The sequence below is a fragment of the Comamonas aquatica NBRC 14918 genome (assembly GCF_000739875.1).
Taxonomy (GTDB): Bacteria; Pseudomonadota; Gammaproteobacteria; order Burkholderiales; family Burkholderiaceae_C; genus Comamonas; species Comamonas aquatica.
This window is the reverse complement of sequence record NZ_BBJR01000035.1, coordinates 1-113139: the sequence shown is the minus strand read 5'-3', so window position 1 is coordinate 113139 and position 113139 is coordinate 1. Positions and strand designations below refer to the sequence as shown.

The window sequence follows — 113139 nt, the reverse complement described above, 5'->3', positions numbered from 1 at the left end:
AAGGACCCCATGGGCTACAACTTCCCGCAGTCCAAGGCCTTCGAGCGTGTCACCCAGATTCCCAAGCTGATTGAGGGCACCCGCGTACACATCGGCACGCTGCTGGCGCTGGCGGGGGCTGCGGGCCTGTGGGTGTTCCTGTTCCGCACCAAGGCCGGCTTTGCCCAGCAGGTGGGGGGCATGGCCCCGGCCGCGGCACGCTATGCCGGCTTTTCCTCGCGTCGCGCGCTGTGGACGGCGCTGCTGATCTCCGGGGGCGCGGCCGGTCTGGCGGGTGCGCTGGAGGTGGCGGGCCCGATCGGCCAGCTCACGCCCTATGTGCCGGCCGGCTACGGTTTTGCGGCCATCATTGTTGCCTTCGTGGGGCGTTTGCACCCCGTGGGCATGATTTTCTCTGCCATTTTGATGAGCATGTTCTACATCGGCGGTGAGCTGGCGCAGTCGCGCCTGGGCTTGCCCAAATCTCTGACGGGTGTCTTCCAGGGGCTGCTGCTGTTTGCCCTGCTGGCCTGCGACACCCTGATCGCGTACCGCGTGCGCTGGGTCGGTGCCAAGTCGGGCGCAGTGAAGGGAGCCCAGTGATGGATGCCTACGCATTGCTGTTTGCTTCCACCCTCAGCGCGGGCACCGTGCTGGCGCTGGCGGCCCTGGGCCTGCTGATCAACGAAAAGGCCGGGGTGATCAACCTGGGCGCCGAAGGCATGATGCTGTGCGCGGCACTGGCGGGCTTTGCCGCCGTGGTGCACACCGGCAGTACGCTGGTCGGCTTTCTGGCCGGCATGGGGGCCGGTGCCCTGCTGGCGGCCATCTTTGGCGTGTTGGTGATCTGGCTGAACACCAACCAGTCGGCCACTGGGCTGGCCCTGAGCCTATTTGGGGGCGGCTTCTCTGCATTTGCAGGCCTGAACTATGTGCAGGCCAAGATGCCCGAGACCCCCAAGTTCGCCATCCCCTACCTGGCCGACCTGCCCGTGGTGGGGCCCGCGCTGTTCCGCCACCACCCCCTGGTGTACGGCGCCATCGTGATCGCAGCGCTGCTGGTCTATTTCCTGTACCGCACGCGTGCCGGCCTGGTGCTGCGCTCGGTCGGCGAGTCGCCCGAGTCGGCCCACGCCCTGGGCTATAACGTGCGCATGATCCGCCTGGGTGCGGTGATGGCGGGCGGCGCGCTGTGCGGTCTGGCGGGGGCCTATGTGTCGACCGTCTACACCCCGCTGTGGGTCGAAGGCATGGTGGCCGGCCGCGGTTGGATTGCGCTGGCGCTGACCACGTTTGCCACGTGGAGGCCTGGTCGCATTTTGCTGGGCGCCTACCTGTTTGGCGGCGTGACCATGCTGCAGTTCCACCTGCAGGCCACCGGCGTGCACATTGCCAGCCAGCTGCTGAGCATGCTGCCGTACATCGCCACCATCGTGGTGCTGGTCCTGATTTCACGCAATCCGGCATGGATTCGTGCGAACATGCCAGCTTCGTTAGGCAAGCCTTTTTACCCCGGCTCTTAAACAGGGCCTTACATCAACGACGCTGGTGTCTGCTGCCCTGGGCAGTGGACACGCAAAGCGCGCAGCGGGCTGTTTCAGCCCGCTTTCTACATCAACGTCGAGGAAACACTCCATGTCCAAACTGCACAAACGCACTGTGCTGAAGATGGTGGCACTGTCTGCTGTCTCCGTGGCCACCCTGGCCGCCTGTGGCAAGAAGGAAGAAGCTGCACCAGCTCCTGCCGCCGCACCGGCCGCCCCAGCGCCGGCCAACGCCGAGCCCCTGAAGGTTGGTTTCGTGTATGTGAGCCCGATTGGCGACGGTGGCTGGACATTCCAGCACGATCTGGGCCGCAAGGCCATCCAGGAGAAGTTTGGCGACAAGATCGTCACCAGCTTCGTGGAAAGCGTGGCCGAAGGTCCGGACGCCGAGCGTGTGATGCGCGACATGGCCGCCCAGGGCACCAAGCTGGTGTTCGCCACCAGCTTCGGCTACCAGGAATTTGTGCAGAAGCTGGCCCCCGAGCTGCCCGGCGTGAACTTCCAGCACGCCACGGGCTACAAGCAGGCGGCCAACAGCGCCACCTACGATGCCAAGACCTTCGAAGGCGCCTACATGGCCGGCATCGTGGCCGGTGGCATGACCAAGACCAAGACCATCGGTGTGGTCGCGTCGGTGCCAATTCCTGAAGTGGTGCGCAACATCAACTCCTTTGTGCTGGGTGCGCAAAGCGTCGATCCCTCGATCAAGGCCAAGGTGGTGTGGGTGAACTCCTGGTTCAGCCCACCCCAGGAAGCCGAAGCGGCCACCAGCCTGATCAACGGCGGCGTGGACGTGATGTACCAGAACACCAACTCGCCCGCCGTGCTGAAGACGGCGGAAGAGCGCGGTGTCTACGCTTTCGGCAAGGACGGCGACATGAGCGCCTATGCGCCCAAGGCCCACCTGGGCTCGGCCGTGATCAACTGGGCGCCTTACTACACCAAGGTGGTGCAGGACGCGCTGGACGGCAAGGTGGAGAACGGCCAGAACTTCTGGTGGGGCGTGAAGGAAGGCGCGATGGATCTGGTCAAGATCTCGGACGACGTGCCCCAGAACATCAAGGACAAGGTGGCTGAAGTGCGCCAGGGTCTGAAGGACGGCACGTTCCAGATCTGGAAGGGCCCGTTGAAGGACAACACCGGCAAGGAACTGCTGGCCGATGGCCAAGTGGCCGACATGCCCTTCATCACCAGCATCAAGTTCTACGTCCATGGCGTGGAAGGTACCGTGCCCGGTACCGGCAAGTAAAGCTGCCCGCTGCACGGCGATCTGCGCCGTGCAGCAGATACCCAGGCCTCCGTTTGTCGGAGGCTTTTTTGTGGGCGACAGGCGGTGGCATGCATCTTGCGGTGCGCTCTGAATGCAACGCTTGCCGTCTGCGTGCCGGATCGCTGGATGGATTTCGACACACCGGCATTAGGATGTGATGGGCTTTTGAAAAAGTGCACTGGTTTTGTGCAACCATCACGCCCTCAGCAAACGGAGGCATGCCTGCGGGCAAGCTGCCGTGCGCTGCAGACGCTGCTGCAGTGGTTTGCTACTCCCCTACATAAGGACGATTCATGACTGACCTGAACAAACGTTCCCTGTTCAAACTGACCGCCGTGTCGGCGCTGACCGTGACAGCCCTGGCGGCGTGCGGCAAGAAAGAAGAAGCCGCTCCCGCACCTGCGGCAGCCCCTGCGGCCGAAGCGCCTGCTAAGGCCGAGCCCTTGAAGATCGCTTTCGCCTACGTGGGTCCCGTGGGGGATGGCGGCTGGAGCTTCGCGCACGACACGGCCCGCAAGAAGATGCAGGACGCGTTGGGTGACAAGGTTCAGACCAGCTATGTGGAGAGCGTGCCCGAAGGCCCCGACGCCGAGCGCGTGCTGCGCGACCTGGCCAGCCAGGGCAACAAGCTGATCTTCGGCACCACCTTCGGCTACATGGATTCGCTGCAGAAGATCGCCCCCGACTTCAAGGACGTCAAGTTCGAACACGCCACCGGCTACAAGACCGCCGAGAACGTGCGCACCTACGACAGCCGCACCTACGAAGGCGCCTACATGGCCGGAGTGATCGCCGGTGGCATGACCAAGTCCAACACCCTGGGCGTGGTGGCATCGGTGCCGATCCCTGAAGTGATCCGCAACATCAACTCCTTCACCCTGGGCGCGCAGTCGGTCAACCCCAAGATCACCACCAAGGTGGTCTGGGTCAACGAATGGTTCAGCCCACCCAAGGAAACCGAAGCCGCCACCAGCCTGATCAATGGCGGTGCCGACATCCTGTTCCAGAACACCGATTCGCCCGCCGTGCTGAAGACGGCCGAGGAAAAGGGCAAGCGCGCCTTCGGCTGGGATTCGGACATGACCGCCTACGGCCCCAAGGCCCACCTGGGCTCGGCCATCATCGACTGGTCGCCGTACTACATCAAGGCCGCCAATGAAGCCATCAACGGCAGCTGGACCACGGGCAGCAGCTGGTGGGGCGTGAAGGAAGGCGCGATCGACCTGGTCTCCGTGGCCTCCGACGTGCCTGCCGAACTCAAGGTCAAGGTGGACGAAGTCAAGGCCGGCCTGAAGGCGGGCACCTTCCAGATCTGGAAGGGCCCGATCGCCGGCAATGACGGCAAGGAAATCCTGGCCACGGGCGCTGCAGCCGACGACGCTTTCCTGTCTGGCATCAACTTCTACGTCAAGGGTGTGGAAGGCAAGGTGCCTGGTCAGTAAGGACTGGCATTCGGGCCTGAACCAGGCTCGGATATTGCAGAGGCTGCCTACGGGCAGCCTTTTTCTTTGGAAAGATGCCGCCCATGACGATGAATGTGACCCCGATGATGGAAAAAAACCAATGGCACCCCGTGGCCCTGGCCCATGCCGTGACCGATGCCCCTGTGCCCGTGCGCCTGTTGGATGAAGACCTGGTGCTGTGGCGCGATGCCCAAGGCGCAGCCCAGGCGTTTGTGGACCGCTGCCCGCACCGTGGTGCGCGCTTGTCGCTGGGCCGTGTCCAGGGCGGCCAGCTGGAGTGCCCCTACCACGGCTGGCAGTTTGCCAGCAGCGGCCAGTGCGTCAAGGTGCCGGCCGTGCCGGCCTTCACCCCGCCCCCACAGCACTGCGTGAAATCCTTTGGCGTGCAGGAAGCCCATGGCCTGATCTGGGTGCAACTGGAGGCGGCCGAGGTGCCGCTGCCGGTGTTCGAGGCCGAGGGCGACGCGCGCCTGCGCAAGGTGAACTGCGGGCCCTACGACGTGCAGGCCAGCGCGCCGCGCATCATCGAGAACTTCCTGGACATGTCGCACTTCGGCTTCGTGCACGAGGGCTGGCTGGGCAGCCGCGATGCGACCGAGATGGCGCCGTACCAGGTCGAGAACACTGCCTGCGGCGTGAAGGCCACCAACTGCAAGGCCGTGCAGCCGATGTCCAACCTGCACTCCACCAAGCCGGCCGAGGTGCACTACACCTACGAAGTCACCGCGCCCTTTACCGCGCTGCTGACCAAGATTCCCGAAGCCGGCAGCAGCAAGGACGGCTGGCGCGAGGCGATCGGCCTCTTCATCTGCCCGGTGAGCCCCACCACCAGCCGTGTGTGGTTCCGCCTGGCCGTGGCAGACTTCGAATCCAGCGATGAACAGCTTCAGGCCTTCCAGCACACCATCTTCACGCAGGACCAGCCGGTGCTGGAGTCGCAGCAGCCCAAGGCGCTGCCCCTGGACCCGCGCGCGGAGTTGCATTCGGCGGCCGACCGCATGTCGTCCGCCTACCGCCGCTACCTCAAGGCCAGCGGCGTGACCTTTGGAGTTTGCTGACCATGAGCTATGCCATTCCCGACGCCGTCCAGCACATGGCTGCGGCCCACGTGCCCGCGCTGCTGTGCACCATGCCCAAGGCCGAGCTGCACATGCACATCGAAGGCTCGCTGGAGCCCGAGCTGATCTTTGCCCTGGCCCAGCGCAACGGTGTGACATTGCCTTACGCCAGCGTGGAAGCGCTGCGCGCGGCCTATGCCTTCACCGATCTGCAGAGCTTTCTGGACATCTACTACGCCGGTGCCAGCGTGCTGCTGCAGGAGGTCGATTTCTACGACATGGCCATGGCCTACCTGGCGCGCGCTGCCGCCGACCACGTGGTGCGCACCGAGATCTTCTTCGACCCCCAGACCCACACCGAGCGCGGCGTGCCCATGGCCACCGTGATCCACGGCCTGTCGAGCGCCTGCAAGGACGCCGAGGCGCGCTGGGGCATTAGCGCGGTGCTGATCCTGAGCTTCCTGCGCCACCTGAGCGAGGAAGCCGCCTTCGAGACGCTGGAGGCCGCCCTGCCGTACCGCGAGCACTTCATCGGCATCGGCCTGGACAGCTCGGAGCGTGGCAATCCGCCCGAAAAGTTTGAGCGCGTGTTTGCCCGCTGCAAGGCACTGGGCCTGCACCTGGTCGCCCACGCGGGCGAGGAGGGGCCACCCGCCTACGTCTGGGGCGCGCTCAACGCCCTGCAGGTGGAGCGCATCGACCACGGCGTGCAGTCCGAGCAGGACCCGGAACTGATGCGCCACCTGGCCGCCACGCGCATGCCGCTGACGGTGTGTCCGCTGTCCAACCAGAAGCTGTGCGTCTTCCCCGACCTGCGCGACCACAACCTGCCACGCCTGCTGGCGGCGGGGCTGAACGTGACCGTCAACTCGGACGATCCAGCCTACTTTGGTGGCTATGTGAACGACAACTACCTGCAGCTGTTTGCCGCCACCGGCATGGGCGCGGTGCAGGCCTACCAGCTGGCCCGCAACAGCCTGGAGGCGACGTTTGCCAGCCCGGCCCAGCAGGCTGCCTGGGTGCAGCAGCTGGACGACTGCGTGGCACAGCTGGCCCAGGCGTCCTGAGGCGACGCGGCATCGGGGTTGGTCTGCCGTGGCGGCGCAGGAAGCGCGGTGCGCAGGCCATGCTGAAAACATAGCGCACAGCGCTTGAAGAACAAGGGGTTGAGGTTCATAAGAACCTCAACCCCTTGATTCATCTGCGCAGCCTGCTATGGCTTATGCAGTGGCCTGCAGGGCCGCCTGCAACTGCGCGGCATAGGTCTGCAGCACCTGGGCCCCCGGTTCCTTGCGCGGCCAGGCCAGGGCCACGCCGTCGCCTGCATGGCGCGGCAGCACATGCAGGTGAAAGTGGAACACCGTCTGCCCGCCGGCGGCGCCATTGGCCTGGAACAGGGTGATGCCATCGGGCGCAAACGCGGTCTGGGCCGCAGCCGCCACGCGCTGCGCGGTCTGCATCACGGCGGCGGCTTCCTCGGGGGTCAGGTCCAGCACCGTCACCGCATGGCGCTTGCTGGCCACCAGCACATGGCCTGGGTTGACCTGGCCGATGTCCATGAAGGCCACGGTCAGCGCGTCCTCGTAGACCTTGGCGGCCGGGATGTCGCCGGCCACGATCTTGCAGAAGATGCACTGGCCGGGGGGGGAGGTGTCCACAAACATGGGCATGGCAAGGGGTTCCTGAAAATAGGGAAAAGGGTTCTTGCCGCCATCGTAGCCAGACCACCCAGGGTGCCGCCAGTGTGGTTAGCCCCCGGCATGCAGGGGCGGGCAATCGGCGCTAGAATCCGCTCCCTTCGCGTACCGCGTTGCTCCAGTGGTGCGTGAATTCATCGTTGCTGGAGCCATGTAGAGGAACACCATGTACAAAAACCTCGCAGCCACGCTCGTGGCCGCCTGCGTTATCGCCCCGTCCCTGGCGCAAACCGCCGCCACCCCTGCCACTCCCAGCACCGCGCCCCTGAAGGCCGCCTTTGTCTACGTCACGCCCGTGCTGGACGCCGGCTGGACGCGCCAGCACGAAAACGGCCGCCTGGAAATGCAAAAGGCCCTGGGCGCGCAGGTGCAGTCCACCGCCGTGGCGAACGTGCCCGAAGGTCCGGATGCCGAGCGCGTGATCCGCGACCTGGCGGCCAACGGCCACCAGCTGATCTTCACCACCAGCTTTGGTTACATGGACCCGACGCTGCGGGTCGCCAAGGAATTCCCCCAGGTCAAGTTCGAGAACGTGACCGGCTACAAGCTGGCGGACAACGTGGCCACCGGCAACGCGCGCAACTACGAAGGGCGCTATTTGTCCGGCATCGCTGCCGGCCGCATGAGCAAGACCGGCGTGGCCGGCTTTGTGGCGGGCTTCCCCATCCCCGAAGTGCTGCAGGGCATCAACGCCTTCACGCTGGGCATGCGCAGCGTCAACCCCAAGGCCCAGGTCAAGGTGGTGTGGCTGAACGCCTGGTTCGACCCACCGCGTGAGCGCGACGCCGCCATGACGCTGATGGACCAGGGCGCCGATGTGCTGTCCTTCCAGGTGGCGACCACGGCCGTGATGGCCGCTGCGCAGGAGCGCGGCAAGATGGCGATCGCCTTCCACTCCGACATGCGCAAGGACGGGCCGGACGCCCAGTTGCTGGCCGTAACCCATCAGTGGGGCGGCTACTACACCCAGCGCGCCAAGGCCGCGCTGGAGGGCCGCTGGAAAAGCGCCGACACCTGGGGCGGTGTGAAGGAGGGCATGGTGCGCGTCGAGGCCTTTGGCCCCAAGCTGCCCGCTGCCGTGCGCGACGAGGTGCTGGCACGCCAGCAGCAGATGGCCCAGGGCAAGCTGCAGCCGTTTGCCGCACTCCAGGCCGACGTGAAGGACAACCAGGGCCAGGTCCGCATTCCCAAGGGCGTGCAGCTGACCGACACCCAGCTGCGCCAGATGGACTGGCTGGTGGACGGCGTGCAGGGCAGCGTGCGCTGAACGCGGCGGGCCTGCCATACTGGGGCGTGCTGCGGCAGTGGGTGGCAAATCCCTATGCCGCGGGCCCCAGGTTTGCTTGAAAATAAGGAGCATCTGGCGCGCTTTCCATATAGGGTTTGGCATGTTTCATGCATGAATTCCTGGGAAGCCCCGCGCTGACCGCCCCTGAACCCGTTTGTTGCCCCGCTCCGTGCCCATGCCCACCCAGATCTACCGCAGTGCCTTGCTCCGCTTTGCCGATGACGGCAGCCCCCTGTACGACAGCGACGGCCTGCTGGCCGTGGCACCGGATGCGCATGGGCAGCAGCGGGTGCTGGCGGCCGGCAGCTGGCAGGCGCTGCAGGCGCAGTTCGTGGGGCTGCCGGGTGCGCAGGTGGTCCACCTGCCCGGCAAGCTGCTGGCCCCGGGCTTTGTGGACATGCACATCCACTACCCGCAGACCGATGTGATCGGTGCGCCGGCCGACGGCCTGCTGCCCTGGCTGGAGCACTACACCTTCCCGCACGAGGCGCGCTTCCACGACCGGGCCTATGCCGACGGCGTGGCCGAGTTCTTTATCGATGAGCTGCTGCGCAACGGCGTGACCACGGCGCTGACCTTTGCCACCTCGCACCCCGCGTCGGTGGATGCCATCCTGACGGCCGCGCAGCAGCGCGGCATGCGCATGATCGCCGGCAAGGTGCTGCAGGACCGCCACAGCCCCGATGGCGTGCGCGACGACACCGAGCAGGGCCTGATCGACACCGACACCCTGATCCAGCGCTGGCACGGCGTCGACCGCCTGGGCTACGCCATCACGCCGCGCTTTGCGCCCACCAGCAGCGAGGCCCAGTTGCGCGGCGCGGGCGCGCTGGCCGCCCAATACCCGGACGTGTGGGTGCATTCGCACGCCTCCGAAAACCTGGACGAAATCCGCTGGGTGCGCGAGCTGTACCCGCAGGCGCGCAGCTACCTGGACGTCTACCACGGCTTCGGCCTGATGCGCGAGCGCGCCGTTTACGCCCACTGCATCTGGCTGGATGCCGCCGACCGCGCCCTGCTGCGCGATACCGGCACGGCCGCCGCCATCAGCCCCACCAGCAACCTATTCCTGTCCAGCGGCTACTTCGACTACTTGCAGGCCGATGCCGCCGGTTTCAGGTACGGCCTGGCCAGTGACGTGGGCGGGGGCATGAGCTTTTCGCCCTTCCGCACCATGCAGGCCGCCTATGTGGTGGGGCGCGAGCAGCACAGCAAGCAGGGCCTGAGCCTCAAGCCCGGCCAGCTGTGGTGGCAGCACACCGCCGGCGCGGCGCGCGCCCTGGGGCTGGAGGGGGTGATCGGCAACCTGCAGCCCGGTTGCGAGGCCGACTTCGTGGTCCTCAATCCGGCCTGCACGCCCTTGCTGGCGCGCAAGACGCAGCAGGCGGCTTCGCTGGACGAACTGCTTTTTGCCATGATCGTGCTCGGGGATGACCGGCTGATTGAGCAAACCATTGTTTCTCAAGCAAAATAGGGCCCTTGCGCTGGTTGTATAGCCGCATGGCGCTATCAAAAAACAAGCGAACAGGATTTTCCCAATGAGTATCAAGAGCGACAAATGGATCCGCCAGATGGCGGAGCAGCACGGCATGATCGAGCCTTTCGAGCCCGGCCAGGTGCGCCAGGTCGACGGCAAGAAGGTCATCAGCTACGGCACGTCCAGCTACGGTTACGACATCCGCTGCGCCCGTGAATTCAAGGTCTTCACCAACATCCACAGCACCGTGGTGGACCCCAAGAACTTCGACGAGAAGAGCTTTGTCGATATGGAAGGCGACTACTGCATCATCCCGCCCAACAGCTTTGCGCTGGCCCGCACGGTGGAGTATTTCCGCATCCCCCGCGACGTGCTGACCGTGTGCCTGGGCAAGAGCACCTACGCGCGCTGCGGCATCATCGTCAACGTGACACCCTTCGAGCCCGAGTGGGAAGGCTATGTGACGCTGGAGTTCTCCAACACCACGCCGCTGCCGGCCAAGATCTACGCCGGTGAAGGCTGCGCCCAGGTGCTGTTCTTCCAGGGCGACGAGCAGTGCGAGATGAGCTACAAGGACCGCAACGGCAAGTACCAGGGCCAGCACGGCGTGACCCTGCCGCGCACCTGAGCCGGCCGCACACGGCCTGCCCCCGCCCAGCCGACCTCTGGTCGGCTTTTTTGCGCCTGCGCTAGTCCTGGCGGCAGGCGCGGTTGCGGCCAGTACGCTTGGCCTGGTACAGGGCATCGTCGGCGCGGCGCAGCATGTCGGTCAGACCGTCCGCGTCGCCCGCCTGCAGGCTGCTGACCCCGGCGCTGGCGGTGATGTGCCCGACCTGCGGAATGGGTGTTTCCTCGATGGTCTGCAGCAGGCTGTGGCCCGTGCGCAGCGCATCCTCGCCATCGGTGTCGGGCAACAGCACCACAAACTCCTCGCCCCCGAAGCGCGCCACGATGTCCGCCTGGCGCAGGCGTTTGCGCAGCAGGTGGGCCAGGCTGGTCAGCACCAGGTCGCCGGCATCGTGGCCGAACTGGTCGTTGATGTGCTTGAAGAAGTCGATGTCCAGGGTCAGCACGCTCAGCGGGCGGCCGCTGCGGATGGCCAGTGCCAGCGCCACCTGGGCCTGGGTCTCGAAGCCCCGGCGGTTGAGCAGGCCCGTCAGCGGGTCGGTGCTGGCCTGGCATTCCAGCTCGGCATTCGCCTGCTGCAGCTCCAGGGTGCGGATGCGCACCTGCTCCTGCATTTCCTCGTTGGCCCGCAGCAGCTTGTGCGTCATCTCGGACAGGGCCTGGGACAGCTGGAACACTTCGCGGTTGCTGTGCAGCAGGGGAAGGCTGTCGATGTCGTGGGTCGTCTGCACGTGGGTGGCGGCCTGGGCCAGCTGTTTCAGGTCGTTGCTGACATGGCGGGCCAGGCGCCAGGCAATCCAGGCAGCGAACAATCCTGCGACCAGGCCCAGGCCCAGTGCCATCCACAGCACGCGGTTGGCATCGGCGTACGCGGTTTCCATCGGCTGGCGTGCCACGATCCACCAGCCCAGGTCGTTCTCATCACTGGGGGGCTGCAGGCGCAAGGCCGCCGTCAGATAGGGTTGGGGACGGTCTTTCCAGGTGACCAACTGGGGCTGCGGGGCTGTGCCGACCAGTGCTTTCGGGTAGGCCTGCCCCAGCGCCAGGTAGGGGGCGATTGCCCCGCCGGGGGCGTAGATGAGCGTGCCCGCACGGTCAAAGATGAAGATGGACTGCTGGCTGTATTTGGCAGGACCCTGCAGCAAGCGGTCCATCGCGCCCTGCACCCAGTCCCAGTTGGCATGGATGCCGAGCACCCCCAGGCGTTTGCCGCTGTCGGATTGGTAGATCGGGGTGACGAAATCTACAAGACGCAGGGGCTCCCCGGTTGCACTGCGCGGCAGCAGGTTCTGTAGCAGCTTGGCCGGATGCACGTCACTGATGTAGGGGCCCCGCAAGGCTTCCTGAAACCAGGGGCGTTCGCTGACATTGCTGCCCTGCAGCAGGCCGCCCGTGGCGTTCTGCACCTGGCCATGGATGTCGGTGACACCAATCCACACGTTGTAGGGGTTCAAATGCTGCATGCGTTGCAGCAGCTGCGCCACGGAGGGTGAGTCCAGCCCCTCTTCCCACAGCTCGGGAGAGCTGGCCAGCACCTGGGCCCTGCGGATTTGCTGCTGCAAATCCTGCTGCAGCAGGTTGCCCGCGTTGTGGGCCACGATGCCCAGTGCGGTGCCCGCCTGGTTCTGTAGCCGTGTCTTGAGAACCTCGCCCGCGATGAAGCACACGACCATGGCCAGGGCCGCAGAGAAACTGCCGAAGACCAAGGCGATCTGGGTGCGCAGGCTGCGGATCGGTGGGGGGGGCTCGACCATTGTCTGTGGCGGAACAAGCGGGAGAGTAAGGATGGCTCGGTTATACCGGTCCCGCTCCAGAAAATAAATGCAAACAGCGGCGAACTGTGCGCGAAAGCGGGATTACCCGGAGGCAGTCTGGCGGGAACCGCCTACATGCCATAGGGGGAATCACAGCCTGGCCGACCGCGCTGCGCTTTCCTGGCATAGCCTGCGAGCCGGGTCCACAGGCCGCTGCAGACCATGCTGGCCGTGGCCCAGATGGCATGGCGGCCGTGGCAAAGTTTCGGATTGACAGAGAGTGCGCCGGCCCGCACGGGCCTGCCCCACCGGGAAGCCATGCCGGGTATGCTGCGCACGGGATGGCCCGCAGACGATGAGAGGAGCAACCGATGAAATGGGAAGGCAATCGCCAGTCCGACAATGTGGAAGATCGCCGCGGCGACGGTGCACCGATGCTGGGAGGGCGCAGCATTGGCATCGGCACCATCGTGGTGGCCTTGATCGGCGGCTGGGTGCTGGGCATCAATCCTCTGACCTTGCTGGGCGTGCTGAGTGGCGGGGGCAGCGTGGTGCAGGCACCGGCGCCAGCCCAGGCTCCACCGGCCCATGACACCATGGCCCAGTTCGTGTCCACGGTGCTGGCCGACACGGAAGACGTTTGGGGCCCGATTTTTCAGCAAGGCGGCGGTGCCTACCGTGAGCCGCGGCTGGTGCTGTTCCGCGGTGCCGTGCCCACCGCTTGCGGCACCGGGCAGGCGGCCATGGGGCCTTTTTACTGCCCTGGTGACCAGAAGGTCTACATCGACCTGTCTTTTTACGACCAGCTCAAGAACCAATTGGGCGCGCCGGGCGATTTTGCCCAGGCCTATGTGATTGCCCACGAGGTGGGCCACCATGTGCAGCATTTGCTGGGCATCAGCGGCCAGGTGGAGCAGATGCGTGGCCGTGTCAGCCAGGTGGCCTACAACCGCCTGTCGGTGAAGCTGGAGCTGCAGGCCGATTGCCTGGCCGGGGTCTGGGCCCACCATGCTGATCAGCAGCGCCAGATTCTGGAGCAGGGCGACATCGAGGAGGCCATGAACGCGGCGGCCAAGATCGGTGATGATGCGCTGCAACGTGCGCAGACCGGGCAGGTGGTGCCTGACAGCTTCACCCATGGCACCAGTGCGCAACGCCAGCGCTGGTTCCGCACCGGTTTGCAGTCGGGCTCCGTGCAGGCTTGTGATACCTTCTCGGCCGCCAGCCTGTAGTGCTCACGTTCGGCGGCTGCCGCGCCAGTGTGGGATGGGACGGCCCATCCAGCTGTGAGCTACCGCCTTGGAGCCGGCCTGCGTGCACCGGGCGCCACGGCTCCAATCCTGTGATCCTTGAGGTTGAAAACTGACGGAATCCGCGAGATCACGCTGGATTTAATGACCTCACAAGGTGGTTTCTGTACTCGGTGCGACAATAGCAGGCTCAATGACAAGCTCTTTTTCCTCTTTACTCTTGGCGGAGCCTCTGGCACGCGCCGTGGCCGAAATGGGCTACGAGTCCATGACCCCCATCCAGGCCCAGGCAATTCCGGTGGTTTTGACCGGCAAGGATGTGATGGGAGCAGCGCAAACCGGCACCGGCAAGACCGCTGCCTTTTCGCTGCCGCTGCTGCAGCGCTTGATGCGGCACGAGAACAGCTCGGCCTCGCCAGCGCGCCATCCCGTGCGTGCCCTGGTGCTGTTGCCTACGCGCGAACTGGCCGACCAGGTGGCGCAGCAGATCGCGCTGTATGCCAAGCACACCAAGCTGCGCAGCACCGTGGTGTTTGGTGGCATGGACATGAAGCCCCAGACCCTGGAGCTGAAAAAAGGCGTCGAGGTGCTGGTGGCTACGCCGGGGCGTCTGCTGGACCATATCGAAGCCAAAAACGTGGTGCTCAACCAGGTCGAGTACGTGGTGCTGGATGAAGCCGACCGCATGCTGGACATCGGTTTTCTGCCCGATCTGCAGCGCATCCTGAGCCACCTGCCCAAGGCGCGTACCACCCTGCTGTTCAGCGCGACCTTCTCGCCAGAGATCAAGCGCCTGGCCAGCAGCTACCTGCAAGATCCCGTGACCATTGAGGTGGCGCGCCCCAACGAGACAGCGTCCACGGTGGAGCAGCGTTTTTACAGCGCCAATGACGACGACAAGCGCCGTGCGATTTGCACCGTCCTCAAGGACCGCGGAATTCGCCAAGCGTTCATTTTCTCCAACAGCAAGCTGGGCTGTGCGCGCCTGACGCGCGCCCTGGAGCGCGATGGCTATCGCGCTGCGGCCCTGCACGGTGACAAGAGCCAGGACGAGCGTCTGAAGGCCCTGGAAGCTTTCAAGCAGGGGGAAGTCGATCTGCTGGTCTGTACCGATGTGGCGGCACGTGGCCTGGACATCAAGGATGTGCCGGCCGTGTTCAATTACGACGTGCCGTTCAACGCCGAGGATTACGTGCACCGGATTGGCCGCACGGGCCGTGCCGGGGCTTCTGGCCTGGCCGTGACCATGGTCAGCAGTTCGGACACCCGGTTGGTGGCCGACATCGAGAAGCTGATCAAGAAGAAGATCAACGTCGAAGCGATTGAATTGCCCGATGCGCGCCGCTACCGCGAGCGCGATCCACGCCGGGATGTGGCTGGCCGCGAAGAGGTGCAGCGAAGCGCCTCCATGCCCAGCACACGCCCGATGCGCGGTGCCCGCCCTGTGCGCAGTGCGCCGGCCGATCCTTTCTTTGACAAGCCCTACGAGGCCAGCGACGCCCACACGCCATCCTGGGATGCCGCCGGCAGCACCGGCCCCAAGGCGGTGCCCCCTGGCCTGAAGACCAAGCGCAAGGTGGCCGCCCTGTTCAAGCCTGCGGGCAGCTACTGACGCTGCCGTTGGCAGCAGGATGAAAAAGCCACGCTTTTTAGCGTGGCTTTTTTGTGGGTGAACGTTTGCCCGTGGCTCACCCAGGTTGCTGCGCTTGATCGCAGTGCACCTGGTGCAATTGGCGCTCGGTGAAATCATGGCCGATTTCCATGGCGCTGAGACAGCCGCCCCAGACGCAGCCGGTATCCAGTGCCATCAGGTTGGGGCGGTTGATCAATCCCAGGGTCGACCAATGGCCGAATGCGACCATGACATCGCGTGTCTGGCGGTCCGGGCATTCAAACCAGGGCACCAGGCCGACCGGTGCCGCTTCGGCCGATTCCGCGCTTTCAAAATCCATGGCACCACCGGGCGTGCAAAACCGGATGCGGGTCAAGGCATTCACAATCACGCGCAGCCGGTCATGGCCTGTCAGCGTGGCATGCCATTGATTCGGCGTATTGCCATACATGTGCTGCAGAAACTCCGGCAATCCCTCGCTGCGAATATGATCGTGGACTTCCTGCGCCAGGGCCATCACGTCTTTCAGGCTCCATTGCGGTAAAACCCCGGCGTGGACCATTAAAAGCTGCTGCCCCTGGGGATTTTCCAGGCACCGGGCCAAAGGTTGTTGTGCCACCCACGCCAGTAAATCCTGGCGGTCGGGGGCATCCAGAATGGTTTGCAAAGTATCGCGCCGCCCGGGTTTGCGCACCCCATGGGCACTGGCCAGCAAATGCAGGTCGTGATTGCCCAGCAGGGGTTTCACCGCATCGCCATATTCCATGCAGCGGCGCAGAACGTCGGCGGAAGCCGGGCCCCGGTTGATCAGGTCACCCAGCAGGTACAGGGTGTCGCGGCTCGGGGAGAAATCGATGTGTTGCAGCAGGCGCACCAAGGCGCTGTCGCAGCCCTGGATATCTCCAATCAAGTAAGTAGACACTTTTCAATCCGGAAAATATTGAATGCCATCGGCCATTCAGTGACAGATGGCATCGATCTTATGGCGCTAGAGACTCACCAGGGTGACCAGGCCGTGAATCCAATCGTGAATGTGGTAAATACGTAGTTGTGAATGCGCTTCAGTCGCTGTTGCATGCTGCAGAAATGCATTCAATCATTTTCCGGGTATCTATAATCATTTTCATCAACGAAAGGATGCATGCAAATGACCTCTTACCAAGACCTGTTGAAGCAACGTGACGAACTGGAAAAACAAATCCAGGATGCCCGCAAGCGCGAGCTGATGGACGCTGTGGCCAAAGTGCGGTCGCTGGTGGATGAATATGGGTTGACGGCCGAAGATGTTTTCCCGCCTGCGCGCGCTGCACGCAGCGGTGGTGCTGGCAGTAAGGTGCCACCCAAATATCGCCATCCTGAAACCGGGGAAACCTGGACTGGCCGTGGCAAGCCTCCAAAATGGATTCAAGATCAGGACCGCAGCAAGTTTGAAATTTGATTCAAGCCCGCATCAGCGGGCTTTATTGATTTTAAATATCTCATAGATTTTTTATTTAATGCGGTTGGGGTATTTTCAAACCCGTGCCTTGCGGACGCCACTAAATCCTGGGTGTGGTGCCTGCGCTGCGTTCCGCATGAATTGTGGGACCGATTTGCTGGACGTCAGAGATTGCCGCGCCGGCTCGCGCGCTGCGCACGGTTTCGGCGCCACAATTTAGCGCATGAGAAAACAAGTATTGATTGCTGGTGGCGGCATCGCAGGGATGGCCGCCGCTCTGGGCGCATCGCACGCGGGTTGGGACGCACGCTTGTTTGAGCGGGCGCAGGAATTCTCCGAGGTGGGGGCCGGCGTGCAGCTGGGGCCCAACGTGGTGCGCCGCTTGCAGGCTTGGGGGCTACAGAAGGCCCTGCACGCCGTGGCGTCCGTGCCCCAGCAACTGGTGGCCCGCTGCGGCCGCAGCGGCAAGGTGCTGGCGGGTGCGCCGCTGGGGCAGAGCATGGTGGACCGCTACGGTGCGGCCTATGTCACCATCCACCGCGCCGACCTGCACAGTCTGCTGTGGTATGCCGCCAGTGAGCGCGCGGATGTGTTCATCAATCCTGGCCAGGAAGTGGTGGAGGTGCTGGGCACCGAGCGCGTGACCACCATTCGCACCTCGCTGAACAAAGAGATCGAGGGGGATGCCCTGATGCTGGCCGACGGGGTGTGGAGCAAGCTGCGTGGCCCGCTGTTGGGCGATGCCAGCCGGCCCCGGGTGTCGGGCCATCTGGCGTACCGTGCGCTGCTGCCCATGGCCGATGTGCCCGCCGGCTGGCGCAGCAATGAAGTGACCGTGTGGCTGGGACCGCACATGCATGCCGTGCACTACCCCGTGCGCCGCGGGGAGATGATGAATATCGTGGTCATCATCGAGGGCGCAGCCCCCGAGGACATGGAGCACTGGGACCACGCCGCCAATGCCCAGGCCCTGGAGCAGGCGCTGCAGGGCTGCGCCAGCAGCCTGCAGGACCTGGTGCGCAGCGTGCCTGCGGCCGGAAAGGCGTGGCGCCTGTGGCCGCTGTCGGACCGCACACCCTTGCAGGGGCCCGAAGGCATGGCCAAGGGCCTGGTCGGGTTGATTGGCGATGCCGCCCACCCGATGCGCCCCTACTTGGCCCAGGGCGCGGGCATGGCCATCGAGGATGCGGCCGAGCTGCAACGCGCCCTGGCCATGGACGACCTGGACGTGGCGCTGCGGCTGCGCCGTTATGCCCTGAACCGTTGGGAGCGCAACGCCCGCGTGCAGGCGCGCTCCATCCGCAATGGCAACATCTTCCACGCCACCGGACCGGTGCGCTGGGGGCGTGATTTGTCCATGCGCCTGCTGGGTGCCCGCCTGATGGATGTGCCCTGGCTGTACCGCGGGGATGGATCCAGCGCCAGCAGCTTGTAAAACGGGGGAAGGTGCGGGTGGGCCTGTGGCTGGCGTGTGAGGCCTTACGTGTCCTGGTAGAGCGTCAGTCCTGGGCAGACCATGCAGGTGTCAGTCCCAGGCCTCCACCCCAGGTGGGTTGCTCATAACTCCGGACTCAGGCAGCCGTGGCCTTGAGCAGCGGCGAGGCCGGCAGCAGGCGGTAGGCGGTGGAGGCACAGGCCAGCCACAGGGCAATTGTCAGGGCCACGGCGGTGTAGGCCTCCCAGCCCTGGCGCGTGGCCCAGGCGGCCACCACGCCGGTGAACCACTGCATCAGCGCCACGCCCAGGAACATGGACATGGTGAACAGCGACAGCGCCCGCCCGGTCATGTGGTTGGGGTAGGAGGCGCGCACGTCCGCGTACTGCAGCAGGCTGTAGCCGGACAGCAGGGCCATGGCGACCAGGGTCAGCACATTGGCCAGTGGGTGGTGCCACAGCGCCAGGGTCACGAACAGCGCGGCCATCAGCAGCGACAGCCAGCCCAGCCAGGTGCGGCGGCGCAGCGTGCCCGGGTCCAGGCGGCCGAACATGGCGGGCGTGAACAGCGAAATCAGCGACACGCCGAACGCCACGTGGCCGCTGCTGACCAGGCTGAAACTGTGGCGGTCCATCAGCAGGGGCCCTAGCCACAGGCCGCGCAGCGACAGAAAGGCCGCGTAGCAGGACATGCCCAGCACCAGCATGCCCCAGGTGTGGGGCAGGGTCAGCAGCTCGGCCAGGCGCACAAAGGCCTGGCCCCAGGATTCCTTGTTCGTGCTGGGCGCCTGCGGCAAACGCGGCTCGTGCACCATGGCGAAGATCAGCAGCCAGGACGCCACGCACAGCCCGCACAGCAGCCAAAAGCCGCTGCGCCAGCCGCCCAGCTCCACCACCCATGCCAGCGGGGTTCCGGTGAACAGCAGGCCCAGGCCGCCCACACCCATGGACAGGCCCGAGAAGAAGGCAAACCGGTCGGCCGGAAAGTGGCGGGCGATGAAGATGGTGCAGGCCAGGAAGGCGGGCGAGCAGCCCACGCCGATCAGCAGCTGGCCCAGCATCAGCCAGCCGTAGCTGGGTGCGGCGGCCGACACGCCCGCCCCCAGCGCGGCCAGCGGGAAGGCGGTGAGTACGGTGCGGCGCAGGCCGTACAGGTCCATGCCGATGCCCATCAGCAACTGGGCCACACCGAACGACAGGCCGAACAGCCCGGCGAAAGCGCCCAGGGAGCTGGCGCTGATGCCGAAATCCTGCTGCAGCCCCTGCGCCAGGATGGCGGTGATGGTGCGAAACGCCTGGCTGAGCGCAAAACCGCTGAGCAAGGCCAGCAGCATGACCCAGAGCTGGCGGTGCGTGTGCGTCTGGGCGGTGGTGGGTGGGGTGGTCACGGGCTACATCTCTCCTGGGCGCAAGCGTAGCGGCAAGCCGGCGCACGCGCTGTCTCCTGTGGTTAGGGGCTTGCCCTTGGCGCACGGGGTCGGCTCGCATACAGTGCACGGCATGCCCACCCGCCCGACGCCCTCCACACCGCCCGCCCCCCTGGTTTTGCACTACACGGTGCGCAGCTGTCCGCAGGGGCAGGTGCTGGTGGCGGCCACCGGCCAGGGGATTGCGGCCGTGCTGCTGGGCGATGACAAGGCCAGTCTGGTGCAGGAGCTGGCGCAGCGCTATCCGCAGGCGCAGCTGGCGACGGGCGGAACGCCGTTGCACCACTGGAGCGATGAGGTGCTGGTGGCGCTGGCCCACCCGGCGCAGGCGCACAGCCTGCCGCTGGACGTGGTGGGCGGCACGGACTTTCAGCGCCGGGTCTGGGCAGCGCTGCAGCGCATTCCCGGTGGGCAGACCTGCACCTACACCCAGCTGGCCCAGGCGTTGGGCCAACCACGGGCCGTGCGCGCCGTGGCCAGTGCCTGCGCGGTCAACCCGGTGGCGGTGCTGGTGCCCTGCCACCGCGTGCTGCGCAGCGATGGCGGCCTGGGCGGCTACCGCTGGGGTCTGGCGCGCAAGCAGCAATTGCTGGCGCAGGAAGCGGCTTGAAACAAGGAGCGGCCGGCGCTGGATGGCAGGGCGTTTCAGCCAGAAAACACCTTAAAAGCCTTGAAGCGGCTGCGCTACCCGCTACAGAACATGAAGGCTCAGCCCGCCGCCGTGATGTCCAGCCCCGGCAGCATCGGCTGGGTTTGCTGCTGCGCGCTGCGCTGCAGCAGGGCCGCCACGTGGGCGCGCTGGCAGCTTTGCAGGCTGCACAACAGGCCGTGGTGCGGATCGGGAATGTGCCAGCGCCGCTGCAAATCGCTTTGCATGCGCAGCAGCAGGTGGGCCGTCATCTCGGCATCGGCCAGCGCGCGGTGGGCCTTGTCGGCCGGCGGCAGCTGCAGGTGGCGCACGATGCGGCCCAGCGAGTGGCTGGGCGCCTCGGGGTAGAGGCGGCGCGACAGCAGCACGGTGCAGGCAAAGGGCTGCGTGGCATCGCAGCCGGCGCGCTGCAGCTCATCCACCCAGAACTTGCGGTCGAAGGCCGCGTTGTGCGCCACCAGGGGCGTGCTGCCCACAAAGGCGGCGGCCTCGCGCATGACGTGGTCGGCCGGCGGCGCTGCGCGCAGCATGGCGCTGCTGATGCCGGTGAGCTGGGTGATGTTCCACGGCATGCTCTGCCCGGCATCCATCAGGCTCTGGAAACGGTCGACGATGCGCCCGCCCTCCACCAGCACGATGCCGACCTCGGCCGCGCGCGCGCCGTGGGCGGGGCTCATGCCCGTGGTTTCAAAGTCCAGGATGGCAATGCGTTGTTGCATGGTTTTTGATAGCTGTCTGTGCTGGTCCAGTCAGCACTTTAGCCCGATTGTGTGCCCAAATTTCGCAGCACGGCGCGCACGGGTGAGGCCTCGGCCTCCATCAGCTTCAGGGGCAGGGCGATGAGTTCGTAGTCGCCCTCGGGCACGGCGTCCAGCACCAGGTTTTCCAGCACGCGCAGCTGGCGCGTGCGTGCCACCTGGTGGCTGTGCAGCGCGTGGCTGTTGGCCGGGTCGATGCTGGCGGTGTCGATGCCGATCAGGCGCAGCCCCAGGTCCGCCAGGCGCGCCAGCACCTCGGGGGCGATGCCGCTGAGCTGGGGGTCCCAGCCCTGCGGTGCCTGCCGGTAGGTGCGCACCAGCAGGCGCGGCGGCAGGTCGGGCGTGATGGCGTGGGCCAGGTGCTGCCATTGCACCTGCGGCCCGCAGCCGATGGCATGCACCACGCGGCAGGGCCCCAGGTAGGGCGCCAGGTCCAGCGCGCCGGCGGCAGCGCCCTGTGCGTCGTAATGCAGCGGTGCATCGGCGTGCGTGCCCACGTGGGGCGACAGGCTGAGGGTGCTGAGGTTGACCACGCTGCCCTCGGCCATGCTGGCGCTCCAGCGTTGCTGATAGGGCGCATCCCCCGGATAGACGGGGCTGGCGCGGTGCACGGGGGCGGAAATGTCCCAGACGGACGGGGCGTTGGTGGTGGGCATGGTGCGGGCGGCTAGGGGGTTATTGCACCACAGCTGGGCCGTGGGGGCGTCTGGCGCGGCCTGCAGGCACTTGCCCTTTGAGGGTCGTGGGGTCACGGGGAGGCCGACATGCCGGGGTGGCCGGTGCAGGCCCAGCGCAGGCCGTGACGGCTCAGCGCGACCCGCGGGCTATGGCCAGCAGCAGGCCTAGGCTGACCAGCAGTCCGCCAAAGGCCCGGTCGATCCAGTGGCGCACGGCCAGCAGCCGCGCCCGCACTGCGCCGGCCGAAAAACACAGTGCCACCAGGCTGAACCACGCCGCATGGGCCAGCGCAATGAAGGCGCCATAGCCGATCTGCACCGCCAGCGGCGTGTCCGGCTGCACCACCTGCATGAACAGGCTGACGATGAACACGGTGGTCTTGGGGTTCAGCACATTCGTCAGAAAGCCCGTGCGCAGCGCGGCGGCATCCGACAGTGCCGCGGCGGCGTGGTCGGTCTGCGGGGTGCTGGCGCGGGTGCGCAGCATCTTCATGCCCAGGTAGATCAGGTAGGCGGCGCCGACCAGCTTGAGCACCTGGAACAGCACCATGGACTGCTGGATCAGCAGCCCCACGCCGACCAGGGTGTAGGTGACGTGGACCAGCACGCCCAGGGCGATGCCCAGCGCCGTTCCCACCCCGGCGCGGCGCGACAGCAGCAGGCTGTTGCGCGTGACCATGGCGAAATCCGGGCCGGGGCTGATGACGGCCAGCAAGGTGATGGTGATGACAGCTATCCATTCGGTCATGCTCTATCCTGTGAATCAATGCGAATGGCCTCCATGCTAAAAGGCTGAAACGGGATGGCATAACGATGATTTCTGACAAAGATGGTGAATTGGAATCACCAATCAACAGCGCCCGCCTGCCCTCGCTGCTGGCGCTGCGCTGCTTCGAGGCGGCGGCACGCCTGGAGCACTTCAGCCGCGCCGCCGACGAGTTGCACCTGACGCATGGCGCCGTCAGCCGTGCCGTGCGCCTGCTGGAGGAGGAGCTGGGCGTGGCCCTGTTCGAGCGCCGCAGCCGGCGCGTCTACCTCACCGACGCGGGGCGCACGCTGGCGCGGGCCGTGGGCCAGGGGCTGGATCTGATGCGCCAGGCGGTGGCGGAACTGCGCGCCAGCGCCCGCCAGCAGCGGCGCTGGGTGCTGTCGTGCGAGCCGACCCTGCTGATGCGCTGGCTGATTCCACGCTGGCCGGACTTCCAGGCCCGGCACCCGGGGGTGGAGGTGCACCTGGTTGCCGGGGGCGGGCCGTTTGCCTTTGGCAGCGGCATGGATCTGGCCATCCGCCGCAACGATTTCCCCTGGCCGCCCGGCTGCCATGCCGCGCCCCTGTTTGCGGAGCAGGTCGGGCCGGTCTGCCGCCCGGACAAGGTGGCGGCCTGGTTTGGCGTGGCACCGGCACAGGCGGGGTGCCCACCCGGTGTCCCCTGCCTGCATACGCGCACGCGGCCCGGGGCCTGGGCGCAGTGGGCCGCGGCGGCCGGCCAGCCCCTGCCCGAGGGGGCGGGGCAGACCTTCGAGCACTTCTACTTCAGCCTGCAGGCGGCCGTGGCGGGGCTGGGGGTGGCCATCGGCCCCTGGCACATGGTGCGCGACGACCTGGACAGCGGGGTGCTGGCGGCGCCGCTGGGCTTTGTCGAGGACGGATCGCGCTACTGCCTGCTGGCGCCGCAGCCCATCCAGCCCGGCAGCCTGCAGGCCGATCTGCTGGCGTGGTTGCGGGCCCAGGCCTAGCGCAGTGCAGTACGGCCCTGGGCTGTCGCAGCGGCGCGGCCGTCCGGGCTGCCGTGTGACTGTGCTCAGCGCCGCGCAGCGGACGGGGCCGCCCGCCGGCTTCAGCGGCGGTGCAGGCGCCAGTAGACCAGGGTCAGCACCAGCAGCCAGGGCAGGCCGAAGACCAGGGTCAGGCGGAAGGCGGGCGTGAACAAAGTGGTCAGCAGCACGGCGCCCATCAGGGTGGCACCCAGCAGCGTCAGCCAGGGGAAGCCCCACATGCGGAACGGCACGCGGTCGGCGCCTTCGCGGTCGCGGCGGCGGCGGAAGGCCAGGTGGGTGACGAACACCATGAACCACGCAAACATGGCGCCGAACATGGCGATCGACATCATCCACATGAAGGATTGCTCGGGCCAGAAGGCGTTGATCACCATGGCCACGGCGGCGCCCAGGCTGGACACCAGGATGGCGGCCACGGGCACGCCGCTGGCATTGGTCTGGCCGAAGCGGGCGGGCGCATGGCCGGCGCGCGCCAGGCTGAACATCATGCGCGAGGTGGTGTAGAGCTGGCTGTTCATGGCCGACAGGGCCGCCACCAGCACCACGAAGTTCAGTACCCCGGCGGCGTAGGGGATGTCGATGATCTCCATCACGCGCACAAACGGGCTGGTCTGGGTGGCGGCTTCGGTCCAGGGCACGATGGCCAGCATCAGCGCCAGGGTCAGCAGGTAGAACAGCACCAGGCGCAGCACGGTGGTCTTCATGGCGCGCTGCACGGCCTGCTGGGGGTGTTGCGCCTCGCCGGCGGCCACGGCAATCGCTTCCACGCCCAGGTAGCTGAACATGGCCACGATCACGCCCAGCCACATGCCCCACAGGCCCTTGGCCCAGAAGCCCCCGCCCAGCTGGTAGTTCTCCAGCCCGATGCCGGGAATCCGCGCCCCGAAGACCACGTAGCTGCCGATCAGCACAAAGGCCACGATGGCCGCGACCTTGATGGCCGAGAACAGGTACTCGGCCGCGCCATAGACCTTCACGCTGCGCAGGTTGATGCCGATCAGCAGGGCCGAGAATACGCCCACCCAGATCCACTGCGGCACCTGCGGGAACCAGTAGGCCATGTAGATGCCGACGGCGGTGACCTCCATGCCCACGGCCAGCACCAGCGCGGCCCAGTAGGCATAGCGCACCACAAAGCCGGCCAGCGGACCCAGGTAGTACTCGGCATAGGCGCCGAACGAGCCCGAGGTGGGGTGGGCCACGGTCATCTCACCCAGGCAGCCGATCAGCAGCAGGGCGATGAAGGCGCCGATGGCATAGCTGACCAGCACGGCCGGGCCGGCAAAGCCGATGGCGAAGGCGCTGCCCATGAACAGACCGGTGCCCACGGCGCCACCAATGGCGATCATCACCATCTGCGCGCTGGTCAGGTGTTGTTGCAAGCCGGTTTCGCGGCGTTGGATGTCGTGGAAATCGGCCATGCGCCAGCTCCGTCCTGTGTTCAAGCAAAGCCTGCAAGTATCGGCGTTATCGCGCCTGGCGATGGTGCTGCTCGCGGATTTCCGCAGTCGGCACTGGGGGTGCGTCAATGCGCCTGGGGGTAGGCGTAGCGCCCCGGCGTCAGCGCGTGGTGGGCTTTGAAGCTGCGCTGCAGGTGGGCCTGGTCGGCAAAGCCCATGGCGTGGGCGGCGTCGGCCAGCGCCACGCCCTGGGCCAGCAGGTGGCGCGCGCCGTTCAGGCGCAGGTTCAAGCGGTAGGCGCCGGGCGTCACCCCGGTGGCGGCCTTGAAGTGGCGGATGAAACGCGAGGGGCTCATGCCACCGGCGGCGGCCAGGTCCTGCACGCTGGGGGCCGCGTCCGGGTGCTGGTGCAGGCACTGCAGGGCCTGTTGCACCGCCGGTTCCCCCATCGCCGGCGCCGGGCCGGGGCGGGCATGGCACAGCTGGTTGGCGTGCAGCCATTGCAGCAGCTGCGCGGTCCAGCCCGCAGCGTCGCCTGCGACCAGGGCCTGGCACAGCCGCTGCATGGTGGCGGTGCTGGTGGCGCTGCGCAGGTGACGTTGCACAAACTGCAGGCCGTCCACACCCAGTTGGTCGTGCAGCCACCCGGCCTGCACATACAGCATGCGGTAGGACCAGCGCGTGGGCTGCGCCGGGTTGCAGGCGTGCCAGATGCCGGGCTCGATCAGCACCACATCCCCCGGGACCAGGGCCTGTGGCCCCTGCGGGTGCTGGAACTGGGCCGTGCCGGCGTCCACCAGGCCGAACGAATACTCGGCATGCATGTGCAGCCGGTAGCAGTGGGACGACTGGCGGCTGGTGCGCAGTTCGGCCCAGGGCAGGGCCGGGTGGCGGTGGAACTGGTGCACGGGCGCGGTCATGGGCGCCATCATGCCAGCATGCCCAGCACGCTGACCACCACCAGCAGCGCCGCCAGCGCGCGGTGCAGCCATTGCTGGCGCTGCGGCGTGCGCAGCCACTGCGTGAGCACGCGGCCCAGCACCGCCCAGCAGCCCACGCCCACGAGGCAGGCGAGCAGGGAGATGGCGCACAGGGCCAGCAGGGCGCCGGGCCCGGACGCCGATGCGGGCAGGGCGAACACGCCGACGGCCGACAGGGCAAACAGCCAGGCCTTGGGGTTGAGGGTCTGGATCGCGACCCCCTGGACAAAGGACGGCCACAGCGCGAGGGCATGGTGCCCCGTGGCGGGGCCGGGGTGGTCGGCCGGTGCCCGCGCCAGCTTCCAGGCCAGCCACAGCAGGTAGGCGGCGCACAGGGCTTGTGCGGCGTCGGCCCAGCGTGGCAGCGCCTGCGTCAGCTGGCTGGCAAACAGCCCCATGCCCGCGACGATCAGCGCATAGCTGAGGCTGGCGCCCAGCACATACAGCAGCGCTGCCAGGCGCAGGCCCTGGCTGCCGTGGCGCAATGCCAGCACGTTGACCGGTCCGGGGGTGACGGCGCCCACCAGGGCAAAGCTGGCCATGGCCAGCAGCGTGGGCAACAGGGGGAAGGTGGATGGCAGGTTCACAGCCCGGCACTGTGCCGGGGTGTGGCGGCCGTGTATTGAACGCAATTGCGCCGAGCGGGGTGTTACAGGTCGCCCGCGTTGTCGCTCAGGGTCTGTTCCATGCACAGCACCGCCACCAGCAAGCCACCGACGATGAGTCCACTGGCAATCAGCATCCACAAGGTGAACATGGCAGCCTCCGCTGGGGAGTGGGCGATGTGGGCAGTGTGCGCCTGCCGCGTGTCCCTTGTCTGCGCGTGGCCTGCCTGAGGTGCTGCAGGCCAGGAGATTACATAGTCTTACAGTAATCCGCGCTCCAGCGCCGGCAGGCCATGGCGCAGGCGCACACGGTTGCAGGCATCAGAGCCGGCGGCGAATTCTCGGCAGGGCGAGGGGCGCCACTCGTAGATGCCGCAGGCAGCCTGCTCCCCGACCTTGCCCGTCAGCGCGGCGCAACGCGGCCGGGCATGGTCGGTGCCGCGCATGCGGCAGGTGAAGTCGGTGACCGCATCGATCAGGCCGCGCGGCACGCGCCCGCCGTTCTCTTCGGATTCGTAGACCGAAAAATCGACACGGAACGAGGCGCAGCAAGCGCCGCAGGACAGGCAGGGGTGGGTCATGGGCGCGTCAGAAGGCCGGGAGCTGCGCATTGTCTCCGGGAAATGCGGTGCCCTACAGGGCGCCGGGGCAATCGGGGTAAAGTCCCTTGGCGGAAGTCTGGTTCATGCCGCGGACTTGGACGGCGGGGGTGTCAGAAAGACAATAAGAATCAAAATCAATTAAAACTCGTATGCACACTTCTTCTTCGGCAGCACCGGCACCGGTGGCTGCGTCTGCGCGCCCGGGTGGTTCTGCCGCCCTGGTCAGTCTGGATTCTCTGGCCTTGCGGGTGCCTGCCCGTGTGGTGGACTGGGCCCCGGCCACCACCGAGCACGAGCAAGGCCTGCTGCTGCGCCTGATGGAAATCGGCTTTCTGCCTGGAGAGTCGGTGCGCGTGGTGTCCGCCGGCTTCCCCGGGGCCGATCCCTTGGCAGTGCGCATCGGGCAGGCCACATTTGCCCTGCGTCGCCATGAGGCGTCGATGGTGCTGGTACAGCCGGAGGCCAACGCATGAACGCGCGTGAATCGACGGTGCACCTGGGGCGTGCCGCCACGCCCAGCGACGCGGCCCCCCTGCGCGCAGCGCTGCTGGGCAACCCCAACTGCGGCAAGACCGCCTTGTTCAACCTGCTGACAGGCGCGCGCCAGAAAGTGGCGAACTACGCCGGCGTGACCGTGGAGCGCAAGGAGGGCTGGCTGACCACGCCCGGCAAGCGTCGCGTGCGCCTGCTGGACCTGCCGGGCACCTACAGCCTGGATGCCCACAGCGAGGACGAGCGCATCACCCGCGACATCGTCACCGGCGAACATGCCCGCGAGGCCCCGCCCGAGTTGCTGGTCTGTGTGACCGATGCCACTCACCTGCGGCTGAACCTGCGCCTGGTGCTGGAAGCCCGCGCGCTGGGGCTGCCCATGCTGCTGGTGCTGAACATGAGCGACATGGCGCGGCGCCAGGGGCTGCAGATCGACACGGCCCAGCTCAGCGCCCTGCTGGGTGTGCCGGTGGTCGAGAGCGTGGGCGTGCACCAGGCCGGGGCCAGGGACTTGCTGGCCTGGCTGGACAGCGAGGCCGCGCACCGCCTGCAGCCGCCGGTGGCGGACCCCCGCTTTCCCATCGAGGTGGGGCGCAACACGCGCGAGCAGTTGCTGGCCCTGCACCAGCAGGTGGCCCAGATCATGCAGGCAACGGTGCAGGAGCCGGCGCAGCCAACCCAGCGCGATGACCGCATCGATGCCGTGGTGCTGCACCCGCTGTGGGGCACGCTGCTGCTGCTGGTGACCCTGTTCCTGATCTTCCAGGCCGTGTTCAGCTGGGCCGAGCCCCTGATGGACGGCATCGAAGGCAGCGTGGCCTTTGCGGGCGAGTGGCTGTCGGGTGCCATGCCGGAAGGGGTGCTGCGCAGCCTGCTGGTGGATGGCGTGATTGCCGGCACGGGCTCGGTGCTGGTGTTCCTGCCGCAGATCCTGATTCTGTTCTTCTTCATCCTGGTGCTCGAGGACTCGGGCTACCTGCCGCGCGCGGCGTTCCTGCTGGACCGCATCATGGGCACGGTGGGGCTGTCCGGGCGCTCCTTCATCCCCTTGCTGTCCAGCTTTGCGTGTGCGGTGCCGGGCATCATGGCCACGCGCTCCATCCCCAGCTGGCGCGACCGCCTGCTGACCATCATGATCGCGCCGCTGATGACCTGCTCGGCGCGCCTGCCGGTGTATGCGCTGCTGATTGCGGCCTTCATCCCGGACCAGACAGTGGCCGGCGTGTTCAACCTGCAGGGGCTGGTGCTGTTTGCGCTGTACATCGGCGGCATCCTCAGCGCCATGGCCGTGGCCTGGGTGGCCAAGTTGGGGCGCAGCAACCTTGCCCGCACCCCGCTGCTGATGGAGCTGCCGGCCTACCGCTGGCCCAGCGTGCGCAGCCTGGTCATCGGCCTGTACGAGCGCGCCATGATCTTCCTGCGCCGCGTGGGCGGCATCATTCTGACGGTCAGCATCGTGCTGTGGTTCCTGGCCAGCTACCCCGGGGCGCCCGAGGGCATCACCGAAGGGGCGATCCGCTACAGCTACGCCGGCCAGATCGGCCATTGGCTGCAAATGGTGCTGGCGCCCATCGGCTTCAACTGGCAGATTGCGATCGCCCTGGTGCCGGCCATGGCGGCGCGCGAAGTCGCGGTCAGCGCCCTGGGCACGGTCTATGCGCTGTCGGCCACCGGCGATGATGTGGCCGAACAGCTGGGCACGCTGATTGCGCACAGTTGGTCGCTGGCCACGGCCCTGTCGGTGCTGGTGTGGTTCGTGTTTGCGCCGCACTGCATTTCCACGCTGGCCATGGTCAAGCGCGAGACCAACGGCTGGCGCTACCCTCTGATCATGGCGGGCTATCTGTTCGGTCTGGCCTATCTGGCCAGTTTTGTGACCTACCGCATCGCCGTGGCGCTGGGTTGGGGTTGAACGAAAGGAACGCGGGTATGTGGCAAGAATGGATCGTGGGCGTGGTCGTGGCGCTGGCCGCGGTGTCCCTGCTGTGGCGTTACCTGCCGCGGCGCTGGCGCCAGCACGCCGGGCGCTGGGTGCCGGCCCTGGCCCCGGTGGCCAGCAAGTCGGCGGGCTGCGGGGGCTGCAGCGGCTGCGAGGGGGAGCGTTGTGCTCCGGCGGTGAAAAAGCCCTGAGGCAGGCGCCGGCCAGTAGCCGGTGGTGACGTACCCAGCCCACCGAAGGCCTGGGGTGCTGTCAGCGCCCCAGGCCTTGCTTGTTTCTGCGCGGTGCAGTCGGGGCGAAGGTGGCTCAGCCCGCTTCCTGCCAGCGTGTGATCTCGTCTTCGGTCAGGGGCGGCAGGTCGAACTTGGCGCGGGTGTCGTGGCAGCCATACGAGGCGAACGGAAAGTCCCGGCACGGGCGCGAGCGCTGTTCGTAGATCGTGCAGCCGATGCAGTCATTGCCCAGGTCCCCCAGGGCCACGCAGCGCACGGGGTGGCGTTCCGTGCCGTTCATGCGGGCGCGGTTGCCGTTCACTTCGTGGGCCAGGTGGTCGGGCACGGTGCCGCCCATGGATTGCAGCTCGTAGATGGAAAACTCGACGCGGTAGTTCTGGCAGCAGACGCCGCACTTCAGGCAAGGGTGGATGGCTTCGGACATGGTGGGGAAGCGGGGGCTCGGGGTGTTCTTCGATAGGCAGGCAATGGGCAAGGGCGCACGGCACGGGGTGCCCCTGCGCAGGCGGGCGGTGTGGCAGCAAGCAAGACACAGGCCCGCCCACGGCAGGCGCAAGGCGTGCAGTGGGCGAAATGGGCAACGAGGCCCTAGGTGTGACCGAGGAGGTAGCGCGGCGTCTTCAGCAGGTGGCTGCAGGCGATGGCGTGCAGGGCACTGCGGCGGCGGGACATGCGGCGCAGATCCAGGCTGCGGCTGCCGCTGACGGAGCAAGAGAAGGGTTGTTGCGCCCGCAGCCGCATCACGGTGCTGCGGGGCTTGAATAAAAAAAGAGCTGCCAGCGCTGATCCTGCTTGGCTTTTCACACGAAAGATGTGTGAAAGCTTTTGCAGGCGCGCGCAAGCAGCTCCTGTTTTGGTGAGTGGCGTGCAGAACCTGTTCAGAGCATGCATCGCTTCACTCACCGGGTGGGCCATGGGCGTGGGGCGTCAGCCGGGCTGCTGGCCCAGCAGCAGGTACTCCATGAGCGCCTTTTGCACGTGCATGCGGTTTTCGGCCTCATCCCAGACCACGGACTGCGGGCCGTCGATGACGTCGGCTTCCACCTCTTCGCCGCGGTGGGCGGGCAGGCAGTGCATGAACAGGGCTTGCGGCTGGGCGGCGGCCATCATTTCGGCATCCACGCACCAGTCGGCAAAGGCTTTGCGGCGCTCCTCGTTCTCGGCCTCGTAGCCCATGCTGGTCCACACGTCGGTGGTGACCAGGTCGGCGCCCTGGCAGGCGGCAAGCGGATCCTTGAACACCTTGTAGCAGCCGGGGTTGACGGGCTTGCCGTTGAAGGCCAGCTGCTCGTCCACCTCGTAGCCACCGGGCGTGCTGACATGGACGGTGAAGCCCAGCAGGTCGGCCGCCTGCAGCCAGGTGTTGGCCATGTTGTTGCCATCGCCCACCCAGGCCACCACCTTGCCCTGGATGGGGCCGCGGTGCTCGATGAAGGTGAAGATGTCGGCCAGGATCTGGCAGGGGTGGAATTCGTTGGTCAGGCCGTTGATCACGGGCACGCGCGAGTGGGCCGCGAAGCGCTCGATCTTGTCCTGGCCGAAAGTGCGGATCATCACCAGGTCGGTCATGCGGCTGATGACGCGCGCGCTGTCCTCGATGGGCTCGGCACGGCCCAACTGGCTGTCGCCCGTGGTCAGGTGGACCACGGAGCCGCCCAGTTGGTACATGCCGGCCTCGAAGCTGACGCGCGTGCGCGTGCTGGCCTTCTCGAAGATCATGGCCAGCGTGCGGTCGCTGAGCGTGTGGTGCTTTTCGTAGTTCTTGAACTTCTTCTTGATCAGCGCCGCGCGCGCCAGCAGGTAGGCGTACTCGTCGGCGGTGAAGTCACTGAATTGCAGGTAATGCTTCATGCGGGATTCCTTGGGTTCAGGCGGCCAGCAGGGCTTGGACCAGGGGCTTGAGCTTGGTGACGATCTCGTCGGCTTCGGCCTGGCTCAGGATCAGCGGCGGCACGATGCGGATCACGGTGTCCGAGGTCACGCTGATCAGCAGGCCGGCTTCGGCCGCTTCGCCAATCAGCTGGCCGCAGGGCTTGGTCAGCTCCACGCCAATCATCAGGCCCTGGCCGCGCACTTCGACAAAGCCTTCCAGGCTGCTCAGGGCGGCGTGCAGCTGGGCCTTCAGGTAGTTCCCCACTTCGGTGGCGTGTGCCAGCAGGCCGTCCTCTTCCATGATGCGGATGGTTTCCACACCGGCGCGCATGGCCAGCGGGTTGCCGCCGAAGGTGGAGCCGTGGTTGCCCGCCTTGAGCACTTCGGCCGCCTTGTTGTGCGCCACCACGGCGCCGATGGGCACGCCCGAGCCCAGGCCCTTGGCCAGGGTCATCACGTCTGGCACGATGCCGGCCCACTGGTGGGCAAACCACTTGCCGGTGCGGCCCATGCCGGCCTGCACCTCGTCCATGATCAGCAGCCAGCCCTTGGCATCGCACAGCGCGCGCACCTGCTTCAGGTACTCGGCGCGCATGGGGTGCAGGCCACCTTCGCCCTGGATGGGCTCCATCATCACGGCGACGATGTTGGGATTGCCTTCGGTGGCTTCCACCAGCGCCTGGTAGTCGTTGGGGGCCACGCGGGTGAAGCCCTCCAGCAGCGCACCAAAGCCATTGCGCACCTTGGGGTTGGCCGTGGCCGACATGGTGGCGATGGAGCGGCCGTGGAAGGCGTGGTCATAGACCACGATCTCGGGTTTAGCAATGCCCTGGTCCACGCCGTACTTGCGGGCGATCTTGATGGCGGCCTCGTTGGCTTCCAGGCCGGTGCTGCAGAAGAACACATTGGTCATGCCCGCGCGGTCGGTCAGCAGCTTGGCCAGGGTTTCCTGGCCGGGCACGTGGTAGTAGTTGCTGGTGTGGATCAGCTTGGCGATCTGGTCCTGCAGGGCCGGCACCAGCTTGGGGTGGTTGTGGCCCAGGGTGTTGACGGCGATGCCGCCCAGTGCGTCCAGGTATTCCTTGCCGTTCACATCCCACACGCGGCAGCCTCGGCCTCGCTCCAGCGCGATCGGTACGCGGCCGTAGGTGGGCATAACGTGGGGCGAGGCAGCCTCAATGTGAGCGGTCATGAATACATCTCCTGACATGGCAGTCGTGGCACAACTTTTGCGAGCTTTCGCAAAAGACAAACGTCGATTCTAGGGCCCTGCAAGTAGTACCGCGTGGACTGTTTCCATATTTGGAAAACTGCAGGGTTGGCAATTCCGTGCGTCACGCCCATGTCTTGTATAAGAGTTAGAATCGCACCGTCGGTGTTCAGGCGGTGATCCCGTGGCGCACCTTTTCTTACGCAGATGTATCTTGATGGTTTCCCCAAGCTCCAAAGAATTGTTCATCCAAGGCCTGACCTTGGAGGGAAAAACCTTTCGCCCCAGTGACTGGGCCGAGCGTTTGGCGGGGGTGATGAGCCAGTTTCGTCCCGGTGGCGCCCATCGCGGCAGCCACCTGGGCTATTCGCCATGGTGCACCCCCACCACCATGAATGGCGTCAAGTGCATCGTCGTCCACCGCGACCTGCAGGCCCATGAGCCCATGGCCTGGGATTTCGTGCTGAATTTCGCCCGGGACAACCACCTGCAGGTGGTCGAGGCCTGTCTGATCCCCGACGAGGCGCCTGGTCGCAAGGGCTGATCGTGGTGGGGGCGTTGGCGCCGTGCATATGAAGGCTTCCGAAGGGAAGCTTTTTTTGTTTCTGCGGCCTCAATGCGTTGGCGGTGCGCTGCCCAGCAGGCGGGTCTGGCGCCAGTGGCCCCAGAGGTAGTAGGCCAGGGACAGCAGCAGGGACGCCAGGGCGCTGAGCGGGAAGCTCCACCACAGCGCCTCAAGCCCCCACAGTGGTTGCAGCCCCCAGGCCAGGGGCAGGCGCACGCCCCACAGGGCCACGGCCAGGATGGCCAGCGGCACCAGCACCGCGCCCGTGGCACGCACCACGCCGGCCAGCACGCCGCTGATGCCCAGCAGCACGAACGAGCCCAGCACGATGCGGTTGAGGTGGCGCGCCGGCTCCAGGGCGGCGCTGCCATCGGGCAGGAACAGGGCCAGCACCGGGCGGTCAAAGACCAGGACCAGGGCCACGCAGGCCCCGGTCAGCAGCAGGTGGCAGGCAATCCCGGCATGCGCCGTGCGCGCCACGCGCGGCCAGTGCCCGGCGCCCACGTTCTGTGCGGCGATGGTGGTGCAGGCCGAGGCCACGGCAATCGCTGGCATCTGCACATAGGCCCACAGTTGCAGGGCCGCGCTGTACGCGGCCGAAGCCTGGGCGCCGTGGGCGTTGACCAGGCCCAGCATCAGCACCAGGGACAGCGCCACCAGCAGCATCTGCAGGCCCATGGGCAGGCCCTTGGCGACCAGGCAGTGCACCAGCGCGGGATCAGGCCGCAGGCGGTGACCCTTGCGCCAGCCATGCCACAGCGGCACGCGCCGCCAGCGCAGCCAGGCCAGCAGCCCCGCCAGACCCAGGCTGTTGGCCACCAGGGTGGCCAGGGCCGAGCCGGCCATGCCCCAGGCGGGCAGCGGGCCAGCGCCGAAGATGAACAGAGGATTGAGCGCAGCATCGCCCAGGGCCACGGCCAGCAGGGCGATGAAGGGCGTGCGGCTGTCCCCCGTGCCGCGCAGCACGGCGGCGACAAAGATCAGCAGCAGCATGGGGGGCAGCGCCAGAAAGAGCACCCGCAGGTAGTCCACGGCCAGGGCGGTGGTGGCGGGCTCGGCGCCCATGGCGCGCAGCAGCGGGGCAGCCAGCGGCCAACCCAGGGTGGCCATCAGCAGGGCCGCACTCAGAAACAGGCTGGCGCTGGTGCCCGTGGTGCGCCGCGCCAGCGCCCAGTCGCCCGCGCCCACGGCCTGGGCGACCAGCAGGTTGGTGGCCTGGCTGATGCCGAAGACCAGGGCGATCAGCACGAACAGCAGGTTGTTGGCGTGCACCGCCGCCGACAACGCGGCCTCGCCCAGGTGGCGACCTATCCAGAAGGCGTTGACCGAGGTGTTGAGCGACTGCAGCACGTAGCCGCCCCACAGGGGCAGGGCAAAACGCAGCAGGGCGCGGCCGATCGGGCCGTGGGTCAGCAGGCGGGACATGACAAAGCGGGAAGCCGGTGGCGTCCGTCACCCCAAGAAAAAACCCCGCGCGACAGCGGTCGGCGGGGTGGCACCGGCAGGGCCGGTGTGTGGGGTGGAGGCAATCAGAGTGCCTGCATTTCCTTGTTCAGCTGCGTGGGGTGCTGGGCCGCAGCCGGAGCGGCAGGGGCAGCCACTGGTGCCTCGGCCTTCTGGCCCACGGTCAGTGGCACGTCTAGGTAGGGCAGCTTCAGCGCCGAGCTGGTCATGCGGCGGATCTCGTTGGTGTAGGCAGCGTCTTCGTTGATCTTGCGACCGTACGAGGGCACGATCTGCTGGATGTGGGCCTTCCACTCGGCGCTGGCCATCTGCTCGGGGAAGGACTTCTTGAGCAGGTTCAGCATGATGTGGGGGGCGGTCGAGGCACCGGGCGAAGCACCCAGCAGGGCGGCGATGCTGCCGTCTTCGGAGCCTACGATCTCGGTGCCGAACTGCAGCACGGCGCCCTTTTCGGGGTCACGCTTGATGATCTGCACGCGCTGGCCGGCGGTGATCAGCTTCCAGTCCTCGCGCTTGGCGTGCGGGAAGTACTGCTGCAGCACCTGCTGGCGGTCTTCGTCAGTCAGCTCTGCCTGTTGCAGCAGGTACTGCACCAGGTCCAGGTTGTGGATGCCCACGCGCAGCATGCCCATCAGGTTGTCGTGGTTGACCGAGGAGAACAGGTCCCACCAGGAGCCGTTCTTGAGGAATTTGGTCGTGGCCAGGGCGAAGGGGCCAAACAGCACCACGGGCTTGCCGTCGAGCTGGCGGGCGTCCAGGTGGGGCACGGACATCGGGGGCGAACCGGTGGAGGCAATGCCATAGGCCTTGACGTCGTGGCGGGTGGTCAGCTCGGGGTTCTCGATGGCCAGGAACTGGCCGCCCACGGGGAAGCCGGCGTAGTTCTTGGACTCAGGGATGCCCGAGGCCTGCAGCAGCTTGAGCGCGGCGCCACCGGCGCCCACGAACACGAACTTGGCCTTGACGGTCTTTTCCTGGCGATTGTTGGCCAGGTCGGCCACGGTCACGTTCCAAGTCTTGTCGGCGTTCTGGCGCAGGGCGGTCACTTCGCTTTGCAGGTGCAGCTGGAAGTTGTCCGTCTTCTGCAGCGAGGCCATCAACTGCTGGGTCCAGGCGCCGTGGTTCACGTCGGTGCCCAAGGGCATGTAGGTGGCGGCGATCTTCTGGGCCGGGTCGCGGCCTTCGATCATCAGCGGGGCCCACTGCTTGATCTTGGCGTGGTCCTCGGAATACTCCATGCCATAGAACAGGGGATGCTGCACCATGGCTTGCTGGCGCTTCTTCAGGAATTCGATGTTGTCGTCACCCCAAACAAAGCTCATGTGGGCTGTGGGGTTCACGAAGGTCTCGGGCGACTGCAGGTGGCCGCGGCCGACCTGGTGGGCCCAGAACTGGCGCGTCACCTCAAACTGTTCGGCAATGCCCACGGCACGCTTGGTCTCCACGCTGCCGTCGGGCAACTGGGGGGTGTAGTTCAGTTCGGCAAAACCCGAGTGGCCGGTGCCGGCGTTGTTCCAGCCGTTCGAGCTTTCCAGGGCCACGCCGTCCAGGCGCTCGAAGACCTCGATTTTCCAGTTGGGTTGCAGCTCCTGCAGGTAGGTGGCCAGCGTGGCGCTCATGGCGCCGGCACCCACCATCACCACATCGACGGGTTGCTCGTTCTCGGGCTTGGGCACGGAGCGGGGGAACAGCGGCCAGGATAAAAACAACAGTGCGGCCAGGACCAGGGTCGAGACGAACCCCAGTCCTATTTGGATGGATCTTTTCATGATTTTTAGAGGCTGAGCGACTAAAAAAGCCTGCGCACAGGGGGGGGGCAGGCTTTTGCGATGGGAGAGAAGGCGTGCTGCTATAGGTCCTATAGAAGACACAAGACTTTTCAGCCTCGGATTATCAAGGAATGATCAAAATTTGATGCTAATCAATTGGTATTAGTACCTATGTGATAGGTCGTTTCGGCGTTGTGCATGGCGTGCGCGGTGCGGCTCCGGGGCATGCATCGGACGCGGAAACAAAAAAACCGCCCTGAGGCGGTTCTTTTGTTTCGCTGGCAGCGCACCCGAAGCAAACGGCGGAAGGCTGTGCCTTCCGGGCGATGCCTAAGGTTAATTAGGCGGCAGTGGCCAGGGCCTTGACCTTGGCGGACAGACGGCTCTTGTCGCGAGCGGCCTTGTTCTTGTGGAAGATGCCCTTGTCGGCGATCGAGTCGACCACAGCTTGCATCTTTGCAAACAGTTCGGTGGCCTTCACCTTGTCGCCGGCCAGCACGGCCTTCTCGACATTCTTCACCACGGTGCGGTACTTCGAACGCAGCGAAGTGTTGGCTGCGTTCAGCTTGACGTTCTGGCGTGCGCGCTTGCGGCCGGAGGCCAGGCGGGGGTTCTTTTTGGCTTTGGTTGCCATGATGTATTCCTTGTGTTGTCTGGGGATGATGCCAGCGAAGCCCGCGATTATAGCAATGCTTGGGCGCTTGTGCAGGATGGCTGTGTTGACCGGAAATGGTGCACCGGATTTCAACTTGGTGCACTTGCGCACCAAGTTGGGTTGAAAGCGGTGTGGCGGGCTGCAGGCCAGCGCCGCGCGGCTGTTGCAAGTTTGTGTGCCCTGCCACACTTTGTCGCGGGTGGGCGTGGCTACACTGGGCGGGTGTCGTTATTCAAAGCCGCCTCCACTGTTTCGTTGCTGACTCTGGCCTCGCGGGTCACGGGTCTGGTCCGTGACCTCATCATGGCCTCCATGTTCGGCGCCAATGCGCTGACCGATGCCTTCAACGTTGCCTTCCGCATTCCCAACCTGTTTCGCCGCCTGTTTGCCGAGGGGGCATTCAGCCAGGCTTTCATTCCGGTGCTGGCAACCACCAAGACCCAGGATGGGGAGGAGCGCACGCGCGCCCTGGTGGCGAATGTGGCGACGGTGCTGTTCTGGGTGCTGCTGCTGACCTGCGTGGTCGGTGTGGCCGGGGCCCCGGTGCTGGTGTGGCTGCTCGCCAGCGGGCTGGATGGTAGCCACGCGCACGAGGCCGCGGTGCTGATGACGCGCTGGATGTTCCCGTACATCGGCTTCATGTCGCTGGTGGCGCTGTGCGCCGGTGTGCTCAACACCTGGAAGCAGTTTGCCGTGCCGGCGGCCACGCCGGTGCTGCTCAATGTCTGCATGATCGCGGCGGCGGTGCTGCTGGCCCCCTGGATGGGGCGCCACGGCCTGGAGCCCATTTATGCCATGGCGGCGGGGGTGATGCTGGGCGGTGTGCTGCAGCTGGCGGTGCAGCTGCCCGTGCTGAAAAAACTGGGCTTGCTGCCACGCATCGGTCTGTCGCCGGTGGCCGTGCGTGCAGCCTGGCGCGATGGTGGGGTGCGCCGCATCCTGGCGCTGATGGCACCGGCCCTGCTGGGGGTGGGTGTGGCCCAGGTCAGCCTGATGATCAATACGCAGATCGCGTCCTACCTCACCCCGGGCAGTGTGACCTGGCTGTTCTATGCCGACCGTTTGATGGAATTTCCCACAGCGCTGCTGGGGGTGGCGCTGGGCGTGGTGCTGACGCCGCAGCTGGCCTCGGCCAAGGCAGCGGGTGATGCGCAGCGCTACTCCGGCATGCTGGATTGGGGCCTGCGCCTGGTGGTGCTGCTGGCGGTGCCATCGGCCGTGGCCCTGCTGACCTTTGCCGAACCGCTGGTGGCCACGCTGTTCCACCGCGGCGCGCTGCAGGGCAGCGATGTGTCGCAGATTGCCGTGGCGCTGATCGGATACGGTGCCGGCCTGCTGGGGCTGGTGGCCATCAAGGTGTTGGCACCGGGCTACTTTGCCAGCCAGGACATGCGCACGCCGGTCAAGATCGCCATGGCGGTGTTGGTGCTGACGCAGATTTTGAATGTGGTGCTGGTGCCATGGCTGGCCCATGCAGGCCTGGCGCTGTCGATCGGTTTGGCAGCGCTGGTGAATGCACTGTGGCTGCTGATTGGGCTGCTGCGCCGTGGCGCCTACCAGCCGGGCCCGGGCTGGGTCAAGTATGGGCTGCAGGTGCTGGCGGCATCCGCCTTGCTGGGGGCCTTTTTGCTGTGGGGCCAAGGGCATTGGAACTGGCAGGCGCTGGGCGCGCACGAGTGGCAGCGCGCGGGCCTGATGGCGCTGATGCTGGGCGGTGCGGGCGTGGTGTACTTCGGGGTGCTGCTGGCGACCGGCTTGCGCGTGCGCACTCTGCTGCGCCGCTGAGGCGGGCGGTGCAACTGCCGTGGGTGAGGCTTTGCAAATCGCGCTAGAGTGCGGCCCATGTCGCTGAACTTTGAAGCCCCCAGTGCCCTGGAGCATTTTCGCTGTCTGGTGCGTGAGGACCTGGATTTGCCGCTGCTGGAAGCCGCGGCCAGTCTGGCGCTCGATGCCGAGCCGGCGCTGGACCTGCAGGATGTGCTGTTCCAGGTCGACAGCCTGGCTGCCCGCCTGCGGTCCGCGTTGCCGCAGGGCGCCAGTGCGCTGCAGCGCACCGTGGTGCTGAACGAGTTCTTCTACGACAAGCTGGGCTTTGGCGTGAACGCCAACGATTTTGCCGACCCGGCCAACAGCTTTGTGCACCGCGTGCTGGCCACGCGCAAGGGCATCCCGATCTCCCTGGCCGTGCTGTGGCTGGAGCTGGCCACCGCCATCGGCCTGAAGGCGCAGGGCATTTCCTTCCCCGGGCATTTCCTGATCAAGGTGCACGTGGACGAGGGCCTGATCATCCAGGATCCGTTGACGGGCCGTGGCCTGACCCAGGACGCCCTGCAGGAGCGGCTGGAGCCTTTTCGCGAAGGCTGGGGGCTGGCGCAGGACGAGATGGCGCCGCTGCACCTGTTCCTGGTGCCAGCCAGCGGCCGTGAAATTCTGGAGCGCATGCTGCGCAACCTGCAGACCATCCATGCCCAGGCCGAGGATGCTCCGCAACTGCTGGCAGTGCTGCACCGGCTGATCGTGCTGCGCCCGCAGGAATACAGCCACTACCGGGACCGGGGGCTGGTGCTGGCGCAACTGGGGCAGCGGGACGCGGCCTTGCAGGACCTGCAGACCTATGTGCGCCATGCCCCGGCGCCGCAGGATCTGCCGCTGATCGAGGCGCGCATCGAGCTGTTGCGCGCCGAGCCCTGAGCGCCTGTCGGGCGAGTGTGGTTTCACGCCTGGCGCCGAAGGAATAAAAAACAGAGCGTCCAGCGCTCTGTTTTTCTATGTTTCGATGCGAAATCGATGGGAAAGCCGTTGTCAATCAGCGCAGGCTGCTCTTTATTTCAGACCAGCCGTGCGGCTTCCAGTTCCTTCTTCAGGTAGGCGTAGAACAGCGGGGCTGCCACCAGACCGGCCGGGCCGAAGACCGATTCGGCAATGAACATCACCGACAGCAGCTCCCACACGGCCATGTGGGTGCGCTGGCCAACCACCTTGGCGTTGATCACGTATTCGGCCTTGTGGATCAGGATCAGAAAGCCCAGGCAGACGGCGGCGGCCACGGGCGAGACGGACAGGCCCACCACCGTCAGCACCACGTTGCAAAACAGGTTGCCGACGATGGGGATCAGGCCCGCCACAAAGGTCAGCAGGATCAGCGCCGGCGTATACGGCAGCGCGATGTCAAAGGTGGGCAGGACCAGCAGCAGGAACAGGGCGGTCAGCGTGGTGTTGAACAGCGCAATCCAGAACTGCGCGGCCACGATCTGGCGGAAGGCCTCGCCCAGCAGCATGACGCGGCGCTGCAGCGCCTGCGTCAGCGGTGCCCGGGGTACCAGGCGCGGGCGCACGGCCGCCAGCGCACCGATCAGCAGGCCCACGTAGGCGTGCAGCAGGCCGCCCAGCCAGGCCTTGCCGGCCGAGGCCAGGGCGCCGGCCTTGGTGGCCAGGTAGGTGGCGATCGTCTGCTGGATCTCGGCCGAGCCCTGGGGCAGCAGGGCGCCCAGGTCATTGGGCAGCTTCTGGCGCAGCTCCAGCACGGTGTTGGCCAGGTAGTCCAGCAGCTCCTTGTACTGGTGCGGAATGTCGGTCAGGTAGCCGCGCGAATGCGTCAGGGCAATCGCAATCCACAGCAGCGGCCCCAGGATCACCAGGGTGGCAGCCGTCGCCTGGGCCCAGCGGTCCGGGATCGGCCCGGGCGGGCGCCGGTCGATGCGCGCCAGCAGGGTGGACAGGGCACGCGTCAACAAAAAGCCCAGGCATGCGCACAGCAGCCCGGGCAGAAGCTTTTGCCACATGACCAGCAGCAGCGTGCAGGCCATGAGCAGGTAACTGGCGATCATCACACCGCGGGACGGCGTTACGGGGGACTGACAAACGGTCGGAAGTTGGTGCTGGTTCCCCATGGATGATCGCTCTGGATGAAAGACTACTTGACTTGGACGGGTGCGCCTTCTGTGCGTGCCGTAATGTTACCGATCGTGTAGACCGTTTCACCCAGTTCACGCAAAGTTGCTGCGGTGGCCTCGGCCGCCTCGGGGGCCACCACCACCACCATGCCGATGCCGTTGTTGAAGGTGCGGTTCATTTCCACATCGTCGATGCCGGCGGTCTTTTGCAGCCAGGCGAACAGCTCGGTCTGGGGCCAGCTGCCGGCCTGCAGGTCGGCGCCCGTGCCTTCGGGCAGCACGCGGGGGATGTTCTCCAGCAGGCCGCCGCCGGTGATGTGGGCCAGGGCCTTGATGGGGTGCTGGGCCAGCGCCGCCAGCACATTCTTCACGTACAGGCGGGTGGGTTCCATGATGGCAGCCTTGAAGGGCTTGCCGTCCAGGGTGGCGGGCACGGTGTCCTGGCTTTCGGCGCGCTCGATGCACTTGCGCACCAGCGAGAAGCCGTTGGAGTGCACGCCGGCCGAGGCCAGGCCCAGGACCACGTCGCCGGGCTTGACGTTCTGGCCGGTCAGGATCTTGGACTTTTCCACGGCGCCAACGGCAAAGCCGGCCAGGTCGTACTCGCCATCGGGGTACATGCCTGGCATTTCCGCGGTTTCACCGCCGATCAGGGCGCAGCCGGACAGCTCGCAGCCCTTGGCAATGCCGCCCACCACGGCCGCGGCCGTGTCCACGTCCAGCTTGCCGCAGGCAAAGTAGTCCAGGAAGAACAGGGGTTCCGCGCCTTGCACCAGCACGTCGTTGACGCTCATGGCCACCAGGTCGATGCCCACGGTGTCGTGCATGTTCCACTCGAAAGCCAGGCGCAGCTTGGTGCCCACGCCGTCGGTGCCGGACACCAGCACGGGCTCCTGGTAGCGCTTGGGCACTTCGAACAAAGCACCAAAGCCGCCAATGCCGGCCATCACGCCTTCGCGCATGGTCTTCTTGGCCAGCGGCTTGATGCGCTCGACCAGTGCGTCGCCTGCGTCGATGTCAACGCCGGCGTCTTTGTAGGAAATGGGGGTGGATGGGGAGGCAGAGGAGCTCATGAGAAGGATCTGTGCAGGGTGTGGTGCCCGATGTGGGGGCAGGAACGCCCATGATTTTAAGTGCAGTCCCTCCGGAATGTCCGCATGCCGCCCCAGGGATGCGGGACATCTGGGGATGTGAGAGCTTGCTGCGCCGGCCTGTGGCACAGTGCGGTCCAGGCGTGCGCGGGGCCTACGCCTGTCAGCGGGGCGGAAGCTGATTAAAATATGTAAACGCGATGCCGGGACCGGCTGGCATGCGGCCGTGGTCTTGCGCATGCAGGGCGTTTCCTGCTCCTTTCCTCCCCCTATGCCTACGTTCCTGCTCCCGATGGCTGAGTTTGTGCCCATGCGCTTGCTGTGCAGCAAGCGGGACGTGTCGACGGCATGCCCTCTATGAAGCAACTGGCGCTGGACATCGGCTTGCCCACGGGGCCTTCTCTGGCGCGCTTTTACGCCGGTCGCAATGCGCCGGTGGTCGATCACCTCCAGGCCTGGATCAGCGATGGCTTCGGCCCTGCGCCGCGCGCACCGGTGCCCACCTACCTGTGGGGCGATTCCGGCTCCGGCAAGACGCACCTGCTCAAGGCAGTGCGCGAAATGCTGCTGGAGCAGGGGGCCCAGGTGGGCTGGATGGATGCCAGCACCGGTTTTCCGCCGGAGTTTGACGAACGCTGGTCGGCCGTGCTGATGGACGATGTGCACCTGTTCACGCCCATGCAGCAGGCCCGTGCCTTCAACTGGTTTGTGAATGCCATCAACCCGCCCAGCGGTTCGCCCCGCTGGATTTTGTCGGCTGGCGATGCGCCGCCGGCAGGCATGGAGGTGCGCGACGATCTGCGCAGCCGCCTGGGCTGGGGCCATGTGTTCCAGCTGCAGGTGCCCAACGAGGAAGAGCGCCGCGAGGTGTTGAAAACCGAGGCGGCCGCCCGGGGCGTAACCCTGAGCGCCGATGTGGTGGACTACATGCTCAAGCGCTTTTCGCGCGACCTGGCCAGCCTGATGCAGCTATTGGACATGCTGGATGAGTTTGCACTGCGCAACAAGCGTGCGATCACCATCCCCTTGCTCAAAACCATGCTGGAGACCGAATAGCCCAGCGGCACGCTGGTGCCGCATGCCATGGCTGTATGTCTTCGCTCCCTTTGAATGAATCTATGAACCCTGCAACCCCGTCCCAGCGCCCGCGACTGGCCTTGTTTGATCTGGACCACACGCTGATCCCCATGGACTCCGACCATGGCTGGGGCGAGTTTGCGATTGCCATCGGCTGGTGCGACCGCACCGAGTTCGGGCGCCGCAACGACGAGTTCTTTGCGCACTACCAGGCGGGCACGCTGAATGTGCCGGACTATGTGCGCTTTGCCACCGAGGCCATCGTGCAACGCGGTGCCGCCGCCGCGCAGGCGGCGCACCAGCGCTTCATGCAGGAGGTCATCACCCCGGCCATCCTGCCCCAGGCGCAGGCCCTGGTGCGCGCGCACCAGCAGGCTGGCGACCTGGTGGTCATCACCTCGGCGACCAACGAGTTCGTCACGCGCCCCATCGCCGCCGCCTTCGGTGTGCAGGAGCTGCTCTCGACCGAGCTGGAGCGCGACGAGACGGGCTGGTTCACGGGCGGCGTGCAGGGCGTGCCGAACATGCGCGAAGGCAAGGTGGTGCGCATGGATGCCTGGCTGGCGGCGCGCGGCCTGTCTTGGGAGGGCGTGGAATCGACGTTCTACAGCGATTCCATGAACGACCTGCCCCTGCTGGAGCGTGTGAACCACCCCGTGGCCACCAACCCCGAGCCCCGTCTGCGAGCGATTGCGCAGGAGCGCGGCTGGCGCGTGCTGGACCTGTTTACTGAAAACCCATGATCAAGACCATCATCGACAAATTGCTGGGCAAAGAGCCCGCCGCCCGTGCGCGCAAGTCGCGCTTCGGCAAGCGTGAAGAGGTGCCCGCCAGCGTGCACGGCATCGATCCGCAACTGGTGGACCAGCGGGCGGTGGATGTGGTGCGCACCCTCAAGGATGCGGGCCACGAGGCCTACATCGTCGGCGGCGCGGTGCGCGACCTGCTGCTGGGGCTGCGCCCCAAGGACTTCGACGTGGCCACCGATGCCACGCCCGAGCAGGTCAAGCACCTGTTCCGCCGCGCCTTCATCATCGGCAAGCGCTTTCGCATCGTGCACGTGGTGTACGGCCGTGGGCGTGAGCACGAGGTGATCGAGGTCTCGACCTTCCGTGCCTTCATGGACAACAGCCAGGCCGAGCAGGTCAGCGGCAACGAGCGCACCAGCAAGCTGGCCCTGGCCAGCATGAAGCACGCCGTGGACGCCAGCGGTCGCGTGCTGCGCGACAACGTCTGGGGCCCGCAGGACCAGGATGCCACGCGCCGTGACTTCACCGTCAATGCCATGTACTACGACCCCGAGACCCAGGTCGTGGTGGACTTCCACAAGGGCATCCAGGACGCGCAAAAGAAAGTGCTGCGCATGATCGGCGACCCTGCCACGCGCTACCGCGAAGACCCGGTGCGCATCATCCGCGCCGTGCGCTTTGCCGCCAAGCTCAGCCCCCTGGGCTTCAAGCTGGAGCCCAAGACCGCCAAGCCGCTGCTCGAATGCGAGCCGCTGCTGCGCGAAGTGCCGCAAAGCCGTCTGTTCGACGAAATGCTCAAGCTGCTGCAGACCGGCCACGCGCTGGCGTCGATCGAGCAGCTCAAGAAGCTGGGCCTGGAGCACGGCATTTACCCCCTGCTGGATGTGGTGGTGGAGCGTGCCGGGCACCCGTTCGTGCAGGCGGCCCTGGCCGACACCGACCGCCGCGTCGGCGAAGGCAAGCCCGTGGCACCCAGCTTCATGCTGGCATGCGTGCTGTGGCAGGACGTCAAGCAGGGCTGGGAGCGCCGCCTGAAGAAGGGCTACCACGCCTTCCCGGCGCTGAACGAGGCGATCGACGAGGTGTTCGACCAGCGCATCGGCGACGTGTCGGGCCGCGGCAAGCTGGCCGCCGACATGCGCGAGATCTGGGTCATGCAGCCGCGCTTCGACAAGCGCACCGGCTCGACCCCGTTCGGCATGGTGCTGCAGGCGCGCTTCCGCGCCGGCTTCGACTTCCTGCGTCTGCGCGCCGATGTGGGCGAGATCGAGGAAGACCTGGCCGAGTGGTGGCAGGAGTTCCAGGCCGCCGACGATGCGCGCCGCGAGGACCTGGTGGCCCAGGTGCGCGAGGAGCAGCGCCAGAAGCAAAAGGCGGCACAACCCGCCGCACGCCGCGCGCCCCGCAAGGCGGAGGACGTGCAGGAGGCCTCGCCCCTGGACACCATCGTCAGCGAAGGCGATGCGCCCGCCAAGAAGCGCCGTCGCCGCCGCCGCAAGCCTGCCGGTGGTGCCGACATGGCGCCCTCCGGCGGCAGCGCCGAGTGATGGCGGCCGAACGGGTCTACATCGGCCTGGGGGCCAACTTGGGGGACCGCGGCGAGGCCTTGCTGCAGGCCCTGCACCGCATGGCGGCCCTGCCGCAGACCCGGCTGTGCGCCGTGTCTTCGCTCTACAGCAGCGCCCCGGTGGATGCCTCGGGGCCGGACTATCTGAACGCCGTGGCGGCCCTGGAGACCCACCTGGCGCCCGAAGCCTTGCTGCAGGCCTTGCAGGCGCTAGAGCTGGCCGCCGGGCGCGAGCGCCCCTACCGCAATGCGCCGCGCACCCTGGACCTGGATGTGCTGTTGTGGGGGCCGCGCCAGCTGGCCACGCCGGCACTGACGGTGCCGCACCCGCGCATGTACGAGCGCGCCTTTGTGCTCCTGCCGTTGCACGAGTTGGACGCCCACCTGGTCACGGCCGCGCAATTGGCCGCTGTGGCCGGTCAGCGCATTGCTGTGGCGCAGGATGCCCGCTGGGCCGCCAGCGCCCTGTCGGCCTGACACCGCGCGCTGCAGGGTGGCCCGCGCGGTGTTGTGCGGCCGCCAGGGCCCAGGCTGGGGACATCACGGGCCGGGGCTCTTGATGCTTTGTGGCGGATCGCGCGCGGCCTGTGTGCCACCTGCTGCGTGGCAGCGCTGCGCAGCATCCGTTCTGCCGCGGGGTCTGGGTCAGGCAGCCTTCAGATCAGAATCACATGCCCTAAAAAAATGAGCTGACAACGATTGTCCTGCTTGTTTTTCCGTATGTTTTCCATCGTAAAACAAGGCATGGCAAGCGCAGGCAGCTCTCATACATCAAGCGATTTCTGCGATCAGCTCGATTTCCACGCAGGCGCCCATGGGGATTTGCGCCACGCCGAACGCGCTGCGGGCGTGCGAGCCCTTGTCCCCGAAGACCTCGGCCAGCAGCTCGGAGCAGCCATTGGTCACCAGGTGCTGCTCGGTGAAGCCAGCGGTCGAGTTCACCAGGCTCATCACCTTGACGATGCGCTGTACGCGGTTCAGGTCGCCGCCGCAGGCCGCCTGCAGCGTACCCAGCAGGTCGATGGCGACGGCGCGGGCCGCTTGCTTGCCCTCGGCGGTGCTGATCGCCGCACCCAGCTGGCCGGCCCAGACCTGGCCTTCCTTCTTGGCGATGTGGCCGCTCAGGAACACCAGATTGCCCGTCTGCACAAATGGCACATAGGCGGCGGCGGGAATGGCCACGGGGGGCAGGGCAATGTTCAGGGCTTGCAGGCGGTCGTAAACACTCATGACGGTCTTTCTGGAGAGGGTTGTTGAATGGCGGGCGAACTGTGCAGCCGGCTTTGCCGGAGTGGCGTTTGCCCCGCATGCTGCGCAGTATGCCAAGACCGCCGTCCCCCTCGCAGCAACATCCTCCCGGCATGTGGTGGATGCTGGGCGTGGTCGCGGGCACGGCCACCCAGTTGCAGCAGGCGGTCTTGCTGCCATGGCCCGTCTATGCCGGGTGGCTGACCGCGGCCGTGCTGCTGGGCCCGCTGCTGTGGCGCCGGCCGGTATGGCGCTGGGGCTGGCTGCTGTGGGGCGCGGCACTGGCCTGGGGGATGACGGGTTGGCGCGCTGCCAGCTTTGCTGCCACGGCCATGCCGCCCGCGTGGGAGGGGCGCGATGTGCGCGTGACCGGGGTCATCACCGACATGCCGCAGGCGGTCGAGCGCGGGATGCGCCTGCGCTTTGCGGTGGAGCAGGCCGAGTCGGCCGAGGTGCCCCCGCAGCCTGTGCCACTGCCGCCGCTGGTGGCGCTGACTTGGTACGGTGAGCTGCCACCGCAGGGCTTGCAGGCCGGCCAGCGCTGGGCCTGGACCGTGCGCCTCAAGGCCCCGCATGGGGAGCGCAACCCCCACGGCATGGATTGGGAGTTGTGGTGGTGGAGCCAGGGCATCCAGGCCACAGGTTATGTGCGCCGTGGCGCACGCGATGCGCCGCCGCAATGGCTGGGCCAGACCTGGCAGGCTCCGGTGGCGCGCTGGCGGGGGCAGATCCACCAGCGCATGCAGACTCCGGAAGGGGCCTCGGCACGCCTGCAGGCCTCCATGGGTGTGGTCCAGGCCCTGGTGACCGGGGCGCAATCGAGCATCGGCCGCGCCGACTGGCAGCTGTTCCGCGACACCGGGGTGGCGCACCTGGTCAGCATCAGCGGGCTACACATCACCATGTTCGCCTGGATGGCGATGGCCGTGGTCCAGCTGTGCTGGCGGCGTTCGGCCCGGCTGTGCCTGTGGCGGCCGGCGCCGGTGGTGGCCGCCTGGGCCGGCTTGGCGCTGGCCACGGCCTATGCGCTGTTCAGCGGCTGGGGCATTCCCGCGCAACGCACCATCGGCATGCTGGCGGTGGTGGTGCTGCTGCGCAGCCAGGCCCGCAGCTGGCCCTGGCCCTGCATCTGGCTGACGGTGTTGACCGTGGTGGTGCTGATCGATCCGTGGAGCCTGCTGCAGGCGGGCTTCTGGCTCAGCTTTGTGGCCGTGGGCGTGCTGTTTGCCGCGCAGCCGAGGCTGGGGGGTGACACGGCGCGGGGCTGGACGCCGACCCTGGTGCGCATGGCGCGCGAGCAATGGATCGTGGGCATCGCCCTGGCACCGCTGACCTTGCTGCTGTTTGGCCAGGTGTCGGTCATCGGCTTGCTGGCCAACCTGTGGGCCATCCCCTGGGTCACGCTGGTGATCACACCCCTGTCCATGCTGGGCGTGTTCTGGTCGCCGCTGTGGTGGCTGGCCGCCCAGGGGGTGACGGTCATGGTCGGGCTGCTGGACGCCATGGTCGGTTGGCGCGGGGCCGTGCTGTTTTTTGCCCAGCCGCCCTGGTGGGCGGCCCTGGCCGGGGGGCTGGGCTGCCTGTGGCTGGTGATGCCTTGGGGGTGGCGTTGGCGCATGCTGGGCCTGCCGCTGCTGGTGCCCCTGCTGGGGTGGCAGCCGCAGGCGCCGGCCTGGGGGCACTTCGAGGTGCTGGCGCTGGATGTGGGGCAGGGCAGTGCTGCGCTGGTGCGCACCCAGGGCCACAGCTTGCTGTTTGACGCCGGCCCGCAGTGGTCCGAGCAGGCGAATGCGGGCGAACGCACGGTGGTGCCGGTGCTGCGGGCCTTGGGCATCGCGCCCGATGTGCTGCTGGTCAGCCATGCCGACAGCGACCATGCCGGTGGGGCCGAGGCCGTGGTGGCCGCCTTCCCCCGTGCGCAGCGCCTGGGGGCGGGCGGTGTGCCCTGTGTCCAGGGGCAGTCCTGGACCTGGGATGGGGTGCAACTGGAGGTGCTGCACCCTATGGCCCCTGCGACGCACACCCCGGTGGGGGGCGCCGGGCGCAATGCCCAAAGCTGTGTGCTGCGGGTGCGCAGCGTGGCTGGCACGGCGGCCCTGCTGACGGGCGATGTGGAGGCCCGACAGGAGCAGGCGTTGCTGCACGCCGGCAGCCCCTTGCGGGCCGATCTCGTGCTCATGCCGCACCATGGCAGCAAGACCTCGTCCACCGCGGCCTGGGTGCAGGCGGTGCAGCCTGCGGTGGCCATCGCGCAAAGCGGCTACCGCAACCGCTTTGGCCACCCCCATCCCGCGGTGGTCCAGCGCTACCAGGCGCAGGGGGCACGGACGGTGACCAGCGCGGGCTGTGGTGCGGCCCGGTGGCGTTCCTGGGACCCGGGCGCGGTGCAGTGCGAGCGCACGCTGGCGCGCCGGTATTGGCAGCATGCCGTGCCCGAGGCGGCAGGGGCTGGCTACACTGAGTGATCCCCGAGTGGTTCGGGAAATGTCAGGAATTGCTTCCTCCACCAGATGGGTCCGGACTGGGCCTGATTCTTGCTGTCACGACAGCAATCCATTCGCAGGAGGCGTGCAAAGATGCAGAAGTTTGACGAGATGTACGCAATGCTGCCGTTCGATGGCAGCGACGTGCGGACCCATTACAAGGCCTATGCCCAGTGGCTGGCACGGCAGGCGCAGACCACCATGCGTGCGCGGCAGGCCGAGGCGGAGATGATCTTTCGCCGCGTCGGCATCACCTTTGCCGTCTATGGCGACAAGGATGAGAGCGGGGCGGGCACGGAGCGCCTGATTCCCTTCGACCTGATCCCGCGCATCATCCCCGCCGGCGAGTGGGCGCGCATGCAGCAGGGGCTGGTGCAGCGGGTCACGGCGCTGAACCGCTTCATTGAGGACATCTACCATGGCCAGGCCATCCTGCACGCCGGCATCGTGCCGCGCGACCTGATCGATGGCAATGCCCAGTTCCGCCCGCAGATGCAGGGCGTGCTGGTACCCGGCGGGGTCTACGCCCACATTGCCGGCATCGACATCGTGCGGGCCCGCAACGCCCAGGGCGAGGGCGAGTACTACGTGCTGGAGGACAACCTGCGCGTGCCGTCCGGCGTGTCGTACATGCTGGAAAACCGCAAGATGATGATGCGGCTGTTCCCCGAGCTGTTCAGCACCCATGCCGTGGAGCCGGTGGCCCACTACCCCGACCTGCTGCTGGACACGCTGCGCGCCAGCGCGCCGGGGTCGGCCGGTGCCGCCTCGGCCACGGTGGTGGTGCTGACGCCGGGCATGTACAACAGCGCCTACTTCGAGCATGCCTTCCTGGCGCAGCAGATGGGGGTGGAGCTGGTCGAGGGCCAGGACCTGGTGGTGCGCGACCGGGTGGTGTACATGCGCACCACGCGCGGTTTGCAGCGCGTGGACGTGATCTATCGCCGCGTGGACGACGACTTCCTGGACCCCCAGGTGTTCCGCCCCGATTCGTCGCTGGGCTGTGCGGGCCTGATGGATGCCTACCGCGCCGGCAACGTCACCATCTGCAATGCGGTGGGCACCGGGATTGCCGACGACAAGTCGGTCTACCCGTATGTGCCGGACATGATCCGCTTCTACCTGGGGGAGGAGCCCATCCTCAGCAACGTGCCCACCTGGCTGTGCCGCAAGCCCGACGACCTGCGCTACGTGCTGGACCACCTGCACGAGCTGGTGGTCAAGGAAGTCCACGGTGCGGGTGGCTACGGCATGCTGATCGGGCCGGCCGCCACCCAGGCGGAGATCGCGAGCTTCCGCCAGGCGCTGCTGGCCAATCCGGCGGGCTACATTGCCCAGCCCACGCTGAGCCTGTCCAGCTGCCCGACCATGGTGGAGACGGGCATTGCCCCGCGCCACATCGACCTGCGCCCCTTCGTGCTCAGCAGCCAGGAGGGCGTGCGCATGGTCGCCGGCGGCCTGACGCGTGTGGCGCTCAAGGAGGGATCGCTGGTCGTGAACTCTTCCCAGGGCGGTGGCACCAAGGACACCTGGGTCCTGGGCGACGGCAGCGAAGCGCTGGCAGCCAGCCTGGCCGCAGGGCTGCCGCAGTCCGCCGGCGCCTGGAGCCCACAAGCCTCGCTGGTGGGGGGCGTATGACACCGATGAATGCCCACTTCTTGCAGGTCCACGTGCTGCCTGGCACCGGCCGGACCGCCCGGCGCCTGGCGCTGGCCATCCCAATCCGTGGGGAGAACGCATGCTGAGCCGCACCGCCGATCACCGGCTCGGGATGTCGTGCGACACCGAGCGGGCCGACAAGCGCTGTGCGCTTGCCACACCACAGCGCCCGCCTGCGCAGCAGGCGCGGGGTTTTCTGCCCGGGGAGGAATCATGCTGAGCCGCACCGCCGACCACCTGTTCTGGATGTCGCGTGACACCGAGCGGGTAGACAAGCGCTGTGCGCTTGCAACACAACAGCGCTCGCCTGCGCAGCAGGCGCGGGGTTTTCTGCCCGGGGAGGAATCATGCTGAGCCGCACCGCCGACCACCTGTTCTGGATGTCACGCTACACCGAGCGGGCAGAAAACACCGCCCGCATGCTGAGCGTGAGCTATGACACCTCGATGCTGCCCATGCGCCCGGACGATGCCGCGCGCACCTGGCAGGGGGTGTTGTCCATCAGCGAACTCATCCCGGCCTACCAGGCACGCTACCGCGACATCACGCGCGACAACGTGCTGTTCTTCATGGTGGCCGACGAAAGCAATCCGGCGTCCATCGTGTCCTGCCTGCATGCCGCGCGTGAGAACGCGCGGGCCGTGCGCGGGGCCTTGTCCACCGAGGTCTGGGAGACCCAGAACCAGACCTGGCTGGCGATGCGCAAGCACTTGCAGGAAGGCTCCCTGGGCAAGGACCCCGGCCAACTGGCGGAGTGGGTGAAATACCGCTCCCACCTGTCGCGCGGTGTGGTGCTGGGCACCATGCTGCAGGACGAGGCATTCAACTTCCTGCGCCTGGGCACCTTCCTGGAGCGGGCGGACAACACCGCGCGCTTGCTGGACGTGCGCTTCCATGCCATCCAGCGCGACTACCACGGCATGGAATCCGAGCGCAAAACCGCGCAGCAGTTCGACTTCTACCACTGGAGCGCGCTGCTGCGCAGCGTCTCGGCGTTCGAGGTGTACCGCAAGGTCTACCGCGACGTGATCACGCCCGAGCGCGTGGCCGACCTGCTGGTGCTGCGTGCCGACATGCCGCGTTCGCTGCACGCCTGCATGCGCGAGGTGGTGGACAACCTCAAGGCCGTGGCCCACGAGGGCTCGCAGGAAAGCCAGCGCAAGGCGGGGCGCCTGCTGGCCGACCTGCAGTACGGTCGCATCGATGAAATCCTGGACACCGGCCTGCACGCCTACCTGACCCAGTTCCTGGACCGCGTGAACATGCTGGGCGAGTTCATCACCCGGGATTTCCTGGTGCCGGAGCTGTGAATATTGGCAGCGCGTAAAAAAACGGAGCCCTTAGGCTCCGTTTTCAATTGCATAGCAGCTGGCGCAGGTGGGATAAGGGCTAGCGCCTATTTAGGCGCGTACCCCACCCACCAGGGCGGCGACGGTGGGCTCAATGGCCTTCGGCCTCGCCCATCTGGGTCTGCAGGTAGTTCTGCAGGCCGATCTTGTCGATCAGGTCCAGCTGGGTTTCCAGGAAGTCGATGTGTTCCTCGGTGTCGTCGAGGATCTTGAGCAGCAGGTCGCGCGAGACAAAGTCGTGCGCGGCTTCGGCGGTCTTGATGCCATCCTTGATGGTGGCCTGGGCCGCCAGTTCCAGGTTCAGGTCGCACTGCAGCGCTTCGGGTACATCCTCGCCGATCTGCAGCTTGCCCAGGTCCTGCAGGTTGGGCAGGCCGTCCAGCATGAAGATGCGGTCCATCAGCACGTCGGCGTGCTTCATCTCACCGATGGATTCCTTGTACTCCACCTTGGCCAGGGCTTCAAAGCCCCAGTGCTTGTACATGCGGTAGTGCATGTAGTACTGGTTGATGGCAGTGAGTTCGTTCTTGAGTTGTGCTTGCAGAGCGGCAATGACTTGCGGTTCGCCTTTCATATGGGGCTCCTTGTGTGAGGGTGACGCATGGATGACCATTGTCAAGGATTCGCGGGCCTTGGCACGGCAAGTCCCCACTGGCGCGGATTGGCTGCGGTTGATGCTGAGTTGCGTTTGCGTTGATAAATAGTTTTAGACAATCAAAACAATTAAGTCAATTGATTGAAATTATTTTACCCAGGGCTTAGACTACAGCCTGTGTTCAGTCGCATCACATAAGGAAACTACATGTCCGTTATCAATACCGTTATCAAGCCTTTCCAAGCCTCCGCATTCAAGGACGGCAAGTTCATCGAAGTGTCCGAAAAGGACGTGCTGGGCAAGTGGGCCGTGTTCTTCTTCTACCCCGCTGACTTCACCTTCGTGTGCCCCACCGAACTGGGCGACGTGGCTGACCACTACGACCAATTCCAGAAGCTGGGCGTGGAAATCTACTCCGTGTCCACCGACACCCACTTCGTGCACAAGGCCTGGCACGACGCTTCCGAAACCATCGGCAAGATCAAGTACACCATGATCGGTGACCCCAGCGGCGTGGTGACCAACAACTTCGAAGTGATGCGTCCCGGCGTGGGCTTGGCCGACCGCGGCACCTTCATCGTGGACCCCGATGGTGTGATCCAGGCTGTGGAAATCACCGCGGAAGGCATCGGCCGCAACGCTGAAGACCTGCTGCGCAAGGTGAAGGCTGCCCAGTACGTGCGCAACCACCCCGGTGAAGTCTGCCCTGCCAAGTGGAACGAAGGCGAAGCCACCCTGGCTCCTTCGCTGGACCTGGTCGGCAAGATCTAATCCGATTGCCCGTGAAAAGCCTGGGCGAGGCCCGGGCTTTTTTTCAACCAAGCAATCAGCGACTATCAAAAAAGAATTTTATTAGGATTTGACTATTATGCTCGACGCCAACCTCAAGACCCAACTCAAGGCCTACCTGGAACGCCTGCAAAAGCCGCTCGAACTGGTGGCCACTTTGGACGACAGCAAGGCGGCTGGCGAAGTCAAGTCCCTGCTGGCCGACATCGCGGCGCTCAGCGACAAGATCACCGTGGTCGAGGCCAACGACCTGGACGTGCGCAAGCCCTCGTTCCTGATCACCAACCCTGGCGTGGACAGCGGCGTCCGCTTTGCCGGTGTGCCCCTGGGCCATGAATTCACTTCCCTGGTGCTGGCGCTGCTGCACGTCGGTGGCCACCCCTCCAAGGAATCGGCCGACCTGCTGGAGCAGGTCAAGGCCATCGACACGCCATTGCACTTCGAGACCTATTACTCGCTGTCCTGCCACAACTGCCCCGATGTGGTGCAGGCGCTGAACCTGATGTCGGCCCTGAACCCTCGCATCAGCCACACGGCCATCGACGGTGGCCTGTTCCAGGCCGAAATCCAGGACCGCGAAGTTATGGGCGTGCCCACTGTGTTCGTGAACGGCGAGCGCTTTGGCCAGGGCCGCATGGAGCTGGCGGAAATCGTCGCCAAGGTGGACACCGGTGCCGCCGCCCGCGAAGCCGCCAAGATCTCGGCCAAGGAGGCGTTCGACGTGCTGGTGGTCGGTGGCGGCCCCGCCGGCGCCGCAGCGGCCATCTACGCCGCCCGCAAGGGCATCCGCACCGGGATTGCTGCCGAGCGCCTGGGCGGCCAGGTGCTGGACACCGTGGACATCGAGAACTTCATCTCGGTCAGCAAGACCGACGGCCCCAAGCTGGCCGCGGCCATGGCGGCCCACATCCGTGACTATGAAGTCGACGTGATGAACCAGCAGACCGGCGCCAAGCTGGTGCCCGCCGCCACCGAAGGTGGCCTGATCGAAGTGCACACCGCCTCGGGTGCGGTGCTCAAGTCCAAAACCGTGATCCTGTCGACCGGCGCGCGCTGGCGCAACATGAACGTGCCCGGCGAGGAGCAGTACCGCACCAAGGGCGTGACCTTCTGCCCGCACTGCGACGGCCCCCTGTTCAAGGGCAAGGACGTGGCGGTGATCGGCGGTGGCAACTCCGGTGTGGAAGCGGCCATCGACCTGGCCGGCCTGGTCAAGAGCGTGACAGTGCTGGAATTTGCCGGCGAGCTGAAGGCCGATGCCGTGCTGCAAAAGAAGCTGGCGTCGCTGCCCAACGTGAAGGTGATCCTGAACGCCCAGACCACCGAGGTGAACGGCGATGGCAAGAAGGTCACCGGCATCACCTACAAGGACCGCACCACCGACCAGGTGCACCAGCTGGCGCTGGAAGGCATCTTCGTACAGATCGGCCTGCTGCCCAACACCGACTGGCTCAAGGGCACGGTCAACCTGACGCGCTTTGGCGAGATCGAGATCGATGCCAAGGGCCACACCAATGTGCCTGGCGTGTTCGCGGCCGGCGACTGCACGAATGTGCCGTACAAGCAGATCATCATTGCCGCAGGTGCCGGTGCCACGGCCGCGCTGTCGGCCTTTGACCACCTGATCCGCCACTGATGGGTTTTTAAGCCAAATTGGCTGCCAGCGCTTATGAGGTAAGCGTTAGCAGCTATCAAAAGAGAAAGGACTGCTCAGAAGAGCAGTCCTTTTTTTATTGTGTGTGTGACGAGGCGGCTTTCGGCCAGAAGCCGCCGTTCGCCTCCCTTTTATTGAATGTCTGCTTATCGATATAGGCACACAGTGGGAGGCCTGCGTTCGGCTACGGCCTGACGCAGGTGCCCTAGGCCATCCACCATCTAATCAAGCCTGTAGAAAGAGACGCGACGGCATCTAGCCCAACTGCAACTTAGAAGCTGTACGACTCACCGTCTGCAGGCACGAGAACCTGCTTGGGGTCCATGCCCTTTTCCGCGATGAAGTCACGCAACTCCTTGCGCGTCTGCATTCCGTGGTTCACGGCCTCCATGTGGCTGCCAATGACCTTGGCATCAGGCGCTAGTTGGGATGCGCGCAAGAGGTCTTCCTTGCCCATGATGATGGAGCCATCCAGTCCCTGGATGCGGGCGTAGCCTGTGTTGAGGATGATGACCTCAGGCTGGTAGTCCTGAATGGCGCTTTCCACTTGTTTGTTCCAGACCGTGTCGCCAGCGACGTAGACTGTCTTGTGGCCTGGCCGTTGGAAGACAACACCCATCACCTGCCCCAGCAGTTCACCAGCGACCGCCATGGTTTTGTCATCCCCATGCTGACCGCCTGTGGGGCTGAGGCGTGTGCCCTTGAACTCGGTGCCCTTGGTGAGCACGCGCACATTCGTGAATCCGTCTTTGCGGATGCTTTGGGCATCGGCTTCGTTTTGTGCGAAGAGCGGGAGGTTCTTAGGTAGGTTTTGCTTGGCCGCGTCATCCCAATGATCCAAATGGGTGTGGGTAACGATGATGGCGTCAGCCTTCATCGCCTCGGCCAGTGGCATCGGCAGCTCGACCAACGGGTTTCGCAACTGGCTGTTGTACGTCCCCTCAAAACCAGGGTATGTCCCTTTCTTGGCCAGCATTGGGTCGATGAGGAAGGTGGTGCCCGCGTAGTTCACTTTGATGGTCGCGTTGCGGATTTGCTGAACCTTGACGGCATGTGTCGCGGCGGACAGTTTGGCCTTGGCGGGTGTTGCCGCATTGGCTGTGCCGCATACGATGAGGGTCGCAATGCCGCCGAGGGCGGCGGCGTTTCGCAATACGTTCGAAATATTCATGGTGTTGTCCTTGGTTCAAGTGGCGAATGTCGCGGCATGAAGGGTCTTCAGCGCGTTGATGCCAATTGTCCGAAGGGCTGGCTTTTTGAACCATTGGCCCAAATGAAAATGTTAGATAAAATCGGGCCAATTTCTCAGCCTCTGCCGTTGAAGCGTCCATGCAACCTGTCCGCGTCGCCGTTCTTGCTTTCGAAGGCGTCAGCCTGTTTCACCTTTCTGTACCAGGCATCGTGTTTGGAGTGACACCAGCGCCCACAGGGCTGCCACCGCACGAAGTGCGGTACTGCGCGCCGACGCCGGGCAAAGTGCGCTGTGATCAAGGCGTGGAGATTGAGGTGCCTGGCGGGCTTGAGGCCATGACCAGCGCTGACCTTGTGATCGTTCCGGCCTGGAATCATCCAGAAGCGGCAGCGCCGGCCGTGTTGACGGAAGCTCTCAAACAAGCCCATGCCCGTGGTGCCCAAGTGGTCGGTCTGTGTCTTGGCGCTTTTGTCTTGGGTGATGCAGGTTTGCTGGACGAGCGCCGTGCTACCACGCACTGGGCCTGTCGCGACCTCTTTGTCCAGCGTTTTCCCAAAGTCAATTTCTTGCCAGACGTGCTCTATGTGGACGATGGAAATGTCGTCACGTCTGCGGGCACAGTTGCTGCGATTGACTGCTGTCTGAACCTCATACGCCAGCGCCACGGTGCGGATGTAGCCAATCGGGTCGCCAGACTATTGGTGACACCTCCGCACCGCCAAGGCGGTCAGGCCCAGTACATAGAGCAGCCGGTACCCGTTCTGCCCAGCGAGAGCCGTTTGCCAGGCGTTCTGGAATGGGCCCGAGAGAACCTGTCGCAGCCGCTTTCGCTAGATGTATTGGCCGAAGTGGCGCACATGAGCCGACGGACCTTCACACGCCGCTTCAGGGAAGCAACTGGCACAACCTTCGTGAAGTGGCTCGCGGCGGCCCGCATCGCACGCGCACAGCAGTTGCTGGAAACCACAGAGCTGTCGATTGAGTCGATTGCGACCGAAGTGGGTCTGGGCTCGGCCTTGTCGTTGCGGCAGCACTTCGCGAGCCAACTTCATACATCGCCATCGGCATACCGCCAACTTTTCTGCGAGGGCCGACAGAGTGCTGTGGACACCTCAGAGTTTCAGGCAGGGACTCCCTCAATCACGAGTGCAGTTCATGTTTGAACGCATCAGACATCGGGTAACGACCATTCACGCTGACAGGCAGACATTAGTGGCTGAGGCAGGAACGACAGCAATGGGTCGATAGCTGCCAAGAATGGCAATAGCACCTATTCATCTATCCGTGACTCACCTCACAAGTAAAAACGGCTGCCGAGGGCAGCCGTTGTTGTTAACACTGCCGCAGCGGATGTCTGCGGCCGTTGGCATGGATCAGTCCAGCGTCAGCTTCTGCTTGTCCACCACGTCCTTGTAGGCGGTGTATTCGGCCTTGATTTCCTGGGCGAACTTCTCGGGCGTGTCGGCCACGATCAGCGAGCCAGTGTCCTCGATGCGCTTGCGGATGGCGGGGTCCTGCAGCACTTTGTGCACGGCCTTGTTCACCTTGTCCACGATCTCCTTGGGCGTGCCCTTGGGGCCGACCACGCCGTAGTAGGCCATGCGGTTCACGCCGGGGGCACCGACTTCGGCCAGGGTGGGCACGTCGGGCAGCACGGCCAGGCGCTTGGGCGCAGCAACCACCAGGGCGGTCAGGCGCTTTTCCTTGACGAAGGGCAGGGCCGAGGGGAAGTTGTCAAAAATCAGCGGGATCTGGCCGGCAACGGCATCGTTCAGAGCCGGGCCGGAGCCGCGGTAGGGTACGTGCTGCATCTGCGTGCCGGTGGCCAGCATGAACATTTCCATCATCAGGTGGCCGATGGAGCCGGTGCCGGGCGAGCCGAAGGAGTGCTTGCCGGGGTTCTTCTTGACCTCTTCGAGGAAGGACTTGTAGTCCTGGCCGACGAACTTGGGGTTGGCCGCAATGATGTTGGGCGTGGCGGCGATGTTCACGATGGGCGTGAAATCGGTGAACACGTTGTAGGGGATCTTGGGGTTGATCGCGGGGTTGGTGGCCGTGGTGGACACGGTGGCCAGGCCCAGGTGGTAGCCATCGGGGGTGGCGCGTGCGGTTTCGGCCGCACCGATGGCGCCGCCGCCACCGCCCTTGTTTTCGACGATCACGGGCTGGCCCAGTTCGCGGCCCAGGGGGTCGGCGACCACGCGGGCGATCAGGTCGGTGGTGCCGCCGGCGGCAAAGGGCACCAGCAGCTTGATGGGCTTGTTGGGGTAACTGGATTGGGCGTGTGCGGCACCGATGGTGGCCAGGGCCGCAAGTGCCAGGAGGGTACGACGCATCATGTGCAGTCTCCTTGTCGTTGTTGGAAGAACAGCGAATCCTAGGCAGGACGGTGCGTGGTGGCTAGGACTTGCGCCTAGTTGAAAACCCTGGTTTGAGGGTAAATGCTAGGTCTATCAGTGTCTGCAAACGAGTATGCGAAGCCCTGACGTTGGCAAGTCATTCCCAAGGGGGGTGAATGGGCAGACCGGCAGTGGCGCAGCGCGTGCCGCGCCACCGGCCGGATCAGATGGCGCGGGCGGCGTGCAGGGCGCGGATGCGTTCCTCGCTCAGCCCCAACTCGTGCAGCACCTCCTGCGTGTGCTGGCCCAGGCTGGGCGGCGCACGGCGGTAGCTGACGGGGGTGGCCGACAGGCGCATGGGGTTGGCCACGGTGGCCACCTGGGCGATGCCGTCGCCGGCCTGGCGTGGCAGCGTGCGGGCGATGCCGCGGTGGCGCACCTGGGGGTCGTCAAAGGCCTGGGCCACGGTGTTGATCGGGCCGCAGGGCACGGCCTTGTCTTCCAGCAGCGCAATCCATTCGGCCGTGGTGCGCGTGCGCATCACCGGCAGCAGGCGCTCCAGCAGCTCCGCGCGGTGCTGCACGCGCGCGGTGTTGGTGGCAAAGCGCGCGTCCTGGGCCCAGTCGGGGTGGCCGCAGGCCTCGCAAAAGCGGGCGAACTGGCCATCGTTGCCGATCGCCAGCAGCACGTTGCCGTCGCGGCTGGGGAAGTCCTGGTAGGGCGCCAGGCTGGGGTGGATGTTGCCGGCGCGGCCCGGGGCCTGGCCGGTGGCCAGGAAGCCGGCGGCCTGGTTGGCCAGCACGGCCATGCCCACGTCCAGCAGCGCCATGTCGATGTACTGGCCCTGGCCCGTGCCGTGGCGCGCGTTGTCGCGGGCATTCAGCGCGGCCAGGATGGCGTTGCTGGCGTACAGGCCAGTGAACACGTCGATCACGGCCACGCCCACCTTCAGCGGGCCGCCGCCGGGTGCCTCGTCGGCATGGCCGGTGATGCTCATCAGGCCGCACATGGCCTGCACCATCAGGTCGTAACCGGCACGCTCGGCATAGGGGCCGTCCTGGCCGAAGCCGGTGATGGAGCAGTAGATCAGCCGGGGATTCAGGGCCTTGAGGCTGTCGTAGTCCAGCCCGTACTGCTGCAGGCCACCGACCTTGAAGTTCTCGACCACCACGTCGGCCTCGGCCGCCATCTGGCGCAGCAGGGCCTGGCCTTCGGGGTGGGCCATGTCGACGGTGATGCTGCGCTTGTTGCGGTTGCAGGCGGTGAAGTAGCTGGCCTCGCGCGTGGCCTGGCCCGCGTCGTCCTTCAGGAACGGCGGGCCCCAGTGGCGCGTGTCGTCGCCCGCGACGGGGCGCTCGACCTTGATCACGTCTGCGCCCAGGTCGGCCAGCATCTGCGTGGCCCAGGGGCCGGCCAGCACGCGGGACAGGTCCAGCACTTTGATGCCCGACAGCGCGCCGGGCGTGGCAGTGGTTGGCATGAGGGGGCTCCTGCAATCCAAAGCGGTTGGAATAAAAAAAAGGAACTGTCAGCGCCTGTCATTGAAGCACTTCACATGCTTTTGCATGGGAAGTGAAGCAATACCAAGCGCCAGAAGCTCCTGAAAAAAGAGCGATTGTGTCGCCCTGAGAGACAAAAACCGAGGCTGCCGCCGCGCACGGCCATGTCGGTGGTGTGCGCGGTGTGCAGGGCCAGCTTCAGTTGGCGAAAGCGGCGATGCCGGTCTGGGCGCGGCCCAGGATCAGCGCGTGCACATCGTGCGTGCCTTCGTAGGTGTTGACCACTTCCAGGTTCACCAGATGGCGGGCCACGCCGAACTCGTCAGAGATGCCGTTGCCGCCCATCATGTCGCGCGCCAGGCGGGCCACGTCCAGGGCCTTGCCGCAGTTGTTGCGCTTGATCAGCGAGGTGATCTCGACCACGTTCTGGTGCTCGTCCTTCATGCGGCCCACGCGCAGGGCGGCTTGCAGGCCCAGCGTGATTTCGGTCTGCATGTCGGCCAGCTTCTTCTGGATCAGCTGGTTGGCGGCCAGGGGGCGGCCAAACTGCTTGCGGTCCAGCGTGTACTGGCGCGCGGTGTGCCAGCAGAACTCGGCGGCACCCATGGCGCCCCAGGCGATGCCAAAGCGTGCGCTGTTCAGGCAGGTGAAGGGGCCCTTGAGGCCGCGCACTTCGGGGAAGGCGTTTTCTTCGGGCACGAACACGTCGTCCATCACGATCTCACCGGTGATGGAGGCGCGCAGGCCCACCTTGCCGTGGATGGCGGGGGCGGACAGGCCCTTCATGCCCTTGTCCAGGATGAAGCCACGGATCTGGCCCACGTTGCCGGCTTCGGACACTTCCTTGGCCCAGACCACGAACACGTCGGCCACGGGGCTGTTGGTGATCCACATCTTGGAGCCCTTGAGCTTGTAGCCGCCGTCGACCTTGTAGGCACGGGTGGCCATGGAGCCGGGGTCGGAGCCGTGATCGGGTTCGGTCAGGCCGAAGCAGCCGATGAATTCACCGGACGCCAGCTTGGGCAGGTACTTCTGCTTCTGGGCTTCGGTGCCGAATTCGTTGATCGGCACCATCACCAGCGACGACTGCACCGACGCCATGGAACGGTAGCCCGAGTCCACGCGCTCGATCTCGCGCGCCACCAGGCCGTAGCTCACATAGTTCAGGCCGGCGCCGCCGTATTCGGTGGGGATGGTGGGGCCCAGCAGGCCCAGCTCGCCCATCTCGCGGAAGATGGACACGTCGGTCTTCTCGTGGCGGAACATGTCCTGCACGCGCGGCATCAGCTTGCCCTGGCAGTACTCGTATGCCGCGTCGCGGATCATGCGCTCGTCGTCGGTCAGTTGCTGGTCGAGCTGGAAGGGGTCGTTCCACTGGAAGTTGCCGGACATGGGGTGTCTCCTTGAATGCCTTGTTGGGAAGCCAGGTCCACATGGTGTTTGTGCATGTATGACCTGCGATGAACGGCATCGTAAAAGCGTCACCTGGGTGCGGCAAACGATTTGTTTGCATTCAGGTATGAGTGTTTCGCATTTCTATCTTGGCAATCCGGGGCGTTTGCGGCAGCATGGCGCGGTCTCTGGCTTGTTTTGACCGACCATGCGCCGTCCCATCCCGTCCACCCAGGCCCTGGCCTGCTTTGAAGCCTCCGCCCGCCACGAAAGCTATACCCGCGCCGCGCAGGAGCTGGCGCTGACCCAGAGCGCGGTCTCGCGCCAGGTGATTGCGCTGGAGGAATTCGTCGGCGTGGCGCTGTTCCGCCGCACGCGCCACGGTGTCAGCCTGACCCCGGCGGGTGCGCTGTACGCCAAGAAGGTGCGCGGCTGGCTGCAGGGGCTGGAGCGCGACACGCTGGACCTGATGAGCCACCAGGGCCAGGGCGGCACGGTCAACCTGGCGGCCGTGCCCACCTTCGCCACGCGCTGGCTGATGCCGCGCCTGCCGCTGCTGGCGCGCCAGCACCCCGACATCACGGTGCACATCGAGGTGCAGACCCGGCCCTTCCTGTTTGCCGACACCGTGCACGATGCGGCCCTGTACGCGGGCACGCCCGAGCAGGTTGGCAACTGGCCCGGCGTGCAGGTGCTCAAGCTGATGGACGAGGACGTGGTGCCCGTGTGCAGCCCCACGGTGCTGGGAAAGGCCGCCGCGCGCGACCTGGGGCGGGCCTGGCAACCCGTGGCGCCCGATGTGCTGGCACGCCTGCCGCTGCTGCAGCAAAGCACGCGCCCCTATGGCTGGCAGCAGTGGTTCCAGTCCGTCGGCGTGGACGCACCGCGGGCCCTGGACGGCCCGCGCTATGAGCTGTTTTCCATGCTGGCCGTGGCCGCCAGCCATGGCCTGGGCGTGGCGCTGATTCCCCCCATGCTGGTCGAGGCCGAGCTGGCGCGCGGCGAGCTGGTGGTGGCCTGCGCCCAGCCGCTGCGCGGCGAACGCAGCTATTACTTGGTCACGCCCAACGGCACGCCCGCGCCCGCGCTGGGCCTGTTCTCGGCCTGGCTGTGCGAGATGGCGGCGCAGCAGACCTGAAGGGCATCGGGTGCGTGACGGTGTGGCGGTGGGTGGTCAATCAGGCATTCAGCGTGCCACTGCCACCTGGTTGCGGCCCTGGCCCTTGGCGTGGTACAGCGCCTGGTCCGTGCGCCGCAGCAGCTCTGCGCTGTCCTCTGGCGCTTGCCAGGCGGCGACCCCCAGGGACATGGTGACCTGACCCACGGTGGCGTCCTCTTGGGCGGCCAGGGTGGTGCGCATGTGTTCGGCCAGACTGTGCGCCGCATCCAGTGGGCAGCCCGGCAGCACGATCAAGAATTCTTCCCCGCCCCAGCGCACCACGGCATCACCGCAGCGCACGGCCGTGCTGAGCAGCTGTGCGCAGCGCAGCAGCACCTGGTCGCCGGCTTCATGGCCCCAGCGGTCATTGATCTGCTTGAACTCATCGATGTCTGCCAGGATGAGGGCATAGCCCACGCCGTCGGTCTGCGCCGCTTGCTGGCAGCGTTGCAACTGCTTTTCACCCGCGTAGCGATTGAGCAGGCCGGTCAACGCGTCGTGGTGGGCCTGCTGGCGCAGCTCCTGCGTTCGGGTCACCAGTTCCGTCACATCCTTGCTCACGCAGACGTAGTGCTGGACCGTGCCCGTGTCGTCTTTGAGCGGCGTGATGGTCTGCGCCGCGTGGTACAGGTGGCCGCGCTTGTGGCGGTTGGTGAAGGTGGCCTGGTAGCTGTCGCCGCGCGCCAAGGCTTCGCGCAGCTGGGTGTAGAACGCGGGGGGATGCTGGCCCGACTGCAGAAATTGCGGGGTGCAGCCCAGCACTTCCGCGCTGGCATAGCCGGTCAGGTGCTCAAAAGCCTGGTTGACAAACAGGATGTGCGCCTGATGGTCCGCGATCAGCACGGCGTCCCGGGTTGCATGCAGGGCCCGCGCCAGCAGGGCCTGGCGTTGCTGGGCCTCCACCCGTGCCGTGATGTCTTGCTGCACCGACACAAAGGCCTGGATCTGCCCTTGTGCATCGCGCACGGGTGAGATGTTCCACTCCACCAGATAGGTGCTGCCATCTTTGCGGTAGTTGAAGGTGGAGCCCAGGAAAAACGTGCCCTGGTGCAGGCTGTCACGCAATCGCTGCAGCACCCGCTGATCGGTCAGCGGGCCTTGCAGCAGGCGCGGAGAGCGGCCCTGCAACTCCGCGGCGCTGTAGCCCGTGAGCTGGCAGAACGCCGGGTTGCAATAGGTGATGTGTGGGCCATCTCCCTGCAGATCGGCCGTGGTGATGACCACGGCGTTGAACGCCTGCTCCACGGCAGCCTGCAGCAGGTCCGTGGCGTGGAGGGGTGGAGGAGCAGTCAGTAAAGAGGTCACAGCGTGGGTGGCTCAGGGGCGGGGGTGGGCACAAAGGGCCAGCATACCAAGGCTGGTCATCGGCCGCATTCTTTGGACCAGGCGCTGGCAATGCCAAAATTGCGCGCTGCCTCCCTGCCCGGAATCACCATGCCCCCTGCCGCCCTTGTCTGGATGCGCCGCGATCTGCGCTGCGACGACCATGCTGCGCTGTACCACGCGCTGCGCCGCTACCAGCGTGTGTACTGTGCTTTTGTTTTTGATACGGTCATCCTCGATGCCCTGCCCACGCGCAGCGACCGGCGCGTGGCGTTCATCCATGCCAGCGTCCAGTCCCTGGACCAGGAACTGCGCGCCCTGGCGGCGCGCAGCGGGGCCCCGGGCGGCGGGCTGATCGTGCGCCACGGCGCGGCGCCGGCCTGCATCGTGCAGCTGGCGCGCAGCCTGGGCGTGCAGGAGGTGTTGACCAACCGTGATTACGAGCCCGAGGCCATCGCCCGTGACCAGCGCGTGGCCGAAGCGCTGCGCGCCGCCGGCATCACCTTCAGCGACTACAAGGACCAGGTGCTGCTGGAGCAGCGCGAGGTGCTGACCCAGCAGGGCCAGCCCTACAGCGTGTTCACGCCGTACAAGCGCGCCTGGCTGCAAAAGCTCGATGCCTTCCAGCTGACGCCGTACCCTGTGGCGCGCTACGCCGCCCACCTGGCCGCGCCCCCGGATGGCGAGCGCCTGCCCACGCTGGCCGATCTGGGGTTCGAGGCCACCAACCTGGCGCAGCTGCCCCTGCCCACGGGCGCGCAGGGGGCGCAGCAACTGCTGCAGGACTTTGTGCCGCGCATGGCGGCCTACCACGAAGCACGGGACTTCCCGGGTCGCAAGGGTGTGTCCTACCTGTCGGTGCACCTGCGCTTTGGCACCGTGTCCATCCGCCAGTTGGCCGCCCTGGCCGTGCAGCAGGCGGCGCAGGGCAGCGAGGGCGCGCAGACCTGGCTGTCCGAGCTGGCCTGGCGCGACTTCTACTTCATGATCTTGTGGCACCACCCCCAGGTGGTCACGCAGTCCTTCCGCCCCGAGTACGAGCGCGTGCAGTGGGACGAGGCTCCGGAACTGTGGCAGGCCTGGTGTGAGGCCCGCACCGGTTACCCCCTGGTCGATGCGGCCCTGCGTCAGCTGCTGCAGACCGGCTACATGCACAACCGCCTGCGCATGGTGGTGGCCAGCTTTCTGACCAAGGACCTGGGCATCGACTGGCGCCGGGGCGAGCGCTTTTTTGCCCAGCACCTGAACGACTACGACCTGGCCGCCAACAACGGGGGCTGGCAGTGGGCTGCGTCCACGGGCTGTGATGCCCAGCCCTGGTTTCGCATCTTCAACCCGGTGACGCAATCACAGAAGTTCGACCCGGACGGCAAGTTCATCCGCCGCTACCTGCCGGAGCTGGACCGGGTGCCAGACCGGCACCTGCACTTTCCGGCGGCCATGAAGCCGCTGGAGCTGCAGGCCTGTGGCCTGCGCCTGGGGCAGAACTATCCGTGGCCCGTGGTGGACCACGCCAGTGCGCGCGAGCGCACGCTGATGCGCTTTCATTTCCTGGCCCGCAAGGAAGACTGAGGCCGTCCACGCGTTGGGGGCAAGCCCTCGGTGGCGGGCCCAGCCCGCAGCGCAGGGCCGCTGCCCGGCTGCAGCCGGGTTGAGGGCCCGCCCAGGTTGAGGCGGCGTGCAATCCGTGGTTGAGGTCTGCTGAAAATTTAGGCGCCCCGCAAAAACCTCCATCAGAACAAGCCGCTAAGTGCCTTATCCAGGTAAGGGGGCGCACTTATCCACAAGCTTATCGGTGGCGATTGGGGAGAACTGGCGCGCGGCGCTCAGCGGTGCCGGCCGGCCTCGACCAGGTGGTCGATCAGCGCCCGCACCTTGAGCGGCACATGGCGCGAGGGCATGTACAGCGCATAGGCGGTGCGCGGCGCGTAGTTGCCGGTCAGCCGCCAGTCGGGCAGCACCGGCACCAGCGCGCCGCTGTCCAGCGCGGCCTGGGCCGCAAAGTCGGCCACCAGACCGATGCCCTGGTGCTGCAGCGCCAGGTGGATGATGCCGGTGCTGCTGTCGATGGACAGCGGTGCGTGCACGGTCACCTCGGCCACGGCCGGGGGTTGGCCCGGGTCGGCCTGGTGCACCCATTGCAGGCGGTGCTGAAAATCCCCATAGCCCAGCGTGATGCAGGCCACGCCATGTGCGCGGTCCAGGTCCTGCGGGTGTTGCGGCCGCATGGCCAGCCCCTGCAGGTAGGCGGGCGAGGCCACGGCGATGTACCGCACCTGGCGCAGGGCGCGTGCCACCATGTGCTGGGGCAGTTGCTCGGGCCGCGTCAGGCGGATGGCCAGGTCCAGCCCCTGCTGGGCCAGGTCCTGGATCTGGTCGCTCAGGCTCACGGCCACTTCCAGCTCGGGCCACTGGCGGCGCAGTGCGGGCAGCTGGGCGCTGAGCCAGATCTCGCCAAACACCGTGGGTGCCGTCAGCCGCACCGTGCCGCGCGGCACGCCGCGGTAGTGGCCGGCAATGGCGTGGATGTCGCTGGCGGCGTGCGCCAGCTGGCTGCAGGCGGCATAGACCTCGGCCCCCAACTCGGTCAGCGACAGCGAGCGGGTGGTGCGGTGCAGCAGTTGCACGCCCCAGTGGGCCTCCAGCCGGCCCACGCTGCGGCTGACGGCCGAGGTGGTCAGCTCCAGCTGGCGCGCGGCCGCGGCAAAGCTGCGCAGTTCTACCACCTTGGCAAAGACCAGCATTTCGGGGACCAGACCGGGTTCGGTGCGCATGGGCATGGGACGGTGATTGTTGATTCAAGGGCAATAGTAAGTGGAATCAAAGCGTATTGATGCGTGGATGCGCTTGGTGGACGATGCAGGCATGACCAACCCGACGACTTCCTTCCTGCGGCCCGCCCCCCCGGCGGCGCTGCCTTCCTGTTTGGCGACCTGCGGCGCACCCGGGGGCACCTGGCGCATGGTGCTGGCCATGGCCTTGTCCGGCACCATCGGCCTGCTGGTGGTGGAAAGCGGTCTGCCCGTGCTGTGGGTGGTGTGGCTGCGCTGCCTGCTGGGCGGGCTGGGCCTGGCCGCATGGCTGCTGTGGTCCGGCACCTGGACCCGGCCCAGCCGGCGCGAAGCCCTGTGGCTGCTGCTGGGGGCGGCCGCGCTGATTGCCAACTGGCTGTGCCTGTTCCGGGCCTACGCCTACAGCGGCATTGCGATTGCCACCGTGGTCTATCACGTCCAGCCGTTTGTGCTGTTGCTGCTGGCTGCCGTGCTGCAGGGTGCCCCCCTGCCGCTGGCGCGCCTGCCGTGGCTGGTGCTGGCCCTGGTGGGCGTGGGCCTGAGCAGCGGCCTGCTGGAGCAGGCCGCCACAGGGGCCACCCAGGGCGCGTGGCCGGGCATGGTGCTGGCGCTGCTGGCGGCCAGCCTGTATGCCGTGGCCACGCTGACCACCCAGCAGCTGTCGCGCATCGCCCCGGCGCAGATCGCCATGCTGCAGATGCTGGCCGGCGCCCTGGCCCTGCTGCCCGGGGTGTGGGCGCTGCGTGGGCAGGCCGTCTTCAGCCCCCAGGCATGGGGCGCGGTGGCGGTGCTGGGCCTGGTGCACACGGCCTGGATGTACACGCTGATGTACACGGCGTTCCAGCGCTTGCCGGCCCAGGCGATTGCGGGCCTGTCCTTTATCTACCCCGTGGTGGCCTTGCTGGTGGATGTGCTGTGGTTTGGCGCCCGCCCGCAGCGGTCGCAATGGCTGGGCATGGCGCTGATCCTGGGTGCGCTGTGGGCCTACCGGCGCAGTGCACGCTCTGCGTGAGGCGGTGGCGCCCGGGGCTGCGCGCGGGCAGGTCCTGCCAAGGGCCTCGCTGTGCGCCCAGTGCCATCGCACTGATGACAAAAAATGGCACCAGCGCTTGTCCAGAAAGCGCGGGCAGCTATGTTTTTCTGCGGCTCAGGGCAGGCGCTGGAACACGGCCACGCACAGTGGCATCAGCAAGGCCGTCAGCACGCCGTTGAGCCCCATGGCCAGCGCGGCAAAGGCGCCGGCCGTGGGGTTGACCTGCAGGCCCCGGGCCGTGCCGATGGCGTGGGCCGTCAGCCCCAGGGCAAAGCCGTTGACGGCCGGGTCCTGGGTGCGCAGCAGCCGGCCCAGCCAGGGGGCCAGCATGGTGCCGCTGATGCCGGTGACGGCCACGGCCACGGCCGCCAGCGACGGCAGGCCGCCAAAGCGCTCGGCCATGGGCAGGGCGATCGGGATGGTGGCCGACTTGGGCGCCAGCGAGACCACGGTCTCCCACGAGCCGCCCAGGGCCCAGGCAATGCCCATGGCCGAGACCAGGGCCACCACGCAGCCCACGACCAGGGCCACGGTGATCGGCAGCCACAGGGCGCGGATGCGCTGGCGCTGTGCATACAGCGGCACGGCCAGGGCCACGGTGGCCGGCCCGACCAGCAGGCTGAGCCACTGCACGCCTTCGCGGTAGGTGGCGTAGGGCGTGCCCGTCAGCAGCAGCAGGCTGACGATGACCACCACGGCCGTGAACACCGGGATCAGCAAGGGGTGGCAGCCGCTGCGCTTGTACAGCGCCAGGGCCGCCAGGTACACCCCCATGGTCAGCACCAGCCAGGGCAGTGCGCTGCCCTGCAGGCCCTGCACGATGTCGTTCCAGGCGTTCATGTCGGCGCCCCGGGGGTGGTGGCCGCAGCCGGGCTGCGCGCCAGCATCCAGCGGAAGGTCAGAGCCGTGACCACGTAGGTGATGGCGGCCCCCGCCACGCCGGCCACGACGAAGGGCTGCCATTCGCGCGCGATGCGGTCAAAGTGCAGCACCACGCCAGCGATGGTGGGGATGAACAGCAGCATCATGTTCTGCAGCAGGGTCAGGGCTGTCTGCTCCAGCGCCACGGGCAGCCGGCCCAGCCACAGCAGGGCGGTCAGCAGCAGCAGCGTGCCGACCAGGGCGCCGGGCAGGGGCAGGGCAAGGGCGTGGACCAGGGCTTCGCCGGCCAGTTGAAAGGCAAACAGTGCAGCAAGTGCGTACAGCATGGTGTCGGGGGAGTGAAAGGCGGTGCGGCCGGTGCTGCGGGACAGCACCACCGAGTGCCCGGGGATGGAACCAGCCGCCAGTCTAGGCCGCTTGCGCCGATCGTGGGCGGCCCCGCCCCAGGCTGCGGCCCGCCTGCCTGCTTTCTGGGCAGCCTAAGTCCAGGGCCGTAAAAACAAGCACTTGCGGCGGATGTGGGGCGCGCAGGAGCCAGTTGTCCACAGGCTTGTCCAACGCTTTCGTGGACAAGGGTTCGGGTTTTTACTTAGTAAATCGGGGGCCCGGTCGGTGCGTCCGGGGGCGGTACCACGGTGGGGCCCTGTTGGTGGGCTGGGGCGCGGACCTGTGCCTGCTGCCAGCCTGGCAGGGCCGGCCGGCGGATCCCCAGGTGGCGCATGCCGCATGCGCGGGCCCGTTCGGCGGCGGTGCCCAAACAGCGATGGACCCTGCGGAGGGCACGCAACGCGCGATCAATCTGCGCTGGCAGCTATCATATTTGTATCGATTTGCTTCCATCCCAACCGTCCCATGAGCACCAAGAACTGGCTGGTCTACCACGACATTGCGGGCAACCCTGCGGTGCAGGCCTTGTTTGACCGCGCGGTCGCCCAGATCGCCGGTGGCACACCACCCCCGTTGAACCGGGACTATCCCGTCTGCTTCATGGTGGAAGGGCAGAAGCTGCTGGGCAGCGCGGTGCTGGAATACCGGCTCAGCCAAGAGGCCCTGGCCCATTTTTCGCGCACAGACCTGCGTGACTTTGTCGAGCAAATGCGGGCCCTGTTGGCCTGGAACGAGATCGACCACACCCTGCACCGGTGGGTACATGCGTGGCTGCGCGACCCGTACTTTGTCAACCAGGGCCACAACTGGTCGGCGCACTGGGTACGCAAGAGCGACGCCCCCGCCGCCGACCTGCCGGACAGCGTCTACCGCTTTGCCTGCGACATTGCGCTGGGGGACCTCAAGTACGGGCCTAGCTATGCGCGCGTCAGTGCCGAGGAGATTTTTGACTGGGTGACGCAACTGGGCAGCGAGCTGCCGGCGCAGCTGCTGAAACAGGGCACGGGCGAGCTGCCCCCGGCCCTGGCCCGGTGGAAGGGGGACGGGGCCAGCGCCACGGCCAACGATGCGCTGGCCGTGGTCCGCATCACCCAGCGCGCAGCGAGCGAAGCCGCGTACGGGCAGGTGCTGGACTACCTGGTCCAGCTGCTTTCCACCACCGACTTTCCGCGCTCCTACGCCATCGAGTACCGCGGCCCCACCAAGGTCTATCTGCCCATTCCGGGCCTGCCCAGGAAAGGCGTGCACCAGCTGTTTGCGGCGGCCGCCACCTACCCGGGACTGCATGAACGGATCGCGGCCTATGCACATACCGCCATGCGCGAGCACCACTGGTACCAGAACCTGGAGGACGCGCACTGTGCCTTGCCAGGCAGCTTTGCGGTGTTCGCGCTGGCCTGGGCCGACACGCGGTTTGCGCCGCTGGTCTTGCAGTACCTGCACACCGTGGATGGTGAGCACCAATCGCTGCAGGGCCGGTTTGTCGAGGCCTATGTCGACGCCCACGGCCTGGACGCCACCAGCCTGGCATATCTGATGGCCTGTGCCGGCAACATTCAGCACCTGCGCCACCGCAAGACGTATCCGGCGCGGATGGACAACGCCGCCAGCCTGCAGGCCTTGCTGGCGGTCCGCCAGCAGCAGGGCGGCGATGCCCCCTCGCCAGTGGCCGCACTGCGCGCCCAGATGACCGCACAGAGCACGGTCGAGGCGGCTTTTGCCGAAGTCCGGCGCACCCTGTGGGGCGATGCCGTCTGCCAGGACCAGGGCCGCCGGCTGATCGCCCGGGCGCCCGAAGCGCTGCGGCCGCTGTATGCACAGGTCTTCGCGCCCGCCGCGGGGCGTCTGCCGGGCTGAGCGGCATCCCTTCTGCCCCAGCGTGGTTGGCGCGCATCCCGATGCCATCTGCACCGGGTACCGTGCGGCGCGTGGGATCGTTGCAGCCCTGCATGCCGCCAGTCCACGCCCAGGCAGGGAGACGCCTGCGGTCCAGCCAGAGCATGATTCAACGCGCCCAATATTGGGTGTCCTCATGCAACTTTTTTCATAGCGCTGCCCGCAATGCCAGAGAGCGCTGGCTGCCGATGGGGGTACTCTCTGCGGAGTCCGTGGCCTGGCCGTGGCACGCCAGGCCCGTGCCCCCCATGCAGGCGGCGATGAGGGCGTGTACGCATCCTTGCGGGGGCGCTGTGCGGCACGTGCGTGGGGTGCGGTGCGTTGCTTTGGGGCCTCTGCGTTGGTGCGTGGGGGCGCCAGGTGCGGGGGCTTGGGGACGGTGGCCCTTGCCAGGTCTAGAACAAAAAAAGGGCGACCCGGTCGGGTCGCCCTGTGCGGTGGTGGGTGCGGCTCAGTGTGCACCCGCAGCGGCGTCCGCACCGCCCCCGCCGTGGGCCTTGGGTCGCTGCGTGAACCAGATCAGCACGATCAGGCTCAGGAACAGGAAGGACGAGGCCAGGAAGATGTCGTCCGCCGCGCGCGTGAAGGCCTGCTGGTCGATCAGGCGGTTGATCTGGGCATAGGCCTGCTCGGCGCTCATGCCCGCCGCCTGCAGCTGCTGCACGGTGGTGGCGAACGCGCCCTGGCCCTGCACCAGCAGCTCCGTCAGGTGCGCGTGGTGCATGGCGGCGCGGCTTTCCCACAGCGTGGTGGCGATCGACGTGCCCATGGCCCCGGCCGTGATGCGCACGAAGTTGGACAGGCCGGCCGCGGCCGGAATGCGGTCCGGCGTCAGCCCGCTGAGCGTGATGGTGGTCAGCGGGATGAAGAAGAAGGCCATGGCCGCGCCCTGGATCAGCGTGGGCACCAGGATGTGGCGGAAGTCCGTCTCCACCGTGAACTGCGAGCGCATCCACAGCACCAGGGCGAACACGATGAAGGCGCCGGTCGCCATCTTGCGCGGGTCCCAGACACCGACCTTGCGCCCCACCAGTGGCGTCAGCACGATGGCCAGCAGCCCCACGGGCGCCAGCGCCAGGCCGGCGGCGGTGGAGGTGTAGCCCATCCACTGCTGCAGCCACAGCGGCAGCAGCACCACGTTGCCGAAGAACACGCCGTAGGCGATGGACAGCGCCATCGAGCCGGCCGCGAAGTTGCGGCGCTTGAACAGGCGCAGGTCCACCACCGGGTGGGCGTCGGTCAGCTCCCAGACCACGAAGACGGCAAAGGCCACCACGGCGATCACGGTGAAGGCGATGATCTCGCCGGAGGCGAACCAGTCCAGCTCCTTGCCCTTGTCCAGCATCAGCTGCAGCGCGCCCACCCACAGCACCAGCAGGGACAGGCCCACGGTGTCGATGGGCAGCTTGCGCGTGGGCGTCTCGCGGTGGCGGTAGATGCTCCAGGTCATCAGCGCCGACAGCAGGCCCACGGGCACGTTGATGTAGAAGATCCAGGGCCAGGAGATGTTGTCCGTGATCCAGCCCCCCAGCAGCGGCCCGACCACGGGCGCCACCAGCGTGGTCACGCCCCACAGGGCCAGGGCCGTGCCGGCCTTGGACGGCGGGTAGCTGGACAGCAGCAGGGTCTGCGACAGCGGGATCATGGGGCCGGCCACGGCGCCTTGCAGCACGCGGAACAGCACCAGCATCTCCAGCGACGAGGCGAAGCCGCACAGCCAGGAGGTCAGCACGAACAGCAGCACGCTCATGGTGAACAGGCGCACGGCGCCGAAGCGCTGCGTCAGCCAGCCGGTCAGCGGCACGGAGATGGCGTTGGCCACACCAAAGCTGGTGATGACCCAGGTGCCCTGGCTGGGGCTGACCCCGACATCGCCCGAGATGGCCGGGATGGCCACGTTGGCGATGGACGAGTCCAGCACGTTCATGAAGGTGGCCAGCGACAGGGCCAGCGTGCCCAGGGCCAGTTGGGCGCCCTTGAGCGGCACGACCGGTGGTGGACCGGTGCGGGCCGCCCCGTTGGGGGCGGAAGCGGTGGAAGTCATGGCAGGTTCCCGGCGGCTTTAGGGGGCGACCTGGGCATCGGCCACGGTCTTCAGCGCGGGCAGGCGCTCACCGGCGATCAGGCGCGCGATGCGGGCATCGGCCTGGGCCAGCGTGCCGTCGTAGACCGTGGTCTGGGCCACGGGCGCGGTGCGTGGTGCGTTCGCCAGGGCCAGGCCATCCTGGTCGCGGATGTCGACCTTCACGTCCATGGACAGGCCCACGCGCAGCGGGTGCTGCTGCAGGGCTTCGGGCGCCAGGCTGATGCGCACAGGCACGCGCTGCACCACCTTGATCCAGTTGCCGGTGGCGTTCTGCGCCGGCAGCAGCGAGAAGGCCGCGCCGGTGCCGGCGCCCAGGCCCACGACCTGGCCTTCGTAGGTGGTCTTGTCGCCATAGACGTCGGCGGTCAGCGCCACCTTCTGGCCCATGCGCAGGTCGGCCAGCTGGCTTTCCTTGAAGTTGGCGTCCACCCACAGGTGGTGCAGGTCGACCACGGTCATCAGCGGGGCGCCGGCGGCCACGCGCTGGCCCAGCTGCACGCCGCGCTTGGCCACGTAGCCGTCCACGGGCGCCACCAGGCGCGTGCGCTGCAGCGCCAGGTAGGCCTCGCGCACTTTGGCGGCGGCGGCCATGACGGCGGGGAAGTCCTCGGCCGTGCTGCCCTGGGTCTGGGCCTCGGCCGCGGCCAGCTGGGCCTTGGCGGCACGCACGGCGGCGTCGGCGGCGCTGACGGCATTGCTGGCAGCGGTGAACACGGCTTGGGCGTGCTCGAACTCTTCCTTGCCCACGGCGCCGGTGGCGGTCAGGGAGCGGCGGCGTTCCACGTCGTCGCGCGCCTTGGCGGCATCGGCCTTCAGGCGCTGCAGGTCGGCCTCGCGCTGCGCCACCTGGGCGGCCAGGGGGGCGTTGTTGGCGTACAGCGTGCGGGTCTGGCGCGCGGTCTGGGCCAGTTGCGATTCGGCCTGGGCCAGCTGCACCAGGTAGTCGGCGGGGTCCAGTTGCACCAGCACCTGGCCGGCGCGGACGTAGTCGGTGTCGTCGGCGCCAATGCTCAGCACGGTGCCGCCCACCTGGGGCGTGATCTGCACCACGTTGCCGGCGACGTAGGCGTTGTCCGTGGTTTGGTAGCGGCTGGCCACCACCCAGTGCCAGCCGCCCCAGGCGACAGCGGCCACGGCCACGGCGGTGGCGACCAGGGTCAGGCCCTTGCGGCGGCCGGCGGGGTTGGCGGAGGAGGTGCTGGGGGTCTTGCTGCTGTCGGTCATGGGGGTGGGCGCTTTGTTATCGGGTGTGGAAGACATGGTTTTGCGGCCGTTTAAAAAAAGAGCTGTCAGCGCTGGTGTTGATTTGGTTTCAAGACGTTTGGTGCAAGAAAACTAAGCAAGGCAAGCGCGACCAGCTATGAATTTCAAGAAAGCTGGGGCGGTGGTCTCAGTGGGGGCGGGGCTGCAGCTGGGGTGTGTCGTCGCTCCAGCCACCGCCCAGGGCGGCGGCCAGGGCGATGCGCGTGTCCAGCGCGCGCGCCTGCAGGTCCACGGCCAGGCGGCGCTGGGCGATGAGCTGGCTCTCGGTGTTCAGCACGCTGATCTGGTTGCCCAGCCCGGCCTGGTAGCGCTGCACGGCAAAGTCGTAGGCGCGTTCGGCCTTGGCCAGGGCCTCTTGCTGCAGCACGTGCTGGCGCTGCAGCGACTGCACAGAGGTGATGGCATCGCCGGCCTGCTTGACGGCATCCAGCACCGTGCCGTTGTACTGGGCAATGGCGGCGTCCAGGTCGGCCTGGGTGCCGCGCAGCTGGGCACGCAGGCGCGGGCCGTCAAAGATCGGCAGGCGCAGCGCGGGCGTAACGCCGATCTGGCGCGAGCTGGCCTGGAACAGCTGGTCCAGCCCCAGGGCGTTCAGACCGATGAAGGCGCTGAGGTTCACGTCCGGGTAGAAGTCGGCCTTGGCCACGTCGATGCCGTGGGTGGCCGCTTCCACGCGCCAGCGGGCCGCGACCACGTCGGGGCGGCGGCCCAGCAGGTCGGCGCCCAGCACGTCGGGCACGGCCTGCATGTGCAGCGCCGACAGGCGCGGTCTCAGCGCCTGCTGGGCGTCCGGCGCCTGGGCGCACAGCACGGCGATGGTGCGGCGCGCCAGGGTGATCTGCTCGTCCAGCATTTCCAGCTGGGTGCGCGCGTCGGGCATGGCGGCCTGGGCCTGGGTCAGCTCCACCTGGCTGTCCAGGCCGGCCTGGGTGCGCTGGGCGCTCAGCTCCAGCAGCGACTGGCGTTGGGCCAGCGTGCGCGCGGCCACCTCGCGCTGGGCCAGCAGGCGGGCCAGGGCCACATAGTTGCGCGCCACCTGGGTGGCCAGCTGCGTGGCGGCGGCGGCACGGTCGGCCTGGGCCGCACGGGCCTGGCCCAGGGCGGCCTGCAGCTCGGCGGCGTGCTTGCCGAAGAGGTCGGGCGACCAGGACAGGCCAGCCTGCAGGTTGCCGCTGTTGTAGGTGTGGCCGGCAATCGGCGCGGGCACCATGCCGTGGGCGGTGTAGCGCTGGCGCGTGGCATCGGCACTGAGCGTGCCGTGTACGTCGGTGGCGGTGCTGCTGGCCGCGGCCAGGGCCAGCGCCTTGTCCAGGCGCGCCTGGCTGGCGGCCAGGCTGGGGTGGCCCGCCAGGGCCTGGGCGACCAGCTGGTCCAGCTGGGCGTCGCCCAGGGCGGTCCACCAGGTGGGCGTGGTCAGCGCAGTGGCGTCGGCCGCAGCGGCGGCGGGCGCGTCCAGTCCCAGATCGGTGGCAGCCAGGGTGGTCAACGGGGTGTGGGCCGGGCCTTGGGAGGCGCAGCCCGCCAGGACCAGGGCTGCCGCCAGGGCGGTGGCCGCACCCAGGGCAGGGCGCACCACGGGTGTGGGAAGGGTGAAAAACGTCATGAAAAGTGCCTGTGGTTTTTATTGAAATGGGGGCAGAACACGCTGCGGCGTGCGGCGCGGTGTCGCACGCAGGATCAGGGGCTGGGGTCGGGGCGGGCCTCCTTGGATGGGTGCCAGGCGTCGCGCAGGGCATCGCCGTTGGCCAGCATGCGCTGCAGCAGGCTCAGCATCAGCGTGCACTCGGCATGGCTGAAGCCCTGCAGGTGACCGTTGAGCACCCGCGTCAGCACCTGGGGCACCTGGGTGGCCACGTGGCGGCCGGCATCGGTCAGCACCAGGTGCACCACGCGCCGGTCGGTGGTGGAGCGCTCGCGGCGCAGCAGGCCCTTGGCCTCGATGCGGTCCAGCGCGCGCGTCACCGAGGCCGGGTCCATGCCCAGGTCCTTGGCCAGCGTGCTGCTGTTGGTGTCGGCACACAGCAGCAGCTTGTACAGCGGCAGCCATTGCACATAGGTCAGGCCCTGCTCGGCCAGCTGGGCATCGGCCGCCTGCAGGATGGAACTGAGCACGCGGCGCATCAGAAAGCCGATGCTCTGGTCCGGGGTGTAGGTGCCACTTTGGTAGAAGAAGGTGGCCGTGTCGCCCGGATCGACGATGAGGTCGGGTTGTTTGTGCACTTGTCGTGTCAATACTTGATTGATCAATGATTGAAGCGTCAATTATTAATCAAGCCAGCCCACGCTGTCTTGCGGACCCGTGCAGCCCCGTTTTTGCAACTACTGCGGGCAGGGTTTTTGGCGGGATGGATTCAGGCGCGCGGCCCAGGGCGCGCAGGCTTCGCTGCTTCTTGTGGGTCGCCGTTGTCGTTGGTTTGGTGCTGCCATGGACCGGGTTGCTGCACTCCACCCATACAGACGCTGTGGCCCATTGGCGGGGGCGCCGCGGTAGCCGGACCCATGGCCGGTCGTGGCGCAACCTGGTTTTGAGAAAGGCGTGTTCCCTTGCGCACGGCGGATACGCAGCAGTACGGGCGTCGTCACCGTCGTGCTTGGTCTGGGCTGGGATGCGCGGCGATTCTTGGTCTGCCAGAGCTTGGCGGGTCAGGTGATTAAGCTGGCCGTGGTGGCGCTGTTGGGCACGCGAGGGCGTGTCCGTGGGGGACGCCGTGCGGCGTGTGGGTATGGCTTGCAAGCCTCGGCGCGTGACACGGGCGGTAGAGGTCGCGGCCTTGGGTTGTGCAAAGGTGGTATCAGCGCAAGGTCGGTGTGCTCAGGGGGCCAGCCCCGCGGGCGTGGCTCCAGTTCCAGGCCCTGGGCACTGCCATCTCCCTTGGCAGCGCCAGCCGGGCTGGCAATCCAGGTGTAGGTCATTACACTCACACGTTCTGTTACGAAAGCCCGCGGACTGCGTGCGTCGTGGGCGGCATGGCTGCGCGGCCTGTGGTGGGGCGCGGCACAGCCGTGGTGCTGCCGTGCAGCCGCTCTGTTTACATTCTTTCCATCCCCATGGTTGCACCCATTCTCGTTGGCATGCTGTGCGCACACCTGTTGTGCTTTGCCGTGATGTTTCTGCTCATCAGCAAGCGCTTGCACGGCAAGACGATGGGCATGGACTTTTTCGCCGTGGGCAACTTGCTGCTGGGACTGGCCTACGTGCTGCAACTGCTGGAAGGCGGCCCGGCCTGGAGCGTGATGAGCGTGGTCAACCATACGTTCACGCTCGCGTCGCCCGTGGTGTTCTGGCTGGGGGCCATGCGTTTTTTTGGACATGCCGTACCCTTGTGGCGACCGTTGCTTGCCGTGGTCGTGGCCTACACCAGCCTGCAGGTGCTGGTGCAGTGGAGCTTGGGGCCGGTGGCGCGCTATGCCATGCTGTCTGGCATGTCAGCCCTGCTGTTCTTGGTCATGGCCAGTACCGTGGTCTATGGGGTGCGCACCTTTGCCAAGGATTTGTACGCGGAGATGGTGTTTTTTGCGGCCTTGATCAGCGGTATTAGCCTGCTCAATGCCATCAAGTTCCTCAAGCTGCTGCAGGGCGGACTGGTGGCGCTGCAGATGGACGCCAATTTCCAGCTGGTGTTCTACATCTACATGTCCTTTCTGGCCACGGTGCTGCCGCCGTCCATCGTCTGGCTGGTGCTGCGGCGGTTGACCGATGAGCTGCGCCACCAGGCGGCGCGGGACCCGATGACACAGCTGCTCAATCGCCGGGGATTGACCGATGCGCTGAAGCAGCACTTCAATGCCCGCCATGCAGGGGCTGCGCACCTGTTGCTGATCGACGTCGATCACTTCAAGCACATCAACGACACCTATGGCCACCAGGCGGGTGATGCGGTCTTGTGCCATGTGGCGCAGGTGCTGCAGGCCACCGTGCGTCGCGGTGATCTGGCCGGCCGGATCGGGGGTGAAGAGTTTGCGGCTATCTGCCTGGATGCCGATGCGGTGGGCGTGGTGCATCTGGCGGAGCGCTTGCGCGGGGCGATGGAGCGCCAGGCCATTCCGGTCGAGGGCACTGGGCAGCCGCTGCGCTGCACGATCACGGTGGGGGTGTCGCCCGCCTTCGTGGGGGCCCAGGCCCTGGACGGCGCAATGCGCGAAGCCGATGCCGCCTTGTACCGTGGCAAGGCAGCTGGGCGCAATCGGGTGGAGGTTGCACTCAACCCCCATGACCAGGCTTTGCTTGCGGCGTTGAATGCCTCTGCGGCGTGGCAGACGGACGCCGTCGAGTAGCCACCCCCAGTGCCTGCATGTGGCACGGCCATCCAGGTCCGTCCAAGGTCGCAGCCAGTTTGGTCGCCAGGGGCAGGAGGTCCCCGACGGGTAAGCCCAGCGCGAAGATGGTTTTTGGTGGGGCTGTGCGCCTGCACATTTGGTGAAGTGGCCCTGCTGTTTGGCGTGGGTAGGGTATGGGCTGCCAGTGCCAAACCGGAAGATGCCAAATGCGCAACTTGAGGCCGCAACAAAAAAGGCTTGGCGCAGTGCGTCAAGCCTTTTTTTGGGGTTGGTTGCGAGGGCTGGATTTGAACCAACGACCTTTGGGTTATGAGCCCAACGAGCTACCAGACTGCTCCACCTCGCGGTAATTCTGGATGTGCGTGATGACGTGGCATACAAACTGTGTTGTGGTGCCCGGGGCCGGAATCGAACCGGCACGCCTTGCGGCGGGGGATTTTGAGTCCCCTGCGTCTACCAATTTCACCACCCGGGCGTCATCAGCGCAGACGCGAATTATGGCACATTTATGGAATGCAAAACAAATATCTCTCCATCGAAGCTGCCATTGGTTCCACCCCGCTGGTGGCCTTGCAGCGCATCGAGGCAGCCGCAAATGCAGAGCGTGGAAATGTGGTGTTGGGCAAGCTGGAAGGGAACAACCCGGCCGGTTCGGTGAAGGACCGCCCCGCGCTGTCCATGATCCAGCGCGCGCAGGAGCGCGGCGAGATCCGGCCCGGCGACACGCTGATCGAGGCCACGTCGGGCAACACCGGCATTGCCCTGGCCATGGCGGCGGCCATCAAGGGCTACCGCATGGTGCTGATCATGCCCGAGGACTTGTCGATCGAACGCGCCCAGACCATGAAGGCCTACGGGGCCGAGCTGATCCTGACGCCCAAGAGCGGCGGCATGGAATATGCGCGCGACCTGGCCGACCAGATGGTGGCGCAAGGCAAGGGCGTGGTGCTGGACCAGTTTGCGAATGAAGACAACCCCCGCGCGCACTACGAGACCACGGGCCCCGAGATCTGGGCGCAGACCTTTGGCGAGGTGACGCACTTCGTCAGCGCCATGGGCACGACCGGCACCATCACCGGCGTGGCCAAGTTCCTCAAGGAAAAGAACCCCAACGTCAAGATCATTGGTGCCCAGCCTTCGGAAGGTTCGCGCATTCCCGGCATCCGCAAGTGGCCCGAGGAATACCTGCCCAAGATCTACGACGCCTCCCTGGTGGACGAGCTGGTCTACGTGAGCCAGGACGACGCCGAGGACATGTGCCGCCGCATGGCGCGCGAGGAAGGCATCTTTGCCGGCATCTCGGCCGCCGGGGCCTGCTGGGTCGCGCAGGAGATTGCCAAGCGCGAGCGCAATGCCACCATTGTGTTCATCGTCTGCGACCGCGGCGATCGCTATCTGTCGACGGGTGTGTTCCCCGCCTGAGCGATGGACCGGGACCCAGGCCGCATCCCAGCGGCCTTTTTTGCTCTGTGTGCACGGAAGGTAGGGCCTGATGAGCCATGAAATGCGTTTTTGCCCCAGTTGTGCCACCACCCTGCAGCGGGTGGCGCAGCAGGAGGATGGGGGACTGAAGGAGCGGCTGCGCTGCCCGGCGTGCGACTGGACGCACTGGGGCAACCCGACGCCGGTGTTGGCGGCCGTGGTGGAAAACGATGACGGGCAGGTGCTGCTGGCGCGCAATGCGCTGTGGCAGGAGGGCATGTTCGGCCTGATCACCGGCTTCATGGAGGCGGGTGAGTCGCCCGAGGCCGGCATCTGCCGCGAGGTGCAGGAAGAAACCAGCCTGCGCGTCAAGGCGCTGCGCATCCTGGGCTCGTGGGAATTCCTGCGCATGAACCAGGTGCTGATTGCCTACCACGTGCGCGTGGATGGCGAGGTCAAGCTTTCGCCGGAACTGGTGGAGTACCAATGGAAAACGCCGCAGGAGGCGCGTTGCTGGCCATCGGGCACAGGCTACGCTTTGGCGCACTGGGTGCGCAGCAAGGGGCTGGAGCCGCAGTTTGGCGCGTTCAGGCCCAACCAGTCGCCGGAGCCGGATCCGGCCAAGTGGCCCCTGCAGCACTGGAGCCACGACGAGCGCTTCGTGCTGCCCCCGCAATGGTGAGTCAAAACCACAGTTGCGGCGCTGCGCGGTGCGGCTGCCTACAATGACCGCTTGTTACAGGAACACACGCCATGGACATCCACAAGGAAATCGACACCCGGGGCCTGAACTGCCCCTTGCCCATCCTGAAGGCCAAGAAGGCGCTGGCGGAGATGGTCAGCGGCCAGTTGCTCAAGGTGGTGGCCACCGACAACGGTTCGCTGCGCGACTTCCAGGCCTTTGCCAAGCAGACCGGCAACGAGCTGGTGCAGCAGGACACGGTGGGCGGTGAGTACATCCACATCCTGCGCCGCCGCTGATGCGATCTTGAAATTGCATAGCTGTTAGCGCACAAAAGGCCTGCATTTGCAGGCCTTTTGTGTTGGAAGCGCAGGATGGTCGCGCGTCAGATGCTCAGATTTTTCAAGTACTCGCGGAAATGCGCGCCCACGTCGGGGTGCTGCAGGGCCAGCTCCACCGTGGCTTCCAGGAAACCTTCCTTGCTGCCGCAGTCGTAGCGCTTGCCTGCGTACTGGAAGGCGTAGACGGTCTCGTGCGCCATCAGGCGCTCGATGGCATCGGTCAGCTGGATCTCGCCACCCACGCCCTGGGGCTGGTTGCGGATTTCGTCAAAGATGCGCGGCGTCAGCACGTAACGGCCGGCCACGCCCATGCGTGAGGGGGCCTTCTCGGGGGCGGGCTTTTCCACGATCTCGTCGATGCGCAGCAGCGGGCCACCGGCCGGCTCGCCCTTGACGATGCCGTAGCGCCTGGTGTGCTCCAGCGGCACCTCTTGCACAGCCAGCAGCGAGCGGCCCTGCTTGGCAAACGCATCCACCATCTGCTTCATCACGCCTGGGCCGCCTTGGGTGCCGCGCATCAGGTCGTCGGCCAGGATGACGGCAAAGGCCTCCTGGCCCACCAGCGGCTCGGCACACAGCACGGCGTGGCCCAGGCCCAGGCTGCGAGGCTGGCGCACGAACAGGCAGTTCATGTCGGCCGGGGCAATGCTGCGCACCAGGTCCAGCATGGCGTGCTTGCCGGCGTTCTCCAGCTCGTTCTCCAGCTCGTAGGCGGTGTCGAAGTGGTCTTCGATGGCGCGCTTGCTGCGCCCGGTGACAAAGATCATGTCGCGGATGCCGGCCTCATAGGCTTCTTCCACGGCGTACTGGATCAGCGGCTTGTCCACCACGGGCAGCATCTCCTTGGGCGAAGCCTTGGTGGCCGGCAGAAAGCGGGTGCCCAGGCCGGCCACGGGGAACACGGCTTTGCGGACGCGGGTGGGGTGGGACATGCAAATTCCTTTTCGAGTTCTGGATGGCAAAAAGGCGCAGTTACCTGCGCCTTGGGTTGCTCAGCGAGAAAGCATATCAGCCCAGGCGGGCCAGTTGCTCCTGAATGCGGGCCAGGGTGGCGCCAAATTCCGCCACGCGCTTCTTTTCCTGTTCCAGCACGGCGGCGGGGGCCTTGGCGCAGAAGGCTTCGTTGCTCAGTTTGCCGTTGGCCTTGGCGATTTCACCTTCCAGGCGCAGGGCTTCCTTCGACAGGCGGGCCTTCTCGGCAGCCACGTCGATTTCCACGAACAGCGCCAGGCGGGCATCACCCACCACGGACACGGGGGCGGACTGGGCTTCGGCCTGCCAGGTGGCTTCGTGGTCGAAGACCTTGACTTCGCTGAGCTTGGCCAGGTTCTTCAGCACGTCGGCATTGGCGCGCAGGAAGTCGGCGGCCTCGGCGCTGTCGCCCTGGGCCAGCAGCGGCAGGCGCTGGGCGGGGGAGACCCCCATCTCGCCGCGCAGGGTGCGGCAGGCGTCGACCATCTGCTTGATGCGGCCCACGTAGGCGATGGCGGCTTCGTCGATCTTTTCGGGCTGGGCCTCGGGGTAGGCCACCACGGCGATGGAGTCGCCGGCACGGCCAGCCACGGGCGCCACCTTCTGCCACAGCTCTTCGGTGACGAAGGGGATGATGGGGTGGGCCAGGCGCAGGATGGTCTCCAGCGTGCGGATCAGCGTGCGGCGCGTGGCGCGCTGCTGGGCCGCGTTGCCGGTCTGGATCTGCACCTTGGCGATTTCCAGGTACCAGTCGCAGAACTCGTTCCAGACAAAGTCGTAGATGGCGTTGGCCACGTTGTCCAGGCGGTACTCGGCAAAGCCCTTGGCCACTTCGGCCTCGACCTTTTGCAGCTGCGACACGATCCAGCGGTCTGGCTGGCTGAACTGCAGGTAGCCACCGGCGCAGTCGGCTGCGGTGTGGTCCTGCAAGCCGCAGTCGTAGCCTTCGCAGTTCATCAGCACAAAGCGGCTGGCGTTCCACAGCTTGTTGCAGAAGTTGCGGTAGCCCTCGCAGCGCTTGCTGTCGAAGTTGATGGAGCGACCCAGCGAGGCCAGGGCGGCAAAGGTGAAGCGCAGCGCGTCGGCACCGTAGGCGGGAATGCCTTCGGGGAATTCCTTTTGCGTGTTCTTGCGCACCTGGGGCGCGGTTTCGGGCTTGCGCAGGCCGGTGGTGCGCTTGTCCAGCAGGGGCTCCAGGGCAATGCCGTCGATCAGGTCGACCGGGTCCAGCACATTGCCTTCGGACTTGGACATCTTCTTGCCCTGGGCATCGCGCACCAGGCCGTGGATGTAGACATGCTTGAACGGCACGCGACCGGTGAAGTGCGTGGTCATCATGATCATGCGGGCCACCCAGAAGAAGATGATGTCGTAGCCCGTCACCAGCACCGACGAGGGCAGGTAGAGGTTGTAGTCGTCATCGGCCTTGTCGGTCTGGTTGGGCCAGCCCATGGTGGAGAACGGCACCATGGCGGACGAGTACCAGGTGTCCAGCACGTCCGGGTCGCGCGTGAGGGTCTTGCCGGGGGCCTGGGCCTGGGCTTCGGCTTCGTTCTTGGCGACGTAGAGGTTGCCTTCTTCGTCGTACCAGGCCGGAATCTGGTGGCCCCACCACAGCTGGCGCGAGATGCACCAGTCCTGGATGTTGTTCATCCACTGGTTGTAGGTGTTGACCCAGTTCTCGGGCACAAACTGCACTTCGCCAGAGGCCACGGCATCGATGGCCTTTTGCGCAATGGACTTGCCGGTGGGGTCCTGGTCGCTGACCTTGCTCATGGCGATGAACCACTGGTCGGTCAGCATGGGCTCAATCACCTGGCCGGTCCGGTCGCAGATGGGCACCATCAGCTTGTGCTTCTTGATCTCGACCATCAGGCCCAGGGCTTCCAGGTCGGCGACGATGGCCTTGCGGGCCACGAAGCGGTCCATGCCGCGGTATTTTTCGGGCGCCTCGTCGTTGATGGTGGCGGTCAGCGTCAGCACGCAGATCATGGGCAGCTTGTGGCGCAGGCCCACCTGGTAGTCGTTCTGGTCGTGCGCAGGTGTCACCTTGACCACGCCGGTGCCGAACTCGCGGTCTACGTAGTCGTCGGCAATGATGGGGATCTGGCGACCCACCAGTGGCAGTGTCACGGTCTGGCCGATCAGGTGCTGGTAGCGTTCGTCTTCGGGGTGGACCATCACGGCCATGTCGCCCAGCATGGTTTCGGGGCGGGTGGTTGCCACCACCAGTTGGCCTTCACCGCTGCTCAGCGGGTAGGCGATGTGCCAGAGCGATCCGTCCTTTTCCTGGTTTTCCACTTCCAGGTCGGACACGGCCGATTGCAGCACCGGGTCCCAGTTCACCAGGCGCTTGCCGCGGTAGATCAGGCCTTGCTGGTACAGCTTCACAAAGGTCTCGGTCACCACCTGGGACAGCTTGTCGTCCATGGTGAAGTATTCGCGGCTCCAGTCCACGGTGTCGCCCATGCGGCGCATCTGCGTAGTGATGGTGTTGCCGGACTTTTCCTTCCACTCCCAGATCTTCTGAGTGAAGGCGTCGCGGCCCAGGTCATAACGGCTCACGCCCTGGGTCTGCAGCTGGCGCTCCACCACGATCTGGGTGGCGATGCCGGCATGGTCGGTGCCGGGTATCCAGGCCGTGTTGTAGCCCTTCATGCGGTGGTAGCGCGTCAGCGAGTCCATGATGGTCTGGTTGAACGCGTGGCCCATGTGCAGCGTGCCGGTCACATTGGGGGGGGGCAGCTGGATGGCGAAGTTGTGGCCTGCCGCGGTGGCCTCGGCACCGGGCGCACCCGTGCCGCGGTAGCCTGCGTTGCCATAGCCGCGCTTTTCCCACTCGGGGCCCCAGTGGGCTTCCAGCGCGGCAGGTTCAAAGGATTTGGACAGGCTGTTCAGGCCCGGCTGGGCAATGGATTCACTCATGGCGGATTCGCAAATGAAAACGGCATCCGGCGGGTGGATGCCGTCTGTAAGCTGTTAGTTGAAAGGACGGATTGGGTGGGATTTTACCGGCCATGCTCTGCCAGCGGGCAGGCGGGGCATGGTTTGCAGCCAAATTGGCGTTGGACGCAGGTGCAGCAAGCGCTGGCAGCTATGGTTATCGCTGGTTTTGCAAGGCTGCCTGGCGCCAGGCGTGGGCCGCAGCCTGGCTGTCCTCGCGCTGTTCGGCCAGAACGGCCAGTGCCGTCCAGGCCCGTGCGCGCAGCGGGGCGTCGTCCAGGCGCTGGACCGCGCCTTGCAGCAATTGCTCGCCCTTGCCCCACAGCTGCTGCTCCATGCAGGCCATACCGGCCAGGTATTGCAGCCGGGGCTCCTGGGGCGCTGCGCGGTGGGCCGTTTCCAGCCGGGCCAGCCAGGTGGCGTCCAGCCCGTCCAGCGCCTGGGGCAGGACGGTGAACAGGCGCAGGGCCTGCGTGCTGGTCAGGGACTGGGGCGACTGGATGAACTGCTCCAGCACCGGCAGCAGCCAGCTGCGCGCTTGCTGGGCATCGCCTTGCAGTTCCACCAGCTTGCGAGCGGCGGCCAGGGCGATGTCGGGCGCGTCGCGGTCGGCCGGGTGCAGGCTGCGCCAGGTCTGTTGCAGTTGCTCGGCATCATGGGTGTGCTGGATCTGTTCGATCACCAGGCCGCGGATGATGCTGGCGGCCGCTTCGGGGGACAGGCCGCCGTGCTTGGCCAGCAGGCGGGCGGTTTCTAGGGCGGAGTGCGTGGCATGCGCCAGGCGGCTGGCCTTGAGCTGGATGCGCAAGGCCATGGTGCGGCGGCTGGCGCCGGGGGGGAGCTGCTCAAGGCGCTGCAGGGCTTCCTGGGGATCGCGGTCATCCAGGGCCCAGCGCGCGGCACGCATCTGGGCGCCTTCGCGGATTTCCTGCTGCTGTAGGCTGCCGTTGAGCGGCACATCGTCCAGCGCCTGATCGTAATGGCTGTCGCGCGCCGCCACATCGCGCAGGGCATGGGCGCTGTCGGCGGCCAGCATGTGGGCGATTGCCCGCAGGTGGCTGTCCTGGGCGAAGTGCGCGTCCTCGTGGCGCAGCTCGTCGCTGAGCTTGAGCAGGGTCTGCGCCGACTTGCGCGCTCGCACATAGCGGCCCGCCTGCAGGTGCGAGAAGCTGGCCACCAGCGCCTGGTAGAGGTTGCGTTCCTTTTGTTGCTGGCGCCAGCGCTTGGCCTGGTGGGGCAGCATGACCAGGGCCGAGAAGGCCCGCAAGGCCGCATAGGCCAGGGCGAACACGGTGAACAGCAGCAGCAGCACCATGTTGAGCGACAGGTCCACCCGGTACGGGTGCCAGAACAGGCTGACCATGCCCTGGTTGTTGCCAGCGAACAAAGCCAGTGCGACGGCCACGGCGAACAGGCCGACAAACCAAAGTGCTGCGCGCATCATGGTGGGGGTCCTTTCGCGCGCTTACAGCCCGGTCGCTGCGGTGGACAGCGTGGTCAGCGTGTCTTCCAGCGACGGTTGTTGGGTGGCTTGCAAATGCGTCTGCAGCTGGGCCAGGACCGATTGGGCCTGGTGGGTGCGGCGCGATCCGACCTCGAAGTACTTGTTCAGCGAGGCCTGGGCCGCACCGATGTCGGCGCGGGCCGCATCGAACTGGCGCGCCAGCACGGCCAGGCGGGCGTTCAGCAGCTTGAGCTTGAGGTTCTCGCGCAGGAAGAAGGCTTGCTCGGGCGCCATCAGCATGGCATCGGCGTGTTCGATGCGGCTCACGCGCAGCAGGTCGCGGGCTTCATCGCGCGTGCCCTGCCAGATTCTGTGGCCCCAGTTGCTCCACCATGCCCACTGCGCGGGGGTGACGGTGGCATCTTGCGCGGCCTGCGGCTGCGGCGCCTTGCGTTCGGGTTGCCGCTGGGTGTCCTGCAGGGGGGCGCTGTTTTGCACGTGCAGGTCATCGACCAGGCGCACCACATCGTCCAGGCGGGCCAGCAGGCTGGCGGTGTCGGTGACTGCGGTTCGGGACAGGCGCTCCAGATCCCGTTCCATGGCTTGCTGCACGGTGATCAGGCGTGGCTGGGTGGAGCGCTCCAGGCGCTTGATGCTGTGGTGCAGGGCGGCCACCAGGGGCTCCGTGCTGCCTGTCAGCTGGGCCTGTTGCTGGGCCATGCGGATGGCCGACTCCAGATCCACCACCAGGGTTTCGTCGCGCGAGCGGGTGAGGTTTTGCACCAGCGTATCCAACTGGCCGCGCTGCAGGCTGACCTCGTTCACACGGGCTTCCATCACCGACAGCTTGGCGCTGGCATCCCGCACCAGGTCCTGCGACTCGCGCGCCAGGGCGCGGGCCTCGACGGCCTGGGTGGTGGCCTCGGCCGTCTGCCGGGCCAGCTGTTCCTGCATGCCATCGACTTTCTGCCAGAGCATCAGGCTGCAGCCCAGGCCGGTGGCGCCGACCACCAGGGACAGCCACGCCCAGGCCGGCGTGGCGGCGTGGGGAACGCCGGGTTTTTCAAACGGTACGGCCTGCGAGGCAATGGGGGCGCTGTCAGGGGAGGTCATGCAATGATTTTATCGAGGCCACAATGCCTTGCACGGTGGGCGGTGTGTCGATCACGGTGCCGAAACCCGCGTCGCGTGCTTGCTGGGCAATCCGCGGATGGGTGGCCAGGGCGGTGTGCGCTTGCCAGGACCATGCGGGGTTGCTCCGTCGCAAATGTTGCACACATTCGGAGCTGCTGAACAACCAGAGGGCATTCTGCGCGCGCAACGCGGCGATGTCCTGCAGCAAGGCCGCGCCATCGGCGGGGGGGTGGCGCTCATACACCGGGGCAAAGTCCACCTGCACCCCCTGGCGCTGCAACTGCTCGGTCAGCCAGACCCGGCCACGGCCCGCGGCATCCTGCCCGTCGCCACCACGCACGATCAGCACGCGCTGGCCGGTGCGGACCTGGGTCTGGATCTGGGCCCACAGGGATTCGGAGTCAAACTGCGCGGCATCGGCCGCAGGCTGGTCGATCTGTGCCAGGGGCACGCCGACTGCCAGCAGGGCCTTGGTGGTGCCGGGGCCGGGGGTCCAGATGCGCGCCTGGGCAGGCCAGACACGGTGCGTGGTTTGCAGCTGGTCGGCGAAATAGCGCACGGCATTGCCGCTGACGAACATCAGGGCGCTGTAGGTGTCCAGCTGTTGCAGTGCGCAGGCCAACGCTGCCTGGGCCGCGGGACTGCGGCTGGGGCCAATTTCCATCAGGGGCAGACAATGGCTGGGTACGCCGGCCGCCTGCAGCTGCTGTGCCCACAGGGTGGCATCCGGTTGCGGGCGGGTGACAACGAGCAGCGGCAGCATCCGGCTGTGCTAGGCGTTGGTGCAGACCTTGGCACCGCCCGCCTGCAGGCGGCGTGCCACGTCCGTACCCAGGGCCTCGGCCTGTTCCAGCGTGGAAACCGGTGCGGTTTGTTGCACCTGCACCAGGGGCAGGATGCCTTCGGGGTCACCCCAGGCAGCATCCAGACGCATCAGGCCCGCGTCCAGCACGGCGTGGGCGGCCAGGGGGACCGAACAGCTGCCCCCCATGCCGCGGCTGACGGCACGCTCGGCAGCCACGCGCAGCCAGGTTGGCAGGTGGACCAGCGGTGCCAGCGCCTGCGCCAGGTCCTGGCGGTCGGTGCGAATCTCGATGCCCAGGGCGCCCTGGCCCGCGGCGGGCAGCATGGCGGTGGGTTCGAAGATGCTGCGGATGCGATCGGTCATGCCGAGGCGCTTCAGGCCTGCCGCGGCGAGAACGATGGCGTCGTACTGGCCTTCGTCCAGCTTGCGCAGGCGGGTGTCGAGGTTGCCGCGCAAGGGTTCGATCTTCAGGTCGGGGCGCAGCGCCTGCAGCAGCACTTGGCGGCGCAGGCTGGACGTGCCGACGACAGCGCCCTGGGGCAGGGCGTCCAGGTCGGCGTAACGGGGTGATACGAAGGCGTCACGGGGGTCTTCGCGCTCCATCACGCACGCCAGGGCAAAGCCCTCGGGCATGTCCATGGGCACGTCCTTGAGCGAGTGCACGGCGATGTGGGCGGTGCCTTCTTCCAGGGCCACTTCCAGCTCCTTGACGAACAGCCCCTTGCCGCCGACCTTGGACAGGGTGCGGTCCAGGATCTGGTCGCCCTTGGTGGTCATGCCCAACAGTTGTACCTGGTGCCCCTGGGCTTGCAGCAAGGCCTTGACATGCTCGGCCTGCCACAGTGCCAGGCGGCTTTCACGGGTGGCGATGACAAGCGGGGGGAGGGGGGTGGCGAGGGTCATGACTTCAGTGGTTTGGCGTGTGCCTTCGGATCAACGGAGGATGCTAGCATGGCAAGTTGCCATAGAAACCGGTGGGAGTATTCATGAAAAAGCTTGCTGCGCAAAAGAACGACCAAGATCAAAACGCTGTCTCTTTGCAAGCCAAGGGTGCACGCAAGAATGACAAGGATCTGCCGCTGATTGAGGATATCCGGCTGCTGGGACGCATTCTGGGGGACATCATCCGCGAGCAGGAGGGGGTGGCGGTCTACGAGCTGATCGAGCAGGTGCGCCAGCTGTCGGTGGCCTTTCGCCGCGATCACGACCATGAGGCCGACAAGGCCCTAAAGAAGCTGCTCAAGGGCCTGAGCACGGACCAGACGGTCAGCGTGATCCGTGCCTTCACCTACTTTTCCCATCTCGCGAATTTGGCCGAAGACCGCCACCACATCCGCCGCCGGGCGGTGCATGAGCGTGCCGGCAATACGCAAGAAGGGAGCGTGGAGGTGGCGCTGTCTCGGCTGCGCTGGGCTGGCATCACGCCCGATGAGATTGCGCAGACCCTGGCCCAGGCCTATGTTTCCCCGGTGCTGACGGCCCACCCCACAGAGGTGCAGCGGCAGAGCATCTTGCAGGCCGAGCACGACATCGCCCGCCTGCTGGTGGAGCGTGATGACATCCAGGCCCGTGCCCAGCTGTTCAACAGCGCCAAGGATGCGCTCAGCCCGCGTGAGCTGGCGGCCAATGAAGCCATGCTGCGCGCCCGCGTGGCGCAGCTGTGGATGACGCGCTTGCTGCGGTATTCCAAGCTTACGGTGGCCGATGAAATCGAAAATGCACTGAGCTATTACGAGGCCACCTTCCTGCGCGAAGTGCCCAGGATCTACGCAGCCCTGGAGGAGGCCCTGGAAGGGCGTTCCATCCACAGCTTTCTGCGCATGGGGCAGTGGATTGGCGGGGATCGCGATGGCAACCCGAATGTCACGGCCGACACACTGAAGCTGGCGCTGTGCCGCCAAAGCGAAGTGGTGTTGCGCCACTACCTGACCGAGGTGCACTACCTGGGGGCCGAGCTGTCCATGTCGGCACGCCTGGTGGACGTGTCGGCGGCGATGCGGGCACTGGCCAATGCCTCCCCGGACAGCAATCCCCACCGTCAGGACGAACCTTATCGCCGTGCCTTGACCGGCATTTATGCGCGCCTGGCCGCAACGCTGGAGCACCTGACCGGGGGGCAAGCAGCCCGCCATGCCGTGGCGCCGCAGAACCCGTATGTGCAGGCCGAGGAACTGCTCAGCGATCTGCTGGTGATTGGTGATTCCCTGCGTGCGCACCACGGCGAGAGCCTGGCCGCGCAGCGCCTGAACCCCTTGATCCGCGCGGTGAAGGTGTTCGGTTTCTGCCTGTCGACGGTGGATTTGCGCCAAAGCTCGGACAAGCACGAGGCGGTGGTGGCGGAGCTGCTGGCGGTGGCCCAGGTCGATGCCAACTACGCGCAGCTGGATGAGGCCCACAAGTGCGCGTTGTTGCAGCGTTTGTTGCAGGAGCCGCGGCCACTGCGTGTGGTGGCTGGTCAGTATTCGGAGTTGGCCTGCAGCGAACTGGCGATTTTCGAGGCTGCCAAGGAGATGCGTGCCCGTTACGGGCGGGATGCCATCATCCACTACATCATCAGCCACACCGAAACGGTCAGCGACCTGCTGGAAGTGCTGCTGCTGCAAAAAGAGGTGGGCCTGCTGCAGGGCTGCCTGGACCAGTCGGATGCCCGGCTGGATCTGATCGTCGTGCCCTTGTTTGAGACCATCGGCGATCTGCGTGCCGCCGCCGACATCATGCAGGCCTACTACGCCATCCCCGGTGTGGCCGCGCTGCTGCAGCGTTCGGGCGGCGTGCAGGACATCATGCTGGGTTACAGCGACAGCAACAAGGATGGCGGCATTTTCACCAGCAACTGGGAGCTGTACCAGGCCGAGCTGGCGCTGGTGGAGCTGTTCGATCAACTGGGCCAGCAGCATGGCTTGCGGCTGCGCATGTTCCATGGCCGTGGCGGCACGGTCGGTCGCGGCGGTGGCCCCAGCTACCAGGCCATCCTGGCGCAGCCCCCGGGCACCGTGCGCGGCCAGATTCGCCTGACCGAGCAGGGCGAGGTGATCGCCTCCAAGTACGCGAATCCGGAGATCGGCCGGCGCAACCTGGAAACCCTGGTTGCCGCCACGCTGGAAGCCACGTTGTTGCAGCCCACCAAGCCGGCCACCAAGGCCTATCTGCAGGCGGCAGAGCAGCTGTCCCAGGCCAGCATGGCGGCCTATCGCAAGCTGGTGTACGAGACCCCGGGGTTTGCCGACTACTTCTTCGGCTCCACCCCCATCCGTGAGATTGCCGAACTCAACATCGGCTCACGCCCGGCGTCGCGCAAAGCCACGCAGGCGATTGAAGATCTGCGTGCCATCCCCTGGGGGTTCAGCTGGGGGCAGTGCCGCTTGACCTTGCCAGGCTGGTATGGCTTTGGTTCTGCGGTGGAGGCCTTTGTGCAACTGGAGGGGGCGGATCCACGCAGTCAGCTGGCATTGCTGCAAAAAATGTACCGCCAGTGGCCGTTTTTCCGCACGCTGCTGTCGAACATGGACATGGTGATCGCCAAGAGCGATCTGGCCCTGGCATCGCGCTACAGCGAGCTGGTGACCGACACCCGCCTGCGCAAACGCATCTTCTCCAGCATCGAGGCCGAGTGGCTGCGCACCACCGATGCCTTGGCGCGCATCACGGAAGAGAAGGACCGCTTGGCCAGCAACCCGGCGCTGGCGCGTTCGATTCGCCACCGTTTCCCGTACATCGACCCGCTGCACCATCTGCAAGTGGAACTGGTGCGGCGCTGGCGTGCCGGCCAGGTGGATGAGCGCCTGAAAAACGGCATCCATATCTCCATCAACGGGATCGCAGCCGGCTTGCGCAACACGGGCTGATTCTCGACGTCGAGCACCCTTGAAAAACTCCAACCAGTGTGCTGGTTGGAGTTTTTTACGTGGCCCAAGAAAAAAGGCCTGCATCAGTGATGCAGGCCTGGCCTCCTCCGCTCTGGTGAGTCCCAGAGCATTCCTCATTTGTTTGTCTCGCCGCACTGTGTGTGGCGATGGGATGGATTGTAGGAATGAAATGGCAGTCTGTCAGCAGAAAGGCCATTTTTTCGTAAAAGATGTCTTATATAAAACATGTTTTCTTTTGGTGATAAAAGGCATTCTTTGAGAGATGTATTTTTGTTTTAAGTGGTTGATTTTTAAATGGTTAATAGATTTCTGAAATTATTGAATGGCAAGATTCGTCATTGGTATTTTTGCAAATACCCCACCCGGGGTGTCAGTCATTGACCCGGGAAAATGGCGTCACTGGGGCTGGGGATGCCCGGTTTTCTGGCGGACCCGCACGATGAGATCCAGACCGACCAGCTCCAGGTGTGGGGGAATGTCGGGAATGCTGGGCCACTGCAGCATTTCGGCCGGCAGGTCTTCCAGGGTCCCCGTGTCTTCGTGGTAGATGTGCGAGTGCGTGTCGGTGCGGGAGTCGTAGACCGTGCGCTCGGGATCCAGGCGCAAGGCACGCAGCAGGCCTTTTTCGACAAACAGCGGCAAGGTGTTGTAGACCGTGGCCCGGGACAGGCTGGGCAGCAGCTTGCGTGCTGCGGCCAGGATGTCGTCGGCCGCCAGGTGCACTGGGGCATGCAGCAGCACCTGGGCAATCGCCATGCGCTGGCGTGTTAGCTGGATGTCCGCGCTGCGCAGCCGGGCTTCCAGTGCGTGTGGGGTGGTGGCGAGGGAGGTGGAAAGAGGCTGGGCTGTCATGTCGGTGGGTGGTGAGAACCTGAAAAAGCGGCATCCGCACAAGGCGCTGCAGCACCTTGGCGGATGAAAGCACGCTCAAAAGTCAGCGCAAAGTCCCGAGGACCAGGCGTGCTTACTTTTTAGCGAAGGGCTGTGGGCGCGGGGTCTTGTCGCTGGAGGGCGGCAGGATTGGCATGGTCAGCTGGGGCTGATCACCGGTCAGGGTCTTCAGGAAGGCCACGATCTTGGCGTTCTCCTGGGGCGTGAACTTCTTGCCCAACTGAATGCGACCCATGGTGTCCACGGCTTCGCTCAGCGTGTCCGCCGCACCGTCGTGGAAGTAGGGGTAGGTCAGCTCGACGTTGCGCAGGGTGGGGACCTTGAAGTTGAAGCGGTCGGCATCTGTGCCGGTGACCGCCACGCGGCCTTCGGCGGGGTTGTTGGTCTTGTAGGCTTCGACCACGCCCATGCGCTGGAAGGAGTTGCCGCCCACGGCCGTGCCGTTGTGGCAGGCCACACAGCCACTGTCGCGGAACAGCTTGTAGCCTTCCAGCTCGTCCTTGCTCAGCGCCTTCTGGTCGCCCTTGAGCCACTTGTCAAAGCGCGAGTTGGGGGTCACCAGGGTTTCTTCGAAGGCGGCGATCGCATCGGTCACCTGGTCGATGTCGATCTTGTCCTTCTTGAACACCTGCTTGAACTCGCTCAGGTAGCCGGGGATGGAGTTCAGCATGTCCACCGCCAGCTCGTGGGTGAATGCCATCTCCATGGGGTTGGCAATCGGACCACCGGCTTGTTCCTTCAGGTTGGCGGCACGGCCATCCCAGAACTGGGCCACGTTGAGGCTGGAGTTCAGCACCGTGGGCGAATTGATGGGGCCTTCGGCCCAGTTGTGGCCGATCGAGGTCTTGAGGTTGTCGCTGCCGCCCATGGACAGGTTGTGGCAGGAGTTGCACGAAATGAAGCCGGACTTGGACAGGCGTGGATCGAACCACAGCTTCTTGCCCAGTTCCACCATCGCGGGGTTGGTCACCTTGTGGGCGACCAGGGGAGAGATTGGCTCGTTGTTGGGGGACATCGCCCAGGTGGCGGCGGATGCCAGGGCTGCAACGGTCATGGCAGCAGCAACGAGGGGGCGCAGTTTGAGTTTCATGTGTGGCTCCAAAGCACTTGTCGTTTTCAAAGGCACGGACAACTCGGATCGAGCGGACCGTGGCCATCTGCTCCGTCTGGCGGTGTGACCTCAGGATGAACACAGGGTGTTCCCATGGACGACTTGGCTTAGACCCAGTCCAGATGGCAATCCCATTTCACTGGATACTGAAATTTGTGACATTGCGCCGCATCAAACCTAGGGCCGTTGCCGGTTTGTCAAGTGACTTGCGGACCCTGGGGGTCCACGCTTAGCATGCGTGCGGCCGGCGGTATGCCAACATACGGCCACGTCAAAAATCACAACCCACAGGGAGACAACAGCCATGACCAGCACCTTCGACCAACACCTGGATCGCAATGCCGCCAACTTTGCAGCGCTGACCCCGCTGAGCTTTCTGGAGCGCACCGCCAGCGTCTATCCCGAGCGCCTGGCCATCATCCACGGCGACTTGCGCCAGACCTGGGCACAGACCTATGCGCGCTGCCGCCAGCTGGCCAGCAGCCTGCGCCAGGCCGGGATCGGCAAGAACGACACCGTGGCCGTGATCCTGCCGAATACACCGCCCATGGTGGAAGCCCACTTCGGCGTGCCCATGGCCGGGGCGGTGCTGAACACCTTGAACACGCGCCTGGATGCCGAGGCCCTGGCCTTCATGCTGGACCACGGCGAAGCCAAGGCCTTGATCGTGGACCCCGAGTTCGCGCCGGTGATCACCAAGGCCCTGCAGCTGCGCGAACGCACCCAGCCCATCCTGGTGATCCAGGTGGACGATGCCCTGTACGGCGAGGCCGCCGTGCAGGTCGGCAGCGTCCGCTACGAGGACTTCGTGGCCCAGGGCGATGCCGCCTATGCCTGGGAGCTGCCCGAGGACGAGTGGGATGCGATTGCCCTCAACTACACCAGCGGCACCACCGGCAACCCCAAGGGTGTGGTCTACCACCACCGCGGTGCGGCCATCAACGCCATCAGCAACGTGCTGGAGTGGGACATGCCCAAGCACAGCGTGTACCTGTGGACCTTGCCCATGTTCCACTGCAATGGCTGGTGCTTCCCCTGGACCGTGGCGGCCCGCGCCGGGGTCAATGTCTGCCTGCGCCGGGTCGAGGCCAAGGCCATCTTTGACGCCATGCGCGAGCACGGCGTCACCCACTACTGCGGCGCGCCCATCGTGCAATCCCTGCTGGTGAATGCGCCGGCCGAGCTGAAAGCGGGCATCCCTGTCGGGGTGAAGGCCATGGTGGCCGGTGCCGCGCCCCCGGCCTCGATGATCGAAGGCATGGAGGCCATGGGGTTCGACCTGACCCACGTCTATGGCCTGACCGAAACCTACGGTCCCGCCACCGTCTGCGCCAAGCACGCGCGCTGGGACCAGCTCGATATTGGCGAGCGTGCCCGCCTCAATGCCCGCCAGGGCGTGCGCTACCACCTGCAGCGCGAAGTGCGGGTCATGGACCCCGAGACCCTGCAGCCCGTGCCCCTGGATGGCGAGACCATGGGCGAGATCATGTTCCGCGGCAACATCGCCATGAAGGGCTACCTCAAGAACCCCAGCGCCACCGACGATGCCTTCCGCGGCGGCTGGTTCCACAGCGGCGACCTGGCCGTGCAGTACCCCGACGGCTACATCCAGATCAAGGACCGCAGCAAGGACATCATCATCTCCGGCGGAGAGAACATCTCCTCGATCGAGGTCGAAGACGTGCTCTACCGCCACCCCGCCGTGCTGGCGGCGGCGGTGGTGGCCAAGCCCGACCCCAAGTGGGGCGAGACACCGTGCGCCTTCCTGGAAATCAAGCCGGGCGCCCAGGTCAGCGAGGCCGACATCGTGGCCCACTGCAAGCAGCACCTGGCCGGCTACAAAGTGCCACGTGCCGTGGTGTTTGGCGAACTGCCTAAGACCAGCACGGGCAAGATCCAGAAGTTCGAGCTGCGCAAGCAGGTCGGCTCGGCCAGTGCCATCGTGGTCTGATTTTCAGCATTGATAGCTACCAGCGCATACCTAGCAAGCGCTGGAGCCGTTTTTGATGCTGAAAGCCTAGGCGTTTGCCCGGTGTCCTGCGCCGGCGCAGATGCGCCTATACTCACGGCTGCTCCGGGGTGTGCGAAAGCGCTGAGATGCGAACCACTGTGAAAACAGTGGCCAGCGAACCCGACGAACTTGATCCGGTTCATACCGGCGGAAGAAGAGCGGGACCCTGAAGCAGGGCCAGGAATGGACAGGCACATGGGCTTTTGCAAGGCCAGGCAGGTGCCCACCATCCCCAGGCACAGCAAACCCCAGGCGCCTCGCGCACTGGGGTTTTGTCTTTTGGGGATGGAACACCGGGCGTGTCAGCCTTGGTCGGAATCGGTGGATTCCGGTGGCGTCGGTCAGGCATTGTGGGAGCAATGCCAGGGCTGGAGCCAGGTGCAGGCGAAGGTGGATGGCGCCAGCCATCTCCCACGCCATCAGAGCGGCCCAGCACTCCACGGAGCGTTTGATGAACTTCACACGCTTTTTGGAGACCGCGATGAACGCCCCCGATGCCATCTTTACGCCCGCCGCCGGCAATGCCCCCGATGCCGCCCGTTTCGCCGACCTGCTGGCCCAGTCGCGCCAGCCATTTCCGGCATCCACCAAAAGCTACCTGAGCGGAGCCATCCACCACGATCTGCGCGTGCCGGTGCGCGACATCGCGCTGACCAATGGCGAGCAGGTCAGTGTCTATGACACCTCGGGCCCCTACACCGACCCCAGCGCCCCCATCGACGTGCGCCAGGGCCTGGCCAGCGTGCGCGGTGCCTGGATCGAAGCGCGCGGTGACAGCGAGTTCTATGTCGGCCGCCCGCGCGTGGCGCTGGACGACGGCGGCAAGCGTGGCGAGGAAGACGCGCGCGTGGCCCAGCTGCGCGCCGAGGCGGCCGCGCTGCAACGCCAGCCGCGCCGCGCCAAATCCGGCCAGAACGTGACCCAGATGCACTACGCCAAGCGCGGCATCATCACGCCCGAGATGGAATACGTGGCCCTGCGCGAGAATGGCCGCCGCGAATGGATGGCGCAGTACCAGCAGGACGCCGTGCGGGAAGCGCGTCTGGCCGGCAACAGCCTGGGCGCCGCAATCCCCAAGATCATCACGCCCGAATTCGTGCGCGACGAAGTGGCACGCGGCCGCGCCATCATCCCGGCCAACATCAACCACCCCGAGATCGAGCCCATGGCCATCGGGCGCAACTTCAAGGTCAAGATCAACGCCAACATCGGCAACTCGGCCGTGACCTCGAGCATCGAGGAAGAGGTGGAAAAGCTGGTCTGGGCCATCCGCTGGGGTGCGGACAACGTCATGGACCTGTCCACCGGCAAGAACATCCACACCACGCGCGACTGGATCGTGCGCAACTCGCCCGTGCCGATCGGCACCGTGCCCATCTACCAGGCGCTGGAGAAGGTGGGCGGCATTGCCGAAGACCTGACCTGGGAAATCTTCCGCGACACCCTGGTCGAGCAGGCCGAGCAGGGTGTGGACTACTTCACCATCCACGCCGGCGTGCGCCTGGCCTACATCCACCTGACGGCCCAGCGCCGCACCGGCATCGTCTCGCGTGGCGGCTCCATCATGGCCAAGTGGTGCATGGCCCACCACCGCGAAAGCTTCCTGTACGAGCACTTCGAAGACATCTGCGACATCATGAAGCAGTACGACGTGTCCTTCAGCCTGGGTGACGGCCTGCGCCCAGGCTGCGCCTCGGACGCCAACGACGAAGCCCAATTCGCCGAACTCAAGACTCTGGGCGAGCTGACGCAAGTGGCCTGGAAGCACGACGTGCAGACCATGATCGAAGGCCCCGGCCACGTGCCCATGCACATGATCCAGGCCAACATGACCGAGCAGCTCAAGCACTGCCACGAGGCGCCGTTCTACACCCTGGGCCCGCTGACCATCGACATCGCCCCCGGCTACGACCACATCGCGTCGGCCATCGGCGCGGCCATGATCGGCTGGTTCGGCACGGCCATGCTGTGCTACGTGACGCCCAAGGAGCATCTGGGCCTGCCCGACCGAGACGACGTCAAGCAGGGCATCATTGCCTACAAGATCGCGGCCCACGCCGCCGACGTCGCCAAGGGCCACCCGGGCGCGCGTTCGCGCGACGATGCCCTGTCACAAGCGCGTTTCGACTTCCGCTGGGAAGACCAGTTCAACCTGGGCCTGGACCCCGACACGGCGCGCGCCTTCCACGACGAAACCCTGCCCAAGGACAGCGCCAAGGTCGCCCACTTCTGCAGCATGTGCGGGCCCAAGTTCTGCTCCATGAAAATCACCCAGGAGGTGCGCGACTTTGCCAAGCAGCAGGGCGTGGCCGAAGAGCAGGGGATTGCCGCCGGCATGCAGGCCAAGGCCGAGGAGTTCAACCGCACGGGCGGGGAGTTCTACATCCCCATCGCCAGCGACACCACGGCGCGTTAAGTGCCAAATAGGCTTTCAGCGCTTGTCTGGTGAGCGCTGACAGCTATTAAAAATAAAGTGCCCCTGGGCCGCGGAATGCCCCCGCTGGCGCAGGGGCGTGGCCGTGAGGTGGCGGGTGGTATTCAGGCACACGGCCTGGGGGCTTTGATGATTATTTTTTGCATCATCCGATGCCTGGATGATGGCGAAATATTAAATCTGATTAATCAAACACTGCAAATCAATACCTGGATTGGATTTGCATGATTATTTCTTAATGTTTTGCATGAAGCGTAGTTAATATAATCTGCGCTAGGTGGTATTACGTAAAAAAATCGACATTTCTGCCATGAAGATACGCCTCCTCGATGCAATGGAGGTGTGATGTTATCTAGAGATTTACGGGATATTCTGGCCGGCCTGTTTGTGGCCGCGGTCGGATTATTTTTTGCCATCGCTGGAAGCGGCTATGCCATGGGTTCCGCCGCGCGCATGGGGCCCGGGTATATGCCGGTGATCCTGGGCTGGGTGCTGTTTGCCCTGGGGGTGTTGATCGTGTTGCCCGCCTGGTTCCGCCCAGGCGACCGCATCGTCGTGCACTGGGACAGCCTGGCGGCCTCGTTGGGGGCACTGGTGGTATTTGCCTTTTTGCTGAATACCCTGGGCGTATTTTTCAGCACCATGATTGCCGTATTGGTGGCCAGCCTGCCCAAACCGATGCACATGGGCATGCGCCTGGTGATTTCCGGCATCATCGCCGTGATTACCGTCCTGATTTTCATCGTCGGTCTGAATATGACGATTTCCATGTTTCCTGAATTCTGATTGTCACGATGGAATTATTCAATAATCTGTTGATGGGGCTGCAGGTGGCTTCCGATCCCACCATCCTGTGGTATTGCTTCCTGGGGGTGTTTCTCGGCACGGCCGTGGGCGTCCTGCCCGGCATCGGTGCCCTGGCGGCCATCTCGCTGCTGCTGCCCATGACCTACCACATGTCGCCCACCGCGGCGATCGTGATGCTGGCCGGCGTGTACTACGGCGCACAGTACGGCGGATCGACGGCCTCGATCCTGATGAATTTGCCCGGGGGGCCCGCGTCGGCGGTCACCTGCCTGGATGGCTACCCGATGGCCAAGAACGGCAAGGCGGGCATTGCCCTGTTCATCACCACGATCGCGTCCCTGGTCGGCGCCATGATCGGCCTGGTGCTGCTGGTGCTGTTCTCGCCCGCGATTGCCGAGGTGGGCCTGAAGTTCGGCCCTGCTGAACTGTTTGCCATGATGGTGCTGGGCCTGGTGGCGGCCTCGTCCATGGGCACCGGCTCCCCGGTCAAGGGGCTGGCGATGGTGGTCATGGGTGTGCTGCTGGGCATGGTGGGCACTGACGTGAATTCCGGTGCCGCCCGCTTCACCTTCGATATTCCGGAGCTGATGGACGGCATCAACCTGGTGGCCCTGGCCATGGGCCTGTTCGGTGTGGCCGAGGTGGTGCGCAACATCCACGGCCAGGACGACTCGCAGAAGGTGGAGAAGGTCACACTGCGCTCTATGATCCCCGCGCGCGAGGAGATGAGGCGCAGCTATCCCGCCATGCTGCGTGGCTCGGCCCTGGGCTCGGCCTTGGGAGCGTTGCCTGGCGTGGGCCCGTCGATTGCCGCGTTCATGTCGTATGCGATTGAAAAGCGTGTGGCCAAGGATCCCAGCCAGTTTGGCCAGGGCGCCGTGCAAGGCATTTCTGCCCCCGAGTCCGCCAACAACGCTGCGGCGCAGACCGCCTTCGTGCCGTCGCTGTCGCTGGGAATTCCCGGGGATGCGGTGATGGCCATCATGCTGGGGGCGCTGATCATCCACGGCATCACGCCCGGGCCGATGCTGATCAACGAGCAGCCCGAAATGTTCTGGGGCCTGGTGGTCAGCTTTGCCATCGGCAATCTGATGCTGGTGCTGCTGAACATTCCCACCATCAGCATCTGGGTGTCGCTGCTGCGCATTCCGTTCACCTGGCTCTATCCCGCCATCCTGGTGTTCGTGGCCCTGGGGGTGTACAGCGTCAACAACAACCACTTCGACATCTACATGGTGGCCGGGCTGGGGGTGCTGGGCTACCTGTTCATGCTGCTGCGCTTCGAGGCCGCGCCGCTGCTGTTGGGCTACATCCTGGGGCCGATGGTGGAGGAAAACCTGCGCCGCGCGCTGCTGCTGTCGCGTGGCGATCCGGCCATCTTCTTTGACCGGCCCATCAGTGCCACCCTGCTGTACGTGACCCTGGCCATGCTGGGCTGGACCCTGTTCAAGTTCCTGCGCCGCAGCCTACGTACATCTCACATCTGAGCGCGCTGCGCTTCCCGACAGAATGGCTCTGGGGCATGGTGGTGCCCCAGAGCCATTCGTGAACCTGCCGCCCCCTGGGGCGGCTTTGTCCTGTGCCCACCGTTGTGGTGTTGACGCATGAAGCATATTTTGTTGATTGAAGACGATGCAGCGATTGCGGAGTACATCTCCAGCAACCTGTGTCCAGCCACCTACCAGGTCGTGCATGTGACCGAGGCCAACAGCGGCCTGCAGCATGCGCTGTCACGCGCCTGGGATTGCATCTTGCTGGATCGCATGCTGCCCATGGGGGTGGATGGGCTGGATGTGCTCAAGGCCCTGCGGGCCGTGGCCAACACCACGCCGACCATGGTGGTCAGCGCGCTGGGCCAGACGGACGAGCGCGTGCGCTGCCTCAAGGCCGGGGCGGACGACTACCTGCCCAAGCCTTTCATCATGGAGGAGCTGGAGGCCCGCATTGAGGCCCTGGTGCGCCGCACGGCAACGTCCACGCCCCCAGCCAGCCATGTGCTGCAGCTGGGGGACCTGCAGGTGGACCTGATTGCGCACGCGGTGTTCCGCGCGGGCGAGCGGATCGCGCTCAACCCGCGCGAATTCAAGCTGCTGGGCTATCTGCTGAAGAACGCCGGGCAGACCGTGACGCGCACCATGGTGCTGGAGAACGTCTGGGCCTACGACTTCCAGCCCGAGACCAACATCATCGACGTGCACATCAGCCACTTGCGGCAGAAGATTGACGTGGGCGGCGGGCCTTCGCTGATCCGCACGGTCCGCGGGATGGGCTACCGCATCGACGTGCCCGTGGCGATGTAAATGACCACGGCGACGCACCCCGTGCTGGGGCCCTTGCACCGGGCCTGGAAATCCAGCTCCTTTCGGCTGGCGCTGTGCTTCAGCGCCGTGGTGGTCAGCATCCTGGTGGGCACGCTGTCCGTGTACTACGTGGAGATCGTGGGCACGGTCAGCCAGCGGCTGGATGACTATGCGCTGCGCAACAGCAAGCGCCTGCTCAGCGCCTATGCCCAGCAGGGCGAGGCCGGGCTGGTGGAGGAGATCCAGCGCCTGGTCAGCGACGGCATCGACAGCCAGGATGAGATCTTCATTTACCAGCACTTGGATGGCGCAGTCTGGGCGGGCAATGCCACCATCGACCTGGTGCATGCGCCGCGTGTGGCGGCGCTGCAGGATTTGCCCGTGGAGCAGGAGGCGCGCAGCTTCAATGGCCGGGTCAAGATCGACGACCTGGGGCAGCAACGCTTCTTGATTGTCGGCAGTGACCTGCAGGCCCTGACCGACATCCAGCACCGCTACATGAAGGCCACGGCGCTGGCGCTGGGGCTGGCGGTGGGCCTTTCGCTGCTGGGCGCAATGGTGTTCCGCCGCCTGATGGACAGGCGTGCCGCGGAAGTCCGCCAGGCGATCCGCCAGGCTGGGCAGGGCAACCTGCACTTTCGCATTCCCATGAACCGCAAGAGCGATGAGTTCAGCCTGCTGGAGCAGGACATCAACCAGATGCTGGAACAGCTGGAGCAATTGGTGCGCGGTATCCGCCATGTGTCGCACATGGTGGCGCACAACCTGCGCACGCCGTTGAACCGCGCGTTGCACCGGGTGCAGGCGGCCAAGCTGGCGCCGGAAATCCTGCGCCCGGCGCTGCTGGACCAGGTGCAGGAGGAGCTGGATCACCTGCAGCGCCTGTTCAGCAAGATGCTGCTGCTGGCCGAGGTGGAGGCCGGGGTGGGGCAGCACAACTTCGAGCCCTTGGATCTGCAGCAGGTCCTGCAGGAGGTGCTGGAGTACTACGAACCGCTGTTCAGTGACCGGCAGGTGGAACTGCAGCTGGCGCTGGAGCCCGGTGGCTGGGTGTTGGGGGACTCGCACCTGCTGGCGAATGCGATGTCCAACCTGCTGGACAACTTCCTGAAATACGGGCTGTCCGCCGAGCAGCGCTGCCTGGAAGTGCACCTGCAGCGCCAGGGCCACGAGGTGCAGCTGCGGCTGCGCGACCATGGTGTCGGCGTGGCGCCCGCGATGCTCGAGCGCCTGTCCGAGCATTTTGTGCGCGACCCGCAGCACCAGCAGCAGCCGGGGCATGGCCTGGGGCTGGCCAGCGTCAAGGCCATCGTGCGCTTGCACCAGGGGCGCATCGGCTGGCGGCTGGCGCAGCCTGGGCTGGAGACCTGGGTGCGCCTGCCACTGCACCAGCCCTGAACGCAGGCCGGGCCGTCAGGGCCCGGGCCACCCGTTCACTTCCAGTACTGGCACTTGCTTTCGGCCTTGGTGGTCCAGACCTGGTCGGCAGGCAGCTTCTTGATCAGCTTGTAGTAATCCCAGGTGCCTTTGGATTCGGCCGGGGACTTCACTTCCATCAGGTACATGTCGTGGGCGTAGCGGCCATCGGGGCGGATCACGCCTTCGCCAAAGAAGTCCTTGATGGGCTTGCTCTTCCACTCGGCCATGACCTTGTCTGCTTCCAGCGTGCCGGCGCGCTGGGCGGCTTGCAGCCAGGTCATGGTGGCCGAATAGTCGGCGGCCTGGATTTCGCTGGGGCGGCGCTTGGTCTTGGCCATGAACTTGTCGGCGAACTTGCGCGACTCGTCGTTCATGTCCCAGTACCAGCTGGTGGTGAACTGCAGGCCTTCGGTGTTCTTCACGCCCAGGCTGTGGATGTCGCTGAAGAAAATCAGCAGGCCGGCCAGCTTCATGCCCTTGGTGACGCCGAATTCGCGCGCCGCCTTGATGGAATTGATGGTGTCGCCACCGGCATTCGCCAGGCCCAGTATCTGGGCCTTGCTGTTCTGGGCCTGCAGCATGAAGCTGGAGAAGTCGCTGGCGTTCAGCGGTGTCCGGACCGCCCCCACCACCTTGCCGCCATTGGCCTCGACGATCTTGGAGGTGTCGGCTTCCAGCGCATGGCCGAAGGCGTAATCGGCCGTCAGGAAGAACCAGCTCTTGCCCCCGGCTTCCACCACAGCCTTGCCTGTGCCCTTGGCCAGGGCCACGGTGTCGAAGGCGTAGTGCACGGTGTAGGGGCTGCACTGTTCATTGGTCAGTGCAGAGCTGCCGGCGCCGTTGTCCACAAAGATGCGTTTCTTCTCTTGTGCGACCTTGGCCATGGCCAGGGCGGTGGCGCTGTTCGTGCCGCCAAACACCAGGCTGATGTCCTGCTGGTCGATCCATTCGCGGGCCTTGCTGGCGGCGATGTCGGCCTTGTTCTGGTGGTCGGCGGTGAGCAGTTCGATGGGCTTGCCCAGCAGCTTGCCGCCAAAGTCGTCAATCGCCATCTGGATGGCGACCGCCCCGTTCTTGCCTTCCACGTCGGCATACAGGCTGGACATGTCGGTGATGAAGCCGATCTTGACGGTGTCGGGCTCTTTGAAGGTCTGGGCCTGGGCAGCGGCAGACCACAGGCCCATGCCGCACAGAGCCAGAACCAGGGGAGAGAGAGCGTGGCGCATTCCGAAAACTCCTTGTGTACCGTGTGACAAAAAGGGGTTCAGATTGCGCCGCCGACGCCATCTTTCCAACTGGGGCAAGCACGGGCGGGGAATGTCCTTGCTTGCCACGCAGGTGGACTTTGTGCTGCGCTCTAGGGCGCTGTGGCGGTGGTCGCGGGGGCGAGGTCGGGGATGGTGGCCGGCTGGGCCACCTCGGGCGCGCGGTTCTGGCGTGCGGCCTTGACCTCCTGGCCCAGGTCGTACACGGCGGTGGCGTAGTAGCTGGACCAGTTGTAGCGCGTGATGGTGTAGAAGTTCTGGGTGCCGACGAGGTAGCTGGGCGCGGCTTCGCCGTTTTTCAACTCGATCAGCGCCAGTGGGCCGTCATGGTCCAGCCCGCCCTGGGGCACCACGCCCAGCTCGACCATCTGGGCCGCCGTGAAGCTGGGGCGGATGTCCGGTGCCAGCAGGGTTGGCAGGTTCAGGCGGTCGGTGTTGAACAGGGCGGTGTACCAGACCGGCTGCCCGCTGACCCAGCCATGCGCCTTGAAGTAGTTGGCCACCGAGCCGATGGCATCGGCTGCGCTGTTGAACAGATCGATGCGTCCATCGCGGTCAAAGTCGACGGCCCACTGGGCCCAGCTGGTGGGCATGAACTGGCCCAGCCCCATGGCCCCGGCGTAGCTGCCGCGCGGCTCCGTGGTGGGGGTGCCAACGTTGTGCATCATCACCAGGAACTGCTCCAGCTCACCCTGGAAATAGCGCTGGCGTTCTGCGGCCCGCGGATGCGCCTGCGGGAAATCGAAGGCCAGGGTTGCCAGGCTGTCCAGCACGCGCAGGTTGCCCATGTTGCGGCCGTAAATGGTCTCGACGCCGATGATGCCGACCACCATTTCGGCGGGCACGCCAAACATCGTCTCGGCACGCGCCAGGGTGTCGGCATTCTGGTCCCAGAAGCGCACCCCGGCGTTGATGCGCACCGGGTCGATGAAGCGGCGGCGGTAGTCACCCCAATCGCGCGCGGTGGTGCTGGTCTTGGGGGCCGGCGTCATCAGGCGCGGCACCTGCGGCAGGAAGCGCGCCTGCGCCAGCTGGGCCTGGATCCATGCCAGGTCCAGGTGCTGGCGCGCGGCCATTTCGCGCGCCCAGCGCTGGGCATCGGCGCGTTGTGCATACGGGGCGCTGGCGGCCGTGCTCTTGGCAGGGTTGTTTTTGGGCGCGCGGGGTGCGCTGTTCTGTGCGTCTGCAGGCAGGTGGGTGGCGCAGCCTGTGACTAGGCCGAGCAGGAACAAGGAGGGAAGCAAACGTTTCATGGAGTACGGGGGCTGGGCCAAATCAAAGCGCGGTATGCACGCCGCAGCTGGGCCAGGCTGGGCGTCTGGGGGCCATGCGGTGCATAGCGCCATTGTTCCATCTGCAGCAGCCACTGCTGCAGTGGCTGGGATTCATCCCCCCATTGTGCTTGGGCAGCGGCCGCCAGGGCCTGCAGCCCCCGCGTGTCCGCATGCTCCAGGCCATGGCGCTGCAACTGCTGCCGGGCCTGCTGCATCAGGCGCAGCCAGGGGTCGGCCACCCAGCGCCGGCGCCAGCGCTGCCAGGCCGCACCGAGGGTGGCGAGGGCCAGCAGGCTGCTCAGCCCGGCTGCCAGTTGCGGGATGCTCCAGTCGGTCCAGCCCAGGCGCTGTAGCAGGGCCGACTGGTCGCGCGGGGTGTAATTCAGCACCCAGTCGTTCCAGCGGTGGTTGAGGGCTTCCCAGTTGGCGCGCAGGCGGCGCAGGACGTCGGGGCTGATGACCTGGTCCATGGCGCCACCGAAGGCTGAGGTGGGCGGTGACAGCCGTTGCAGCTGCTCGGTGCGCGAGGGCGCCACGGCCGAGGTGGGGTCGATGCGCAGCCAGCCCTCGTGGGGCAGCCAGACTTCGGTCCAGGCGTGGGCGTCGCTTTGGCGCACGGTCCACAACCCGTCCACCGGGTTGCGCTCGCCCCCCTGGTAGCCGGTGACGATGCGTGCCGGAATGCCGGCGGCGCGCATCAGCACCGTGAAGGCCGAGGCGATGTGCTCGCAAAAGCCGTTGTGCGTCTCGAACCAGAAGGCGTCGGCCGTGTGCGGGCCGGGCACCACATCGGGCGCCAGCGTGTAGACGTAGCGGCCGCTGCCCAGGTGATTGAGGGCGGCCTGGACGATGGCGGTGTCATCCGTGCCGTGGTCGCGGCGCAGCGTCTGCGCCCATTGCGTGGTGCGGGGGTTCAGATCAGGCGGCAGCTGCAGGTGCTGGCGGCGCTGGAAGTCCGACAGTTGCTGGCCATAGGCGTAGTGCAGGTGGGCCTGGGCGCGGTAGCGCAGCACCTCGGTGAGGGGGCGTGCCGTCAGCCACTGCAGGTCGGCGGTGCGCTGCACCCGGCGCTGGGCATCCGGGGGCGACAGGGTGGCATCCAGGGTCAGCAGCCAGCGTTGCTGGTGGGCCTCCAGGGTGATTTCATAGTCGATGGCCGTCCCCAGCCCAGAGGCGGCGACCTGGGCCGTGGCCGGCAGCGCATACGGGGCGCCGTCGGCGTCCGCTTGCCAGTTGCGCCCGTCAAAGCGGCTCAGCACCGGCCCCCGGAAGTACAGCAAGCGCTGCGGCGGGGCTTTGCCATCGGGGCTGTCAAAGCGCACGCGCAGGGCCACGCTGTGGTTTTGCGCCAGCTCGGCCACTTGGCCGACGGTCATGTCGTTGGACAGGCCGGTCGTGCCTTTGCTGGCCTGCGTGGGCAGGCCCCACAGCGGCGGCAGGCGCGGGAAGGCCAGGAACAGCACCAGCATCAGGGGCGCGCCCAGCAGCATCAGCAGGCCCGCGGTGCGCACCAGCTGCCGCAGGCTGGGGTAGCCGGACGGCATGTGCGCATTCACCAGGCAGACCAGCAGCCCCCAGACGGCCACCAGCATGGCGAGGGCCATGCTCAGCGACTGGGACTGCAGGAACAGGGTGAGCAGCGTGAAGAAGCCCAGGAAAAAGATCACCATGGCGTCGCGGCGGGCGCGCATCTCCAGGGTCTTGAGCACCAGCAGCAGGATCACCAGGACCACGCCGGCCTCGGGACCGACGATGGAGCGGAACTGCAGCGCCGTGGCACCCACGGCCAAGGCCAGCAGGGCCGCCAGCAGCCAGGTGCCCGGCAGGCGCTGGCCGCTGCGGGCTAGCCACATGCGCCAGCCCAGCAGCAGTGCCGCCAGGGCGCTGGCCCACGGCGGCAGGTAGGCCACCTGCGGCAGCAGCACCAGGGCCACCACCCCCAGCACCAGCAAGGTGTCGCGGGTCTCGCGCGGCAGGGGAGGGGTGGTGGTGGAATCCATTTTTGATAGCTGCTTGCGTAGGTTGTATGCGCGCTGGAAGGTTATTTGATTCAAAACTCTAATGCGGCGCGGCGGATTTGCCGTCCACGGCCAATGCCGCCAGGCAGGCGTGCAAATGCGGCTCGCCCATGGCCTGGGGCAATTGCTGGCCGCTGGGCAGTCGCAGCCCCCACAGCGCCTGCTGGGCGTGGGCCTGCAGCACCCAGGCGGTGAGGCGGGCGATCTGCGCCTCGGGATCGGTCAGGCCCGTGGCGCGGGCATCCAGCCACAGGCGGTCGGCCTGAGGCGCCGTGCCGCTGCGCACCACCAGGTCACCGTGGCCCAGGGCCAGGGCCGAGGCGGCTTTCTTCCACACGATGCTGCGCAGGCTGTCGCCGCGCTGGTAGTGGCGCACGTTGTCGGGCTCGACCATCCCGCCGAACTGCGGCAAGCTGGTGCCGGAGTGGGCGTGGTCCAGGTGCTGGATGGGGGGCGCCGGTGTTTCGGGGCACGGGTAGACCAGCACCCGGCCATCGGGCTGCCAATAGCTCCACAGGCGGAACACGCCCAGCGGGTAACGGCTTTCCAGCACCACCCGGGGCACGCGGTGCCAGCCGCGCTGGTGCGGCACGCTGCCCAGTTCGACCACCTGCGTGTGGCCGGCGGCCACGTCGGCATGCACCCAGGCCAGCGGGCCTTGCGAGCGGTTGAGCGCCACGGACAGGCCGTGGCGGTGCGGACCGGCGGCTGGGGCCTGCAGGTGCAGCGGCACGGTGGCGCGCTCGCCCTGGAACACGGGCTGCAGCGGCCCCAGGTGCAGTTGCAGGCCCTGCAGGTTGCGGTGGCCCACCCAGACGCTGGCCAGGGCACTGCCGGCGATCAGGAAGGTGAGCAGGTAGCCCAGGTTGAGCTGGAAGTTGATCGACGCGACCAGCAGCACCAGCAGCGTGGCCGCCAGCATGCAACCAGCGGCCGAGGGCAGCACATAGATGTTGCGGTGCCCCAGGGTGTGCTCGGCACCGGGCACCTGGCCGCGCGTGACCCAGTTGTGCAAGCGCTGTCGCCAGCGGCTGCGGGTGGGGCGCTGCGGCTCGGACATCAGGGCAGGGCGACCGTGTGCAACAGCGCCTGGACCTGCGCGACCGTGCCCCGGCCGGCACGCGCCACGGCGTGCAGGCGGTGTGCCATGGTGGGCACGAACATGGCCTGCACATCGTCGGGCGATGCGTAGTCGCGGCCGTGCAGCAGGGCATTGGCCTTGGCCGCGCGCAACAGGGCAATGCCGGCGCGGGGGGACAGGCCCTGCACAAACCACTGCCCGTTGCGCGTGGCATCCACCAGGTCCTGGATGTAGTGCAGCAAGGGCTCGGCCGCATGGACCTGCAGCACCGCCTGCTGCAGCGCGGCCAGCTCCTCAGGCGTCAGCTGGGGCGGCAACTGGTCGGCATGGGCGCGGTGGCCGTGGTGGGCCAGCAGTTGCAGCTCCGACGCACGGTCGGGATAGCCCAGGCTGACGCGCATCAAGAAACGGTCCAATTGGCTCTCGGGCAAGGGGTTGGTGCCCAGCTGTTCCTGCGGGTTCTGGGTGGCAATCACGAAAAACGGCGTGGGCAGCGGGTGGGTCCGGCCTTCGATGGAGACCTGTTTTTCCTCCATGGCTTCGAGCAGCGCACTCTGGGTCTTGGGGCTGGCCCGGTTGATTTCATCGGCCAGCAGCACCTGCGCAAACACGGGGCCGGGGTGGAACACAAAGCCTTCGCGGCCCCGGTCGTAGACGGACACCCCGGTCAGGTCACTGGGCATCAGGTCGGCGGTGAACTGCACGCGGGAAAACTGCAGACCGAACGCATGGGCCAGGGCATGGGCCAGGGTGGTTTTGCCCACGCCCGGCACATCTTCGATCAGCAGATGCCCACCGGCCAGCAGGCAGGCCACGCAGTCCTGGACCTGCTGTTTTTTGCCAACGATCACCGTGTTAAGCTGATCCAAAAGAGACCGGATTTTTTGTGATGTCATGCACAGAAGGTATCCGAAAACAATGACAACAGGGGACAAGAAAAGTGGGCAAGACAGGCTATTTTTCTCATCACTCATGCCGACAGCATGAGATGGGGCCAGGGCATCCGGAGTGTCCGCAGCGCCTGGATGCGATCGAGGACCGGTTGCTGATGACCGGGGTGCTGGACGGTCTCGAACGGATCGAGGCACCCGCCGCCGCGCTCAGCGATGTCGAACTGGCCCATGACCGCATGCACGTGGCGGCCCTGCGTGGCCTGACCGACAGGCTGGTCGAAGAGCAGGCCGCCGGCGGCCCCGAATACACCCAGCTGGACACCGACACGTCCATCAACGCCCACACCTTCACTGCCGCGCTGCACGCGGCCGGCGCGGCGGTGGCGGCCACCGATGCGGTGCTGGACGGCGAACTGGAAAACGCCTTTTGCGCCATCCGTCCCCCCGGCCACCACGCCACGCGCGACAAGGCCATGGGCTTTTGCTTCTTCAACAATGTGGCGATTGCCGCCTTGCACGCCCTGCAGCGGCGCAACCTCAAGCGGGTGGCGATCGTGGACTTTGACGTGCACCACGGCAACGGCACGGAAGACATCCTGGCCGGTGACAACCGCGTGCTGATGGTGAGTTTCTTTCAGCACCCCTTCTACCCGTTCAGCGGCGACAAGGAGCCGGCCGCGAACATGCTCAACATCCCGGTGGCGGCCTACACCAAGGGCATGGACATCCGCGAGCTGGTCGAGATGCTGTGGATCCCCCGGCTGGAGGCTTTCAAGCCCGAGATGATCTTCGTCAGCGCTGGTTTCGATGCCCACCGCGACGACGATATGGGACAGCTGGGCCTCACGGAAAACGACTACATCTGGTTGACCGAGCGCATCAAGGACATTGCCCGCCGCTTCAGCAAGGGGCGCATCGTCTCCTGCCTGGAAGGGGGCTACATGATGGGGCCGCTGTCACGCAGTGTGGAAGCGCACCTGCGTGTGCTGGCTGATGTTTGAGTGGAGGTGGGTATGGATGCAGAGCTGCTGGTGCAAACGCGCGATGCGCGCGGCGTGGTCACGCTGACCTTGAACGATCCGGTGCGCTTCAACGCCCTGGGGGCCCCCATGCTGGAGGCCTTGCAGTCGGCCCTGACGGAGCTGGCCACCGACACCGACGTGCGCGTGGTGGTGCTGGCCGCCCAAGGCAAGGCCTTTTGTGCCGGGCATAACCTCAAGGACATGGCGGCCCACCCGCAGCTGGACTATTACCAGGACTTGTTCGCGCAATGCTCGCGTATGATGCTGAGCATTGCACGCCTGCCTGTGCCCGTGATCGCGCGGGTGCAGGGCATGGCCACGGCGGCGGGCTGCCAACTGGTGGCGCAGTGTGATCTGGCGGTGGCCAGCACGCAGGCCAGCTTTGCCACCAGTGGCATCCAGTACGGGCTGTTCTGTGCCACGCCCAGCGTGCCCCTGGTGCGCAACATCCCTTTCAAGCAGGCGATGGAAATGCTGTTGACGGGCGACTTCATGGACGCCGAGACGGCCCAGTCCCGGGGGCTGGTGAACCGCGTGGTGGCCCCCGAGGAGTTGGATGCCGAGGTGGAGAAGCTGGTGCAGGCCATCGTGCAAAAGCCGGCAACGGCGGTGCGCATGGGCAAGGAACTGCTGTATCGCCAGCGTGAGCTGGGTCTGCAGGCTGCCTACCAGCTGGCTGGCGAGGTCATGGCCTGCAACATGATGGATGCCGATGCCCAGGAGGGCGCGCAGGCCTTCGCGCAAAAGCGCGTGCCCCGCTGGCGCCAGTAGACCGGGGCATGCTGGGCGGGCCGCAGGCCGGCCACCCCGGCAGACTGCGCCACAATCAGCCCATTCATAGCCGCAGGGTGGTTGCACCATGGACATCGTTGACAAGCTGATTGATGACTTCAACAACTCCAGCGCCTGGCTGGAGTTTTTTATCGTGCTCGGCGGTTTGCTGCTGGCCTACGTCTGCGTGCGCTTCTGGGGCCGCCACCTGAAGCACAAGGGGCGCGCCGCCTCGGTCTGGTTTGGCTCCAACCCGCTGCATGGGGCGATGTTCCCCTTGATGGCGTTGCTGTGGATCTACATCGCGCAAGCCATCACGGTGCAGTACATGCCGGTGTTTTGGCTGCGGATCGCCATCTCGCTGCTGTGCTCGCTGACCGTGATCCGCTTCGTGGCCCGGGTGTTGAGCAAGTCGTTCCCCCAATCCACCGGCATGCGCCTGATCGAGCGGGTGTTCTCGTGGATGGTCTGGGGGCTGGCCGTGCTGCACAGCCTGGGCCTGCTGACGCAGGTGCTGGCCGAGCTGGATGCCGTCCGGCTGACGCTGGGCAAGTCGCAGATCAGCCTGCTGAGTCTGATTGAGGGCGCGCTGTCCACCGGCCTGATGCTGGTGGTGGTCCTGTGGGTGTCCAGCCTGTTCGAGCAGCATGTGATCAACCGCTGGGTTGGCGACCTGTCCATGCGCAAGGTCAGCATGAATGTGACGCGCGGGGTGCTGATCACCGTGGGCCTGCTGCTGGCGCTGTCCTGGGTTGGTATGGACCTGACCACGCTGTCGGTCATGGGGGGCGCGATCGGCGTTGGCCTGGGGTTCGGCATGCAGAAGATCGCCTCCAACTACGTCAGCGGTTTTCTGGTGCTCATCGAACGGGCCCTGCGGATTGGCGACAACGTCCGCGTCGATGGGTTCGAGGGGCGCATCACCGACATCAAGACCCGTTTCACGGTCATCCAGGCCTTGAATGGCCGCGAATCCATCGTGCCGAATGAAACCTTGATCACCCAGCGGGTGGAGAACCTGACGCAATCCGATCGCCGGTTCAGCCTGTCAACCACGATGGTGGTCGGCATGGACAGCGATGTGGAGCAGGTGCGCCAGGTCCTGCTGGCGGCGGCGACCAGCCAGCCCCGCGTGTTGGCCCAGCCGGGGCCCTCGGTGCAACTGGTGGATTTCCTGGAGCATGGCCTGCAGTTCAGCCTGAACTACTACATCAGCGACCCGCAGAACGGGCAGGGCAACATCCGCTCCGACGTCAACCTGGCGGTGCTGCAGGGCTTGCGCGCGGCGGGCATCCAGCTGCCAGTACCACGGCAGGTGCTGGAGTGGTCGGGCGGTGCGCCCGGTGCCAAAGACGTCAAGGTTGACCCTGAGGCCGTGGACCACCGGGTCTAGGTGAAGACCCTAGGTTGATCAAAAAACGCTGGGGATTTCACAAGCTGCGTGCATAAAATGGAACGATCGTTCTTTTTTATCCGCCCTGCTTGGCAACGTCTTTTTACGGGACTTGCTGCATCGCGGCATAGAATGTTCCAAGTTTACGTTTACGTCAATTCAAACAACTTGTAATCACACTGATCCAAGGAGCAGCAG

General features: G+C 66.1%; 97 protein-coding genes, 2 tRNA genes and 1 riboswitch (1 of these 100 only partly in view). Of the genes, 50 read left to right on the top strand and 49 right to left on the bottom strand.

All coding sequences use genetic code 11. The annotated features are described in order from the left end of the window. The 6 genes from CA2_RS06480 to CA2_RS06455 all read left to right on the top strand — a co-directional run. Nucleotides 1-582, top strand: the 3' portion of a protein-coding gene (locus tag CA2_RS06480; RefSeq protein WP_042414099.1) for an ABC transporter permease. The gene continues 504 nt to the left of window position 1, outside the view; only the last 582 of its 1086 coding nucleotides appear in the window; its start codon lies beyond the left edge, outside the window; its stop codon occupies nt 580-582. After that, on the top strand, nt 582-1502 hold the full coding sequence (locus tag CA2_RS06475) for an ABC transporter permease (RefSeq protein WP_042414096.1): 921 nt from the start codon (nt 582-584) through the stop codon (nt 1500-1502). The genes CA2_RS06480 and CA2_RS06475 overlap by 1 nt, the downstream gene beginning before the upstream one ends. Before the next feature lie 112 nt (nt 1503-1614). Then, nucleotides 1615-2772, top strand: a complete 1158-nt coding sequence (locus CA2_RS06470) for a BMP family ABC transporter substrate-binding protein (protein WP_042414093.1) — start codon at nt 1615-1617, stop codon at nt 2770-2772. A 314-nt stretch (nt 2773-3086) separates the two neighbouring features. Then, the gene (locus CA2_RS06465; protein ID WP_042414089.1) at nt 3087-4235 is read left to right on the top strand and encodes a BMP family ABC transporter substrate-binding protein; all 1149 of its coding nucleotides are present in this window, start codon (nt 3087-3089) and stop codon (nt 4233-4235) included. Between the two features lie 104 nt (nt 4236-4339). After that, entirely contained in the window at nt 4340-5314 is a 975-nt protein-coding gene (locus CA2_RS06460; protein WP_042414220.1) for an aromatic ring-hydroxylating dioxygenase subunit alpha, read from the top strand. A gap of 2 nt (nt 5315-5316) precedes the next feature. Then, nucleotides 5317-6381, top strand: coding sequence for an adenosine deaminase (locus CA2_RS06455; RefSeq protein WP_042414086.1), 1065 nt, complete (start codon nt 5317-5319; stop codon nt 6379-6381). 153 nt (nt 6382-6534) lie between these two features. Here the strand turns inward: CA2_RS06455 and CA2_RS06450 are convergent, their stop codons facing one another. Beyond that, nucleotides 6535-6984, bottom strand: a complete 450-nt coding sequence (locus CA2_RS06450; protein ID WP_042414082.1) for an HIT family protein — start codon at nt 6982-6984, stop codon at nt 6535-6537. 193 nt (nt 6985-7177) lie between these two features. On the opposite strand from CA2_RS06450, the gene CA2_RS06445 reads away from it, so the two are divergent. The 3 genes from CA2_RS06445 to dcd all read left to right on the top strand — a co-directional run bounded on the left by CA2_RS06445 (nt 7178) and on the right by dcd (nt 10404). Then, nucleotides 7178-8278 (top strand): BMP family ABC transporter substrate-binding protein, encoded by a 1101-nt coding sequence (locus CA2_RS06445; protein WP_042414079.1) that lies wholly within the window; start codon nt 7178-7180, stop codon nt 8276-8278. 196 nt (nt 8279-8474) lie between these two features. Continuing rightward, nucleotides 8475-9773, top strand: a complete 1299-nt coding sequence (gene guaD / locus CA2_RS06440) for a guanine deaminase (RefSeq protein ID WP_042414077.1) — start codon at nt 8475-8477, stop codon at nt 9771-9773. Between the two features lie 64 nt (nt 9774-9837). After that, on the top strand, nt 9838-10404 hold the full coding sequence (gene dcd / locus CA2_RS06435; protein WP_042414074.1) for a dCTP deaminase: 567 nt from the start codon (nt 9838-9840) through the stop codon (nt 10402-10404). Between the two features lie 61 nt (nt 10405-10465). Here the strand turns inward: dcd and CA2_RS06430 are convergent, their stop codons facing one another. After that, nucleotides 10466-12157 (bottom strand): diguanylate cyclase, encoded by a 1692-nt coding sequence (locus CA2_RS06430; protein ID WP_042414071.1) that lies wholly within the window; start codon nt 12155-12157, stop codon nt 10466-10468. Nucleotides 12158-12528: 371 nt separating this feature from the next. Between CA2_RS06430 and ypfJ the strand changes: the two genes are divergently transcribed. Both ypfJ and CA2_RS06420 read left to right on the top strand, forming a co-directional pair. Further along, on the top strand, nt 12529-13389 hold the full coding sequence (ypfJ, locus tag CA2_RS06425; protein WP_042414068.1) for a KPN_02809 family neutral zinc metallopeptidase: 861 nt from the start codon (nt 12529-12531) through the stop codon (nt 13387-13389). A 211-nt stretch (nt 13390-13600) separates the two neighbouring features. Beyond that, nucleotides 13601-15019 (top strand): DEAD/DEAH box helicase, encoded by a 1419-nt coding sequence (locus CA2_RS06420; protein WP_042414065.1) that lies wholly within the window; start codon nt 13601-13603, stop codon nt 15017-15019. A 76-nt stretch (nt 15020-15095) separates the two neighbouring features. Here CA2_RS06420 and CA2_RS06415 read toward each other — a convergent pair whose 3' ends face one another. Further along, nucleotides 15096-15941: a symmetrical bis(5'-nucleosyl)-tetraphosphatase gene (locus tag CA2_RS06415; RefSeq protein ID WP_042414062.1), complete on the bottom strand. Its 846-nt coding sequence runs from the start codon at nt 15939-15941 to the stop codon at nt 15096-15098. 225 nt (nt 15942-16166) lie between these two features. Between CA2_RS06415 and CA2_RS06410 the strand changes: the two genes are divergently transcribed. Beyond that, nucleotides 16167-16457, top strand: coding sequence for an H-NS histone family protein (locus CA2_RS06410; protein ID WP_042414217.1), 291 nt, complete (start codon nt 16167-16169; stop codon nt 16455-16457). 223 nt (nt 16458-16680) lie between these two features. Next, nucleotides 16681-17892 carry an FAD-dependent monooxygenase gene (locus CA2_RS06405; protein WP_042414058.1) on the top strand — a complete coding sequence of 404 codons (1212 nt, stop codon included), beginning with the start codon at nt 16681-16683 and terminating at the stop codon, nt 17890-17892. Between the two features lie 136 nt (nt 17893-18028). On the opposite strand, the gene CA2_RS06400 is transcribed toward CA2_RS06405, so the two are convergent. Further along, a complete protein-coding gene (locus tag CA2_RS06400) occupies nt 18029-19225 on the bottom strand; it encodes an MFS transporter (RefSeq protein WP_081888894.1) in 1197 nt (398 codons plus the stop codon). Nucleotides 19226-19391: 166 nt separating this feature from the next. On the opposite strand from CA2_RS06400, the gene CA2_RS18730 reads away from it, so the two are divergent. Further along, nucleotides 19392-19928, top strand: coding sequence for a methylated-DNA--[protein]-cysteine S-methyltransferase (locus CA2_RS18730; RefSeq protein WP_169741451.1), 537 nt, complete (start codon nt 19392-19394; stop codon nt 19926-19928). A 98-nt stretch (nt 19929-20026) separates the two neighbouring features. Here CA2_RS18730 and CA2_RS06390 read toward each other — a convergent pair whose 3' ends face one another. From CA2_RS06390 to CA2_RS06380, 3 genes are all read right to left on the bottom strand, one after another. Further along, the gene (locus CA2_RS06390; RefSeq protein WP_042414049.1) at nt 20027-20686 is read right to left on the bottom strand and encodes a 3'-5' exonuclease; all 660 of its coding nucleotides are present in this window, start codon (nt 20684-20686) and stop codon (nt 20027-20029) included. A gap of 38 nt (nt 20687-20724) precedes the next feature. Then, nucleotides 20725-21381, bottom strand: coding sequence for an arylformamidase (gene kynB, locus CA2_RS06385; RefSeq protein WP_042414046.1), 657 nt, complete (start codon nt 21379-21381; stop codon nt 20725-20727). A 151-nt stretch (nt 21382-21532) separates the two neighbouring features. Continuing rightward, entirely contained in the window at nt 21533-22150 is a 618-nt protein-coding gene (locus CA2_RS06380) for a LysE family translocator (protein WP_042414043.1), read from the bottom strand. 65 nt (nt 22151-22215) lie between these two features. On the opposite strand from CA2_RS06380, the gene CA2_RS06375 reads away from it, so the two are divergent. Further along, nucleotides 22216-23139 carry a LysR family transcriptional regulator gene (locus CA2_RS06375; protein WP_042414039.1) on the top strand — a complete coding sequence of 308 codons (924 nt, stop codon included), beginning with the start codon at nt 22216-22218 and terminating at the stop codon, nt 23137-23139. A 101-nt stretch (nt 23140-23240) separates the two neighbouring features. Here CA2_RS06375 and CA2_RS06370 read toward each other — a convergent pair whose 3' ends face one another. The 4 genes from CA2_RS06370 to CA2_RS06355 all read right to left on the bottom strand — a co-directional run bounded on the left by CA2_RS06370 (nt 23241) and on the right by CA2_RS06355 (nt 26747). Further along, on the bottom strand, nt 23241-24602 hold the full coding sequence (locus CA2_RS06370) for an amino acid permease (RefSeq protein WP_042414037.1): 1362 nt from the start codon (nt 24600-24602) through the stop codon (nt 23241-23243). A gap of 104 nt (nt 24603-24706) precedes the next feature. After that, on the bottom strand, nt 24707-25501 hold the full coding sequence (locus tag CA2_RS06365; RefSeq protein ID WP_042414215.1) for an AraC family transcriptional regulator: 795 nt from the start codon (nt 25499-25501) through the stop codon (nt 24707-24709). An 8-nt stretch (nt 25502-25509) separates the two neighbouring features. Then, nucleotides 25510-26148 carry a LysE family translocator gene (locus CA2_RS06360; RefSeq protein WP_245620898.1) on the bottom strand — a complete coding sequence of 213 codons (639 nt, stop codon included), beginning with the start codon at nt 26146-26148 and terminating at the stop codon, nt 25510-25512. Nucleotides 26149-26426: 278 nt separating this feature from the next. After that, entirely contained in the window at nt 26427-26747 is a 321-nt protein-coding gene (locus CA2_RS06355) for a YkgJ family cysteine cluster protein (RefSeq protein WP_042414034.1), read from the bottom strand. A 170-nt stretch (nt 26748-26917) separates the two neighbouring features. Between CA2_RS06355 and CA2_RS06350 the strand changes: the two genes are divergently transcribed. Genes CA2_RS06350 through CA2_RS06340 form a run of 3 tightly spaced genes read left to right on the top strand, consistent with a single transcriptional unit; the run spans nt 26918 to nt 29390 of the window. Continuing rightward, entirely contained in the window at nt 26918-27241 is a 324-nt protein-coding gene (locus CA2_RS06350; protein WP_042414031.1) for a FeoA family protein, read from the top strand. Continuing rightward, nucleotides 27238-29172: a ferrous iron transporter B gene (gene feoB, locus CA2_RS06345; RefSeq protein ID WP_042414030.1), complete on the top strand. Its 1935-nt coding sequence runs from the start codon at nt 27238-27240 to the stop codon at nt 29170-29172. The genes CA2_RS06350 and feoB overlap by 4 nt, the downstream gene beginning before the upstream one ends. Before the next feature lie 17 nt (nt 29173-29189). Then, on the top strand, nt 29190-29390 hold the full coding sequence (locus CA2_RS06340; protein WP_042414028.1) for a hypothetical protein: 201 nt from the start codon (nt 29190-29192) through the stop codon (nt 29388-29390). A gap of 115 nt (nt 29391-29505) precedes the next feature. Here the strand turns inward: CA2_RS06340 and CA2_RS06335 are convergent, their stop codons facing one another. From CA2_RS06335 to CA2_RS06325, 4 genes are all read right to left on the bottom strand, one after another. Beyond that, on the bottom strand, nt 29506-29856 hold the full coding sequence (locus CA2_RS06335) for a YkgJ family cysteine cluster protein (RefSeq protein ID WP_042414025.1): 351 nt from the start codon (nt 29854-29856) through the stop codon (nt 29506-29508). A 164-nt stretch (nt 29857-30020) separates the two neighbouring features. Next, on the bottom strand, nt 30021-30347 hold the full coding sequence (locus CA2_RS17940) for a hypothetical protein (RefSeq protein WP_156105972.1): 327 nt from the start codon (nt 30345-30347) through the stop codon (nt 30021-30023). Nucleotides 30348-30359: 12 nt separating this feature from the next. Next, complete coding sequence (argF, locus tag CA2_RS06330) at nt 30360-31283, bottom strand: ornithine carbamoyltransferase (protein WP_042414024.1); 924 nt, start codon at nt 31281-31283, stop codon at nt 30360-30362. A 16-nt stretch (nt 31284-31299) separates the two neighbouring features. Continuing rightward, nucleotides 31300-32496 (bottom strand): aspartate aminotransferase family protein, encoded by a 1197-nt coding sequence (locus CA2_RS06325; protein ID WP_042414020.1) that lies wholly within the window; start codon nt 32494-32496, stop codon nt 31300-31302. A gap of 235 nt (nt 32497-32731) precedes the next feature. Here CA2_RS06325 and CA2_RS06320 point away from each other — a divergent pair, with 235 nt between their 5' ends. Beyond that, nucleotides 32732-33058, top strand: coding sequence for a DUF3579 domain-containing protein (locus tag CA2_RS06320; RefSeq protein ID WP_042414017.1), 327 nt, complete (start codon nt 32732-32734; stop codon nt 33056-33058). A 69-nt stretch (nt 33059-33127) separates the two neighbouring features. On the opposite strand, the gene CA2_RS06315 is transcribed toward CA2_RS06320, so the two are convergent. The 3 genes from CA2_RS06315 to rpsT all read right to left on the bottom strand — a co-directional run bounded on the left by CA2_RS06315 (nt 33128) and on the right by rpsT (nt 36946). After that, nucleotides 33128-34504, bottom strand: a complete 1377-nt coding sequence (locus CA2_RS06315) for an MATE family efflux transporter (protein ID WP_042414013.1) — start codon at nt 34502-34504, stop codon at nt 33128-33130. A gap of 104 nt (nt 34505-34608) precedes the next feature. After that, nucleotides 34609-36312 carry a malate dehydrogenase (quinone) gene (gene mqo, locus CA2_RS06310; RefSeq protein WP_042414011.1) on the bottom strand — a complete coding sequence of 568 codons (1704 nt, stop codon included), beginning with the start codon at nt 36310-36312 and terminating at the stop codon, nt 34609-34611. Between the two features lie 340 nt (nt 36313-36652). Further along, entirely contained in the window at nt 36653-36946 is a 294-nt protein-coding gene (gene rpsT / locus CA2_RS06305; RefSeq protein WP_042414209.1) for a 30S ribosomal protein S20, read from the bottom strand. 243 nt (nt 36947-37189) lie between these two features. Between rpsT and murJ the strand changes: the two genes are divergently transcribed. Both murJ and CA2_RS06295 read left to right on the top strand, forming a co-directional pair. After that, on the top strand, nt 37190-38752 hold the full coding sequence (murJ, locus tag CA2_RS06300) for a murein biosynthesis integral membrane protein MurJ (RefSeq protein WP_042414008.1): 1563 nt from the start codon (nt 37190-37192) through the stop codon (nt 38750-38752). A 57-nt stretch (nt 38753-38809) separates the two neighbouring features. Then, nucleotides 38810-39658: a SirB1 family protein gene (locus CA2_RS06295; protein ID WP_042414005.1), complete on the top strand. Its 849-nt coding sequence runs from the start codon at nt 38810-38812 to the stop codon at nt 39656-39658. Between the two features lie 137 nt (nt 39659-39795). Here the strand turns inward: CA2_RS06295 and CA2_RS06290 are convergent, their stop codons facing one another. Further along, on the bottom strand, nt 39796-40857 hold the full coding sequence (locus CA2_RS06290) for an AI-2E family transporter (RefSeq protein WP_042414002.1): 1062 nt from the start codon (nt 40855-40857) through the stop codon (nt 39796-39798). 23 nt (nt 40858-40880) lie between these two features. Further along, the gene (gene purM, locus CA2_RS06285) at nt 40881-41933 is read right to left on the bottom strand and encodes a phosphoribosylformylglycinamidine cyclo-ligase (RefSeq protein WP_042413999.1); all 1053 of its coding nucleotides are present in this window, start codon (nt 41931-41933) and stop codon (nt 40881-40883) included. Nucleotides 41934-42308: 375 nt separating this feature from the next. Here purM and hda point away from each other — a divergent pair, with 375 nt between their 5' ends. From hda to folK, 4 genes are all read left to right on the top strand, one after another. Then, nucleotides 42309-43007 (top strand): DnaA regulatory inactivator Hda, encoded by a 699-nt coding sequence (gene hda / locus CA2_RS06280; protein ID WP_042413996.1) that lies wholly within the window; start codon nt 42309-42311, stop codon nt 43005-43007. Nucleotides 43008-43069: 62 nt separating this feature from the next. Then, the gene (locus tag CA2_RS06275; protein WP_042413993.1) at nt 43070-43771 is read left to right on the top strand and encodes a histidinol-phosphatase; all 702 of its coding nucleotides are present in this window, start codon (nt 43070-43072) and stop codon (nt 43769-43771) included. Continuing rightward, nucleotides 43768-45324: a polynucleotide adenylyltransferase PcnB gene (pcnB, locus tag CA2_RS06270; protein WP_042413992.1), complete on the top strand. Its 1557-nt coding sequence runs from the start codon at nt 43768-43770 to the stop codon at nt 45322-45324. The genes CA2_RS06275 and pcnB overlap by 4 nt, the downstream gene beginning before the upstream one ends. Next, nucleotides 45324-45821 (top strand): 2-amino-4-hydroxy-6-hydroxymethyldihydropteridine diphosphokinase, encoded by a 498-nt coding sequence (gene folK / locus CA2_RS06265; protein WP_042413989.1) that lies wholly within the window; start codon nt 45324-45326, stop codon nt 45819-45821. The genes pcnB and folK overlap by 1 nt, the downstream gene beginning before the upstream one ends. 294 nt (nt 45822-46115) lie before the next feature. Here the strand turns inward: folK and CA2_RS06260 are convergent, their stop codons facing one another. Continuing rightward, nucleotides 46116-46574: a RidA family protein gene (locus CA2_RS06260; protein WP_042413987.1), complete on the bottom strand. Its 459-nt coding sequence runs from the start codon at nt 46572-46574 to the stop codon at nt 46116-46118. 131 nt (nt 46575-46705) lie between these two features. Here CA2_RS06260 and CA2_RS06255 point away from each other — a divergent pair, with 131 nt between their 5' ends. From CA2_RS06255 to CA2_RS06245, 4 genes are all read left to right on the top strand, one after another. Beyond that, entirely contained in the window at nt 46706-49057 is a 2352-nt protein-coding gene (locus CA2_RS06255; protein WP_245620897.1) for a DNA internalization-related competence protein ComEC/Rec2, read from the top strand. Between the two features lie 111 nt (nt 49058-49168). After that, complete coding sequence (locus CA2_RS06250) at nt 49169-50713, top strand: circularly permuted type 2 ATP-grasp protein (protein ID WP_042413985.1); 1545 nt, start codon at nt 49169-49171, stop codon at nt 50711-50713. Between the two features lie 234 nt (nt 50714-50947). Then, a complete protein-coding gene (locus tag CA2_RS17935) occupies nt 50948-51088 on the top strand; it encodes an alpha-E domain-containing protein (RefSeq protein ID WP_156105971.1) in 141 nt (46 codons plus the stop codon). Beyond that, a complete protein-coding gene (locus CA2_RS06245) occupies nt 51082-52044 on the top strand; it encodes an alpha-E domain-containing protein (RefSeq protein WP_042413982.1) in 963 nt (320 codons plus the stop codon). The genes CA2_RS17935 and CA2_RS06245 overlap by 7 nt, the downstream gene beginning before the upstream one ends. 130 nt (nt 52045-52174) lie before the next feature. On the opposite strand, the gene bfr is transcribed toward CA2_RS06245, so the two are convergent. After that, entirely contained in the window at nt 52175-52657 is a 483-nt protein-coding gene (gene bfr, locus CA2_RS06240; protein WP_042413978.1) for a bacterioferritin, read from the bottom strand. Nucleotides 52658-52885: 228 nt separating this feature from the next. Here bfr and ahpC point away from each other — a divergent pair, with 228 nt between their 5' ends. Together ahpC and ahpF are read left to right on the top strand one after the other, a co-directional pair. After that, entirely contained in the window at nt 52886-53449 is a 564-nt protein-coding gene (ahpC, locus tag CA2_RS06235; protein WP_042413974.1) for an alkyl hydroperoxide reductase subunit C, read from the top strand. Nucleotides 53450-53546: 97 nt separating this feature from the next. Further along, complete coding sequence (gene ahpF, locus CA2_RS06230; RefSeq protein WP_042413972.1) at nt 53547-55103, top strand: alkyl hydroperoxide reductase subunit F; 1557 nt, start codon at nt 53547-53549, stop codon at nt 55101-55103. 289 nt (nt 55104-55392) lie between these two features. Here the strand turns inward: ahpF and CA2_RS06225 are convergent, their stop codons facing one another. After that, on the bottom strand, nt 55393-56292 hold the full coding sequence (locus CA2_RS06225; RefSeq protein ID WP_042413968.1) for an MBL fold metallo-hydrolase: 900 nt from the start codon (nt 56290-56292) through the stop codon (nt 55393-55395). A gap of 158 nt (nt 56293-56450) precedes the next feature. Here CA2_RS06225 and CA2_RS06220 point away from each other — a divergent pair, with 158 nt between their 5' ends. Beyond that, a complete protein-coding gene (locus tag CA2_RS06220) occupies nt 56451-57476 on the top strand; it encodes a GlxA family transcriptional regulator (RefSeq protein ID WP_042413965.1) in 1026 nt (341 codons plus the stop codon). A 210-nt stretch (nt 57477-57686) separates the two neighbouring features. On the opposite strand, the gene CA2_RS06215 is transcribed toward CA2_RS06220, so the two are convergent. From CA2_RS06215 to CA2_RS06205, 3 genes are all read right to left on the bottom strand, one after another. Further along, entirely contained in the window at nt 57687-58652 is a 966-nt protein-coding gene (locus CA2_RS06215; RefSeq protein WP_042413962.1) for a tripartite tricarboxylate transporter substrate binding protein BugE, read from the bottom strand. A gap of 223 nt (nt 58653-58875) precedes the next feature. Continuing rightward, nucleotides 58876-60132, bottom strand: coding sequence for a CaiB/BaiF CoA transferase family protein (locus CA2_RS06210; RefSeq protein ID WP_042413958.1), 1257 nt, complete (start codon nt 60130-60132; stop codon nt 58876-58878). Between the two features lie 217 nt (nt 60133-60349). Then, nucleotides 60350-61543, bottom strand: a complete 1194-nt coding sequence (locus tag CA2_RS06205) for an acyl-CoA dehydrogenase (protein ID WP_042413955.1) — start codon at nt 61541-61543, stop codon at nt 60350-60352. Nucleotides 61544-61751: 208 nt separating this feature from the next. On the opposite strand from CA2_RS06205, the gene CA2_RS06200 reads away from it, so the two are divergent. Beyond that, nucleotides 61752-62681, top strand: coding sequence for a LysR family transcriptional regulator (locus CA2_RS06200; protein ID WP_042413953.1), 930 nt, complete (start codon nt 61752-61754; stop codon nt 62679-62681). A 48-nt stretch (nt 62682-62729) separates the two neighbouring features. On the opposite strand, the gene CA2_RS06195 is transcribed toward CA2_RS06200, so the two are convergent. Further along, the gene (locus CA2_RS06195) at nt 62730-64007 is read right to left on the bottom strand and encodes a sensor domain-containing diguanylate cyclase (RefSeq protein WP_042413950.1); all 1278 of its coding nucleotides are present in this window, start codon (nt 64005-64007) and stop codon (nt 62730-62732) included. 129 nt (nt 64008-64136) lie between these two features. Here CA2_RS06195 and CA2_RS06190 point away from each other — a divergent pair, with 129 nt between their 5' ends. Next, on the top strand, nt 64137-65597 hold the full coding sequence (locus tag CA2_RS06190) for a cryptochrome/photolyase family protein (protein ID WP_042414203.1): 1461 nt from the start codon (nt 64137-64139) through the stop codon (nt 65595-65597). A gap of 254 nt (nt 65598-65851) precedes the next feature. Here the strand turns inward: CA2_RS06190 and CA2_RS06185 are convergent, their stop codons facing one another. Continuing rightward, entirely contained in the window at nt 65852-66799 is a 948-nt protein-coding gene (locus CA2_RS06185; protein WP_042414200.1) for a LysR family transcriptional regulator, read from the bottom strand. Nucleotides 66800-66986: 187 nt separating this feature from the next. On the opposite strand from CA2_RS06185, the gene CA2_RS06180 reads away from it, so the two are divergent. Then, a complete protein-coding gene (locus CA2_RS06180) occupies nt 66987-67829 on the top strand; it encodes a DMT family transporter (RefSeq protein ID WP_245620900.1) in 843 nt (280 codons plus the stop codon). 135 nt (nt 67830-67964) lie between these two features. Here the strand turns inward: CA2_RS06180 and CA2_RS06175 are convergent, their stop codons facing one another. Next, the gene (locus CA2_RS06175) at nt 67965-68690 is read right to left on the bottom strand and encodes an LrgB family protein (RefSeq protein ID WP_042413947.1); all 726 of its coding nucleotides are present in this window, start codon (nt 68688-68690) and stop codon (nt 67965-67967) included. After that, nucleotides 68687-69058, bottom strand: a complete 372-nt coding sequence (locus tag CA2_RS06170) for a CidA/LrgA family protein (RefSeq protein ID WP_042414195.1) — start codon at nt 69056-69058, stop codon at nt 68687-68689. Before CA2_RS06170 ends, CA2_RS06175 begins: the two co-directional genes overlap by 4 nt. A gap of 526 nt (nt 69059-69584) precedes the next feature. On the opposite strand from CA2_RS06170, the gene CA2_RS06165 reads away from it, so the two are divergent. After that, a complete protein-coding gene (locus tag CA2_RS06165) occupies nt 69585-70976 on the top strand; it encodes a DUF6138 family protein (RefSeq protein ID WP_052369851.1) in 1392 nt (463 codons plus the stop codon). 490 nt (nt 70977-71466) lie between these two features. On the opposite strand, the gene CA2_RS06160 is transcribed toward CA2_RS06165, so the two are convergent. The 4 genes from CA2_RS06160 to CA2_RS06145 all read right to left on the bottom strand — a co-directional run bounded on the left by CA2_RS06160 (nt 71467) and on the right by CA2_RS06145 (nt 76584). Continuing rightward, a complete protein-coding gene (locus CA2_RS06160; protein ID WP_042413944.1) occupies nt 71467-73059 on the bottom strand; it encodes a DHA2 family efflux MFS transporter permease subunit in 1593 nt (530 codons plus the stop codon). A gap of 18 nt (nt 73060-73077) precedes the next feature. Further along, nucleotides 73078-74325 (bottom strand): HlyD family secretion protein, encoded by a 1248-nt coding sequence (locus CA2_RS06155; protein ID WP_042413941.1) that lies wholly within the window; start codon nt 74323-74325, stop codon nt 73078-73080. Between the two features lie 166 nt (nt 74326-74491). Beyond that, on the bottom strand, nt 74492-75967 hold the full coding sequence (locus CA2_RS06150; RefSeq protein WP_042413938.1) for an efflux transporter outer membrane subunit: 1476 nt from the start codon (nt 75965-75967) through the stop codon (nt 74492-74494). A 74-nt stretch (nt 75968-76041) separates the two neighbouring features. Then, nucleotides 76042-76584, bottom strand: a complete 543-nt coding sequence (locus tag CA2_RS06145) for a MarR family winged helix-turn-helix transcriptional regulator (protein WP_174435602.1) — start codon at nt 76582-76584, stop codon at nt 76042-76044. Nucleotides 76585-77412: 828 nt separating this feature from the next. On the opposite strand from CA2_RS06145, the gene CA2_RS06140 reads away from it, so the two are divergent. Continuing rightward, nucleotides 77413-78639, top strand: coding sequence for a GGDEF domain-containing protein (locus tag CA2_RS06140; protein WP_042413935.1), 1227 nt, complete (start codon nt 77413-77415; stop codon nt 78637-78639). A 272-nt stretch (nt 78640-78911) separates the two neighbouring features. Here CA2_RS06140 and CA2_RS06135 read toward each other — a convergent pair. Next, a tRNA-Met gene (locus tag CA2_RS06135) sits at nt 78912-78988 on the bottom strand. A gap of 44 nt (nt 78989-79032) precedes the next feature. After that, nucleotides 79033-79117, bottom strand: a tRNA-Leu gene (locus tag CA2_RS06130). A gap of 38 nt (nt 79118-79155) precedes the next feature. On the opposite strand from CA2_RS06130, the gene cysM reads away from it, so the two are divergent. From cysM to CA2_RS06115, 3 genes are all read left to right on the top strand, one after another. Further along, entirely contained in the window at nt 79156-80064 is a 909-nt protein-coding gene (gene cysM / locus CA2_RS06125; RefSeq protein WP_042413931.1) for a cysteine synthase CysM, read from the top strand. A gap of 70 nt (nt 80065-80134) precedes the next feature. Then, complete coding sequence (locus CA2_RS06120; protein WP_042413927.1) at nt 80135-80746, top strand: NUDIX domain-containing protein; 612 nt, start codon at nt 80135-80137, stop codon at nt 80744-80746. Between the two features lie 71 nt (nt 80747-80817). Next, on the top strand, nt 80818-81045 hold the full coding sequence (locus CA2_RS06115) for a sulfurtransferase TusA family protein (protein WP_042413925.1): 228 nt from the start codon (nt 80818-80820) through the stop codon (nt 81043-81045). A gap of 86 nt (nt 81046-81131) precedes the next feature. Here CA2_RS06115 and galU read toward each other — a convergent pair whose 3' ends face one another. From galU to hemC, 6 genes are all read right to left on the bottom strand, one after another. After that, the gene (galU, locus tag CA2_RS06110; protein ID WP_042413922.1) at nt 81132-82019 is read right to left on the bottom strand and encodes a UTP--glucose-1-phosphate uridylyltransferase GalU; all 888 of its coding nucleotides are present in this window, start codon (nt 82017-82019) and stop codon (nt 81132-81134) included. Nucleotides 82020-82095: 76 nt separating this feature from the next. Continuing rightward, nucleotides 82096-84984 (bottom strand): valine--tRNA ligase, encoded by a 2889-nt coding sequence (locus CA2_RS06105; protein WP_042413919.1) that lies wholly within the window; start codon nt 84982-84984, stop codon nt 82096-82098. Between the two features lie 175 nt (nt 84985-85159). Continuing rightward, entirely contained in the window at nt 85160-86443 is a 1284-nt protein-coding gene (locus CA2_RS06100) for a heme biosynthesis protein HemY (RefSeq protein ID WP_042414185.1), read from the bottom strand. 24 nt (nt 86444-86467) lie between these two features. Continuing rightward, nucleotides 86468-87559, bottom strand: a complete 1092-nt coding sequence (locus CA2_RS06095) for a uroporphyrinogen-III C-methyltransferase (RefSeq protein ID WP_042413916.1) — start codon at nt 87557-87559, stop codon at nt 86468-86470. Beyond that, nucleotides 87546-88343, bottom strand: coding sequence for a uroporphyrinogen-III synthase (locus CA2_RS06090; RefSeq protein WP_042413914.1), 798 nt, complete (start codon nt 88341-88343; stop codon nt 87546-87548). The genes CA2_RS06095 and CA2_RS06090 overlap by 14 nt, the downstream gene beginning before the upstream one ends. Before the next feature lie 9 nt (nt 88344-88352). After that, a complete protein-coding gene (gene hemC, locus CA2_RS06085; protein ID WP_042413912.1) occupies nt 88353-89288 on the bottom strand; it encodes a hydroxymethylbilane synthase in 936 nt (311 codons plus the stop codon). 83 nt (nt 89289-89371) lie between these two features. Here hemC and ppc point away from each other — a divergent pair, with 83 nt between their 5' ends. Continuing rightward, a complete protein-coding gene (ppc, locus tag CA2_RS06080; RefSeq protein WP_081888892.1) occupies nt 89372-92230 on the top strand; it encodes a phosphoenolpyruvate carboxylase in 2859 nt (952 codons plus the stop codon). Between the two features lie 417 nt (nt 92231-92647). Here ppc and CA2_RS06075 read toward each other — a convergent pair whose 3' ends face one another. Both CA2_RS06075 and CA2_RS06070 read right to left on the bottom strand, forming a co-directional pair. Beyond that, nucleotides 92648-93103, bottom strand: a complete 456-nt coding sequence (locus CA2_RS06075; protein WP_042413909.1) for a Fur family transcriptional regulator — start codon at nt 93101-93103, stop codon at nt 92648-92650. A gap of 112 nt (nt 93104-93215) precedes the next feature. After that, entirely contained in the window at nt 93216-94232 is a 1017-nt protein-coding gene (locus CA2_RS06070; protein WP_042413906.1) for a cytochrome-c peroxidase, read from the bottom strand. Nucleotides 94233-94557: 325 nt separating this feature from the next. Between CA2_RS06070 and CA2_RS06065 the strand changes: the two genes are divergently transcribed. From CA2_RS06065 to CA2_RS06040, 6 genes are all read left to right on the top strand, one after another. After that, entirely contained in the window at nt 94558-96204 is a 1647-nt protein-coding gene (locus CA2_RS06065; protein ID WP_042413903.1) for an acyl-CoA synthetase, read from the top strand. 114 nt (nt 96205-96318) lie between these two features. Then, nucleotides 96319-96437, top strand: a riboswitch (TPP riboswitch). A gap of 308 nt (nt 96438-96745) precedes the next feature. Beyond that, nucleotides 96746-98680, top strand: coding sequence for a phosphomethylpyrimidine synthase ThiC (thiC, locus tag CA2_RS06060; protein WP_042414180.1), 1935 nt, complete (start codon nt 96746-96748; stop codon nt 98678-98680). Nucleotides 98681-99043: 363 nt separating this feature from the next. Then, complete coding sequence (locus CA2_RS06055; RefSeq protein WP_042413900.1) at nt 99044-99484, top strand: tripartite tricarboxylate transporter TctB family protein; 441 nt, start codon at nt 99044-99046, stop codon at nt 99482-99484. Between the two features lie 8 nt (nt 99485-99492). After that, nucleotides 99493-100992, top strand: coding sequence for a tripartite tricarboxylate transporter permease (locus CA2_RS06050; protein ID WP_042413897.1), 1500 nt, complete (start codon nt 99493-99495; stop codon nt 100990-100992). A 117-nt stretch (nt 100993-101109) separates the two neighbouring features. Beyond that, a complete protein-coding gene (locus tag CA2_RS06045; protein WP_042413894.1) occupies nt 101110-101805 on the top strand; it encodes a response regulator transcription factor in 696 nt (231 codons plus the stop codon). Further along, nucleotides 101806-103203 carry a HAMP domain-containing sensor histidine kinase gene (locus CA2_RS06040; RefSeq protein ID WP_042413891.1) on the top strand — a complete coding sequence of 466 codons (1398 nt, stop codon included), beginning with the start codon at nt 101806-101808 and terminating at the stop codon, nt 103201-103203. Between the two features lie 35 nt (nt 103204-103238). On the opposite strand, the gene CA2_RS06035 is transcribed toward CA2_RS06040, so the two are convergent. From CA2_RS06035 to CA2_RS06015, 5 genes are all read right to left on the bottom strand, one after another. Then, a complete protein-coding gene (locus tag CA2_RS06035) occupies nt 103239-104450 on the bottom strand; it encodes an ABC transporter substrate-binding protein (RefSeq protein ID WP_042413887.1) in 1212 nt (403 codons plus the stop codon). Between the two features lie 131 nt (nt 104451-104581). After that, a complete protein-coding gene (gene mltB / locus CA2_RS06030) occupies nt 104582-105742 on the bottom strand; it encodes a lytic murein transglycosylase B (protein ID WP_081888891.1) in 1161 nt (386 codons plus the stop codon). Continuing rightward, nucleotides 105739-107763: a transglutaminase TgpA family protein gene (locus CA2_RS06025; protein ID WP_042413885.1), complete on the bottom strand. Its 2025-nt coding sequence runs from the start codon at nt 107761-107763 to the stop codon at nt 105739-105741. The genes mltB and CA2_RS06025 overlap by 4 nt, the downstream gene beginning before the upstream one ends. A 58-nt stretch (nt 107764-107821) precedes the next feature. Beyond that, on the bottom strand, nt 107822-108841 hold the full coding sequence (locus tag CA2_RS06020; protein WP_042413882.1) for a DUF58 domain-containing protein: 1020 nt from the start codon (nt 108839-108841) through the stop codon (nt 107822-107824). Next, on the bottom strand, nt 108841-109758 hold the full coding sequence (locus tag CA2_RS06015) for an AAA family ATPase (RefSeq protein ID WP_042413879.1): 918 nt from the start codon (nt 109756-109758) through the stop codon (nt 108841-108843). The genes CA2_RS06020 and CA2_RS06015 overlap by 1 nt, the downstream gene beginning before the upstream one ends. 44 nt (nt 109759-109802) lie before the next feature. On the opposite strand from CA2_RS06015, the gene CA2_RS06010 reads away from it, so the two are divergent. The 3 genes from CA2_RS06010 to CA2_RS06000 all read left to right on the top strand — a co-directional run bounded on the left by CA2_RS06010 (nt 109803) and on the right by CA2_RS06000 (nt 112941). Next, nucleotides 109803-110756: a histone deacetylase family protein gene (locus CA2_RS06010; protein WP_043386956.1), complete on the top strand. Its 954-nt coding sequence runs from the start codon at nt 109803-109805 to the stop codon at nt 110754-110756. Between the two features lie 12 nt (nt 110757-110768). Then, nucleotides 110769-111548, top strand: a complete 780-nt coding sequence (locus CA2_RS06005) for an enoyl-CoA hydratase (protein WP_042413874.1) — start codon at nt 110769-110771, stop codon at nt 111546-111548. 88 nt (nt 111549-111636) lie between these two features. Beyond that, nucleotides 111637-112941: a mechanosensitive ion channel family protein gene (locus tag CA2_RS06000; protein WP_042413871.1), complete on the top strand. Its 1305-nt coding sequence runs from the start codon at nt 111637-111639 to the stop codon at nt 112939-112941. Nucleotides 112942-113139: the final 198 nt, after the last annotated feature.

Excerpts from the sequence above, each read along its gene's own strand:
- CA2_RS06290 (WP_042414002.1), bottom strand. The coding sequence starts at position 40,857 with ATGGGGAACCAGCACCAACTTCCGACCGTTTGTCAGTCCCCCGTAACG.
- CA2_RS06410 (WP_042414217.1), top strand. The coding sequence starts at position 16,167 with ATGACCTCTTACCAAGACCTGTTGAAGCAACGTGACGAACTGGAAAAA.
- CA2_RS06170 (WP_042414195.1), bottom strand. The coding sequence starts at position 69,058 with ATGCTGTACGCACTTGCTGCACTGTTTGCCTTTCAACTGGCCGGCGAA.
- CA2_RS06040 (WP_042413891.1), top strand. The coding sequence starts at position 101,806 with ATGACCACGGCGACGCACCCCGTGCTGGGGCCCTTGCACCGGGCCTGG.
- CA2_RS06075 (WP_042413909.1), bottom strand. The coding sequence starts at position 93,103 with ATGACAGCCCAGCCTCTTTCCACCTCCCTCGCCACCACCCCACACGCA.
- dcd (WP_042414074.1), top strand. The coding sequence starts at position 9,838 with ATGAGTATCAAGAGCGACAAATGGATCCGCCAGATGGCGGAGCAGCAC.
- bfr (WP_042413978.1), bottom strand. The coding sequence starts at position 52,657 with ATGAAAGGCGAACCGCAAGTCATTGCCGCTCTGCAAGCACAACTCAAG.
- CA2_RS06255 (WP_245620897.1), top strand. The coding sequence starts at position 46,706 with ATGTGGTGGATGCTGGGCGTGGTCGCGGGCACGGCCACCCAGTTGCAG.
- CA2_RS06445 (WP_042414079.1), top strand. The coding sequence starts at position 7,178 with ATGTACAAAAACCTCGCAGCCACGCTCGTGGCCGCCTGCGTTATCGCC.
- pcnB (WP_042413992.1), top strand. The coding sequence starts at position 43,768 with ATGATCAAGACCATCATCGACAAATTGCTGGGCAAAGAGCCCGCCGCC.
- CA2_RS06215 (WP_042413962.1), bottom strand. The coding sequence starts at position 58,652 with ATGATGCGTCGTACCCTCCTGGCACTTGCGGCCCTGGCCACCATCGGT.
- ahpF (WP_042413972.1), top strand. The coding sequence starts at position 53,547 with ATGCTCGACGCCAACCTCAAGACCCAACTCAAGGCCTACCTGGAACGC.
- CA2_RS06465 (WP_042414089.1), top strand. The coding sequence starts at position 3,087 with ATGACTGACCTGAACAAACGTTCCCTGTTCAAACTGACCGCCGTGTCG.
- hemC (WP_042413912.1), bottom strand. The coding sequence starts at position 89,288 with ATGACCCTCGCCACCCCCCTCCCCCCGCTTGTCATCGCCACCCGTGAA.
- CA2_RS06160 (WP_042413944.1), bottom strand. The coding sequence starts at position 73,059 with ATGACTTCCACCGCTTCCGCCCCCAACGGGGCGGCCCGCACCGGTCCA.
- CA2_RS06350 (WP_042414031.1), top strand. The coding sequence starts at position 26,918 with ATGCACACTTCTTCTTCGGCAGCACCGGCACCGGTGGCTGCGTCTGCG.
- CA2_RS06365 (WP_042414215.1), bottom strand. The coding sequence starts at position 25,501 with ATGACCGCGCCCGTGCACCAGTTCCACCGCCACCCGGCCCTGCCCTGG.
- CA2_RS06375 (WP_042414039.1), top strand. The coding sequence starts at position 22,216 with ATGATTTCTGACAAAGATGGTGAATTGGAATCACCAATCAACAGCGCC.
- CA2_RS06035 (WP_042413887.1), bottom strand. The coding sequence starts at position 104,450 with ATGCGCCACGCTCTCTCTCCCCTGGTTCTGGCTCTGTGCGGCATGGGC.
- hda (WP_042413996.1), top strand. The coding sequence starts at position 42,309 with ATGAAGCAACTGGCGCTGGACATCGGCTTGCCCACGGGGCCTTCTCTG.
- CA2_RS06000 (WP_042413871.1), top strand. The coding sequence starts at position 111,637 with ATGGACATCGTTGACAAGCTGATTGATGACTTCAACAACTCCAGCGCC.
- CA2_RS06025 (WP_042413885.1), bottom strand. The coding sequence starts at position 107,763 with ATGGATTCCACCACCACCCCTCCCCTGCCGCGCGAGACCCGCGACACC.
- argF (WP_042414024.1), bottom strand. The coding sequence starts at position 31,283 with ATGAAGCATTACCTGCAATTCAGTGACTTCACCGCCGACGAGTACGCC.
- CA2_RS18730 (WP_169741451.1), top strand. The coding sequence starts at position 19,392 with ATGCCCACCCGCCCGACGCCCTCCACACCGCCCGCCCCCCTGGTTTTG.
- ypfJ (WP_042414068.1), top strand. The coding sequence starts at position 12,529 with ATGAAATGGGAAGGCAATCGCCAGTCCGACAATGTGGAAGATCGCCGC.
- ahpC (WP_042413974.1), top strand. The coding sequence starts at position 52,886 with ATGTCCGTTATCAATACCGTTATCAAGCCTTTCCAAGCCTCCGCATTC.
- CA2_RS06475 (WP_042414096.1), top strand. The coding sequence starts at position 582 with ATGGATGCCTACGCATTGCTGTTTGCTTCCACCCTCAGCGCGGGCACC.
- CA2_RS06275 (WP_042413993.1), top strand. The coding sequence starts at position 43,070 with ATGAACCCTGCAACCCCGTCCCAGCGCCCGCGACTGGCCTTGTTTGAT.
- CA2_RS06315 (WP_042414013.1), bottom strand. The coding sequence starts at position 34,504 with ATGTCCCGCCTGCTGACCCACGGCCCGATCGGCCGCGCCCTGCTGCGT.
- CA2_RS06335 (WP_042414025.1), bottom strand. The coding sequence starts at position 29,856 with ATGTCCGAAGCCATCCACCCTTGCCTGAAGTGCGGCGTCTGCTGCCAG.
- CA2_RS06190 (WP_042414203.1), top strand. The coding sequence starts at position 64,137 with ATGCCCCCTGCCGCCCTTGTCTGGATGCGCCGCGATCTGCGCTGCGAC.
- CA2_RS06065 (WP_042413903.1), top strand. The coding sequence starts at position 94,558 with ATGACCAGCACCTTCGACCAACACCTGGATCGCAATGCCGCCAACTTT.
- CA2_RS06200 (WP_042413953.1), top strand. The coding sequence starts at position 61,752 with ATGCGCCGTCCCATCCCGTCCACCCAGGCCCTGGCCTGCTTTGAAGCC.
- feoB (WP_042414030.1), top strand. The coding sequence starts at position 27,238 with ATGAACGCGCGTGAATCGACGGTGCACCTGGGGCGTGCCGCCACGCCC.
- CA2_RS06340 (WP_042414028.1), top strand. The coding sequence starts at position 29,190 with ATGTGGCAAGAATGGATCGTGGGCGTGGTCGTGGCGCTGGCCGCGGTG.
- CA2_RS17935 (WP_156105971.1), top strand. The coding sequence starts at position 50,948 with ATGCTGAGCCGCACCGCCGACCACCTGTTCTGGATGTCGCGTGACACC.
- CA2_RS06450 (WP_042414082.1), bottom strand. The coding sequence starts at position 6,984 with ATGCCCATGTTTGTGGACACCTCCCCCCCCGGCCAGTGCATCTTCTGC.
- CA2_RS06370 (WP_042414037.1), bottom strand. The coding sequence starts at position 24,602 with ATGGCCGATTTCCACGACATCCAACGCCGCGAAACCGGCTTGCAACAA.
- galU (WP_042413922.1), bottom strand. The coding sequence starts at position 82,019 with ATGTCCCACCCCACCCGCGTCCGCAAAGCCGTGTTCCCCGTGGCCGGC.
- CA2_RS06400 (WP_081888894.1), bottom strand. The coding sequence starts at position 19,225 with ATGCTGCTGGCCTTGCTCAGCGGTTTTGCGCTCAGCCAGGCGTTTCGC.
- CA2_RS06210 (WP_042413958.1), bottom strand. The coding sequence starts at position 60,132 with ATGCCAACCACTGCCACGCCCGGCGCGCTGTCGGGCATCAAAGTGCTG.
- CA2_RS06150 (WP_042413938.1), bottom strand. The coding sequence starts at position 75,967 with ATGACGTTTTTCACCCTTCCCACACCCGTGGTGCGCCCTGCCCTGGGT.
- CA2_RS06105 (WP_042413919.1), bottom strand. The coding sequence starts at position 84,984 with ATGAGTGAATCCATTGCCCAGCCGGGCCTGAACAGCCTGTCCAAATCC.
- CA2_RS06355 (WP_042414034.1), bottom strand. The coding sequence starts at position 26,747 with ATGACCCACCCCTGCCTGTCCTGCGGCGCTTGCTGCGCCTCGTTCCGT.
- CA2_RS06455 (WP_042414086.1), top strand. The coding sequence starts at position 5,317 with ATGAGCTATGCCATTCCCGACGCCGTCCAGCACATGGCTGCGGCCCAC.
- CA2_RS06120 (WP_042413927.1), top strand. The coding sequence starts at position 80,135 with ATGAGCCATGAAATGCGTTTTTGCCCCAGTTGTGCCACCACCCTGCAG.
- CA2_RS06205 (WP_042413955.1), bottom strand. The coding sequence starts at position 61,543 with ATGTCCGGCAACTTCCAGTGGAACGACCCCTTCCAGCTCGACCAGCAA.
- CA2_RS06260 (WP_042413987.1), bottom strand. The coding sequence starts at position 46,574 with ATGAGTGTTTACGACCGCCTGCAAGCCCTGAACATTGCCCTGCCCCCC.
- CA2_RS06020 (WP_042413882.1), bottom strand. The coding sequence starts at position 108,841 with ATGTCCGAGCCGCAGCGCCCCACCCGCAGCCGCTGGCGACAGCGCTTG.
- CA2_RS06430 (WP_042414071.1), bottom strand. The coding sequence starts at position 12,157 with ATGGTCGAGCCCCCCCCACCGATCCGCAGCCTGCGCACCCAGATCGCC.
- CA2_RS06420 (WP_042414065.1), top strand. The coding sequence starts at position 13,601 with ATGACAAGCTCTTTTTCCTCTTTACTCTTGGCGGAGCCTCTGGCACGC.
- CA2_RS06140 (WP_042413935.1), top strand. The coding sequence starts at position 77,413 with ATGGTTGCACCCATTCTCGTTGGCATGCTGTGCGCACACCTGTTGTGC.
- kynB (WP_042414046.1), bottom strand. The coding sequence starts at position 21,381 with ATGCCCACCACCAACGCCCCGTCCGTCTGGGACATTTCCGCCCCCGTG.
- CA2_RS06320 (WP_042414017.1), top strand. The coding sequence starts at position 32,732 with ATGGTTTCCCCAAGCTCCAAAGAATTGTTCATCCAAGGCCTGACCTTG.
- CA2_RS06470 (WP_042414093.1), top strand. The coding sequence starts at position 1,615 with ATGTCCAAACTGCACAAACGCACTGTGCTGAAGATGGTGGCACTGTCT.
- CA2_RS06100 (WP_042414185.1), bottom strand. The coding sequence starts at position 86,443 with ATGCGCGCAGCACTTTGGTTTGTCGGCCTGTTCGCCGTGGCCGTCGCA.
- CA2_RS06220 (WP_042413965.1), top strand. The coding sequence starts at position 56,451 with ATGCAACCTGTCCGCGTCGCCGTTCTTGCTTTCGAAGGCGTCAGCCTG.
- CA2_RS06095 (WP_042413916.1), bottom strand. The coding sequence starts at position 87,559 with ATGACCTCCCCTGACAGCGCCCCCATTGCCTCGCAGGCCGTACCGTTT.
- CA2_RS06390 (WP_042414049.1), bottom strand. The coding sequence starts at position 20,686 with ATGCAACAACGCATTGCCATCCTGGACTTTGAAACCACGGGCATGAGC.
- CA2_RS06180 (WP_245620900.1), top strand. The coding sequence starts at position 66,987 with ATGGTGCTGGCCATGGCCTTGTCCGGCACCATCGGCCTGCTGGTGGTG.
- folK (WP_042413989.1), top strand. The coding sequence starts at position 45,324 with ATGGCGGCCGAACGGGTCTACATCGGCCTGGGGGCCAACTTGGGGGAC.
- CA2_RS06460 (WP_042414220.1), top strand. The coding sequence starts at position 4,340 with ATGATGGAAAAAAACCAATGGCACCCCGTGGCCCTGGCCCATGCCGTG.
- mqo (WP_042414011.1), bottom strand. The coding sequence starts at position 36,312 with ATGAAAAGATCCATCCAAATAGGACTGGGGTTCGTCTCGACCCTGGTC.
- CA2_RS06115 (WP_042413925.1), top strand. The coding sequence starts at position 80,818 with ATGGACATCCACAAGGAAATCGACACCCGGGGCCTGAACTGCCCCTTG.
- CA2_RS06070 (WP_042413906.1), bottom strand. The coding sequence starts at position 94,232 with ATGAAACTCAAACTGCGCCCCCTCGTTGCTGCTGCCATGACCGTTGCA.
- mltB (WP_081888891.1), bottom strand. The coding sequence starts at position 105,742 with ATGAAACGTTTGCTTCCCTCCTTGTTCCTGCTCGGCCTAGTCACAGGC.
- CA2_RS06185 (WP_042414200.1), bottom strand. The coding sequence starts at position 66,799 with ATGCGCACCGAACCCGGTCTGGTCCCCGAAATGCTGGTCTTTGCCAAG.
- CA2_RS06225 (WP_042413968.1), bottom strand. The coding sequence starts at position 56,292 with ATGAATATTTCGAACGTATTGCGAAACGCCGCCGCCCTCGGCGGCATT.
- guaD (WP_042414077.1), top strand. The coding sequence starts at position 8,475 with ATGCCCACCCAGATCTACCGCAGTGCCTTGCTCCGCTTTGCCGATGAC.
- CA2_RS06015 (WP_042413879.1), bottom strand. The coding sequence starts at position 109,758 with ATGACATCACAAAAAATCCGGTCTCTTTTGGATCAGCTTAACACGGTG.
- CA2_RS06050 (WP_042413897.1), top strand. The coding sequence starts at position 99,493 with ATGGAATTATTCAATAATCTGTTGATGGGGCTGCAGGTGGCTTCCGAT.
- ppc (WP_081888892.1), top strand. The coding sequence starts at position 89,372 with ATGAAAAAGCTTGCTGCGCAAAAGAACGACCAAGATCAAAACGCTGTC.
- CA2_RS06045 (WP_042413894.1), top strand. The coding sequence starts at position 101,110 with ATGAAGCATATTTTGTTGATTGAAGACGATGCAGCGATTGCGGAGTAC.
- CA2_RS06175 (WP_042413947.1), bottom strand. The coding sequence starts at position 68,690 with ATGAACGCCTGGAACGACATCGTGCAGGGCCTGCAGGGCAGCGCACTG.
- CA2_RS06250 (WP_042413985.1), top strand. The coding sequence starts at position 49,169 with ATGCAGAAGTTTGACGAGATGTACGCAATGCTGCCGTTCGATGGCAGC.
- CA2_RS06295 (WP_042414005.1), top strand. The coding sequence starts at position 38,810 with ATGTCGCTGAACTTTGAAGCCCCCAGTGCCCTGGAGCATTTTCGCTGT.
- CA2_RS06155 (WP_042413941.1), bottom strand. The coding sequence starts at position 74,325 with ATGACCGACAGCAGCAAGACCCCCAGCACCTCCTCCGCCAACCCCGCC.
- thiC (WP_042414180.1), top strand. The coding sequence starts at position 96,746 with ATGAACGCCCCCGATGCCATCTTTACGCCCGCCGCCGGCAATGCCCCC.
- CA2_RS06380 (WP_042414043.1), bottom strand. The coding sequence starts at position 22,150 with ATGACCGAATGGATAGCTGTCATCACCATCACCTTGCTGGCCGTCATC.
- CA2_RS06055 (WP_042413900.1), top strand. The coding sequence starts at position 99,044 with ATGTTATCTAGAGATTTACGGGATATTCTGGCCGGCCTGTTTGTGGCC.
- CA2_RS06245 (WP_042413982.1), top strand. The coding sequence starts at position 51,082 with ATGCTGAGCCGCACCGCCGACCACCTGTTCTGGATGTCACGCTACACC.
- CA2_RS06325 (WP_042414020.1), bottom strand. The coding sequence starts at position 32,496 with ATGACCGCTCACATTGAGGCTGCCTCGCCCCACGTTATGCCCACCTAC.
- purM (WP_042413999.1), bottom strand. The coding sequence starts at position 41,933 with ATGAGCTCCTCTGCCTCCCCATCCACCCCCATTTCCTACAAAGACGCC.
- CA2_RS06405 (WP_042414058.1), top strand. The coding sequence starts at position 16,681 with ATGAGAAAACAAGTATTGATTGCTGGTGGCGGCATCGCAGGGATGGCC.
- CA2_RS17940 (WP_156105972.1), bottom strand. The coding sequence starts at position 30,347 with ATGGCCCACCCGGTGAGTGAAGCGATGCATGCTCTGAACAGGTTCTGC.
- CA2_RS06005 (WP_042413874.1), top strand. The coding sequence starts at position 110,769 with ATGGATGCAGAGCTGCTGGTGCAAACGCGCGATGCGCGCGGCGTGGTC.
- CA2_RS06165 (WP_052369851.1), top strand. The coding sequence starts at position 69,585 with ATGAGCACCAAGAACTGGCTGGTCTACCACGACATTGCGGGCAACCCT.
- CA2_RS06090 (WP_042413914.1), bottom strand. The coding sequence starts at position 88,343 with ATGCTGCCGCTGCTCGTTGTCACCCGCCCGCAACCGGATGCCACCCTG.
- rpsT (WP_042414209.1), bottom strand. The coding sequence starts at position 36,946 with ATGGCAACCAAAGCCAAAAAGAACCCCCGCCTGGCCTCCGGCCGCAAG.
- cysM (WP_042413931.1), top strand. The coding sequence starts at position 79,156 with ATGCAAAACAAATATCTCTCCATCGAAGCTGCCATTGGTTCCACCCCG.